This is a genomic window from Pseudomonas sp. A39 (assembly GCF_058145955.1).
This window is the reverse complement of the sequence record NZ_JBYVMD010000025.1, coordinates 1-97,896: the sequence shown is the minus strand read 5'-3', so window position 1 is coordinate 97,896 and position 97,896 is coordinate 1. Positions and strand designations below refer to the sequence as shown.

53 protein-coding genes and 2 pseudogenes are annotated in these 97,896 nt (G+C 61.9%); 26 read left to right on the top strand and 29 right to left on the bottom strand.

The features are described from left to right. Positions 1 to 634 precede the first annotated feature (634 nt). The 11 genes from aceE to AC3ZU9_RS19205 form a co-directional block, all read right to left on the bottom strand. The gene (gene aceE / locus AC3ZU9_RS19255) at positions 635 to 3,313 is read right to left on the bottom strand and encodes a pyruvate dehydrogenase (acetyl-transferring), homodimeric type (RefSeq protein ID WP_490091194.1); all 2,679 of its coding nucleotides are present in this window, start codon (positions 3,311 to 3,313) and stop codon (positions 635 to 637) included. A 75-nt stretch (positions 3,314 to 3,388) separates the two neighbouring features. After that, a complete protein-coding gene (gene fabG / locus AC3ZU9_RS19250; RefSeq protein ID WP_490091192.1) occupies positions 3,389 to 4,147 on the bottom strand; it encodes a 3-oxoacyl-ACP reductase FabG in 759 nt (252 codons plus the stop codon). Next, positions 4,144 to 5,589, bottom strand: coding sequence for an FAD-binding oxidoreductase (locus tag AC3ZU9_RS19245; protein ID WP_490091191.1), 1,446 nt, complete (start codon positions 5,587 to 5,589; stop codon positions 4,144 to 4,146). The genes fabG and AC3ZU9_RS19245 overlap by 4 nt, the downstream gene beginning before the upstream one ends. Next, positions 5,586 to 6,455, bottom strand: coding sequence for a fumarylacetoacetate hydrolase family protein (locus tag AC3ZU9_RS19240; RefSeq protein WP_012724359.1), 870 nt, complete (start codon positions 6,453 to 6,455; stop codon positions 5,586 to 5,588). Before AC3ZU9_RS19240 ends, AC3ZU9_RS19245 begins: the two co-directional genes overlap by 4 nt. Then, positions 6,443 to 6,874 carry an acyl-CoA thioesterase gene (locus AC3ZU9_RS19235; protein ID WP_012724360.1) on the bottom strand — a complete coding sequence of 144 codons (432 nt, stop codon included), beginning with the start codon at positions 6,872 to 6,874 and terminating at the stop codon, positions 6,443 to 6,445. Before AC3ZU9_RS19235 ends, AC3ZU9_RS19240 begins: the two co-directional genes overlap by 13 nt. 46 nt (positions 6,875 to 6,920) lie before the next feature. Then, positions 6,921 to 8,750, bottom strand: a complete 1,830-nt coding sequence (locus AC3ZU9_RS19230) for an acyl-CoA dehydrogenase family protein (RefSeq protein ID WP_012724361.1) — start codon at positions 8,748 to 8,750, stop codon at positions 6,921 to 6,923. A gap of 30 nt (positions 8,751 to 8,780) precedes the next feature. Continuing rightward, positions 8,781 to 9,158, bottom strand: a complete 378-nt coding sequence (locus AC3ZU9_RS19225; RefSeq protein ID WP_490091190.1) for a hypothetical protein — start codon at positions 9,156 to 9,158, stop codon at positions 8,781 to 8,783. Next, on the bottom strand, positions 9,068 to 10,006 hold the full coding sequence (locus AC3ZU9_RS19220) for a beta-ketoacyl-[acyl-carrier-protein] synthase family protein (protein ID WP_490091189.1): 939 nt from the start codon (positions 10,004 to 10,006) through the stop codon (positions 9,068 to 9,070). Before AC3ZU9_RS19220 ends, AC3ZU9_RS19225 begins: the two co-directional genes overlap by 91 nt. Further along, positions 10,006 to 10,236 carry an acyl carrier protein gene (locus AC3ZU9_RS19215; RefSeq protein WP_007936684.1) on the bottom strand — a complete coding sequence of 77 codons (231 nt, stop codon included), beginning with the start codon at positions 10,234 to 10,236 and terminating at the stop codon, positions 10,006 to 10,008. Before AC3ZU9_RS19215 ends, AC3ZU9_RS19220 begins: the two co-directional genes overlap by 1 nt. Positions 10,237 to 10,282: 46 nt before the next feature. Then, on the bottom strand, positions 10,283 to 11,305 hold the full coding sequence (locus AC3ZU9_RS19210; RefSeq protein ID WP_244886009.1) for a beta-ketoacyl-ACP synthase III: 1,023 nt from the start codon (positions 11,303 to 11,305) through the stop codon (positions 10,283 to 10,285). A 62-nt stretch (positions 11,306 to 11,367) separates the two neighbouring features. After that, on the bottom strand, positions 11,368 to 12,261 hold the full coding sequence (locus AC3ZU9_RS19205) for a DMT family transporter (RefSeq protein ID WP_046036558.1): 894 nt from the start codon (positions 12,259 to 12,261) through the stop codon (positions 11,368 to 11,370). A gap of 154 nt (positions 12,262 to 12,415) precedes the next feature. On the opposite strand from AC3ZU9_RS19205, the gene AC3ZU9_RS19200 reads away from it, so the two are divergent. After that, a complete protein-coding gene (locus AC3ZU9_RS19200) occupies positions 12,416 to 12,997 on the top strand; it encodes a helix-turn-helix domain-containing protein (protein WP_012724366.1) in 582 nt (193 codons plus the stop codon). 276 nt (positions 12,998 to 13,273) lie between these two features. Here the strand turns inward: AC3ZU9_RS19200 and AC3ZU9_RS19195 are convergent, their stop codons facing one another. Further along, positions 13,274 to 14,209 carry an AraC-like ligand-binding domain-containing protein gene (locus AC3ZU9_RS19195; RefSeq protein WP_012724367.1) on the bottom strand — a complete coding sequence of 312 codons (936 nt, stop codon included), beginning with the start codon at positions 14,207 to 14,209 and terminating at the stop codon, positions 13,274 to 13,276. Positions 14,210 to 14,573: 364 nt separating this feature from the next. On the opposite strand from AC3ZU9_RS19195, the gene AC3ZU9_RS19190 reads away from it, so the two are divergent. The 11 genes and pseudogenes from AC3ZU9_RS19190 (at position 14,574) to AC3ZU9_RS19140 (ending at position 24,742) form a co-directional block, all read left to right on the top strand. Further along, the gene (locus tag AC3ZU9_RS19190; RefSeq protein WP_163825841.1) at positions 14,574 to 14,735 is read left to right on the top strand and encodes a hypothetical protein; all 162 of its coding nucleotides are present in this window, start codon (positions 14,574 to 14,576) and stop codon (positions 14,733 to 14,735) included. 42 nt (positions 14,736 to 14,777) lie between these two features. Further along, positions 14,778 to 15,836: an aliphatic aldoxime dehydratase gene (oxdA, locus tag AC3ZU9_RS19185; RefSeq protein WP_490091188.1), complete on the top strand. Its 1,059-nt coding sequence runs from the start codon at positions 14,778 to 14,780 to the stop codon at positions 15,834 to 15,836. A gap of 84 nt (positions 15,837 to 15,920) precedes the next feature. Beyond that, positions 15,921 to 16,787, top strand: coding sequence for a transporter (locus AC3ZU9_RS19180; protein WP_093545620.1), 867 nt, complete (start codon positions 15,921 to 15,923; stop codon positions 16,785 to 16,787). Positions 16,788 to 16,967: 180 nt separating this feature from the next. After that, positions 16,968 to 18,485, top strand: a complete 1,518-nt coding sequence (locus AC3ZU9_RS19175; RefSeq protein ID WP_490091187.1) for an amidase — start codon at positions 16,968 to 16,970, stop codon at positions 18,483 to 18,485. 76 nt (positions 18,486 to 18,561) lie between these two features. After that, complete coding sequence (gene nthA, locus AC3ZU9_RS19170; RefSeq protein WP_012724372.1) at positions 18,562 to 19,155, top strand: nitrile hydratase subunit alpha; 594 nt, start codon at positions 18,562 to 18,564, stop codon at positions 19,153 to 19,155. 63 nt (positions 19,156 to 19,218) lie between these two features. After that, entirely contained in the window at positions 19,219 to 19,881 is a 663-nt protein-coding gene (gene nthB, locus AC3ZU9_RS19165) for a nitrile hydratase subunit beta (RefSeq protein ID WP_012724373.1), read from the top strand. Next, the gene (locus AC3ZU9_RS19160) at positions 19,878 to 21,134 is read left to right on the top strand and encodes a GTP-binding protein (RefSeq protein ID WP_012724374.1); all 1,257 of its coding nucleotides are present in this window, start codon (positions 19,878 to 19,880) and stop codon (positions 21,132 to 21,134) included. The genes nthB and AC3ZU9_RS19160 overlap by 4 nt, the downstream gene beginning before the upstream one ends. An 18-nt stretch (positions 21,135 to 21,152) precedes the next feature. Further along, positions 21,153 to 22,151 (top strand): annotated as a pseudogene (locus tag AC3ZU9_RS19155) (PAS domain-containing protein); the annotation flags it as partial. Then, positions 22,152 to 22,436: pseudogene (locus tag AC3ZU9_RS19150) on the top strand (methyl-accepting chemotaxis protein); the annotation flags it as partial. Positions 22,437 to 22,514: 78 nt separating this feature from the next. Continuing rightward, the gene (locus tag AC3ZU9_RS19145) at positions 22,515 to 24,155 is read left to right on the top strand and encodes an AMP-binding protein (protein WP_490091186.1); all 1,641 of its coding nucleotides are present in this window, start codon (positions 22,515 to 22,517) and stop codon (positions 24,153 to 24,155) included. 11 nt (positions 24,156 to 24,166) lie between these two features. Continuing rightward, positions 24,167 to 24,742: a TetR/AcrR family transcriptional regulator gene (locus AC3ZU9_RS19140; RefSeq protein WP_490091185.1), complete on the top strand. Its 576-nt coding sequence runs from the start codon at positions 24,167 to 24,169 to the stop codon at positions 24,740 to 24,742. A gap of 34 nt (positions 24,743 to 24,776) precedes the next feature. Here the strand turns inward: AC3ZU9_RS19140 and AC3ZU9_RS19135 are convergent, their stop codons facing one another. The 4 genes from AC3ZU9_RS19135 to AC3ZU9_RS19120 form a co-directional block, all read right to left on the bottom strand. Continuing rightward, entirely contained in the window at positions 24,777 to 27,887 is a 3,111-nt protein-coding gene (locus AC3ZU9_RS19135; protein WP_490091193.1) for a multidrug efflux RND transporter permease subunit, read from the bottom strand. A 1-nt stretch (position 27,888) separates the two neighbouring features. Beyond that, positions 27,889 to 29,028, bottom strand: coding sequence for an efflux RND transporter periplasmic adaptor subunit (locus AC3ZU9_RS19130; protein ID WP_490091184.1), 1,140 nt, complete (start codon positions 29,026 to 29,028; stop codon positions 27,889 to 27,891). Between the two features lie 64 nt (positions 29,029 to 29,092). After that, positions 29,093 to 30,508: a diaminobutyrate--2-oxoglutarate transaminase gene (locus AC3ZU9_RS19125; RefSeq protein WP_080567193.1), complete on the bottom strand. Its 1,416-nt coding sequence runs from the start codon at positions 30,506 to 30,508 to the stop codon at positions 29,093 to 29,095. A 117-nt stretch (positions 30,509 to 30,625) separates the two neighbouring features. Further along, positions 30,626 to 32,686 (bottom strand): TonB-dependent receptor, encoded by a 2,061-nt coding sequence (locus AC3ZU9_RS19120; protein WP_012724381.1) that lies wholly within the window; start codon positions 32,684 to 32,686, stop codon positions 30,626 to 30,628. A gap of 256 nt (positions 32,687 to 32,942) precedes the next feature. On the opposite strand from AC3ZU9_RS19120, the gene AC3ZU9_RS19115 reads away from it, so the two are divergent. From AC3ZU9_RS19115 to AC3ZU9_RS19080, 8 genes are read left to right on the top strand one after another with little or no spacing between them, the layout of a single operon-like run. Continuing rightward, entirely contained in the window at positions 32,943 to 33,920 is a 978-nt protein-coding gene (locus tag AC3ZU9_RS19115; protein ID WP_093545635.1) for a TauD/TfdA family dioxygenase, read from the top strand. 8 nt (positions 33,921 to 33,928) lie between these two features. Next, entirely contained in the window at positions 33,929 to 37,300 is a 3,372-nt protein-coding gene (locus AC3ZU9_RS19110; protein ID WP_490091183.1) for a condensation domain-containing protein, read from the top strand. A 17-nt stretch (positions 37,301 to 37,317) separates the two neighbouring features. Then, a complete protein-coding gene (locus tag AC3ZU9_RS19105; RefSeq protein ID WP_102061456.1) occupies positions 37,318 to 38,364 on the top strand; it encodes a TauD/TfdA family dioxygenase in 1,047 nt (348 codons plus the stop codon). 34 nt (positions 38,365 to 38,398) lie between these two features. Next, positions 38,399 to 41,410 (top strand): non-ribosomal peptide synthetase, encoded by a 3,012-nt coding sequence (locus AC3ZU9_RS19100; RefSeq protein ID WP_490091182.1) that lies wholly within the window; start codon positions 38,399 to 38,401, stop codon positions 41,408 to 41,410. Between the two features lie 46 nt (positions 41,411 to 41,456). Next, a complete protein-coding gene (locus AC3ZU9_RS19095) occupies positions 41,457 to 55,367 on the top strand; it encodes a non-ribosomal peptide synthase/polyketide synthase (RefSeq protein ID WP_490091181.1) in 13,911 nt (4,636 codons plus the stop codon). Between the two features lie 54 nt (positions 55,368 to 55,421). Further along, positions 55,422 to 65,486, top strand: coding sequence for a non-ribosomal peptide synthetase (locus AC3ZU9_RS19090; protein WP_490091180.1), 10,065 nt, complete (start codon positions 55,422 to 55,424; stop codon positions 65,484 to 65,486). Then, on the top strand, positions 65,483 to 69,229 hold the full coding sequence (locus AC3ZU9_RS19085) for a non-ribosomal peptide synthetase (RefSeq protein WP_490091179.1): 3,747 nt from the start codon (positions 65,483 to 65,485) through the stop codon (positions 69,227 to 69,229). Before AC3ZU9_RS19090 ends, AC3ZU9_RS19085 begins: the two co-directional genes overlap by 4 nt. Continuing rightward, on the top strand, positions 69,230 to 70,861 hold the full coding sequence (locus tag AC3ZU9_RS19080; protein ID WP_102061444.1) for a cyclic peptide export ABC transporter: 1,632 nt from the start codon (positions 69,230 to 69,232) through the stop codon (positions 70,859 to 70,861). On the opposite strand, the gene fhuF is transcribed toward AC3ZU9_RS19080, so the two are convergent. Beyond that, positions 70,852 to 71,535: a siderophore-iron reductase FhuF gene (gene fhuF, locus AC3ZU9_RS19075; protein WP_191628113.1), complete on the bottom strand. Its 684-nt coding sequence runs from the start codon at positions 71,533 to 71,535 to the stop codon at positions 70,852 to 70,854. The genes AC3ZU9_RS19080 and fhuF overlap by 10 nt on opposite strands. Before the next feature lie 199 nt (positions 71,536 to 71,734). On the opposite strand from fhuF, the gene AC3ZU9_RS19070 reads away from it, so the two are divergent. Then, positions 71,735 to 73,438: an ABC transporter ATP-binding protein/permease gene (locus AC3ZU9_RS19070; protein ID WP_490091178.1), complete on the top strand. Its 1,704-nt coding sequence runs from the start codon at positions 71,735 to 71,737 to the stop codon at positions 73,436 to 73,438. A gap of 72 nt (positions 73,439 to 73,510) precedes the next feature. Here AC3ZU9_RS19070 and AC3ZU9_RS19065 read toward each other — a convergent pair whose 3' ends face one another. Then, entirely contained in the window at positions 73,511 to 74,191 is a 681-nt protein-coding gene (locus tag AC3ZU9_RS19065) for a hypothetical protein (protein WP_145994233.1), read from the bottom strand. Between the two features lie 651 nt (positions 74,192 to 74,842). Here AC3ZU9_RS19065 and AC3ZU9_RS19060 point away from each other — a divergent pair. Next, positions 74,843 to 75,985, top strand: coding sequence for a pectate lyase family protein (locus AC3ZU9_RS19060; protein WP_012724392.1), 1,143 nt, complete (start codon positions 74,843 to 74,845; stop codon positions 75,983 to 75,985). Positions 75,986 to 76,050: 65 nt separating this feature from the next. On the opposite strand, the gene gspF is transcribed toward AC3ZU9_RS19060, so the two are convergent. Genes gspF through gspG form a run of 7 tightly spaced genes read right to left on the bottom strand, consistent with a single transcriptional unit; the run spans position 76,051 to position 84,167 of the window. Then, entirely contained in the window at positions 76,051 to 77,259 is a 1,209-nt protein-coding gene (gene gspF, locus AC3ZU9_RS19055; RefSeq protein WP_122811322.1) for a type II secretion system inner membrane protein GspF, read from the bottom strand. Beyond that, on the bottom strand, positions 77,259 to 78,677 hold the full coding sequence (gene gspE / locus AC3ZU9_RS19050) for a type II secretion system ATPase GspE (protein WP_012724394.1): 1,419 nt from the start codon (positions 78,675 to 78,677) through the stop codon (positions 77,259 to 77,261). The genes gspF and gspE overlap by 1 nt, the downstream gene beginning before the upstream one ends. After that, positions 78,674 to 81,040: a type II secretion system secretin GspD gene (gspD, locus tag AC3ZU9_RS19045; RefSeq protein ID WP_490091177.1), complete on the bottom strand. Its 2,367-nt coding sequence runs from the start codon at positions 81,038 to 81,040 to the stop codon at positions 78,674 to 78,676. Before gspD ends, gspE begins: the two co-directional genes overlap by 4 nt. Continuing rightward, positions 81,037 to 81,582, bottom strand: coding sequence for a type II secretion system protein M (locus tag AC3ZU9_RS19040; protein ID WP_046036793.1), 546 nt, complete (start codon positions 81,580 to 81,582; stop codon positions 81,037 to 81,039). Before AC3ZU9_RS19040 ends, gspD begins: the two co-directional genes overlap by 4 nt. Continuing rightward, the gene (gene gspL / locus AC3ZU9_RS19035) at positions 81,575 to 82,747 is read right to left on the bottom strand and encodes a type II secretion system protein GspL (protein WP_046036792.1); all 1,173 of its coding nucleotides are present in this window, start codon (positions 82,745 to 82,747) and stop codon (positions 81,575 to 81,577) included. The genes AC3ZU9_RS19040 and gspL overlap by 8 nt, the downstream gene beginning before the upstream one ends. Further along, positions 82,744 to 83,709, bottom strand: coding sequence for a type II secretion system minor pseudopilin GspK (gspK, locus tag AC3ZU9_RS19030; RefSeq protein ID WP_046036791.1), 966 nt, complete (start codon positions 83,707 to 83,709; stop codon positions 82,744 to 82,746). The genes gspL and gspK overlap by 4 nt, the downstream gene beginning before the upstream one ends. A gap of 8 nt (positions 83,710 to 83,717) precedes the next feature. Then, a complete protein-coding gene (gspG, locus tag AC3ZU9_RS19025) occupies positions 83,718 to 84,167 on the bottom strand; it encodes a type II secretion system major pseudopilin GspG (protein WP_046036790.1) in 450 nt (149 codons plus the stop codon). A gap of 146 nt (positions 84,168 to 84,313) precedes the next feature. On the opposite strand from gspG, the gene gspI reads away from it, so the two are divergent. After that, positions 84,314 to 84,700 carry a type II secretion system minor pseudopilin GspI gene (gspI, locus tag AC3ZU9_RS19020; RefSeq protein ID WP_012724400.1) on the top strand — a complete coding sequence of 129 codons (387 nt, stop codon included), beginning with the start codon at positions 84,314 to 84,316 and terminating at the stop codon, positions 84,698 to 84,700. A gap of 6 nt (positions 84,701 to 84,706) precedes the next feature. Here the strand turns inward: gspI and AC3ZU9_RS19015 are convergent, their stop codons facing one another. Beyond that, positions 84,707 to 85,138: a type II secretion system protein N gene (locus AC3ZU9_RS19015; RefSeq protein WP_490091176.1), complete on the bottom strand. Its 432-nt coding sequence runs from the start codon at positions 85,136 to 85,138 to the stop codon at positions 84,707 to 84,709. Positions 85,139 to 85,219: 81 nt separating this feature from the next. Between AC3ZU9_RS19015 and AC3ZU9_RS19010 the strand changes: the two genes are divergently transcribed. The 3 genes from AC3ZU9_RS19010 to AC3ZU9_RS19000 all read left to right on the top strand — a co-directional run bounded on the left by AC3ZU9_RS19010 (position 85,220) and on the right by AC3ZU9_RS19000 (position 87,479). Continuing rightward, positions 85,220 to 85,681 carry a GspH/FimT family pseudopilin gene (locus AC3ZU9_RS19010; protein WP_093545674.1) on the top strand — a complete coding sequence of 154 codons (462 nt, stop codon included), beginning with the start codon at positions 85,220 to 85,222 and terminating at the stop codon, positions 85,679 to 85,681. Continuing rightward, entirely contained in the window at positions 85,678 to 86,289 is a 612-nt protein-coding gene (locus AC3ZU9_RS19005) for a type II secretion system protein GspJ (RefSeq protein WP_490091175.1), read from the top strand. The genes AC3ZU9_RS19010 and AC3ZU9_RS19005 overlap by 4 nt, the downstream gene beginning before the upstream one ends. Positions 86,290 to 86,387: 98 nt before the next feature. Then, the gene (locus AC3ZU9_RS19000) at positions 86,388 to 87,479 is read left to right on the top strand and encodes an IS630 family transposase (protein WP_046036852.1); all 1,092 of its coding nucleotides are present in this window, start codon (positions 86,388 to 86,390) and stop codon (positions 87,477 to 87,479) included. A 523-nt stretch (positions 87,480 to 88,002) separates the two neighbouring features. Here the strand turns inward: AC3ZU9_RS19000 and AC3ZU9_RS18995 are convergent. The 3 genes from AC3ZU9_RS18995 to AC3ZU9_RS18985 form a co-directional block, all read right to left on the bottom strand. Beyond that, positions 88,003 to 88,371 carry a hypothetical protein gene (locus AC3ZU9_RS18995; RefSeq protein WP_490091174.1) on the bottom strand — a complete coding sequence of 123 codons (369 nt, stop codon included), beginning with the start codon at positions 88,369 to 88,371 and terminating at the stop codon, positions 88,003 to 88,005. A 146-nt stretch (positions 88,372 to 88,517) separates the two neighbouring features. Continuing rightward, complete coding sequence (locus AC3ZU9_RS18990; RefSeq protein ID WP_046036813.1) at positions 88,518 to 88,835, bottom strand: hypothetical protein; 318 nt, start codon at positions 88,833 to 88,835, stop codon at positions 88,518 to 88,520. Between the two features lie 4 nt (positions 88,836 to 88,839). Next, positions 88,840 to 97,896 (bottom strand): two-partner secretion domain-containing protein (locus AC3ZU9_RS18985; RefSeq protein WP_490091173.1); only part of this gene is annotated, 9,057 nt, incomplete at its 5' end.

The window sequence follows — 97,896 nt, the reverse complement described above, 5'->3', positions numbered from 1 at the left end:
GGCCATCCCGGCCGTGCTCAGGCAAAAAAATGCGAACAGCAGGCAAAGCCTGGTCCGACGTACCGAACGCCACATTTCTAGATCCCTCTAAATGGCCTTGTGCCACTATTTTTTTTCGGCGATCTTAGAGTGGCGATTTGATGGCGTCAATTAAATGTATGATTTTGTTTCAGCGTTGAAATGTTGATATCAAGTCGCAAGAAGCGTTAGAGACCGAATTCACCGCGCAACCCTATCCCTGCGCGAGTCAACCTCGGGCCCCCGGATTCTCAAGGCCGCCAAGCGCCCCCGCGAACAGCCATCGCTGATCAATAAAGATGTTCGCCGTGGGGGCCAAAATGGGGGCATCGAAAAGTTTTTCGGACCTTAAAAGACCGTTCCAGAGCCCAGTCAAAATGTTCTTCGGCGATCCTGAGAGTCTTTGATTCAAGCCGTCGCACACTTAAACGCTGGAGGATCGGGCACTCACAACGGCCCGCAAAAGAGCTGCAGGCACTGCTGCTGAGCCAGGTGGGTGGCGACCAGCAAAGTACGCCAACCCGCAAGGTCATATGACAGCATCTGCCATACAAGCCACAGCCAAAGATAACTGAGTTGGAACATCCCCCAGGTCAATCCTGGCTATCCATGGCGGTCAAGCATGGCGATTGTCCGCACCGCCCATGATGCAGCGGGCCTTGGCAACCGTATCTGCGGCCAGGCGCCCTTGCTCCACCAGTGCCTGCAGGGCCGTCACGCAGATCGCCTGGCTGTCTACCTCGAAGTAACGCCGCAGGGCGCCTCGGGTGTCTGAACAGCCGAAACCATCCGTGCCCAGCACCTTGAGCGGCGCACTGACATAGGGAGCGATGAGTTGCGCATAGGCTCTGACATAGTCCGTCGCCGCAACGACCGGCGCAGACCCGCCCAGGCATTGCTCGACATGCCCCAATGTCGTCTGCGTACCCGCCAGACGCGCGTGTTGGGCAGACCTGGCATCGCGTTCAAGCTCGCTGAAGCTGGTGACACTCCAGACCTGCACCGTCACGCCCCATCGCTCGCGCAGTCGGTTCGCCGCCGACAGCACTTCATTGAGGATCGCGCCGCTTCCAAGCAGGCGTACCAAAGGCGCTTCCGGCCCGGCGTCCAGTGTGTCGAGCAGGTACATGCCCTTGATCACATCCGCCTCGGCACCGTCCGGCAGCGGCCGCTGCAGGTAATTTTCATTGGTCACGGTGAGGTAGTAAAAGACGTCCTCCTGGGCGGTCATCATGCACTTGAGGCCATGGTCCACAATCACTGCCAATTCACCGGCAAAGGCCGGGTCGTAGGCTCGGCAGTTGGGCACGGTCGCCGCGACAACATGGCTTGAACCGTCTTGATGTTGCAGCCCCTCCCCGGCCAGGGTCGTGCGCCCTGACGTCGCCCCGATCAGAAAGCCGCGGGTGCGCTGGTCAGCCGCAGCCCAGATCAAATCGGCAACACGTTGGAAACCGAACATGGAATAGAAAATGTACACCGGCAGCATCGCCATGCCATGGGTGCTGTAGGCGGTACCCGCTGCGATCCACGAAGACATCGCCCCAGCCTCGGTGATGCCTTCCTCAAGGATCTGACCATCGCGAGCCTCGCGGTACGACACGATAGAATCCTTGTCCTCGGGTGTATAAAGTTGGCCCTGGGGCGAATAGATACCGTACTTGTGGAAGAGATTGGCCATGCCGAACGTGCGCGCCTCGTCGGCCACGATCGGCACGATGCGCTCGCCTAACACCGGAGCCTTGAGCAATGAGCCCAACATGCGCACGAATGCCAGGGTGGTGGACATCGGTTTGCTTTCCCCCGCTGACGCAAAGCCCGCAAATGCGCTGGCCGCCGGCGTTTCCAAAGGCACTGCAACGCTGCTGCGGCTCGGTAGGTAGCCGTGGAGGGCCTGGCGACGGCTATGCAGGTAACGCATCACCAGGCTATCGGCTTCAGGTTTGAACAGACGGGCCGCGCGAACATCATCGTCGCTCAAGGGCAGCGCGAAGCGGTCGCGAAACGCCAGTAGCGCCTCATCGTCGAGCTGTTTCTGCTGGTGCGCAATCATCTTGCCCTGCCCCCAGCGCCCCATTCCATGACCCTTCTCGGTCTTGGCCAGGATCACTGTCGGGCGCCCCTTGCAGGCCAGCGCGGCCGTGTAGGCGGCGTGAATCTTCAACGGGTCGTGGCCGCCACGGCGCATTTTCTCGAGCTGGCTGTCCTCCAGGTGCGCGACTTTCTCCAGCAACCGTGGGTGTCGAGCAAAAAAGCGTTGGCGCCTGGCCGCGCCGTCCAGCGTGGAGAGCGACTGGTATTCACCGTCAACGGTAATGTCCAGGTAATGCTGGAGCACGCCATCATGGTCCTGGTCGAGCAGTGCATCCCACTCGCTGCCCCACAGCACTTTGATCACGTTCCAGCCGGCCCCCAGAAACTGGGCCTCAAGCTCTTCAATCACTTTGCCATTGCCACGCACCGGGCCGTCCAGACGCTGCAGATTGCAGTTGATCACGAACGTCAGATTGTCGAGCCCTTCACGTGCCGCCAGGCCCAGTGCTGCAAGCGACTCAGGCTCGTCCATCTCGCCGTCGCCAAAAAAGCCCCAGACGTGGCGTGTCGACGATGGACGCAGGTGACGATGTTGCAGATAGCGCATAAAGCGCGCCTGGTAGATGGCGCTGATCGGCCCCAACCCCATGGAACCGGTGGGAAATTGCCAGAAATCAGGCATTGACCACGGGTGGGGGTAGGAACACAGGCCCTCCCCGCCGACTTCGCGCCGGTAGTTGGCCAGTTGGCGCTCGCTCAAGCGACCTTCGAGGTAAGCGCGCGCATAGATACCCGGCGCTGAATGGGCCTGGAAGAACACCAAGTCATTGGTTTCCCCGCTGGGCCCGGCGCGAAAGAAGTGATTGAAGCCTACTTCGAACAGGTCGGCCGCCGACGCGTAGCTGGCAATGTGGCCACCCAATTCGCCCTCACGGCGGTTGGCCTGGACCACCATGGCCATGGCATTCCAGCGGACCCACGCCGCCAGCTGGCGTTCCAGTTCCAGGTCACCACTAAAGAGCCCTTGCTCACTGTGATGAAGCGTATTGCAGTAAGCCGTGCGCAATGTGGTAGACGCTGCAATGCCGCAACGCCCGGCCTGCTTGATCAGGCGCTGCAACAAGTAGCGCCCGCGCGCCACTCCAACGTGGCGCACGACGCCATCAAAGGCGTCCAGCCATTCCCTGGTTTCCTCGGGGTCGACGTCAACGGGAAGCTGCAGCGCAGCACCCAGGTGCATCCCCCCAAGTCTGGCATCCATTGTCATGTTGATAGGCTCCGAAAAATTCAAAGTAGCGCGTCGGCATCCGGTTCCGGCGAGTGCTCAGCCGACCGCTCAGGTCACCAGGCCACCGTCCACCACCATGACCTGGCCGGTCACGTAGGCCGCGTCCTGCGACAACAGAAAAGCCACCACCTTGGCCACCTCTTGCGGGGCGCCGAAGCGACGCATGGGGATCCGGCTTTCCATTTCCGCCACCCGTCGCTCGTTAAGCTTGCGGGTCATATCGGTGTCGATAAACCCAGGGGCGACGACATTGAGACGTACGCCACGGGCAGCGAATTCAACTGCCATCGAGCGCGTCATACCGATCAAGCCCGCCTTGCTCGCGCAATAATTGGCCTGCCCAGGGACGCCGATCAGCCCGGAAATCGAGGCCATGTTGACCACCGCACCAAAGCCCTGCTCGACGAACAGCGGCAACACCGCCTTACAGGCATGAAACGCGCTGTCGAGGTTGCTGCCTATCACGCTGTGCCACTGTTCGGCGCTCATGGCCAACGCACTGCGGTCCTGGGTGATACCGGCGTTATTGACCAAGCCCTCCAGGGCGCCAAAGTGCGCCACGCAACGCTTGACCGCCTGCTCGATAGCAGTGGCATCGCGCCCGTCGGCACGCACCGCCAGCACCCGGTCGGTGCCTAGTAACGCCGCCAGTTCTTCGGCCTGTTCCGTGGTATTGAGGTAGGTAAAACACACGTTCAAGCCCCGTGCCACGAGGTCTTCGACTACCGCGGCGCCCAGCCCGCGTGAACCGCCGGTTACTAGAACCGTACGCATTGAGCTACCAGCGCCGTTGGATGTATCGGTCATGGATGCGCCTCCCTGGCAGGTGTATCGAAGGAAAAAATCTTTCCGGGGTTGAGAATGTTGTCCGGATCCAGCGTGCGCTTGATCGCGCGCATCATCTCGACGGCGCCTGCACCTGCCTGGTCGACCAGGTAGCCCTGTTTGTGCAGCCCGATACCATGTTCGCCGGTGCAGGTGCCCGCGAGCCGAATAGCCCGTGCCACCAGCCGATCGTTCAGTGACTCGGCCAATGCCCTTTGCTGAGGGTCGTCAGGATCAATCAAGTAGCCGAAATGGAAATTCCCGTCACCCACATGCCCTACCAGGAAATACGGCAGTCCTGTCGCATCGACTTCAGCGATGGATTCAAGCAGGCACTCGGCGAGGCGGCTGATCGGCACGCACGTATCGGTGCTGATTGCGCGGCAGCCGGGCTGCGACTGAATCGCGGCAAAATAGGCATGGTGCCGGGCCGTCCATAGCCGCCGACGCGCCTCGACGCTGGTCGCCCATTCAAACGCTTGGCCGCCCCACTCGCCAGCAATCTCTTGCACAGCCTGCGCTTGCTCACGCACACCCAGTTCGCTGCCATGGAACTCCATCAGCAGCATCGGCGTCTCGGGCAGTTCCAGTTTGCTGTGCACATTGACCATGCGCACGGTGTTGGCGTCGATCAGCTCGATTCGCGCCACGGCGATACCGGATTGAATGACCTGGATCGCCACGTTGACCGCTTGGTCGATGCTGTCGAACGAACATACGGCAGCGCAGATCGACTCCGGCACCGGGTGCAAGCGCAAGGTGATCTCGCTGATGATGCCCAATGTGCCTTCGCTGCCAACCATCAAATGGGTAAGGTCGTACCCGGCGCTGCTTTTTTTCGCGCGGGTGCCGGTACGGATGACATCGCCGCCGGCGGTGACCACTTGCAGGGCCAGCACATTCTCTTTCATCGTGCCGTAGCGTACGGCATTGGTCCCACTGGCACTTGTGGCGCACATGCCACCGATGGACGCATCAGCCCCAGGATCAATGGGAAAGAACAGACCGGTACTTTTCAAGGCTTCTTCAAGCTGGCGGCGGGTTACGCCCGGCTGCACGGTGACGCTCATGTCTTCGGTATGGATCGCCAGGATGTGGTTCATCTGGCTCAGGTCAAGGCTGATACCGCCCTGCACTGCCAAGAGATGACCCTCGACCGACGACCCCGCGCCGTAAGCGATCAGCGGCACGCGGTGAGCGGCCACCAGGCGTACGGTGTCAACAATGTCCTCGGTGCTGCGGGCAAACACCACGGCCTGGGGCAACGGCGCATCGACATAGGCCGACTCGTCGCGGCCATGCTGCTCACGTATGGCCGTCGCGGTCGAACAGCGCTCATCGAAACGCGCAGCGAGCGCCTCGATCAGCTCGGCCGGCGCTTCACGCAGTACCTGAGGGGTAAAGGCCTGGGCGAGTTGGGTCATGTCACTTCCTTATAAAATGCGCGGCATACTTGACGCTGCGCGCCCAGGCCAACCACTTCGGCCTCGACCACATCGCCGTCGCGTAGAAACGGCTGGTCTGGTCGTCCCAAGGCCATGCCGCCCGGGCTTCCGGTGAGGATCACGTCACCAGGGTGCAGCGTCATGAAGCGGCTGAGGTAATGAATCAGATGAGGTACGTCGAAGATCATGTCCTCGCTGCTGTCACGCTGCATGACCTCGCCATTGACCCGGCAGATCAGTTCCAGCGCCTGGGGCGACGGCACCTCATCAGCCGTCACCAGGTACGGTCCCAGCGGGGCAAACCCATCGAATGATTTGCCCTTGATCCATTGCCCGCCCCGTTCCAATAACCAACTGCGTTCGGACAGGTCATTGGCGGTGCAGTAACCCAGGATGCAGGCGGCCGCGTCAGCGGGCGTGGCGAGGTACTGAGCGCGACGCCCGATGACCACGCCCAACTCCACTTCCCAGTCGGTCTTGTCGCCGTCGACTGGCAGCACCAGGTCATCAAACGGGCCTCCCAACGCATGCACCGATTTGCTCGACACAATCGGCTCTTCCGGCACAGCCATCCCGGCCTCCCGCGCATGCCGGTGGTAGTTCAGCCCGATCGACAGGATCTGCCCCGGCCGTAAGGCCGGGCCAATACGCTCGTGCTCGATATGAACCTGGGGCAGTTGGGCCCATTCCAGCGTGAAGCGCCGTGACAACGTCTCCATTGCCGCTACGGCCAGCGCTGCCCCAGTCCAGTCATTGACCCACTCACTGAGGTCGCGCACCGAACCATCGACGCCGACTGCGCAGGGCCGCTCGCACCCCGGTGCACCGACCCTCAGCAGGCGCATGACAGCGCCTTGCGTGGGTTGAGGAAGCGTTCGAAAAACGCCGTTTCCTCATCGCTCATGGTGCGCGGATAGCGGCCTTCGTAATTGAAGGGTGCCATGGTGGTCGATGCCAGGGCGCACAACGTGTCGCCGTCGCGCACTTCATACTCGATCGTTACGGCGGCGGCACGAACGTCCGAGACCCACATATGGATGGCCACGGGTTCGTGGCGGTGGACCAGCGGGCGCTTGTACTCGATCGCATGCCTGACCACCACGGAGCCGCCGCTGAAGAAGGCATCGCCCTGCTCCGCGCCCAGGCGCCAGATAAAGTCCACCCGCGCTTCTTCGAGCAAGCGCAGGAACGAAACATTGTTGACCACCCCATATACGTCCATATCGGACCAGCGGACGGGGCATTGATAAATATGTACGGACATGGAAGTCTCCGCAGTGGCCGAAGGGGCAACGCGTGCGCTGGCGGTATTAGTCGACATTCGCGTGCACCTGCTTGCAGAACGCTTGGATATAGTCACCTTCTGCGATGGGCGCACGCAGTAGCTCAGGCGACAGGGCAAAGCCGTCGATCAGGGTCGACACGCAAGGGCGCAGGGCTACGCACTGCTGGTCGATCCTCCCTGGCAGCGACAGGGCCTGGCCGGCGTCGATAAGCTCATGAGCCAGAAACCACGCTGCGTCACGCTGCAGCAGGTTCAGGCCATAAAGCGATGCCAGGCCATTGAGCGCCGCCTTGGCCTCGTCCTGCTGCGCATGCAGCGCGGCACTCCAGAGTTGCTCCAGGGCCAAACGTTCACCACGCAGACGTGCAAGCTCAAGGCCGGGGTTCATGGCGTCGTTCCACACCTCGAAATAGCCGCGCTCGTCAGCGTTCATCTCCTCGCGAACCGTCAGCCACAGCTGGTACTCGCGAAAGGCGATAGCAGCGATCAACCACTCCGGCTCGGCCAGACGCCGCGCACGTGCTGGCCGCAGCGGCAACGGACCTTGCCAGGCCTGGGCGAGCAGTTGGCCGGCTACGGTCGCAAGCAGTACCAGGTTGTCACCTTCGGCCGTTACCAAACCTTGCAGCAGGGAACCGTAATCGGCGATGCGGTTAACGCTGAAAATGCCTTGTGCTCCACATCGCTCGCGGCACTCGGCGATAACGGCGGAGGCATCCCAAGTCGCCAGTGCCTTGGTGATGTTGATCAGGCTGACGACATCGGCAGCCGGCTCAGCTGTATTAGCCAGGAAACGTGCCTTGGCTTCGTTGAGCAGCAGCGTCATCGCATAGGTGCTGGCCAGTGCCGAGAACATCGCACGCTGGTAGCTGCGGTATTCGATGACCGGCATGTCGTTGGTCCCCGGGGCGTTGGTCAGCCGTTGCTGTCCATAGCGCAACGCGATGTACAGGCTCGCGCGACTTGCGCCCTGGGCGGCGCTGGCCACGCACAGGCGGCCTGGCACGATCCGCGACATGGCGCGCAGAAAGCGCGACCGGGCATTGCCTGCGCCGAGCACGAAGCTGCCATCTTCAGCGAAATGGCCCATGTCGCCGTGCAGCAGGCTGCTACGGGGCACACGCACGTTGTCGAACCAGGTCAGGCCGTTGTCCAGCCCTTGCACCGGTTTCTCCGGGCACAAGGCCGCGCGGATACCGGGGCATAGGCCTGCCTCAGTGGACAGCCTGATCAGGAACGGAAATACGCCGTGATCCTTGCCTTCGATTTTCAAGCGCGCCATCACGGTCGCGACTTTGGGGATATCGCCGAACCCACTATAGGACATGTACTTTTGCGCACCGGCACTCGGCGTGTTGAGCGTGAAGGTCTGGCTATGGCGGTCATACACCGCCTCGGTCTGCAACGCCGCGACGTTATTCCCAAAACCCAGTTCAGTCGCCATATAGGGGCCGAACGAGGTCAGTTCGTCCAGCGCCTCGGTGAGCCCGGCGATGTCCGGGCGGCCCTGGGCATGATCGAATACCGTGCCCAGGCACAGGTTGTAGTGGACCATCAGCAGCGAGAAGCTGGCGACGTCCAACAGGCTTGGCCATTCCGCCAAGGCAAACAGCCGACGCGGGTTAGCCAGAATCTGCAGCGGGCGTTCGAGCGCCGCGTGCACATGGCGGCTGCGGGCATAGGCCAGCCGTCCGGCTTGCTCCATGTTCAGGCCCGGCTGCGGGTCGAAGATCGGGTCGAGCAGCACCTCTCGGATGCTCTGGTGATGGCTCTCGAATGTGCCGGCGAATAGCAGGTCGCGCAGTTCGTCGCGCGCCAAGGGGGCGACAGTTCCCGGGTTGCTTGGATGAGTCATGACATGTCCTGTGCAGTGAGCAGCGAGGTCTCAGGCGGCGAACACCAATGAGACATTCTGGCCGCCAAATCCGAACGAATTGGAAAGCGCCACCTTGATCGGCTGCGCACGCGCCTGGCCGTGCACCAGGTCAACCGTTATCTGCGGATCGGGGTTGCGCAAGTTGGCCGTCGGCGGCAGCAGCCCGTGTTCAAGCGCGAGCAAGGTGTAGGCCGCCTCGATGGCACCGGCAGCGCCCAGCAGATGCCCGGTGACGCCTTTGGTCGAACTGACCGGCATGCGTGCACCAAACAACTCGGCGATGGCACGCGACTCAATCACGTCGTTGCCCGGCGTCGACGTGCCGTGGGCATTGACGTAATCCACTGCGTCAGCCTCGATACCGGCATCGCGCAACGCCGCCTGCATCGCCAGGCGGGCACCGAGCCCCTGGGGATGGGGCGTGGTGACGTGGTGACGTGGTGAGCATCTGCCGATGCGCCATACCCAAGCAGACGCCCGTGGCTGCGTGCACCTCGGGCGCGGGCATGCGCCTCGGACTCAAGCACGAACATCCCCGCGCCCTCACCGATGACGAAGCCGTCACGCGCGACATCGAACGGGCGCGATGCGCCGCCGGCATCGGTGTTGCGCGACAACGCCCGCATCTTGGCAAACGCGGAAACATACAAAGGGGTGATCGGTGCTTCCGCACCACCAGCCACCACGATATCGCAGAGCCCTCGGTTGATCAGGTCCTTGGCCATGCCCAGTGCGGAGGCCCCTGACGCGCAGGCCGAACAGGGGGCCAGGCATGGACCGCGTGCGCCCAGCTCAATGGCAACCTGCCCGGCGGCCATGTTCAACAGCCCCATGGGCAGGGTCAGCGAGGACACATCGTCAGGCCCCTCAGCAATCAGCACCGCGTGCTGCTGCTCCAGGGTGGCGGTGCCCCCAGCCCCGGAACCGATGATCACCGCCACACGGCTCTCATCTTTCCAACTGCCGGCCTTGAGACCGGCATCCTCCAGGGCCTGGCGCGCTGCCAGCAAGGCGAACTGCGCATAACGGTCCCACTGCCAGGGGCTCTTGACGCCCAGCAAGGCGCTGTCAAAACCGGGTACACGGCACGATATCTCCACCGGCATCGCTTTGAGGGTCTTGTCCGGCGTGGCCGTGGCTTCACCTGCCACCACCCGCCGCCAGTTCGCCTCGATACCGATGCCGGCGGGCGTGACCAGGCCGATACCGGTCACAACCACCGCTTCGGCGACCATCACGCTTTACCGTTGGCCAGTGCCAGAACGTCACCGACAGTGGCGACCTCCGACAGCTGCGCATCGCTGATCTGCACACCCAGTTTCTTTCTCAGCAACTGGGCCAGGTCGACCTGCGACAGCGAGTCGAAACCCAGGTCTTCAAGGGAGGCATCAGGGACGATACGGCTTTCTTCGATGTTGAAACGCGCGGCAATGGCTTGGGCGATAGCTTCGTTACTTACGGTCATCACATGACTCCTGTTGTGTGGAACTGTAGGTTGGGAAAAGTCTGAATCAGTCCTGCCACTCGCTGTTGCGGGTAGTCAGTTGCGGCCAGCGCAGTACGGTCGAGCCCCACGAGAGGCCCGCACCGAATGCACTCACCAACACACGTTGGCCGGCCTTGAGGTCGCCGCGCAGGGCCAGGTCGTTGAGAAGCAGCGGGATGGAGGCTGTCAGGGTGTTGCCCAGCCGCTGGATATTCACCGCCACCTTATCTGCGGGAAGGCCAAGCTCGAATGCCACGGATTGCAGGATGCGCACATTGGCTTGGTGACCGACGAACCAGTCGACCTGGTCCAGCGACCAGTGGGAGCGGTCCAGCACGCTCTGGGCCGATGTGGACATGCGTGCAACGGCCTGCTCATAGACCGCGCGACCGTCCATGTGCAGATAGAACTCACCCGGCGCTACCGCTTCATGGCCCAGCCCGGCGCTGGCCGAACGTTGTCGCGAGCCGCCGGCTGGGATGGCCAGCAGGTCCGAATGGGCACCGTCGCTGCCGAGGTCGAAGCACCCGAGCGCGCCGGCCTCGTCCACCTCGCCACGGCGCAGCACCACGGCACCGGCACCGTCACCGAAGATCGGTCGGGTGGCGCGGTCTTGCGGGTTGACGAAGGTGGTAAAGGCTTCAGCGCCGATCAGCAGGACACTGTCGGCGATGCCCGCGGCAATCAGTCCGGAAGCAGTGGCCAGCCCATACACGAAGCCGCTGCAGGCAGAGGTGATGTCATAGGCGGCGATGTCGCCCAGGCCCAGTACCGACGCCACTTCTGGCGCCACCGCCGGGCAGATGCGCTCCGGGGAGGTGGTCGCAACCACCACCGCCTGCACCGCCCGCCCCTCTGCCGAGGCGAGCGCACGGGCGCCGGCCTTGATGGCCAGGTCAAGCATGCTCAACCCATCACTGACCATTCGACGCTCACGAATGCCCGTGCGCGATTCTATCCATTCGGGCGTGGTATCCAGCCCGCTGGAAATTTGCTGATTGTCAATTATCTTAGGCGGAAGGCAGCCTCCCAGGCCACACAAGATCACAGTCACGATCAACTCCCTTGATTTAACGATGGTTCAGATGGTGTGTAGTGTTGGGCCCAGCCCTAGGTCACTTCCTGACGCGGGGCACGGCCCAGCGACCAACCAAAATTCATGCCCGCCGCCGCCAGCAGGATCGCGCTCGCGCCAAGCACTTGCAGGGCACTGAGCGGATGGGCGAAGGCAACCCAATCGACCAGGATGGCGACGATCGGATAGATGAACGACAGTGCGCCGACCAGCGCCGTGGGGATTTTCTGGATGGCGCTATACAGCAGGGTCGACATGAGCCCGGTATGGACCACGCCGATAATGATCAAGTACGTCCAGGCGCCCTCGACCGTATCGACGCTGCTGAAATCCACGAACGGCGCCAGGACCAGCACACCTACCACCATCTGGATCAGCACGATCAGGTGCGCGGGCAGGCCCTTGAGGCGCTTGGTGATCGCCGCCGCCACGGCGTAGAAAAAGGCCGAAGCCAGGGCCAGGCAGACGCCAAGCACATAGTCGGCGCCGGGGGCCTGCCCACTACCCTTGGCGGACACGATCAGCATCAGCCCGGCGAAGGCCAACAGCAGCCAGCCAACCTTGGCGGCGCTGAGGCGCTCAGCGAAAAACAGCACACCCAGACCGACTAGCATGAACGGCTGAACGTGGTAGACCACCGTGGCGATGGCGATAGAGGAATGTTTGTAGGCACTGAACAGCAGCACCCAGTTGAGAATCAGCGCCACCCCGCCCAGGCACACCAGAATGAACTGCCGGGCGGTGATCAGCGAGCGACGCAGCACCCCAAGCACCAGGCACGCGACCAGCATCGCCATGGCGCCGAATACGCAACGCCAAAACACCACGGCCTCCGGGCTCTGCCCCGACATGATGACAAACCAGCCCACCGTGCCGGAGATCACCATGGCCGAAATCATTTCGAGCGTCCCACGGGTTTGCGACTTCATCACTCACTGCTTCCTTGCCGTCGACATTGCCGTAACCTAAGCCGTCGTTCGCGGGGGTGGCTCGGCAAATCAAACTTTATAATGAACTAATGACCGATATACTGAACAAGGCGCCTGAGAGCGTCAACCCTTTTAAGGATGATTTAAAAAACAAATGACCGACATAGCGAACACTCTATTGAAAAACAACCCGAGCCGAATCGATCTGCTGGCGCTTTCAATCAAGCGCGAACGCTTGGCCGCTGGGCTTTCCTTGACCGAATTGGCGAAACGCGCCGGTGTGGCGAAGTCGACGTTGTCTCAGTTGGAGTCGGGAATCGGTAACCCCAGCATCGAAACCCTATGGTCGCTGGCGATGGCAATGGGCTTGCAAGTCACCCGGTTCTTCGAACAACCCCAGCAGCCGTTGCGGGTGATTCGCGCCAACGAGGGCATGACCACCTATGCCGAGACTGCCAATTACGCAGCGACACTGCTTGCCGATTGCCAGGCGGGAGTACAGCGCGACATCTACCGGCTCAAGGTGCAGCCCGGCGAAGTTCGACTGTCTCAGCCTCACCCACCGGGAACCGTAGAGCACGTAGTGCTGTGCAGCGGCAGCGCCCATATTGGCCCGGCGACTGGGCCTGTATTGCTGAATGCCGGCGACTACATCAGCTACCTGGCGAATGTGCCTCACGTGTTCGAAGCACTTGAGGCGGACACTACTGCAGTGATGGTGATAGAGCATTCCTGAGGTAGGCGCCATGGACACGCCAAATGCTAAATTTTGCCAGCACTCGCCCTTTCCGTTCGCTCGTGTACCACGAGCGACTTGGGGGTAAACGTGGGGGCATATCTGAGGGCATGCTTTGGATGGTTTAAAAAGGATACCCCCCGTCCAAGCTCCCACACTTCCCTTCACGAAAAACATGCGTCGATGCCATTAAAAAAGCAGAGCGACCTTCAGGGCAATTCGGCATGCCCATCGGCGTGAGGCCCCCTCTCTCATCGATTTGGCACCCCGGCAATTTCAATTGCGGCGTAACAGCGTATTCGGCGCCACACCAAATGCCTTGCGAAACGCATGGCTGAAATGGGAGAAGTCAGAAAACCCGAAGTCCAGCGCCGCCTCGGACACGCTGCGTACCTGGCCGCGTTCAATCGCTTCTCGACTGGCATTCAGGCGCTCTTTCCAAATCTCTGCAACGGGGGTTTTCTGGTAGCGTGCGAAGGCCCGCGTAACGGTGCGGGTGGACACATTGTGGGCTTTGGCGATGGCTTCAATCGACAGGTCCGGCTCAGTCAAGTGCCGTTGGATGTACTGCATGATGCGGCCGTAGAGGTCCATCTCCTGATGGCTTGTTTTCAGGTCCTGGAGTTCCAGGCTGATCACAAGCAGATCAAGCAAAGCACTTGAGTAACGATTCGAGATGCGCTCGTCCTGCAGCGATGCCGGCGCGCTCGCGGCCTGATGCAGCATTTCGCGTAAAGGAACGACACCAGGACGCCGGTCGTCGAGGACCATCGCGGTGTACTCGGCAATACGCGGCAGGCGCTCGGTGAGCAACGCTCTCGGAATACGGATCAAGTGGTTTTCGGTACCACCCAGGCTGAAGCGAAACGCCTGAGTTGCGTCATAAAGAAACAAATTGCCGGTTGCCAGGCTGGCTTTTCTTGAGCCTTGTTCTATTTGCCCATGGCCATTTCGAGCGAAACCCAACCATAAATCTTCGGCCGGACCGCTGCGCAGGTGCTGCTCGGAACGCTCCCAGTAGTGCAGCGGCGAAGACAGCGAACAGATGTCCAGCTCGCCGACGGTATTGACGGTGAGCGAGCCATCAAAGCTGCTCTGGGACAAGGGTTTGCTATCGGCGGCCAGGCAATGGCGACAGACCACTTCTTTCCAATAATCAAACCGACGGGGTGCCGGAACAGCAAGGGTCGAATACTGAGTGCTTGGGTTCATGACACTGACCTCGACAACGATGCAAGAGGCGCTCGAGAAGTTGTAACGTGCGGCCAATTTTCAGGCATGAAAAGCAATTAACAGGCCAAGCGCAGTGGCAGGCCTGCTTGAGCGCGCTGCCACGTGGTTTCCATCGCGATTGTCGGCGGCCTTCGCGGGCTGTCGCCCGGTGCCGCCATCACCCTTTAAGGGCATGGCACGTCACCCGGTCGGTGCACGCGCACCAGCGCGGATCACGGGTAAACCTCAGCTCCAGCCTTGTCTTTTCCAACCAAATGGTTGTCTCGCCGAACAAAGCGCCCCCTCCTCGCCCAGCCTAATTTCCACCTCACAGCAGCTCATTCATCCGCTGATGAGGCACGCCATGCATCGACACGACTCACAACGATTGGCTGATTCCTCCTGGCTTCTGCAGCGGCGCGACCTTGCGCCTGAAGAGTCGGCTTATTGGTTGATTGAATGGAGTGCCATGCAGCTGCTGCACCGACGGCAGATCGCCAAGCGCGACCAGCCACCGACGCGCTAACGCCCAACCGTAGGCCTGAACGAAAATAACGAGGAGCTCAAGATGGAATCTGCAATCGACACACATCTCAAATGCCCGCGCACCCTGTCCCGCCGTGTACCGGACGAGTATCAACCGCCGTTCCCTATGTGGGTCGCACGCGCTGACGAGCAACTGGAACAAGTGGTGATGGCCTATCTGGGCGTGCAATATCGCGGCGACGCCCAGCGCGAGCCTGCATTGCAGGCGATGCGTCACATCGTCGGCAGTTTCAGCCTGGCCGATGGCCCGCAGACTTATGATTTGACCCACCACACCGACAGCAGCGGCTTTGATAATTTGATTGTGGTCGGGTACTGGAAAGACCCGGCCGCCCACTGTCGCTGGTTGCGGTCACCCCAAGTGAATGACTGGTGGAGTTCGCCGGATCGGCTCGGTGAAGGCCTTGGTCATTTCCGCGAAATCACCGCGCCGCGCACCGAGCAGTTCGAGACGCTGTACGCCTTCCAGGAGAACCTGCCCGGTGTCGGCGCAGTAATGGATACGACCAGTGGAGAGATCGAAGAGCACGGTTACTGGGGTTCGATGCGCGACCGTTTCCCGATCTCCCAGACGGATTGGATGAAGCCCACGAGCGAGCTGCAAGTGATCGCGGGTGACCCGGCCCAGGGCGGACGGGTCCTGGTCCTGGGGCATGACAACCTCACACTGATTCGTTCCGGCCAGGACTGGGCGGATGCCGAGGCTGAGGAGCGCTCGCTCTACCTCGACGAAATCTTGCCGACGTTGCAGGACGGCATGGACTTCCTGCGTGACAACGGCCAGCCATTGGGCTGCTACAGCAACAGGTTCGTGCGCAATATCGACCTGGACGGCAACTTTCTCGACCTGAGCTACAACATCGGTCACTGGCGCTCGGTGGAGAAACTCGAACGCTGGGCTGAATCTCACCCGACTCACCTGCGTATTTTCGTGACGTTTTTCCGCGTGGCCGCGGGTTTGAAGAAGTTAAGGCTGTACCACGAAGTGTCCGTGTCGGACGCCAAGAGCCAGGTCTTCGAGTACATCAACTGTCACTCGCAGACCGGCATGTTGCGCGACGCGCTGCCGCCAACCACCTGAGCACCATCGGCGTTTACCTCCCCCCCTTTCTGCCGCCTTGCCACCCTCCTCGGGTGGCCGGTCTCCCTGTGCGAGGAATAAATGATGAATAAGATCCGCCTGCTGACGCTCTCTACGCTGTTGCCCGCGCTTCACGCCAACGCCGGTGAAGTAGCGCCCGGCGATTACGAGCAATACCCGGTCGGCGCTACGATCGGGGCGATTTATTACCAGCACGCCACCACGGACTCGGCTTATGCCAACGGCCACAAGGTCAGCTCTGACTTCAGGGTGAGCTCTGACATCGGCATCCTGCGGCTACTGCATGTCTACGCACTCTCCGACACCGTCACCATCGACCCGCAATTTCTTTTGCCTTTCGGACACGTCTCCAGCGCAGGTGACGCCTCAGCCCTGGGCAGCACTCGCGGCGTTGGCGACTTGATCCTCACGGCGCCGGTCAAATGGCGGTTCAACGAAGCCCGCGACACCCTCAGTATCGCCCCCTACCTGTATGTGCCGACGGGTACGTATGACAAGGACGACGCGCTCAATCTCGGCGAGAACCGCTGGAAATTCGAACTGCAGAGTGCGTACGTCAAACACTTCACAGAAAAATGGGCGATGGACCTGGTCGGCGGTGCCACCTGGTATGGCGACAACACAGACTACGGTGCCAATGCCGACCGTATGAAGCAGGACGTTTCCTACGCAGCGCAGATCATGGGGCGTTACATGCCAGACGCCAGCACCGCGTTTGGTATCGGCTTCGGGCGCACCTGGGGAGGTGAGACGAACATTGAGCACGTCAATCAGGATAACGAGCTTGGCACCACCAACTTCCGTCTCACCGCCACCAAATTCGTCACCCCCCAAGACCAGATCCAACTGCAATTGGGCAAGGACCTCTCGGTGGACAGCGGCACCAAGGAAGACTTCCGCATGAACCTGCGTTATGCGCGCATTTTTTAACGCAAGGGTCTGCGACCGCGTGCCCTTTGCGTCTTTGCACAGCGGTGTCCGGCTCAGCCAAGTCGATGTCTTTCTCAACCAAGCCTGCGACTTGAGGCGCGGACTATCTTGAGCGCCAGGCCCACTGATATTGATGAGCAGCAGTGCTCTTCGGCCACTTACGATAAGGACAGCCCAACCATGCCAATTGTGCGCCCCACCCTTGAACAGCTATTGGATGTATCGAGCCGCCTGCACATGCAGATCAGTGCGGAGCAAGCCCACGAATACCTGGCGCTTATGCAGTCAAGCTTCGATGCTTATGACCTGATTGACGAGCTGCCTGACTTCATTCCGCCGGTGCGTTACGAACGCAGTTCGGGCTATCGACCCTCGGCTGCACACAACCCGCTCAACGCCTGGTACTTCCGCACGGAAGTCAGCGGTGCCCGCGAAGGCAAGTTGGCGAGTAAAACCGTGGCACTGAAGGACAATATTTCACTCGCGGGCGTCCCCATGATGAATGGTGCAAAGCCCCTTGAAGGCTTCGTTCCATCATTTGATGCCACCGTTGTCTCCCGCTTGCTGGATGCCGGCGCAACCATCCTCGGCAAGGCAACCTGCGAGCATTACTGCCTGTCCGGGGGGAGTCACACCTCCGATCCGGCGCCGGTGCACAACCCCTATCGCCACGGATTTTCCTCGGGTGGGTCGTCTTCCGGCAGCGCCGCACTGGTTGCCGCGGGCGAGGTTGACCTGGCAGTCGGCGGTGACCAAGGAGGGTCGATCCGGATTCCTTCCGCATTCTGCGGCACTTACGGGATGAAGCCGACTCACGGACTGGTGCCTTACACCGGGATCATGGCCATCGAGGCGACTATCGATCATGCCGGCCCCATCACGGCAAACGTACGCGACAACGCCTTGATGCTGGAGGTCATGGCGGGAGCGGATGGGCTCGATCCGCGACAAGCCGCGCCCCAGGTCGACACGTACAGCGATTACCTGGAGCGCGGTGTGAGCGGGCTGAGGATCGGAGTGCTGCGCGAAGGCTTTGAACTGGCCAACCAGGACCCGCGTGTTGCCTCGTCTGTGCGCAATGCCATCGACGCATTTGCACGGCTGGGTGCGCAGGTCGAAGAGGTGTCAGTGCCTGAGCACAAGATTGCCGGTGCGCTGTGGCACCCCATCGGCTGTGAAGGCTTGACGATGCAGATGATGCACGGCAATGGGGCCGGCTTTAACTGGCAAGGGCTGTATGACCTCGGGTTGCTGGACAAGCAAGCCGGATGGCGCGACCAGGCGAATGACCTGTCCGCCTCTCTCAAGCTGTGCATGTTCGTCGGGCAATACGGTCTGGAGCGCTACAACGGTCGTTTCTACGCCAAGGCACAAAACCTCAGGCGCCTGGCACGCTCCGGCTATGACGCCGCATTGGCGCGCTATGACCTGCTGGTGATGCCTACCGTGCCAATCATTGCCCAGCCCCATCCGGAGCCCGGTTGCTCGGTCACCGAGTACGTGGCCCGAGCGCTGGAAATGATCGGCAATGCCTCCGCACAGGACATCACTGGCCATCCGGCCATGTCGATTCCCTGTGGCCTGGTAGACGGTTTACCTGTCGGGCTGATGCTGGTGGGCAAACACTATGCCGAAGGCACAATTTACCAGGCTGCCGCGGCATTCGAGGCATCGGTTGACTGGAAAAACAGTCAGTAGCCGGTGCGTCCCCTTGCAGCGCAAGAGAATAAGCCGCCGGGCGCTGCCTAGAAGCTCAACGATGAGGAACCAACTGATGACCACACCTGAAAATAAAACATCAACCCCGGGTGAGCGAGCACAGGCATTACTGCACGTGCTCAAACAAAAGGACCTGATCCCCGACGGTTACATCGAGCACATGACACAGCTGATGGCACACGAATGGAGCCCGCAGAACGGTGCTCGGGTGGTGGCCAAGGCATGGGTGGACCCGCAGTTCCGCGAGCTGCTGCTCAAGGACGGTACCGCTGCGTGCGCCCAATTTGGCTATACCGGCCCGCAGGGTGAATACATTGTTGCGCTGGAAGACACGCCCAGTGTGAAAAACGTGATCGTGTGCAGCCTGTGCTCCTGCACCAATTGGCCCGTCCTGGGCTTGCCGCCGGAGTGGTACAAGGGCTTCGAGTTCCGCGCTCGACTGGTTCGCGAAGGGCGCACCGTGCTGCGTGAACTGGGCACGGAGCTGCCGGATGGGGTCACCATCAAAGTGTGGGACACCAGCGCCGAAAGCCGCTACCTGGTGCTGCCTCTGCGGCCAAAGGGGAGCGAATCCATGGATGAAGAGGCACTTCGAAAATTGATTACCAAGGATGTCCTTATTGGCGTGGCGCTACCGTACGTCGCCTAATCAGGGTGCTTTGTTTCTTTCAATTTTCATTCTCTATTCATTCGCTATTAAGAGGTATCCACGATGGATGGCTTTCACGATCTCGGCGGTTTCCAAGGCTTTGGCAAAGTCCCTCACACCGTCAACAGTCTGAGCTACCAACCTGTGTTCAAGCAGGACTGGGAGCACCTGGCGTACAGCTTGATGTTTATCGGTGCCGATCACTTGAAGAAGTTCAGCGTGGATGAAGTGCGCCACGCCGTCGAACGCCTGGACGTGCGCCAGCATGTCGGCACCCAGTACTACGAACGCTATGTCATCGCCACCGCCACCCTGCTGGTCGAAACCGGCGTCATCACCCAGGCGGAGCTCGATCAGGCCCTGGGTGCTCACTTCAAGCTGGCGAACCCCGCGCATGCGCAGGGTCGCCCGGCGATCACTGGCCGACCGCCTTTTGAAGTCGGCGACCGGGTTGTCGTGCGTGACGAGTATGTGGCCGGGCATGTCCGCATGCCGGCCTATGTGCGCGGCAAGGAAGGCGTGGTCCTGCACCGAACTTCAGAAAAATGGCCGTTCCCGGACGCCATAGGTCATGGCGACTTGAGCGCTGCGCATCAGCCAACCTACCACGTCGAGTTTCGCGTCAAAGACCTGTGGGGGGATGCAGCCGACGACGGTTTTGTGGTGGTCGACCTGTTCGAAAGCTACTTGGACAAGGCCTCCAGCGCGCAAGCGGTGAACCTATGATTGACGGCGCCCAGGCGGGCCGACTGCCGGTGACCGTGCTTTCTGGCTTCCTCGGCGCCGGCAAAACCACCCTGCTCAATCATATCTTGCGCAATCGCGACGGCCTGAAAGTGGCAGTCATCGTCAACGACATGAGCGACGTCAACATCGATGCTGAAGAGGTACAGCGCGACGTGGCGCTGCACCGTGGTCGAGATGAATTGATCGAGATGAGCAATGGCTGTATCTGTTGCACGCTGCGCGCCGATTTGCTCGAGCAGATCAGTGCCCTGGCACGCCAGCAACGTTTTGACTACCTGCTCATCGAGTCCACGGGCATTTCCGAGCCGATGCCGGTTGCCGAGACGTTTGCATTCCTTGACGCAGAAGGCTTCAGCCTCAGCGAACTGGCGCGGCTCGATACCTTGGTGACGGTGGTCGATGGCAGTCGTTTTCAGGCGTTGCTCGACGCGCCAGACATCGTGGCCCGCGACGACGCCCAAGCGGACGCACCCAAACGCCATCTGGCAGATCTGCTGATTGAGCAGGTGGAGTACGCCAACGTCATTCTCGTCAACAAACTGGACCTGATCGACGAGCCCGGTTACCAGGCCGTGCACGCGATCCTCACCGGCCTTAACCCGACCGCGCGGATCATGCCGATGACACACGGCAACGTTGAGCTATCAGGCATTCTCGGTACTCATCTGTTTGATTTACCCAGCCTGGCTGCATCACCCGGCTGGATGAAAAAAATGCAGGCCGATGACACACCGGCCTCCGAGTCGGACACCTACGGCGTGACGTCATGGGTGTACCGCGAGCGTGCCCCCTTTCACCCACAGCGATTATTCGATTTTCTGCAGCGCCCCTGGTGCAACGGGCGCCTGTTGCGCAGCAAGGGTTACTTCTGGCTCGCCAGCCGGCACCTGGAAACCGGCCTGCTGGTGCACAGCGGCAGGCAGTTCCAGTGGGACTATGTCGGGCACTGGTGGAACTTCATCGAGCCGTCGCAATGGCCGCGGGATGAATATCGGTTGCGAAGCATCATGACCAAGTGGGACAGCATTGTCGGCGATTGCCGGCAGGAGTTGGTCTTTATCGGCCAGGATATGGATACCCACGTGTTACAGCGCGCCCTCGACGACTGCTTGCTGAGTGCCCAGGAAATCGCCGCCGGCCCATCCGCCTGGCAAACGCTGCCGGGCGCGAACGTCTTTGACGCCCAGGCCTTATCGGCCCCAATGCAATCCTTGCAGGCTGTTCCCATTTGACCGAGGTAGAGGTGCCCTATGCTCTTTTTCCGCCGCACCACACACCGGGTATTGGCGCAGCTCGCCGACCGGCTGTACCAGCCTGGGCAGGCGAGCACGCCATTGTCGTCGAACAACCGGTCAGTGCACCGCATCCTGGCAAGCGTCGAACACCTGCTGCAAGAGCGGCAAGCCGTTAAGGAGCAGGCCAGCGCACTGACGTTTCGCGTCAGCCAACTGGAAGAGCACCTGGCCGGCCGTGACAAGCTGTTGCAGCAATGGGAGGCGCGCTGGGCACTGATCATACAGGGCGCAGATGAGCTGTTCTGGGAACTGGAGCTGGATGGAACCGCTGCACCTGGGCCGGAATGTGCGATGACGTGGACGGGGCCTGCGTCGAATCCGGCCCAGGCGATGGATCAGCTCGGCGCGTGGAGTGAACAGTTGCACCCGGATGACCGGCAAGCGCATATGGCAGCGCTCGCCAGGCACCTTGCCGATCGTAGCGGGCGGACGGCATTTGCGCTCGAGGTGCGCATGAAGCCTGCACCCGGCGATGACTACCGCTGGTGCAGCATCAGCGGTGCCTCGCGGCGCGATGCGCAAGGCGCAGCGCTCTGCATCGCGGGGACCGTGCGTGACATTCATGCACAGTACCTGCACAACGAGGCGCTCGAACTGGCGGCCACACGTTTCGATATTTCCCGGGAGATGCTGCATGACGGGCTCTGGGACATCGAGGTGGTGGCAGGCGACCCGGCGAACCCAAAAAATACCATTTGGTGGTCTTCGCAAATGCGCCGACTGCTGGGATGCAACACGGTTGAGGAGTTCCCCAACACCCTGGAAAGCTGGACCTCGCGCTTGCATCCCGACGATAGCGCAAGGGCCATCGGCGCATTCGTCGCCCATGTGGACGACCGCAGCGGCAAGACACCGTTCGATGTGGATTATCGACTCAAGCACAAAAACGGCACTTACCGCTGGTTTCGCGGCCGCGGGCAAACGCGCCGCGCGCAGGACGGCTCTGCGCAACGGGTGGTGGGTGCCATCACCGACATACATGCCCACCATGAAGAAAGCACGATGCGCGAGGCCCAGGCGCAACAACATCGGGTGATGCAGGAAACCCTCACCAAGCTGACGCAGATTGTTGCCACCATCCAGGGCATTGCCAGCCAGACCAACCTGCTGGCGTTGAATGCCGCCATTGAGGCGGCGCGAGCAGGCGAAGCCGGTCGCGGGTTTGCCGTGGTCGCCGATGAAGTGCGCAAGCTCGCCACGCGAACCAGCCAGGCGACCCAGCAAGCGGCCGAGATGATGGACAACTAGCCACATCCCTGCGCCTGCGCGGCGTGCGTGGGCACAGGGCAACTTCCAACAATAATAATCAGGTACGTTATGCGCGATTACGACTCAGCGGTGTCAACGTTCGACTATCTACAACTGGCGGCTCAAGACTTGCACGGCGAACCGGAAGCCTTGAACGCCTGCATCGAGTGCTGCGACCGGCACGCTCATGGCAATGCCGTGGCGTTGTACTGCGAAACGCGGGATGGCCGCGCCACGCGCTATACGTTCAGCGAATTGCAGGTGCACGCTGCGCGCTTCGCAAACTTCCTGCGAGCGCAAGGGGTACAGCCGGGAGATCGTGTCGCCGGACTGCTGCCACGCACAGTTGAACTGGTGATTACTGTCCTCGGGACCTGGCGCATCGGCGCGGTTTACCAACCGCTCTTTACCGCATTCGGGCCCAAGGCGATCGAGCAGCGATTGGCGTGCTCCGGGGCACGCTGGATCGTGACCGATTCCCACAACCGTCCCAAGCTGGATGACATCCCCGACTGCCCTCGCGTCATCGTGGCCGACGGCCCCCCACAGCACCCGAGCGATGACGGTTTCTGGGACGCCCTCGGCCGTCAACACGCCGACTGCACGCCTGAGCTGCTGGACGCCAGTGCGCCTTTCCTGCTGATGTGTACCTCGGGCACTACAGGACCTGCCAAGCCGCTTGAGGTGCCTTTGAGCGCCATTCTGGCCTTCAAAAGTTATATGCGCGATTCAATCGACCTGCGCGAAGACGACCATTTCTGGAACCTCGCCGACCCCGGCTGGGCCTATGGCTTGTATTACGCAGTCACCGGGCCACTGGCGTGCGGCCGGGCCACGCTGTTCCATGACGGCCCTTTCACCGTGGAAAGCACCTGCCGGATTATCGCCAAGTATGCGATCAGCAACCTGGCCGGCTCGCCCACGGCCTATCGCCTGCTGATTGCTGCCGGGGCCGAGTTCGCCGACGCCGTGCGTGGTCAACTGCGTGTCGTCAGCAGCGCCGGCGAACCGCTCAACCCGCAAGTCATCCGTTGGTTCGCCGAACAGCTCGGCGTGGTCATTCACGACCATTACGGCCAGACCGAAATCGGCATGGTGCTGTGCAATCACCATGGGCTACGCCATCCGGTACGTGAGGGTTCTGCCGGTTACGCGGTGCCGGGGTACCGGATTGTCGTGCTGGATGATGCGTATCAGGAATTACCGACGGGTCAGCCGGGCGTACTGGCGGTGGACCGCGAGCGCTCGCCCCTGTGCTGGTTCAATGGCTACTTGCATATGCCCACCAAGGCTTTTGTCGACCGTTACTACTTGAGCGGCGATATCGTGGAGCTCAATGCGGACGGCAGTATCAGCTTTGTAGGCCGTAACGACGATGTGATCACCACATCCGGCTACCGCGTGGGGCCTTTCGATGTCGAGAGTGCGCTGATCGAACATCCGGCAGTCGTCGAAGCCGCGGTGATCGGCAAGCCCGACCCGCAACGCACCGAGCTGATCAAGGCGTTTGTGGTGCTGAACCGTCAGTACCTGCCCAGTGCGGAGTTGGCGGAAGTCTTGCGCCTGCATGTCAAACAGCGCTTGGCTGCGCATGCGTACCCCCGGGAAATCGAGTTCGTCGAACAACTGCCCAAGACCCCGAGTGGCAAGGTGCAGCGGTTCATTCTGCGCAACCAGGAAATTGCCAAACAGCAGGCACTCGACACATGACTCACGGGCGTATGGCTCCCGCGCTGAGCCGCTCGGAGTTTCAGCGCAGAGCCCTGGAGCTGTTCAAGGAGCGTAGTTTCAGCCAGGTCAGCATGCGCGAATTGGCGGCGCATGTTGGCATCAGCCCGGGGGCGATTTATCACCATGTCGAGAGCAAGGAAGCCATGCTGTTTGAATGGCTGACAGAGCTGTATCAGGCACTGTTGTCGCACGTCGACCTGCTCAAGGCCCGAAGATTGACGCCCGCGCAACGCCTGACAAAACTGATCGAAGGCCATCTTAAATTGCATGAGCAGATGACCGGGCACTTCAAGTTAGCGGTGATGGATGCCAATTGCCTGGGCGCCCCGATGCAGGCACGCGTTGAGCGATTGAGGCTAGCCTATGAGTCAGAATTCATGAAATTGGTCGGTCAGTTGGGCCATCCACCCGGCGGGCCGTTGCGCGAGGGTGCGCTTACTGCGATTTTGCCCCTGCTGAACAGCCTACCCACCTGGCTGAGCTCGAAGGTTGATAAGGGGCAACGTCGGCTTATTACAAAGACCATCGCCGATGCGGTCATACACGCCATAAACGCCCTGCCTTGAGTGCCCCTACCCAGCGCTGGATGTCAAAACTGACTCAAGGCCCTTTGTTCGCGTCCACGACCCATTGGCGACCCTGAAGTCTTTGAGAAACCGACATCACCTTCACAAATAACACGGGCACCCACAACACGCCCAGCACTGTTGCCGCGAGCATTCCACCGATAACCCCGGTTCCGATCGCTTGCTGGCTGGCAGCACCCGGCCCGGTGGCGAGCGCCAGGGGCACCACGCCCAGGATAAATGCCAGTGACGTCATGATGATCGGGCGAAAACGCAGGCGTGCGGCCTGGATCGCCGCATCTGCAAGGCTCGCACCTTGGGCGTGCAGCGCTTTGGCAAACTCGACAATCAGGATCGCGTTCTTCGCCGACAGGCCGATGATGGTGACCAAGCCCACCTTGAAATAGACGTCATTGGGCATGCCCATGACGGTGACGGCAGCCACTGAACCCAACACGCCCACCGGCACGATCAACAGCACGGCAAACGGTATCGCCCAACTTTCATACAAGGCCACGAGCACCAGCAGGACCGTCAACAGTGATAAACCCATCAACAGCGGCACCTGGGCACTGGATTGTTGCTCCTGCAAAGACAACCCGGCCCATTCCAGGCTGAAGCCGGCCGGCAGTTGCGCAGCGATGTCCTGCAATGCCTGCATCGCCTGGCCGGTGCTGTAGCCGGCAGCGGCATCACCGGTAAAGCGCAGCGATTGCGAGCCGTTGTAACGCACGATCTGCAGCGGGCCGACTTGCCACTCGAAACGGCTGAAGGCTTCCAGGGGTACCAGTTTGTTCTGCCGGTTGGGCACTTGCAGGCGCAGCAGCGCTTCAGGTGTCTGGCGGCTACTGCCGTCGGCCTGGACGATCACGCGCTGCATGCGCCCCTGGTTGGCGAATTCGTTGATTTGTTGTGAGCCCAAGGCCGCCGATAACGCGGCGCTGATCACATCGAAACTCACACCGAGGGCCTCGGCTTTTTCCCGGTCGATGTCGATTTTGATCTGCGGTGCGTCCGCCAGGCCTTCATCGCGCAGGCTGCCGATCACGGGGGACGCCTTGGCCGCCGCGAGCAGTTGTGCGCGGGCTCCCAGCAACTCGGCGTGAGGGTGGCCGGTCAGGTCTTGCAGGCGCAGTTCGAAGCCGGCGGACGTGCCAAGGCCATCGACCGCCGGCGGCACGGTGCTGAACACGCTGCCGTCGCTGACATCTTCAAAGGCCCGGGTCGCGCGCTGTGCCACGGCGCGGCTGGCCTGGTCTGATCCGCGAACCGACCAGTCCTTGAGGCTGATATACGACAAGGCGGCATTGGCCCCCTCGCCCGAGAAGCTGAAGCCCAGGATACTGAGCACCTGGTGGGTGGCCGGTTGTGCCAGGGCGTATTGCTCCCAGGCGTTCACCGTCACCTCGGTACGCGCGGCGGAGGCCGCTGGCGGCAGTTGGATATCGGTGACGGTGTAGCCCTGGTCCTCACTGGGAATAAAGGAGGATGGCAAACGGTGATAGGCCAACACCAGCACCGCCAGCAATAGCAGGTACAGACAGACGCTGCGAGTGCCGCGCCGCACCCAGGTGCCGGCGACGCGCTCATAGTGTGCGGTCAACCTATCAAAGTGGCGATTGAACCCAGGTACCCGCCGTGTCGGATCAAAAGGCTTCAGCAATGCCGCACACAGCGCCGGAGTCAGGGTCAGCGCGAGGAACCCGGAGAACAGAATCGACACCGACAACACTAGGGCGAACTGCTGGTAGATCACGCCCACCGAACCGCCCATGAAGGCCAGCGGCAAAAACACCGTTGCCAGCACCAGGGTAATGCCGACAATGGCTCCGCTGATCTGACGCATGGCTTTGCGGGTCGCGTCCTTGGGCGACAGACGCTCCTGGCTGATCAAGCGCTCGACGTTTTCCACCACGACAATGGCATCGTCCACCAGCATGCCGATGGCCAGCACCATGCCGAACAGCGTCATCATATTGATGGAAAACCCCAGCACCCCCATCACGGCCAGCGTGCCCGACAGGCACACCGGCACGACCACTGCCGGGATCAGGGTGTAGCGCAGCTTCTGCAAGAACAGCCACATCACCAGGAATACCAGGACCATGGCTTCGATCAAGGTGTAGACGACCTGCTTGATCGCGGCATGGACAAAGGGCGCCGTGTCGTACGGCACGCTCAAGCGCATATTGCCCGGCAAGGTGCTCGACAGATGCTCCAGACGCGCCTTGACCGCCTGTGCGGTCTGCAACGCATTGCCACCCGGCGCGAGTTGCACCGACATGGCGGCCACGGGCTTGCCGTTGAGGCGGGCATCGAAGCGGTAGTCCTGGCGCCCCAGCTCCACCCGCGCCACATCGTGAATCCGCACACTGGCGCCATCATCATTGGCGCGCAGGACGATATTGCCGAACGCCTCCACCGACTCCAACTGGCCTTGAACCATGACGGTCGCGGTGATCTGCTGGTCCACCGGGCCCGGACGTTCCCCCATGCTACCGGCCGGTACCTGCACGTTCTGCGCCGCGATGGCTTTGCTCACGTCCGCCATCGACAGGCCGTAACCCACCAGCTTCGCCGGGTCGACCCAAATGCGCATGGCGCGTTCGGCGGTATACATCTCCACGCGGCCGACCCCGGCCACACGACGAATTTCGTTGTTCACCGCGCGGGCTGCAAAGTCGGCCAGGCCGACCGAGTCCTGCTGCTCGTCGGTGTACGACAGGGCGTAGATCATCAGGAAGTTCGCGCGTACCTGCTCGACTTTCAATCCTTGCTCGATCACCGCCTGGGGCAAACGCCCCACCACCCGTTGCAGGCGGTTTTGCACGTCGATCTGCGCGCGATCCGGGTCAGTGCCCGGTTTGAAGGTGACGGTCGTGTCTGCGCTGCCATTGGCGCTGGTGGACTCGTAGTAGAGCAAGTCCGGCAGGCCGTTGAGTTCCTCTTCCAGCAGGCTGGTGACGTTGAGGTTGATGATCTGTGCCGACGCGCCAGGGTAGCTGGCACTCACGCTGATTTGCGGCGGCGCAACGTCGGGGTACTGGCTGACCGACAAACGGCCGAGCGTCAACGCCCCAGCCAGTACGATAAACAGCGCGATAACCCAGGCGAAATTCGGACGCTCAATGAAAAAGTCGACCATTTCAGTCTGCGGCCTGTCGTGCAGACAGGGTATCGACATTGACCTTGCTACCGGCGCTGAGCTTGTCGGCCCGTTCCACCACCACCCGCTCACCCGCCTTCAATCCTTGGATGATCTGCCAGTCGGGGCCGAGCATCGCGCCGGTGCTGACGATGCGCTCCTGTACCACGCCTTGGGCGTCGACCAGCATCAGCCGGGCTTGTCCGTCGGTGCCACGCTGCACCGCCTGCTGCGGCACGAACAGCGCCTGTGGGTCAACCCCCGCCGGTGCCACCACCCTTACGTACATGCCGGGCAGCAGCACGTTATCGGGGTTGGGAAACTCACCGCGCAAGGTCACCTGGCCGGTGCTGCGGTCTACGGAAATATCGGAGAACAGCAGCTTGCCCGCGCGAGTCTGCGCCGGGTTGCCGACCTGCAGCGAGAACTGGGCCGCGCCCTCCCCGGTCAACACCAGGCGGCCGTTGGCCACGGCTTGGCGCAGCGCCACGACCTGTTCGGCGGGCTGGGTGAAGTCAGCGTAGATCGGGTCCAGTTGCTGAATCCGTGCCATCTGCGTGGCTTCGTCCTGGCCGACCAGCGCGCCCTCGCTGACCAGCGCACGGCCTATGCGGCCGCTGATCGACGCACGCACCTGGCAGTAATCCAGATTGAGTTGTGCGGTCGCCCGGTCAGCTTCTGCGGCCAGGCGGTCGGCCTTGGCGCGTTTGAGGTCGGCAATTGCATCATCAAACAACTGCGGACTGACCGCATTGATCTCGACCAATTGCTTGTAGCGCTGCACATGCGCATTGGCGCGATAGACATCCGCCTCGGCCCTGGCCAGGTCACCTTCCACGCGCATCAACCTGGCCTTGAGCGGTGCCGGGTCGATGCTGAATAACAGCTGGCCAGCCTTGACGTCACTGCCTTCGACAAAATGCCGCGCCAGCACCACCCCGGCGACCCGCGCGCGCACTTCTGCGACGCGCACTGGTTCGATGCGGCCCGGCAGTTCGGCCGTCATGGCAAAGGCGCGGGGTTGTACGGTCAGGGTCTTGACCTGCGCCGGCAGCGTCCTGGACGCAACGAGCGGCGGCGCAGGGTCGCAGCCGCCAAGGGCCAGCGCCGCAAACAGCAGTGTCGATACAGCCTTGTGCATGTGTCGTCCTTACGCTGAAAAATGCGCACTGCCATGCCTTTGGCAGGCGCCGGGCATCGCTCGATCAGGGCTGCGTGGTGATCGAGTGGGCGGCTTGGAACAGGATCTGCGCAACAAAATCAATTTCCTGCTCGGTGATGATCAGCGGCGGCAGGAAGCGCACCGTTGCTCCGTGACGCCCACCCAGCTCGACGATCAACCCATGTTTGAGGCACGCCTGCTGGAAAGCCTTGGCCCGCGCAGTGTCCACCGGCGGATGCCCTTGTACATCAGGCACCCCGCACGGGTCGACGATTTCCATGCCGAGCATCAGGCCGCGGCCGCGCACGTCGCCGACCCAGGTGAATTCACTTTGCAGCGCCTGCAACTGCTTGCGCAGGTGCGCGCCGACGGTCTCGGCGTGGGCCACCAAGTCATTGTCGCGGATGAAGCGCAAGGTCGCCGTACCCGCCGCCATTGCCAACTGATTGCCACGGAACGTGCCGGCATGCGCACCGGGCTGCCAGACATCCAGCGCGTCGTTATAGACCATGACCGACAACGGTAGGCCGCCACCGATGGCCTTGGACAAGGTGATGACGTCCGGGGTGATGCCCGATTGCTCGAAACCGAACATACGGCCGCTGCGGGCAATGCCGCATTGGATTTCGTCGACGATCAGCGGGATACCGTGGGCACGGGTCAAGCGTCGCAGTTCCTGCAGCCAGCGGTCCGGCGCGGCGATCACACCGCCCTCGCCCTGGATCGGCTCCAGGATCATCGCAGCCGGCAACGTCACACCGCTTTCCGGGTCGTTGAGCAGATGTTCCAGGTAGCGCACGTTGAGGGTGACGCCTTGATCGCCGGCGACGCCAAATGGGCAGCGGTAATCATGCGGGTACGGCAGGCGTTGCACGCCCGGCATCAGGGCGCCGAGGGCATTTTTTGGTGACAGGTTGCCGCTGATGGCCAAGGTGCCCAGGGTCATGCCGTGATAGGCGCCTTCGAACGCCAGCACCGAATGACGACCGGTGGCGGTGCGAGTCAGTTTGAGTGCCGCTTCCACGGCGTCCGCACCGCTGGGGCCGCAAAACTGGATACGCGCGTTGCGTGCGAAGTCTGCCGGCAGGCAGCCGAAGACTTCCTGGACAAAGGCATCCTTGACCGGCGTCATCAGGTCCAGGGTATGCATCGGCACACCGGCCGCCATCACTTGCGTGATCGCCTCGATGACCACGGGGTGGTTATGGCCCAACGCGAGGGTTCCGGCGCCGGCCAGGCAATCGACGAACACCTGCCCGCGACTGTCCTGTACGTAGATCCCATAGGCACGTTCAAGCACCAAGGGAATACGTCGGGGGTAGCTGCGGGCGTTTGATTCCTGCTGTTGCTGGCGCTCGAGCATCGGCGTCAGGTCCAGGCAATAAGGTTGGGACAGCCCGGTATGCGCCAGGCGTAGCTGTGGCGCACCACCGTGCGTGGCATTCGAAAAAGCGCTCATGAGATCCTCCATGGAGGCTGGGTGTGGAAGCAAGTGGGACTGCCTGGGCGCGAGCGCCCCAGGCAGCAAACAGCTTGAAACCAGACGCTGGGAATGCGCATCCCTGCGCCCATCGACTTACATGTCGTAACGCAGTACCAGGCCGAATGTGCGCGGGGCGCCCACATCGATGATGTCGCCAATGCGGTTGCTCGTGACGTATTCCTTGCCGAAAGCGTTTTTCAGGTAACCGGACACCGCAACGTTCTTGGTCACCTTGTATTCGGTGCTGAAGTTGGTCAGCACGTAGTTGTCACTGCGGCGTACTTTGCTGACGTTGCCGTTGGCGTCGAACTCGAAGTCGGACGGCGCGGTGCTCTGGTAGGTGAGGTCGGTGTTGAGGGTCAAGCGGTCGTTCCAGCGGTAGGTACCGCCCACCGACATTTTGTATTTCGGCGAGTAGAGGAATGGCTGGCCGCTACGATCCAGGCCGTCGCCGGTGTTGAAATCCTTGTATTTGGCATCGGTGATGGCGCCGCCGATGTTGAGGGTCAACTGCTCACCGAAGTCTTTTTCGACGCTGACTTCCAGGCCCTTGATGTCGCTGCGACCGGCGTTGTACACAAGGAAGAAATTGCCCGACGGGTCGAGCACGCTGACCTGCTGGTCTTTCCAATCGGTGTAGTACAGGTTGGCGCGCGCACGCAGGCTCTTCTCGAGGAACGAACCCCGATACGACAGCTCGTAGTTGGTGGTGTACTCCGGATCGTAAGCCTCGTGGCCGCCACCGGCACGCACGTTGACGCCACCGCCTCGGTAGCCTTTCTGCACCATGAAACCGACGTACTGATCAGGAATGAACTGATAATCGACGCCCAGTTTCGGCAAGAGTGCGCTGAAGGATTTCTTGACCTTGCCAGGGCTGGAGAAGTCATCCTGCTCGATATCGGTGTCGTTGGTTTCGTAGTCGTAGCGCAGGCCGGTGATCAAAGTCCAGTTCGGCGCGAAATCCCAGTCCACCTCGCCGAACAGCGCGGCGTTGTTGATAGCGACATCGCCTTTGGCTGCACCGCGTTGCACATTGTTGAACAGCAAGCGATCGTGGAAGCTGTTGGTGGTGCGGCCAAAATACACGCCACCGAAGCTGCGGATCGTGTCGGACTCATAACCCAGGCGCAGTTCCTGGCTGAACATGTTGCCGGCCTGGTTACGCAGGATCTCGTTGTTCGCCGTGGCGGTCTGGTCGAAGTCCTTGCGCGCGGTGTAGTCCGAGTGGGTGTAGGTGGTCAGGTTGGTCAGTGTCCAGGCATCGTTGAGACGCCAGTCGATCTTCGCGCTCAAGGTGTCCTGGTTAAGGTTGTCGTAGGCCTTGGTGTTCGAGGCGATCTTGTAATACTGGACCTTGTCGCCGATGCGGGTGATCGAGTTGTCGCCCTGACGGTGTTCGTTGTGTGCGTAGGTCAACAGCACATCGGTGTCGTCGTTCGGCGTGATCAACAACTTGCCGCGATAGTTGCTCGTGCGGTGCGGGTTGGCATCGTCGTGATTGGTGGTGTTGCGGATATAACCGTCGCCGTCCTGGGTATCGATGGCGATGCGGCCGGCGATCTTGTCGTCGACGATCGAGCCACCGCCGGCCACGGCTACACCGCGCTCACCGTAGTTGCCGATGTTGGTCTGGGCGGAGAAGGATGGGTCGAAGGTTGGGTTCTTGGTCTGGATCACCACCGCGCCGGCCAGGGAATTGCGGCCTTGGGTGGTGGACTGCGGGCCGAGGAAGACTTCAACCTGCTCCGTGTCCCACAGGCCGATCGGGCTCAACGTCAGCGCCCGGTTCGGTTGTTGGGCGCCATCGACGTACACCGACACCGCGCCGTTCAAGGTCGCCGGGCCCTGGTCATCGAAACCCGACACCGGCACACCACGGATACCCCAGTTTTCGTTACCGGCTTGGTTGTACACGCCAGGGGTGCGGGCGAATACGTCGATCAGGTTGTGATCGGCCTTGTCGCGCAGTTGCTGTTCGGTCACGACGGCCACGCTCGACTGGGTCTTCTCAAGCGAGCGGTTGATCTTTTCGCCGGTGACGGTGACCGGCGCAATCTCCAGTGCGGCGGGTTGATCGTCCGCCCATGCGCTGTTCAACAGGTACATGGCTGAGCCTACCGCCAACGCAAGTGTATTAATTTTGTAATTCACGCCCCGCTCCCCTACCGCAGTTATTTGTATTTTTATCCGTTGGCAAATCGCTGTTTTTTCCCAGCGGGGCGGAGTCTAGTCGAAAAAAAATATTAAAGGAATAGTATTGATAATCCCTCTCATTCACACCTAATATACTTTCTGTATTCACATATACACATTAGGTTTCAAAGTCTCGCCGAGGCCACTGCCCAGTTTTAACGGCCTGCTGTCACGTTGCTACAGAGCCAAGAAAAATAAACAGGATGTGCAAAGGATGACCTCAATCGAACACCCGAACGGACGTTCCGAGCCTGTTTCAATCAAGGATCAAGCCCACGGCGCAGCGGTATTGCCAAGGTGCGTGCAGGCTGCCCCAGGCCAATCGATCCATGCGCTCGAGCCGTCGATCCGCGACAGCCTTGATGACAGCCTGCGTACGGTGGGCGGCGTGCTGTTTCGCGGCTTCAACGTCCCCACCCCGATCGACTTCAAACGCTTTGCCGCCAGTTTCGGCGCGCCGCTGGCCAGCTACGAATTCGGCTCCACGCCACGTAGCAAAGTGTTCGCCGGGGTCTACAGCTCGACGGAATACCCGGCCCACCAATTCATCCCTTTGCACAATGAGCAGGCCTATACCCGCCCCTGGCCTTCGCGCATCTGGTTCCACTGCATCAAGGCCAGTGAAACCGGTGGCGAAACGCCAATCTGCGACAGCCGCCTGATTTATCAGCGCATGCCCGCCGAGATTCGCGAGCTATTCGCCAGCCGCGAGTTGCTCTACGTGCGCAACTACAGCGGCGCCCTCGACCTGCCCTGGCAAAAAGTGTTCAACACCGAAGACCGCGCCCAGGTCGAACGCTATTGCCAGGACAACGACATCGAGTGGGAATGGAAGGCCGACGGCGACCTACGGACCCGCCAACGCTGCGCCGCCGTGTTGCAGCACCCCGAGACCGGCGAGTGGGTCTGGTTCAACCAGGCGCACCTGTTTCACGTCTCGGCCATTGAACCCGCCGTGCGTGCCAGCCTGCTGGCGGCCGTCGGTGAAGAGAACCTGCCGCGCCATGTGTATTTCGGCGACGGCTCGGCGATTCCCGATGCGATGCTCGATACGGTGCGTGCGGTCTATGACCAGACCGCCGTCAGCTTCCCTTGGGAACCCGGCGACATTCTGATGCTCGACAACCGACTGGTCGCCCACGGGCGCAATCCTTATACCGGTGACCGTAAAGTCATCGTGGCCATGGCGTAAATCCCACCATGTTTGCATTCAATCACTGGATCGAAGTGCTGGAGGCTAACGCCCTGCACTTCCCGCAGCGTGCTGCCTTGCATTTCCTGCCGGACGGCGTCGAGATCGGCGAAACCCTCACGTTTGCCCAATTGCACGAGCAGTCCCAATCCCTGGCGGCCGCCTTGCAGGCGCGTTGCAGTCCAGGCGACCGCGTGTTGTTGATGCTGCCGAGCAGCCTCGACTATGCACGCGCGTTCTGCGCCTGCTTGTATGCGGGGCTGATCGCCGTGCCGCTGTTCCCGCCGCCGTCCCGCAAGCCGCGCCATCTGGATCGCGTGCGCAATGTCGTGATCGATGCGCAGCCAGCGCTGATCCTCGCGCCCTTGGATCATTGCGAAGGTCTACGCGAATTGGTTGAACATCGCGTCGATGTGTTGACCGTCAACAACCTCGGCACCCCGGCGCCTGACACGTGGCAACGGCCGGCGATCGACGGCGCCAGCGTGGCGTTCCTGCAATACACATCGGGCTCCACCGGCACGCCCAAAGGCGTCGAAGTGCGCCAGCGCAACCTGATCGCCAACGTCGAATTGATGCGCAAGGCCTACGGTTTCGATGAGCACGGCGCCATGGTCAACTGGCTGCCGCTGTACCACGACATGGGCCTGATCGGCGGCGTACTCGCCCCGCTCTACAGCGGCATGCCGTGCTACCTGATGGCCTCGCAGACCTTCGTGAATGCACCGTCCACCTGGCTGCAGGCCTTGAGTCGCTACCGCGCTACCGCGAGCTTCGCGCCGAATTTTGCCTATGCCCTGTGCAACCGCGTGGTCAGCGACAGCCTTATCGCCCAGCTCGATCTGAGCGCCTGGCAGCACGCAATCAACGGCGCCGAGCCGATCCACCCGGCCACCCTCGACGCCTTCGCCCGACGCTTTGCCGCGTGCGGCCTCAACCCCATGGCCATCAGCCCCGGTTACGGCCAGGCCGAAGCTACCCTGTGCGTCAGCGCAACGCCCGCCGAAGCCCTCCCGGTGGTGTTGCGCCTGGACAAAAGCGTGTTGGAGACCGGCCACGTGGCCCTGGCGTCCGGCGACGCCACTGCGGTTGAGTTTGTCGCCTGTGGCTACCCGCAAGCGCTTCACACCATCGCCATTGCGGACCCGAACACCCACGAACGCTGCGCCGTCGACCGCATCGGCGAAGTCTGGCTGCAAGGCCCGAGCAACGCCGAGGCCTACTGGAAAAACCCCGATGCCAGCCGCTACGCGTTCAAGGCGCAGATTGTCGGTGAGCCCGGCTATTACCTGCGCTCAGGTGACCTGGGTTTCATGCATGAAGGTCAAATCGTCATCTGCGGCCGCCTCAAAGACCTGCTGATCCTCAACGGCCGCAACCTTTACCCCCACGATATCGAGTTTGCGATCACCGACAGTGAGCCGGGCATCCGCACCGGACGCATCGCGGCCTTCTCGGAGATGGACCCGCTGCTCGGCCGCGAGAAACTGGTGATCGTTGCCGAGCCGCAGCGCAAGTTTGTCGACCCGGCACATCACCCGGCGCTGTTCGCGTCGATGCAAACCGCCGTGCGTGAAGCGGCCGACTGCGGCATCGACCAGATTGTGCTGGTGGAAGCCGGCACCATCCCGATGACCACCAGCGGAAAGATCGCCCGCCAGGGTGCGCGCAACCAATGGGCGGCCGGCACCCTGAGCATCATCGCCCAGAGCGGCGGGCAGGCAAGCACGCCCGTTGAACGCATCGCTATCGAGCAGCTGCGCCGGCAGCCGAGCCTTTCGGCCTGCCAGCAGTGGCTGGAACAGACGCTGATCGAGGTCAATCCGTACCTCAGCGTCGACGTCGAGCTCAGTCTGATCGGCTTGGGCCTGGACTCCATCGGCATTGCCGATTTTGCCGCGCGCCTGCACCGCGACCTGGGCTGGGACCTCGACACCCAGAGTCTGTTCGGCGAACGACGCCTGGCCGAATGGGCGCAGGCGCTGCTCGTGTACCTCGGGACTCCGGCGCCCGGTGCCCGCCTCGAATCAGACGCTACCCCCCACCCTCGCCACCAATCCTTCGCCCAGCGTCGCCTGTGGTTCCTGCACCAGTTGAACCCGCAGGACACCCACCACAACCTGGTATTGCACCTGAAGCTGCAAGGCCCAGTTGACAGGGACGTCTTGTCGCAACGGCTCAATGCCCTGGTCGAGCGTCACAGTGTGCTGCGCACGGTCTATCACGATAGCGTTGATGGCCCGCAGCAACAGGTGCTGCCGGCCAGCAACGTGCGTTTGACCCTCCATGATCAATTGGCGGACTGCCTGGCCCAGGAACACGCCACCCCGGTCGACCTCAAGCAAGGCCCACTGCTACGCGCCCACCTGATCAGCCACGATCACCAGCACGACCTGCTGCTGACCCTGCACCACATCGCCTTCGACGGCCGCTCCGCACAACTGCTGCTGGCTGAACTGGCGGCCCAGGCCGCCAATGAAACGCCGGTGCAATATCTGGACTTTGCCCGTTGGGAAGCCGCGCACTGGACAGACCAGCGCATCGCCACGCACCAGGATTTCTGGCGCGAACACCTGGCCGATGTGCCGCAAACCTTGGACCTGGGCGGCAGCGGCACTACCCACGGCGAACACAGCCTGAATTTCAGCCTGCCCCAAGCCACCTGCGACACCCTCGCCTGCGTCGCCCGTGAACACGGCATGACGCTGTTCATGCTGCTGTTGGCCAGCTATCAACTGGTGCTCAAGCAATTGGGCGGCCAGCAACGTTTTCTGCTCGGCACTGATGTGAGCGGCCGTCCGCTGGCCGCGCACAACGAGGTGATCGGCTTCTTTGTCAACCAGCTGACCCTGCGCTGTGAGATAGCCGGGGAAGGGACGCTGGCGGATTTTTTCGCGCACGTGCGTGATGAGGCGCGACTGGCGTATGCCCACCAGGACCTGCCGTTTGACCTGGTTGTCGCGGCGCTGGCCCCAACCCGGCGCGCCGGCCATTCGCCGCTGTTCCAGGTCAAGCTCAACTATCAACCGTCGCGGGTTGCGCCGGTCACTCTTGCCGGTGCACAACTGACGAGCATGGACGTTGCGCAGGCGCCGGGAGACTTCCATCTGGTGCTCGACCTGGTGCATGCCGGCCACGGCATTGATGCCACGCTCAAATACCGTGGCGAGTACTTCGATCAGCCCCGAGCCTTGCGCCTGCAGCATTTGTGGAGCCGCCTACTCGGCGAAGTTCGTGATCTGCTCGGCGAGTCCCTGCCCGCCCTGGCCCAGCGCCTTGACGATTGGGATCAAGCTTTCCAGCGCGAAAGCCAGCAGTCCCACGCCCTCGCCGGTCGCAGTCAGTTGCTGCAAACCAAACGTCGCTCACTGACCCTTTGATCAAGGTGGATGCTTGTATGCCTATCGTGCCCCCAGCACCCCGCACACTGGGCAGTGTGCGCCGCAAAGCCATGAACGTTGCCCCCCAGCAACTGGTCAGCGAACGCCTGCTCAGCCCCGATCACGCCTTGCCGTTGGTGATCGAACCCGCAGTCAGCGGCGTCGATCTGGTGGCCTGGGCTACCCGTGAACGCGAAGCCCTGGAACGGAAGCTGCTGCAATACGGCGCCCTGCTGTTCCGCGGATTCGACGTCGCGTCGGTGGAACAATTCGACCACGTCATCGCTGCCCTGTCCCCCGGTGCCCTGGAATATATGTTCCGCGCCTCCCCGCGCACCCGGGTCGGCGGCAACATCTACACCTCGACCGACTACCCGGCCGACCAGATGATTTTCCCGCATAACGAACACTCCTATTCGCCGCGTTTCCCGCTGCGGCTGTTCTTCTATTGCCAACTGCCGTCCGAGACCGGCGGCGAAACCCCGATCGGTTCAACCCGCGCAGTCAAGGCCCGGATCAGCGCCGACATCGAGGCGCGTTTTCGTGAAAAAGGCGTGCTCTACGTGCGTAATTACGGCGACGGTTTCGGCCTGCCGTGGCAGAGCGTCTTCCAGTCCGCCGACCGCAGCGAAGTCGAAGCCTACTGCGCCAGCGTCGGTATCGAAGTGGAATGGAAAGAAAACAACCGCCTGCGCACCCGCCAACGAGGCCCTGCAGTGGTACGCCATCCGCGTACCGGCGAAGAAGTCTGGTTCAACCACGCGACGTTTTTTCACATCAGCACCCTGCCGCCGGCCATCCGCGATTCGCTGCAAGGCAACTTCAACGACCTCGACCTGCCGACCAACACCTTCTACGGCGACGGCACACCGATCGAACCGGAGGTGCTGGCGTCGCTGCGCGCCGCCTACCTGGATTCGCTGGTGCGTTTCTCCTGGCAACAGGGCGACGTGCTGTTTATCGACAACATGCTTGCGGTGCACGGTCGCGAACCGTTTACCGGCAAACGCGCAATCATGACCGGCATGGCCGAGGCCTTGCTGTCCGCCGACGTGGCTGTCTGACCGCTATCAACCCCATTTTGCAGTTGAGCTGAACATGAACGGACTTCAAGGCTTTCGTATCTCACCGCAACAAGCGTCGCTTTACCCGCACCTCGATGGCGCAACTGAACACACGTTCAGTTGCCAACTGCAATGGACCATCGCCCAGGCGGTAGACGCCAACACCCTATCCCAGCGCCTGCAGGCATTGGTCAGCGGCAGCGAAATACTGCGCACACAGCTGACTCCGGTGCCAGGCCTGTGCCATCCGGTGCAAGTGATTCACGACCAGGCCGCGCTGAGCGTGGGCGTTAAGGACCTGCGCCACCTCAGCCCAGCCGATCAGCAGGTTGCCTTGGCCACCTTGGACGGGACCGCGCCGCTGGCCGTGACGCTGGTGCAACTGACCGAGGGGCACGTGCTGCACCTGGCCGCCGCCAGCAGCCATCTTGACCTCGCCAGCCTGAAACTGGTGGCCATTGCCCTGCTGCAAGACACCCCGCCGGACCTGTCCGAAACCCTTCAATACGCCGATTACGCCGAGTGGCGCTGGAGCCTTGCCGAAGACGAGCCCGAACACCCCGGCGCAATGTTCTGGAAACCCTCAGCCGACAGCGAACAGCACAGCTTGCAACTGTCGCTGGAAACGCCCCGCCCCGGTGGATTCAGCCCGCAGCGCATCGACGTGCACCTGCCCCACCACCCGGTACTGACCGCTGAGCTGATGCTGGCGGCCTGGGCGGTGCTGCTCGGGCGGTTGTCCGGTCAACAGCAGGTGCCGATCACCCTGATCCATGCCAGTCGCGGCCCGGAACTCGACAACGCCTTGGGCCTGTTCGAGCAAACCTTGCCTGTGCGGATCGACCTGCAAGCCCAGGCGACCTTGCTGGAACAAAGCCGCCATGTCAGCGCCCTGGTCGAACAGTCCACAGGCTGGCAGGACTATTACACCCAGGACCTCAAGGGCGGTTATGCCTTCGCCTGGCGTGCCAGCGATGCGCGCGAACGCGACGCCAGTGCGGTAATGAGCCCGGCCAAGGCGTGCCTGCACGTTCATCAAGGTCCCGAGCGGCTCAACGCGCAGATCATCTACGATCGCCATCTGCTCAGCCACAAGGCGGCCGCCTGCCTTGCCGAACAGTGGGCGCAGTTGCTGCACTCCGCGTTGGCCGCACCGCACCAGGCCTGGGCGCAGTTGCCCATGGGCGGGCCGCTGCAAGCGCAGATCATCGCCCCCCAGGCACAACCGCCGGTGATAGAAGCCGTGACGCTTGTTGAACTGATCGGCCGCCAAGTGCAACTACAGCCAACCGCCATCGCCCTGAGCGACCCGCAGGGCGACCTGAGCTACGCGCAACTGGACGCAAGCGCCACGCAGTTGGCGCACCAACTGGTGGCCGCCGGCATCCGTGCCGGTGTGCCGGTCGGTATCCTGTTCCCCCGTGGCAACGCCGCGATCGTCGCGCTGCTTGCCGTGTTGAAGGCCGGTGGTGCCTATGTGCCGGTGGACCCGACTTATCCGCAGGACCGTCGCGCCTACATGCTCGCCGACAGCGCCATTGCGCACATCGTCGTCAGCCCTGAGCTGGCCGATAGCGTGCCGGCCGGCCTGCGGAGCTTTGTGCTGGACGACTTGCACGCCCCCAACAACCTGCCGCCATTGCCGCTGCCGCGTGGCGACGACCTCGCGTACCTGATCTACACCTCCGGTTCCACCGGTGCACCGAAAGCCGTCGAAATCAGCCACGCTGCCTTGAGCTATTCCACCCAGGTGCGCATGGCGGCGTATGAAGCGCCGGTGAGCGCTTACCTGCTGCTGTCCTCGTTTGCCTTCGACAGCTCCGTGGCCGGGATTTTCTGGACCCTGGCCCAAGGCGGCCGCCTGGTATTGCCGGCACCCGGCGAAGAGCTGGACATGGCGCGCCTGTCGCACTTGATCGCCCAACACCAGGTCAGCCACGGCCTGTCGCTGCCCTCGTTGTATCAAGCGTTGCTGGATCAACTCGGCAGCGCCGACAGCCTGCAATGCTGGATCGTTGCCGGGGAAGCCTGCCCGCCGTCGTTGATCGCCCAGCACAGCAACACCCTGCCCCACACGCTGCTGGTCAACGAATACGGTCCTACTGAAGCCACCGTGTGGGCGACCTACGATGTACTGAGCCCCGACCGCGCCTTGACCATCGGCCGCCCGATTGCCGGCATGGAGCTGCGCGTCTTGAATGAACACGACATCACCAGCGGCATCGGCGAACCCGGTGAAATCGTGCTGGCCGGCCCAACCCTGGCCCGTGGTTATCGCAATAAGCCCGAGGAAACCGCTAAGGCCTTTGTCACCCTGGCCGACGGCACCCGCGCCTACCGCACCGGTGATCTGGCCTGCTGGCTGGCCGATGGGCGCCTGGCGTTCCTGGGGCGCAAGGACCATCAGGTCAAATTGCGCGGCTATCGCATCGAACTCGGCGAGATCGAGCGACAACTGTGCAGCCACAGTGACGTGCGCGAAGCAGCCGTGATTGTGCAGGAGCAACCCGCCGGCAAGCGTCTGCTGGCCTATGTGCTCGCCGCCCATGGCTACGCGCCGGATTCAGAAGCCCTCAAGCGCTACCTCGGCGAGCGACTGCCGTCGTACATGGTGCCAACGCGGGTGCTGACATTGTCAGCCTTCCCACGCACCCCCAACGGCAAACTCGATACCCGCCAACTGCCAGACCCGGACCAGTTCGACCAAAGCACCCATGTCGCCCCGCGCACGCCGATGGAAACCACCTTGCACGCCATAGTCACCAAGGTCTTGAAGCTCGACAGCGTCAGCGTCACCGAGAGCTTCTTTGCCATAGGGGGCGACTCGATCCTTAGCCTGCAAGTGGTGGCCCAGGCCCACGAACAAGGCATTGCGCTGTCGGCCAAGCATGTGTTCGAACACCAGACCATCGCCGCCATGGCCCATGTCGCCCAGCCGCTGGACGCCCGGCATGTCGACACTGAGAGCACCGAATTCAGTGCCTCGGGCATGTCGCAAGATGAACTGAACGCGCTGATGGCCGAGCTCAACGACGCCGACCTGTAACCGCCACGCCCATCGCCGTTGCCCCTTTTTCTGCAGGACGTTTTGAATGACCACCGAAAAGACCACCAGCAATCCGATCGAAGATGTTTACCCGCTGTCACCGCTGCAACAAGGGATGCTGTTCCATTCCCTGCTGCATGAAGACTCCGGCGTGTATTTGATGCAGGATCGCTACCGCATCGGTGGGGCCATTGATGAAGGCGCATTCCTTGAGTCCTGGCGCCAGGTGGTGGCGCTGCACCCGTCGCTACGCGCCAGCTTCCAGTGGAAAACCCAGAAGCAACCGGTGCAGGTGATCCACCGCGAGGTCAAGGTGCCGCTGGACACCCTCGATCTGCGCGGCCTGGCTCACCATGAGCAGGAGGCGCGGATTCGCAGCCTGCTCGAAAACGAGCAGAAAATCGGCTTCAACCTGTCCAAGCCACCCTTGATTCGCTTCCGCCTGGTGCGCCTGGCGGATGAGTCCTATGAGTTCATCCGCAGTTTCCATCACATTCTGATGGACGCCTGGTGTATTTCCCTGGTGACCGTGGACTTTCTCAAGGTCTACGAAGCACTGTGCAACGACCGTACGCCACAGATCAAAAGCCCACGCCCATTTCGGGACTACATTCAATGGCTGCAACGCCAGGATGCGGGCAAGGCTGAGCAGTTCTGGCGCGGCCAATTGCAGGGGCTCAACGCCCCCACGCCGCTGACCGTGGACAACGGCGTAAGCCGCGACCGCTACACCGACGCGGTGCGGGTGGCCGACCAGTTGATCCATCTGAGCGAAGACGACACCCAGGCCTTGGCCGCTTTTTGCCGTCACCGCCGGATCACTCCCAATACCTTCTTCCAGGGCGTCTGGTCCCTGTTGTTGTCGCGCTACAGCGGCCAGCGTGACGTGGTCTTCGGCGTCACCGTGGCGGGGCGGCCCGCTGAGTTGACCGGCGTCGCCGAGATGATTGGCCTGTTCATCAACACCCTGCCACTGCGGGTCAGCGTCGACCCGCAGGCGACCTTGGGTGACTGGCTCACGGCGTTGCAGGGGCTGAACGTCGAGATGCGCGACTTCGAGCACACGCCGCTGACCGATATCCAGGGCTGGAGCGATTTCCCCCGTGGCGAAACGCTGTTCGACAGCATTCTGGTGTTTGAAAACGCGCCGATCGATGAACAGATTCTGGACGGCGGTTTTGAGTTCAGCCTCGACGGAATGGACCACAGTGTGCACACCCACTATGGCTTGACCGTGGTGATCCTGCCCGGCGAGCAACTCGGCATTCGCGTGTCCTACGACCGCGAGCGTTTTGAAGCGGATACGGTGCAGCGCCTGCTCGGCCACTTGGCCAGCCTGGTACGCGGCATGCTCGCCGCGCCTGAAGCGCCGCTGGGCAGCTTCGAGCTGCTGGCCGCCGACGAGCGCCAGCAATTGCTTGGCGAGTGGGCACTCAACCCCCACGATTTCCCGCTGCATAAAAGCTACGCCGAGCTGTTTGCCGCCCAGGTCGCCGAGCGTGGCGATCAAATTGCCGCGATCTGCGCCGGTGAATCCCTGACCTATGCCGAGCTCGACTTGCGTGCCACGCGCCTGGCCCAGGCCCTGCGCACAGCCGGTGCGGGTGCCGATCAATTGGTCGCGCTGGTCGCCCCCCGTGGCCTGGCGTTATTGACCAGCATGATTGCCGTGTTCAAGGCCGGCGCCGCGATGCTGCCGCTGGAGGTCAACCACCCGCCTGAGCGTCTGCGCGAGATCCTCAACCTGTCCCGCGCCCCGCTGCTGGTGGCGAGTGAAGAGTGCCGTGGCCTGCTCGACCCACTGCTCAGCGGCCTCGAGCACGCGCCTACGGCCCTGTTCGCCGAAGCCGCCTGGAACACGCCCAACGACGCGCCATTCACGCTGGCCGGCGGCCCGGACAGCCTGGCCTACGTGCTGTTCACTTCGGGCTCGACCGGTACGCCCAAGGGCGTGATGATCGAACAGCGCGGCATGCTCAATAACATCTTCGGTAAAGTCCCGGCCCTGGGGCTGAGCGCCAATGACCGTATTCCACAGACCGCCTCGGTGGCCTTCGATATTTCCGTGTGGCAATTTCTCGCGGCGCCGGTGTTGGGCGCCACCGTGCATATTCTGCCGGACGAAGTGGCCCACGATCCGCAACGCCTGCTGCAAGTGCTGGCCAGCGAACGCCTCAACGTACTGGAAATCGTCCCGAGCCTGATGCGCACGCTGCTTGCGCTGTGCCCGTGCGACCTTCAGTTGCCTGACCTGCGCTGGGTACTACCGACTGGCGAGGCGCTGCCGCCGACCGTGGCGCGCGACTGGTTCGCACGCTTCCCGGACATCGCGCTGATGAACGCCTACGGCCCAGCCGAGTGCGCCGACGACGTGGCGTTCCAGCCGATTACCCAGGCGCCGCACGCCAACGTCAGCCATATGCCCATAGGCCAACCCACGGCCAACAACCGCCTGTATGTGCTCGATGAGGCCCTGCGCCCGGTGCCAATCGGCGTGGCTGGGGAAATCTGCGTCGGTGGCGTCGGCGTCGGCCGTGGTTACCTGCACGACCCGCAGCGCACCACCGAGGCATTCATCCAGCACCCACAGATCGACGGTCGTCTGTACCGCACCGGCGACCTCGGCCGCTGGTGCGCCGACGGCGTGATCGAGTACCTCGGCCGTCGCGACCAGCAAGTGAAATTGCGTGGCCACCGCATCGAACTGACCGAAATCGAACACCGACTGGCCCAGCACCCGAACGTGCGTGAAGCCGCGGTATTGCTGCGCGAGAACAGCGCGGGCGAAGCCTGGCTCGTGGCCTATTGGTCAGCCCACGACGACACGCTGGGCAGCACCGGCCTGAGTGAACACCTGCGCGCACAACTGCCGCCTTACATGGTCCCGGCCGCGTTCGAATGCCTGGAACGCTTGCCCCTGAACAACAACGGCAAAGTCGACCGCAAAGCCTTGGCCGCGCTGCAACTGAACTGGCAGGCCGATACCCGGGAAAGCCTTGCGCCGCGCAACGAACACGAAGCCACCATCGCCAAGGTGTGGGCCGACGTACTCGGACGCGACAGTGTCGGCGTGGAAGACAATTTCTTCACCCTCGGCGGCCACTCGCTGCTGGCCACCCAGATCGTCGCGCGCCTACGCAGCCAGTTCAAACTCGACCTGCCGCTGCGCGTGCTGTTCGAACAGCCGACCGTCGCCCTGCTGGCCGTGGCTATCGCCGAACGCGAAGCGCAAGCGGCTGCACCGCAAGCCGTCGCCCTCGACACGCCGCACGCCAAGGCGCGCCCTGCCCTGCTGCCGTTGTCGTTCTCGCAACAACGCCTGTGGTTTATCGAACAACTGACCCCAGGCACCACGTTGTTCAATATCCCGTTTGCCCTGCACCTCAAGGGTGAACTCAACGTCCCGGCGCTGAACGCCAGCCTGAATGATTTGCTCGCGCGCCACGAGATCCTGCGCACCGGTATCCGCAGCGTGGATGGCGTGCCGAGCCAGCACATCAGCGACGCACTGGAAGTTGCACTGCCGTTTGAAGACCTGTCCGGCCTGGGCGCAACCGCCCGTGAAGGCGCGCAATTCACGGCGCTGCAAGCCACCTTTGAACAGCCCTTCGACCTGACCGAGCCACCGCTGCTGCGCGCCCGCCTGCTCAAAGTGGCACCGGGCGAACACGTGCTGGGCATCGCCCTGCATCACCTGGTCTCCGACGCCTGGTCGGCGACCATCGCCCTGCGTGAGCTGGCCTTGGGTTACGAGGCCCGTTGCAACGGCAACGCGGCGCAATTAGCGGCGTTGCCGCTGCAATACGCCGATTTCGCCCTGTGGCAGCGTGACCATCTGCAAGGCGCCGAACTCAAGCGCCAACTGGATTACTGGACCCGCACCCTCGACCGTCGCGACCAGGACGCCAGCCCGCTGCTGGCGTTGCCCACCGACCATCCTCGGCCCTCGGTGCAGAGCTATCTCGCCGGCCTGGTACAACGCGAGCTGAGTGCCGACTTGAGTGGCCGCGTGCAGGCGCTGGCCAGCCGCCTCGGCACCACGCCGTTCAGCGTGGTGTTCGCGGGCTTTGCCGTGCTGATGCACCGCTTGAGCGGCGATGCCACGGTGTTGATCGGTACACCGGTCACTCACCGCGAGCAACCGGGCACCGAAGGTCTGTTGGGGATCTTGCTCAACAACCTGGCGATCCGTGCCGACTTCACCGCCCAGGCGGATTTCAGCGCCGTGGTCAGCCAGGTCGCCACGCGGCTGCGCGAAGGCCTGCAGCATCAGGACCTGCCCTTCGAACAACTGGTCGACAGCCTGCAACTGCCGCGCAGCCTCAGCCATGCGCCGCTGTATCAAGTGATGGTCGCGCAGCAATTGGCCATGGAGTCCCGCCTGCAATTCCCGGGGCTGGCCTTCGAAGCCCTGGACACGCCGCTCAAGCACTCCGAGTGCGACCTGGACCTGCACGTGCTGTGCCCGGCCAATGCGCCGATTCAGCTGGAGCTGATGTTCGCCCTTGACCTGTTCACCCAGGACAGCGCCCGCCAGACGCTCGCGCGCCTGGAACACCTGCTGCAACAGATGCTCGCCGAGCCGCAACGCCCGGTCGCCGCCTTGCCGCTGCTGATGCCGGCTGAATGGCAGCGCACCGTGGTCGAGTGGAACCGCACCGAAATGGACGTGCCGCAGCACCTGACGTTCGCCCAGTTGTTTGAACAGCAGGCCGAACGCACGCCGCAGCGCGATGCGTTGTGCTTTGAAGGCCAGCGCCTGAGCTACGCCGAACTGAATCGCCGTGCCAACCAGGTCGCACATTACCTACGCGCCCAAGGGGTGGTCGCCAATTGCCCGGTGGCGTTGTGTGTGGAGCGTTCCCTGGAGTTGTTGATCGGCCTGTTGGGCATCCTGAAGGCCGGTGGCGCCTATGTGCCGCTGGACCCTGGCTACCCGGCCGAACGCTTGGCCTACATGCTCGAAGATGCGCAACCCGCGCTGTTCCTCGGCCAGCAGGGCCTGCTTGAACAGTTGGGCGGCGACTTACCGCGCCTGCGCCTGGACGCCGATGCCGCGCTATTGGCCGCTCAGCCTGAGAGCAACCCCGCAGCATTGGCCGGCCCGGATGACCTGGCCTACATCATGTACACCTCGGGCTCCACGGGTAAGCCCAAGGGCACCCTGGTCACCCACACGTCGGTGGTCAACCTGGCCTGGGCGCGGATCCATGGCCTGTATCGCCGCTACACCGACCAGCCGATGCGCACCAGCTTCAACTATTCGTTCGCCTTTGATAGCTCGGTGGCGGAATTGATTCTGCTGCTCGACGGCCACAGCCTGTACCTGACGCCGGAAGACGTGCGCTACGACCCTGCGGCACTGGCGCAGTTCTTCCAGGAAACCCGACTGGACGCGTTCGAATGCACCCCGGCGCAGCTTAAAAGCCTGCTCGAAACCGACGGCGTGCGCCGTGGTGAAACCTACCTGCCGCGCTTCGTGCTGTTTGGCGGTGATGCGGTGGACGCGCAACTGTGGCAGCGTTTGCCGTCGATCAGCGGCAGCCGTTTCTTCAATACCTACGGCCCAACCGAGTGCACCGTGGACGCCACCGGATGCGCGGTGGACGACTTCCCGCAACGGCCGATCATTGGCCGGCCAATCGCCAACGTACGCACCTATGTGCTGGATGCGTTCTTGAATCCGATGCCGGTGGGTGTGCCTGGCGAGCTGCATATCGGCGGCGCCGGGGTGACCCTGGGTTACCTCAACCGCGCCGAACAAACCGCCAAAGTGTTTATCAACGACCCGTTCTCGCCACTGCCGCAGGCGCGCATGTACAAGTCCGGTGACCTGGTGCGCTGGCTGCCGGACGGCCAGCTGGAATACCTCGGGCGCATGGACCACCAGGTGAAAATCCGCGGTTTCCGCGTCGAGCTGGGCGAGATCGAAGCCTTGATCGGCGCACAACCCGGCGTGCGCCAGGCGGTGGTACTGGCCCGTGAAGACGTACAGGGCGACAAGCGCCTGGTGGCGTACGTCACCTGTGATCAACCGGCCGATATGAATGCCTGGCGTAACCGCCTTGGCGCCGCCCTGCCCGACTACATGGTGCCGTCGGCGTTTGTGGTGCTGGACGAACTGCCGCTGACCGACAACGGCAAACTCAATCGCAAGGCCCTGCCCGCACCAGATATCCAGGCTGAACCGAACGCCGAAGACCCGCCGCGCACCGACGCCGAACGCCAGCTCGCGGCCTTGTGGGCAGAGCTATTGAATGTGCCGTTGGGCGCCATTGGGCGAGACAGCCAATTCTTTTACCTGGGTGGCCATTCGTTGCTCGCGGCAGTGCTGTTTGCCCGCCTGCGTCAGCAATTTTCCACGGTGCCGCCGCTGCGCGCGGTGTTTGAACACCCCACCTTGCAGGCTTTGGCGGCGCTATTGGCGCAACCGCTGCAAGCACCTGCCGCGACGTTCGTCCCCATGACTCGCCCGGCGCGCTTGCCGTTGTCGTTCGAACAACAGCGCCTGTGGTTCCTCGAACAACTGAGTGGCGCCAGCGAATACAACGTCGTCAGCGCCGTGCAGTTCGACGGTGAGTTGAATGTCCAGGCGTTGCAATCAGCGTTGAACACCGTGATCCAACGTCACGAAATCCTGCGCAGTCGCATCCTGCGTGAAGCCGACGGCGAGCTGGCGTTGGTGATTGAGCCGCAGGGTGAACTGACATTGGCGGTGGCGCAGTGGGATGCTGTCAGCGATGAACGCTGGCAGCAACTGACCGACGCCGCGATCCAGGCCGCTACCGCGCAGCGCTTTGACCTGGCGCACGAGGTGCCGATGCGCGCCGCGTTGCTTCAGCGCAACCGCCAGGCATTGTTGGTCCTTACCTTGCATCACTGCGCGACAGACGATGCTTCCACACAAAACCTGCTCGACGAATTGGCCCAGTGCTACAGCGCCGACTGCCAGGGCCACGCCGCCCACCTGCCGGCGCTGGCGTTGCAATACCCGGATTACGCGCTCTGGCAGCGCGAGTCTGCCCAGCAAGCGCTGTTCGACAGCCAATTGGCCTACTGGCGCACTCAGCTGGAAGACGGCAGTTACCAACTGGAACTGCCCACCGACCAGCCACGCCCGCACGTCCTTGACCCGCGTGCCGGTTCCGTCCAACTGCAGTTGCCCGCAGAACTGAGCGGTCGTTTGCGCCAGTTTGCCCAGCAACGTGGCGCCACGCTGTACATGCTGCTGCTCAGCGCCGCGCAACTGCTGCTGGGGCGCTACGCCAACCAGCGCGATGTGCGTTTCGGCAGCCCGGTGGCCCAGCGGCCATTGGCCGAGTTGCAACCGCTGATCGGGTGCTTCGTCAACACCTTGGTGATGCGCGCCGACCTGGCGCCGGGCCTGGACTTCATCGGTCTGCTCGATCAGGTGCGCAACACCGTTCTGGATGCGCAACAGCATCAGGACGTGCCGTTCGATCAGGTGGTCGAACACCTGGCACCGGAACGCAGCCTTGGCCAGACACCGTTGTTCCAAGTGCTGTTCGTGATGCAGAACGCCAACACCGGTGCCAGCCAGTGGCCGCAGTTGCAGGTGAGCGAACGTGCGGTGACGGCCGACGCCACCAAGTTCGACCTGAACTGGGAAGTGCATGACGGCGAGGTGTTGTCGGTATTGCTTGAATACCGCAGCGCACTGTTTACCCAGGCCACCGCCGAGCGTTGGCTGGCGCAATGGCAAGCCCTGCTGGAAAGCATGCTGGAAGCGCCACAGACGCGTTTGACTGACTGGTCGCCGTTGGCCGTCGCAGAGCGTCAACAACAGTTGGCGTGGAACACCACTGAGCGTCATTACCCTGGCCCGCAAGACCTGCGTACAGCCCTGAGCCAGCAAGCCGCGCTGACACCCAACGCGCCGGCGCTGGTGTTTGAAGGCCAGCGCCTGAGCTACGCCGAGCTGGACCAGCGCGCCCAACGCGTCGCCCGCGCCTTGCGTGCGGCGGGCATCGGTCGCGAGTCGATTGTGCCGGTGTGCATGGAGCGCTCGGTGGACATGGTCGTGGCCTTGCTCGGTGTGGTGCATGCCGGTGCTGCCTGGCTGCCGCTGGATCCTGAGTTGCCGGCTGCACGTTTGGCGTTCCTGATTGCCGACGCCGAGGCCCAGGTGACGCTGACGCAACCGCAATGGCTGTCACATTTGCCCGTCGGGCATACCGCCTGGACCCTGGAAACGCTGCCCGCGGCTGCAAACGGCGAGCCACTGAGCGTGGAGGCCAGCGATCTGGCCTACGTGCTCTACACCTCCGGTTCCACCGGCCAGCCCAAAGGCGTGATGAACGAACACGGCGCCCTGATGAACCGCCTGCATTGGATGCAGGACGCGTTCCCGATTGGCCCGGATGACCGCGTGCTGCAAAAGACCCCGTACAGCTTCGACGTGTCGGTATGGGAATTCTTCTGGCCGCTGATCACCGGCGCAACCCTCGTGGTTGCGCGCCCGGACGGCCATCGCGACCCGGCCTACCTGAGCCAGTTGATCCAGCAGGAACAGGTCACCACCCTGCATTTCGTACCGTCGATGCTGCGGGTCTTCGTCGAAGAGCCGAGCCTGGTCAACTGCCGCAGCCTGCGCCAGGTGTTTGCCAGCGGCGAGGCGTTGCCGGTGGATCTGGTGCAGCGGTTCATGTCCCAGCACCCGGCCGCGCTGGTCAATCTGTATGGCCCAACCGAAGCGGCCATCGACGTGTCGGTATGGCGTTGTTCGGTCAACGACACGCTCGTACCAATCGGCAAGCCTATCGCCAACCTGCGCCTGCATATCCTCGATGATGCCCAGCAACCGCTGCCGATTGGCAGCATCGGCGAGCTGTACATCGGCGGCGTCGGCGTGGCCCGGGGTTACTTGAAGCGCGCCGACCTGACTGCCGAGCGCTTCCTGATGGTCAACGGTGAGCGCCTGTATCGCACCGGCGATCGTTGCCGCTTCCTGGCTGACGGTAATATCGATTACCTCGGCCGCCTCGACCATCAGGTCAAGCTGCGCGGCCAACGTATCGAACTCGGCGAGATCGATGCCGCCCTGCTGGCCCAGCCAAACGTGCGCGACGCCGCCACTCTGCTGCTGGACCAGCGCCTGGTGAGTTTCTGGAGTGGCGATGCGGATGAAGCGACCCTGCGCGCCGGCCTTGGCGACCACTTGCCCACGCACATGCTGCCGGGCCTGCTGGTGCGACTCGACCACCTGCCGCTCAACAGCAACGGCAAGCTCGACCGCAAAGCGCTCGCTGCCATCAACCTGCCCGATGCAAGCCGCGAAAAGCCCCATCGGGCACCGTACACGCCTACGCAAAAGCTGCTCTGCGAACTATTCAGCGACGTCCTGGCGTGCCCGTTGGTAGGCCTCGACGACCACTTCTTCCACCTTGGTGGTCATTCCCTGCTGGCCACGCGCTTGGTCGCCCAAGTGCGTGAACGCCTGGGCGTTACATTGCCATTGGCGCTGGTGTTCGCCCACCCGACGGTGGCGGCATTGGCCGAACACTTGCGCGACGCCTTGCCAAGTGAGGAGTTCACGGCACAACCGCGTCCGGCAGCCTTGCCGCTGGGCCTGGCGCAACACCGCTTCTGGATGCTCAGCCGTCTGGTACCGGACTCCCGCGAGTACCACATGCCGTTCGCCCTGACCTTGAAGGGCGCGCTGGACCTGCCCGCCTTGCGCCGCGCCTTCGACCAGGTCAGCGAACGCCATCTGGTGCTGCGCAGCCGCATCGTTGAGATCGCTGGCGAAGCGCAGTTGCTGATTGATCCGCAAGGCCCGGCGCTGCGTGTGAACTCGGTCGCCACCGATGACTGGGAGACCGCGTGCAGCCGCGCCGAAGCCGACTTGATGGCCCCGTTCGACCTGGCCACTGCCGCACCGTGGCGTGCCCAGTTGCTGCAACGTCAGGGCAGTGACGAAAACCGCTTGCTGCTGTGCCTGCACCACAGCGCCACCGATGGCTGGGCCATGCAGTTGCTGATCGACGAATTGGCGCAGGCCTACCGTGCCGGACGGGACGGGCAGGCACCCGACTGGGCACCACTGGACCTCGACTACGTTGATTTCGCCCTGTGGCAACAACACCCGCAGACCCAGGCCCGTCGCCAGGCCAGCCTGGATTACTGGAAAAATCATCTGGGCGCGGACGATTACTCACTCGACCTGCCCCTGGACCAACCCCGTGCAGCTGAAGCTGATCGGCGTGCCGGGCAACTGCACATCAGCCTGGGCACCAAACGCTCAGCCGCGATCCGCCAATTTGCCCGCTTACGAGGCACCACGCCGTATGTGGTGCTGGCGAGTGCGTTGAGCGCCCTGCTCGCCCGTTACAGCGGCCAGTGCGATATTCGCCTGGGTACCCCGTCCGATCAGCGCGACCAGCCGCAAACCCAGGCGCTGCTGGCCTGCCTGGTCAACACATTGGTGATCCGCTGCGAGGTCGATCAACAGGCCCCGGCGTCGGCCTTGCTGGCGGCCCTGGAGGCTGACCTGCGCACCGCTCAGGCCCACGCCGACCTGCCGTTCGCCACGCTGGTCGGCGCCATCACCCAGCGACGCGACTTGAACCGCACACCGTTGTTCCAAGTGCTGTTCTCCCTCAACCACGGCCGCATGGACAGCCGCCAATGGCCGGGCCTGGACCTCACAGAACAGCCCCTGCCAGCCATTGACGCCAAGTTCGAGCAAAGCTGGGAAGTCCACGACGACGGCAGCGACATGACCCTGGCGCTGGAATATCAGAAGGCATTGTTCAGCGCCGCTACGATGCAGCGCTGGAGCGCGCAGTGGTGTGCGCTCCTGGATGCGTTGATCGCCGCGCCGGAGCGTGCACTGGTCGAGTTGTTCCCGCAGCAGCAGGACCACGCGCAACTTGCTCGGTGGAATGCCACCGAGCGTCATTATTCCGGCCCGACGAACTTGCACACGGCGCTGAGCCAGCAAGCCGCCCTGACGCCCAACGCTCTGGCGCTGGTGTTTGAAGGCCAGCGCCTGAGCTACGCCGAGCTGGACCAGCGCGCCCAACGCGTCGCCCGCGCCTTGCGTGCGGCGGGCATCGGTCGCGAGTCGATTGTGCCGGTGTGCATGGAGCGCTCGGTGGACATGGTCGTGGCCTTGCTCGGTGTGGTGCATGCCGGTGCTGCCTGGCTGCCGCTGGATCCTGAGTTGCCGGCTGCACGTTTGGCGTTCCTGATTGCCGACGCCGAGGCCCAGGTGACGCTGACGCAACCGCAATGGCTGTCACATTTGCCCGTCGGGCATACCGCCTGGACCCTGGAAACGCTGCCCGCGGCTGCAAACGGCGAGCCACTGAGCGTGGAGGCCAGCGATCTGGCCTACGTGCTCTACACCTCCGGTTCCACCGGCCAGCCCAAAGGCGTGATGAACGAACACGGCGCCCTGATGAACCGCCTGCATTGGATGCAGGACGCGTTCCCGATTGGCCCGGATGACCGCGTGCTGCAAAAGACCCCGTACAGCTTCGACGTGTCGGTATGGGAATTCTTCTGGCCGCTGATCACCGGCGCAACCCTCGTGGTTGCGCGCCCGGACGGCCATCGCGACCCGGCCTACCTGAGCCAGTTGATCCAGCAGGAACAGGTCACCACCCTGCATTTCGTACCGTCGATGCTGCGGGTCTTCGTCGAAGAGCCGAGCCTGGTCAACTGCCGCAGCCTGCGCCAGGTGTTTGCCAGCGGCGAGGCGTTGCCGGTGGATCTGGTGCAGCGGTTCATGTCCCAGCACCCGGCCGCGCTGGTCAATCTGTATGGCCCAACCGAAGCGGCCATCGACGTGTCGGTATGGCGTTGTTCGGTCAACGACACGCTCGTACCAATCGGCAAGCCTATCGCCAACCTGCGCCTGCATATCCTCGATGATGCCCAGCAACCGCTGCCGATTGGCAGCATCGGCGAGCTGTACATCGGCGGCGTCGGCGTGGCCCGGGGTTACTTGAAGCGCGCCGACCTGACTGCCGAGCGCTTCCTGATGGTCAACGGTGAGCGCCTGTATCGCACCGGCGATCGTTGCCGCTTCCTGGCTGACGGTAATATCGATTACCTCGGCCGCCTCGACCATCAGGTCAAGCTGCGCGGCCAACGTATCGAGCTCGGCGAGGTCGATGCCGCCCTGCTGAGTCAGCCGGGCATCACTGGCGCGTGCACGCTGGTGATCGACAATCGTCTGGTGGCGTTCTACAGCAGCAATGCGCCGCAATCAGAGTTGGGCGCGGCCCTCAGTGCAGAATTACCGGCCTATATGGTGCCGGCGGTGTGGGTCGAAGTGCCGAGCCTGCCCCTGACCACCAACGGCAAGCTCGACCGCAAAGCCCTGGCCGCGTTGCCACTGCCGCCGTCCCAACATGCACCAGTCGCCCCTCGTAACGCCTTGGAAAGCCTGGTCTGCCAGCTGTTCAGCGACGTGCTCGGCGACGGCCTCACCGGTGGGCGTGTGGTCGGTACGGCCGACAGTTTCTTCGCCTTGGGCGGCGATTCAATTCTCGGTTTGAAGCTGATTTCGCAACTGCGCGACCAGGGTTATGCCCTGACGCCCAAAGACCTGTTCCGCGCCCAGACACCTTCGGGCCTGGCGCTGGTGATCACACCGTTGCTGGCGGTGGCCGAGCAAGGAGACGTCAGCGGTGCGATGCCGTTGATGCCGCTGCACCAGTGGTTCTTCGATCAGCAGCAACCGCAGCCCGCCTACTGGAACCAATCGGTGCTGGCGGACAGCGACCGCGTGCTGCAACCGGCGCTGGTCCAGGCCACCCTGGATCGACTGATCGCCCATCACGATGCATTACGCCTGCGTTTCATCGAAGTGGACGGTCAATGGCAAGCCCATATCGCAGCCGTCGAACCGGCCCGGCTGACGCTAGCCACGGACGTGGGACAGCTGCAGCACGTCGCGCAGAGCCTGGACTTGCAACATGGCCCGTTGTTCGCCGCCGCCTTGCTCGACGGCGCGCCGCAACGCCTGTACCTGGTTGCCCATCACCTGGTGATCGACGCTGTGTCCTGGGCGCCGCTGCTGGAAGATTTCCAGCAGCTGTATGCGGCGCTGGAAAACGGCACACCGGCTAGCCTGCCGGCGAAAACCACGTCCTATCGCCAATGGGCCGAGCACATGCATACGCACGCCGGCAAAGTCGCCGCGGAGCAGTGTTATTGGGCCAGTCAGGTCGCGACAAATCCGCGCCCCCAGGCCACGATCGCCGAGCGTCAGACCCTGTCGGCCCGTTGGGATGCCACGCGTACGCACCAATGGCTGACCGAGTCCCACGCCGCCTACCGCACCCAGCCGGAAGAGCTGCTGATCGCTGCTCTGGTTGCCACCCTGGCGCAAGCCGAACAGCGCCAGGACATCGTCGTCGACCTTGAGCGTCATGGCCGCGATGCCGGCTTTGAGGGCTTGGATGTCAGCCGCACCGTGGGCTGGTTCACCACCCTGTTCCCGCTGCGCGTCAACGCCCGTGGCGCCGTCAGCGACTGGGTGCGTCAAGCCAAGGAAGCCCTGCGCGGCGTCCCCGGCCAGGGCCTTGGGCACGGCTTGCTGCGCCTGCGGGGCGACTTGCCGGCAGGAAGCGGTGATGTGCTGTTCAACTACCTGGGCCACGAGCAGACCTCGCCAGGTTGGTTACGTGCCAGCTCGCTGGCGGCGCCGTCGGAGGTGGCTCTGGTTAACCGCGTCAGCCATGCCCGCGAAGTGGTGGCATGGCTGGAGGATGGCGTGCTGAACCTGCATTGGCACAGCGCCAACCCGGTCGCTGACCGCGACCTGCCTGCGCAACTGCTCAAGCACCTGCAAGCGCTGCTCGAACACTGCCTCGATCCCCAGGCCGGTGCGCTGATGCCGTCCGACTTCCCGTTGGCCAAGGCGCTCAATCAGAAGTCCCTCGAGACATTGCTGGGCAAGCTCAAGAACAAACCGAATTCCTGAAGACGGCCCGAGGCTGGCCGTCTTCCCCAAGCATTTGAAATGGATCGCACAACAATGAACAACATCGAAGACATCTACTCCTTATCGCCGACCCAGCATGGTTTGCTGTTTCACAGCGTGGTCGAGCCGGACTCCCGGGTGTATTACCAGCAACTGAGCCTGGAGATGAACGGCCCGCTGCAATTGCCGGCATTTCGCGCGGCCTGGCAGGCGCTGATGCAACGCCACGCCGTGTTGCGCAGCGCGTTTTTGTGGGAAGACCTCGACGACGCTTATCAGGTGGTGCAAACCGACGTCGGGTTGCCCCTGAGCGAGCTGGACTGGCAAGGCCACGCCGACCCGAAAACCGCGCTGCAGCAATTGGCCCTGGAACAACGCGCACAACCGCTGGAGCTGAATGACTCGCCCCTGATGCGCCTGACCCTGGTGCGCCTGGAGCCGCAGCGCTGGCACCTGATCTGGACCTTCCACCACATCATCATGGACGGCTGGAGCGTCGGCATTGCGATCCAGGAATGGCTGGCGCTCTACTACGAACACGCCCATGGCCGCCCGGCCAACCTGGCGCCGACTCGCGCCTATCGCGACTACATCGCCTGGCTGGCGGAACAGGACATGGCCGCCACCGAAGGTTTTTGGCGTAACCAGTTGCAAGACGTCAGCGAACCGACGCCGCTGCCCGATTTCGGCCTGCGCCTGGTTCCCCCGACCGACGCACCGTGCGCCGAACGGGAAAACCGCCTGAGTGCCGACGAAACCGAGCAATTGGCACAGTTCGCCCGTCGCCATCACTTGACGCTCAATACCCTGATCCAAGGTGCCTGGGCCCTCTTGCTCGGCCAACACGCCGGGCGCGACGACGTGATCTACGGCGTGACTGTGGCCGGTCGCCCGGAAAACCTCGCGGCCGTCGACAGCACGGTCGGGCTGTTCATCAATACCCTGCCCCTGCGTGTGCAATGGGCCGACGGCCCAGCGCTGGTGGACTGGCTGCAACAGTTGCAGCACGCCAACAGCGACTTGCGCCACCACGCCTACCTGCCCCTGGGCAAGCTCAAGTCGATGAGCAAGATCGCGGCGGAGCAGGCGTTGTTCGATTCGATCCTGGTGTTCGAAAATTTTCCGGTCACCGATGCGCTCAACCAGGACGCCGGCGGCTTGAGCTTCGCCGACCCGAACCGTGAGCAGGCCACCGATGGGCTGGTCCTGACCCAAGGGCGCAACCATTTCCCGCTGTCGCTGATCGTGGTGCCGGGCGAACAGTTGCACTACCTGTTCAGCTACAACCGCAGCCGTTTCAGTGACGCCGAAATCACCCTGCTGTCGGCGCAGTTGCGCAACGTGCTATTGGCCATGGCCGCGCAACCTCAATGCCGTGTGGGCGAACTTGATTGGCTGGGGGCTGACGAACGCCAGCAGTTGCAAGCCCTGGGGTGTGGTACGCCGCTGGCTGTGCCTGAGGCGTGCCTGCACCAGCGCTTTGAACAACAGGTCGCCGCCGCCCCGGACCAACCGGCGATTCGCGACCGTGAAGGCGTACTCAGTTACGCCGAGCTGGACCAGCGCGCCAACCGCCTCAGCCATCACCTGCGCGCCCACGGCATCGGCCACCACAGCCTGGTCGCCCTCGCGCTTGAGCGCAGCGCCGACTTTGTCATCGCCTTGCTCGCCACGCTCAAGGCGGGTGCCGCCTACCTGCCGCTGGACCTGAAACAACCCGCCGGACGCCTGGCCGATGTGCTGCAAGACAGCCGCGCCGCCCTACTGATCGGCGCGACAGCTTCGCCCTTGTTGGCACGCTTGGCCGAGCACACGCCGTTGCTGAGCCTGGCCGAACAGGCCGAGGCCATCGCCGCGCAGCTGGGTACCTCGCCCGCCGTCGCCCACAGCCTGGATGACGCCGCCTACGTCATCTACACCTCGGGCTCCACCGGCACGCCAAAAGGGGTGGTGGTCGAGCACCGGGCAATCGTCGACTACCTGACGGCGGTGCACAGCGTGCTCAAGCCGCCCGCCGCCGCCCGCTACGGCCTGCTGTCGAGCATTGCCGCCGACCTTGGCCACACTCAACTGTTCGGCGCGCTGTGCAGCGGTGGCAGCCTGTTGCTGGTGGATGACGAGAGCGGTTTCAGCCCATTGGCCCTGGCGGAGCTGTTCAGCCAGCACCCGGTGGACGTGCTGAAAATCACCCCGAGTCATCTGAGCGGCCTGTTGCAGGCGTTGCCGGATGCACGTTTGTTGCCCCGGTCGCTGCTGGTATTTGGCGGCGATGCGCTGAGCCCGGCGTTGCTGGCGCAGGTCAACGGCTTGGCGCCGGGCCTACGAGTGTTCAACCATTATGGTCCGAGTGAAGCGACAGTCGGCGCAATTGCCACCGAACTCACGCCGGGTCAGCGCAGCATTGCCTTGGGCCGACCGCTGCCCAATCGTCAATTGCGGGTGGTGGATGCACAGGGTCGTGAGGTGGCGACAGGGGTGAGCGGTGAGCTGCTGATCAGCGGCGCCCTCGCCCGTGGCTACTTGCACCGTGACGACCTGAGCGCCGAGCGCTTCCTGCGCGATGAGCAGCAAAACCGCTGGTACCGCACCGGTGACCGCGTGCGCTGGTTGGTGGACGGCCAGCTGGCGTTCCTCGGCCGGGTCGACAGCCAGGTGAAGATTCGTGGCAACCGTCTGGAGTTGGGCGAAGTCGAGGCGCAGATCAAGCGCCTGTCGCCGCTGATCGAACAGGTCGTGGTGCGCGCGCTGGAACTGGACGGCAGCCTGCGCCTGGTCGCCTACCTGGTGGCCAGCCAGTCGCTGTCGGCCCTCAAGCTGCGCAATGACCTCGGCAACCGCGTGCCGGATTACATGGTGCCCGCGCACTTCATCACCCTGGATGAACTGCCCCTGACCCGTAACGGCAAGGTCGATGCACAGCGCCTGCCGCTGCCACCCACCACCGGCGATGACAGCGCCACCCATGTCGCCCCGCGCAATGAAGTAGAAACGTTGCTGGCGGCGATCTGGCAGGACGTGCTCAAACGCGAACAGGTCGGCGTGCACGATAACTTCTTCGCCATCGGCGGAGATTCGATCCTCAACCTGCAAATCATCGCGCGGGCCAACCAGCAAGGGCTCAAGCTCACGCCACGGCAGCTGTTCGAGAACCGCACCATCGCCGATATCGCCCGTGTGCTGGGCGCCGACGCCAGCCATGCCGTTGCCGAACAGCTCGCCGATGGCTATGCGTTGCCCCTGAGTGCCAGCCAACGCGCGCGCCTGGAACAAGGCCCATTGACCGCCACCTGGCGTTGCGTGGCACTGGCGCAACCGCTTGATCGCGACCTGCTCAGCCAGGCCCTTGGCGCCTTGCAACAGCATCACCAGGCGCTGCGCCTCGCGTTCGACGCGGACGGGCAACAGCGTGTGCTGGTCGCCCCCAAGGCGGCCGCGATCACGTCCGGCGACTACCACCCGGCGCAGCTGCACGCACTGGCTCAGGCGGGGGTCGACACGCTTGACCTGCGGGCAGGCCAAAGTCTGCATGCCAGCCTGCTCGGCGAGCATCTGTTATTGGCCGCGCACCCGCTGTGCGTGGATGAGAGCTCCTGGTCGTTGCTGCTGACGGACCTCAATCTGGCGCTGGCACAACTACGCTTGCAACGGCCGGTGCGGCTGTCCTACACCGGTGGCAACTTCACCCAATGGACACGCCATCAGCAAGCGCATGCCGAGAGCGATGCACTCGACGAGGCTTGGGAACACTGGCTGCAATACGCCGGGCTGGACACGCTGCAACTGCCTGACAGCCACCAGCCGAGCAGCGTGGTCGAGCAGAGCGTGAGCGCCGCGACCTCCAGCGAACTGAAACGCCTTACCGATGTTCTGCACCTGGACTGGAACAGCCTGTTGGCCACTGTCGTGGCCGAACAGTGCGGCGACGGTCTGTTGGCGTTGGACCTGTACGCCGCACGCCCTGCCACCGAACGTCTGCCGGTGGCGGCGCCCCTGGTACTTGCCGACCTTGAGCCAGCACTGATCGTCGGTGCGTTGGACCTGGCAGTACCGGTGTTCCTGCAAGCCGCCGGCGCGACTGCGCTGCAACGCCTGCAATCGGTGGCCGCACAACTGCGCGCCTACCCGCAACACGGCGTTGACTATGGTGCGCTGCGCTATCTGTCGGACAACACCTACCTGCAAGACCCCCTGCGCGATTTGCCGGCGGCACCGATTGCCGTGCACTGGCGCGGCGATTTCGACAGCCACCGTGAACAGCGAGGCCTGCTGGCACAGATCACCGCCGCCAATACGCCAGGGGCTTCGTCCCATGCCTTGCGCATCGATGCGCATTGGCAGGACGACCAACTGCACCTGCGTGTCGAAGGCGCGCTGGCCGCCGACTGGGCACCGCAACTGGCTGAACGCCTCAGCGCCCTGGCGGCCCTGCTCGCCGAGCCTGACCTGCGCCCCGCCAGCGAAGCCTTCCCGCTTTGCCACAAGCAGGCCACAACCCTCGCGGGCGAACCGCTGGATTGGCCGAATCTCGAAGACGTCTACCCGCTGTCGTCGATGCAACAAGGCATGCTGCTGCACACTTTGCTGCAACCCCACAGCGGCATCTACCTGATGCAACAGCGCTACAGCTGGGACGGCGTATTGCAACGCACGGCCATGGAAACCGCCTGGCGACTGTTTCTCGACCGTCACCCGATGATGCGCACCGCGTTCTGGTGGCAGGACGACCACGAACCGCTGCAATGCGTGTATCGCAAGACCGCCCCGGCGTTCGACTGGCAAGACTTGCGTCACCTGGATGACGCGCAGCAGCGCCAAGCCATGGACCAGGCCCTGGAAGCCCAGCGCGTGCAGGGCTTTGACATGAGCAGCGCGCCCTTAACTCACCTGCGGGTGTTCCAGCTCGATGAGCAGCGGTTTGCGGTGGTGCGCAGCTTCCACCATATCCTCACCGATGCCTGGTGCTTCGGCCTGCTGATGGAAGACCTGCTGGCGATCTATCAGGCCGTCGTGCGCCAGGAGCCGGTGGCGCGCCCGCGCTTGCGTTCGTTCCGTGGCTACATGAGCTGGCTGGAGCGCCAGGACATGGCGGCCGCGCACGCCTTTTGGCAAGCCGACCTGGCCGGTTTCAGCGAGCCGACGCCGCTGCATGTGGACGGTGCCCTCGCCCGCCCGGAGCAGGCGCCGGAACAGGTCGGCGACGTCGACCAGACCCTGAGCATCAGCCAGACCCAACGTTTGCAGCAGCTGTGCCAGCAGTACCAACTGACGCCCAACACCTGGATCCAGGGCGCCTGGGCACTGCTGCTGTCGCGTTACAGCGGCAACCGCGACGTGCTGTTCGGCGTCACCGTGGCCGGTCGCCCCACCGATCTGGCGGGGGTGGAGGAAATGGTCGGCCTGTTCATCAACAGCCTGCCCCTGCGCATCGACGTCGATCCTGAAGCGCCAGTCGGGGCCTGGCTGCAAGCCCTGCTGTCGCACAACGCACGCCTGCGTGAGCACGAAAGCGCTTCGCTGGTGGATATCCAGCGCAGCAGCAACGTGCCGCGCGGCCAGCCGTTGTTCGACAGCCTGGTGGTGTTCGAAAACGCGCCGTTGGATATCAGCAGCGTGCAACTGGATGCCTTCAGTATCGATATCTATGAAGATCGGGTGCACACCAACTTCCCGATGACGGTGGTGCTGTACCCCGGTGATCGCTTGGGCATTCGCCTGTCCTATGACAGCCAGCGCTTCAGCACCGACACGGTGCAGCGCATGCTCGGGCACTTGGTGCAATTGCTGTCGAGCATGCTCGACGCGCCAGAAGCGCCACTGGGCACGCTGCACATGCTGTCGGCCAGCGAACGCGAGCAACTGCAGGTGGAGTGGAACCGCAGCGAGGTCGATTTCCCGCTGGATCAAGGCTACGCCGCGCTGTTCGCCGAGCAGGTGCGCCGCCGGCCACAACAGATTGCTGCGGTGCACCTGCACGAATCCTTGACCTACGCCGAGCTGGACCGTCGCGCCAACGCCGTCGCCCATGCCTTGCAAGCCGCCGGCGCAGGCCCGGAAACCCTGGTGGCGCTGTTCGCCGAACGTGGCCTGGCGCTGCTGACGCTGATGATCGGTACACTCAAGGCCGGTGCCGCCTTCCAGGCGCTGGACATCCAACAGCCGGCCACACGCCTGGCCGAACTGCTGAGCTTGGGTGAAGCGCCACTGGTGCTGGTGTGCAACAAGGCCACCGCCGTGCTCGATGGCGTGCTGCCGCAGCTCCTCAAGCAGCCGAGGTGCCTGGTCGCCCAGACACTGTGGCAAGGCGAGGTCAAGCCGTCGGTCGACTACGTTCACACCCCCGACCAGTTGGCCTACGTGATTTTCACCTCTGGCTCCACCGGCACGCCAAAAGGCGTCATGGTTGAACAGCGCGGCATGCTCAATAACATCTTCGGCAAAGTCCCGGCCCTGGGCCTGGGTGAACATGACCGCCTCGCACAGACCGCTTCGCCGGCGTTCGACATTTGCGTGTGGCAGTTCCTCGCTGCACCGCTGGTGGGCGCGTGTGTGCACATCCTGCCGGACGCCCAGGCCCATGACCCGCTGGCCTTGCTCGATGCGGTCCAGGCGCAGCAGTTGACCCTGCTGGAAACCGTGCCGGCGCTGATCCGCGGCATGCTTCAGGAGGTGCGTGCACAAGACCACCTGGCCAGCCTGCGTTGGCTGCTGCCCACCGGCGAGGCACTGCCGCCGACGCTGGCACAGGATTGGTTCGCACGCTTCCCATCGACCCCTTTGATGAACGCCTACGGCCCCGCCGAGTGTTCGGATGACGTGGCCTTCTACCCGATTACCGAGGCGCCGAGCGACGACTGCCTGCACATGCCCATTGGCCGCCCGACGGCCAACAACCAGGTGTTCGTCCTGGATGCCGACCTGCGCTGCGTGCCGATCGGCGTACCGGGCGAACTGTGCATCGGTGGCGTCGGTGTCGGGCGTGGTTACCTGGGCGACCCGCAACGCACTCGCGAAGCCTTTGTCGCGCATCCCTTCCAGACGGGGGCGCGTCTGTACCGCAGCGGCGATATCGGCCGCCTGCGCGCCGATGGGGTGATTGAATACCTCGGCCGCCGCGACCAGCAGGTGAAGATCCGTGGTTATCGTATCGAACTGGGCGAGATCGAAAATCGCCTGATGCAGCATCCGGCAGTCGACAGCGCGGCGGTATTGGCGTTGCCCGACGCCCGTGGCGCGTTGCAACTGGTGGCCTGGTATGTCCTCGATGCTGCCGCCGACCTCGGCGGGCAAACCGCGCAATCCCTACTCACCGCGTACCTGGAGCGGCAACTGGCGAGCTATATGGTGCCGGCGCGCTGGCTGGCACTCGCGCAACTGCCGCTGAACGCCAACGGCAAGGTCGACCGGCGCGCGCTGGCGGCGCTGGATGTGCAGCAGGCCGAACCGGCGCAAGGCGTGGTGGTCGCGCCGCGTACGCCGACGGAAAAAGTCCTCGCCGAGCTGTGGCAGGACCTTCTCGGCGTGGCCGGCGTCGGTGTGCACGACGACTTCTTCGCCATCGGTGGGCATTCGTTACTGGCCACGCAGATGCTCTCGCGCATTCGTCGTCGCTTGAACGTCAGCCTGCCGCTGCGCACCTTGTTCGAAGGCGGCACCCTGGCGCAATTGGCGCAGGCGGTCGATCAGCAGGCCCAGGTGTCGGATGACAGCGAGATCGTGCCGGTGCCGCGTAACCAGACGCTGGCGTTGTCGTACGCCCAGCAACGGCTGTGGTTCCTCGACCGCTTCGAAGGGCCGAATGCGGCCTACAACATGTCCAGCGTGGTGCGCCTGCGCGGCGCGCTCGACATCGCGGCTCTGCAACAGGCGTTGCAGCGTGTGCTGGAGCGGCATGAAGCGCTGCGCACCACCTTCCACTTGAAAGGCGAGCAGCCGTGCCAAGTCATCAACGAAGCACCGACCCTTGACCTCACACCGGTCAACGTCGAGTCGCACGCCCTGCAAAGCGTGATTGACCGGCAATCGGCGCAGCCGTTCGACCTGCAACAGGCGCCGATGCTAAGGGCTCACCTGCTTCACCTGGGTACGGATGATCACGTGCTGCAACTGGTGTTGCACCATATCGCCACCGACGCGTGGTCCATGGGCATCCTGATCCAGGAACTGATCACCGGCTACCAGGCCTACGCCAGCGGCGTGAACCCAACCCTCCCGGCGCTGCCGATCCAGTACGCCGACTACGCCCAGTGGCAACGCAGCGAACCCCAACAACGTCAGTTGGCGCGGGCGATTGACTATTGGCGGCGCCAGCTCGACGGCGCACCGACCTTGATCGCGTTGCCGCTGGATGCCCCGCGTCCGACGCAGCCGGATTACCAAGGTGCGGCGTTGACCCAGCAGTTCAGCCCGGCACACACCCAGGTGCTCAAGGCGTATGCGCAACAGCACAAGGCCACGTTGTTCATGGTGTTGCTCAATGCCTTCAACAGCCTCTTGCAACGGGCGACCGGTGCGAACGACTTTATCGTCGGCACCGACCTGGCCAACCGCGAGCACTCGGCGCTGGAGCCGTTGATCGGCTTCTTCGTCAACGTGCTGCCGATTCGCGCACGCCTTGACGACAGCGACACCTTTGATCACCGCCTGCAACGCCTGCGCGAGGACTGCCTCGCCGCCTTCCAGCACCAGCAGGTGCCGTTCGACAAACTGGTCGAGACGTTGCAACCACCACGTACGCCTGGCGTCAACCCGCTGGTGCAGGTGCTGTTCGTGATGCAGAACACGCCGCAGGGCACGGCCAGCCTGTCGGGCCTGGCGGTGGAACACCTGGCGCCGCAGCAGGAAACCAGCAAATTCGACCTCGCGGTGTTTGTCGAGGAAGACGAGAACGGCCTGACTGTACGCTGGGTCTATCGCACCAGCGTGTTGAGCGCCCAGACCGTGGCTGATCTTGAGCACGGTTTCCAGGCCCTGCTGGACAACCTGAACCTGCAAGACTGGGTGTGGCGCCTGGCAGGCAACACCCAACCTGAACCCGTTGCAACCGACGACGCCCAGGCACGCAGCGCGCGCAAGCTGTCGAAAATGAGCAAGCTGAAAACCACCCGCGCCACCGCTGTGAGCCAACTCGCCCACGAACAGGTGCGCACGCGGACCTTGAGCGACGGCCAACCCCTGCCCCTGGTGATCGAACCACTGCTGGCCGACTTGGACCCGGTGCACTGGGCCGTACAGGCCCGCGAGTGGATCAATGTGCAACTGCGCACCCATGGTGGTCTGTTGTTCCGTGGCTTCAACCTGCCGGACGCGAGCGCCTTCGAGCAGTTCGCCCAGGCCATCGAGCCGGACTTGTACGGCACCTATGGCGACCTGCCGAAGAATAAATCCGGCAAGAACATCTACCACTCCACGCCGTACCCGGAACAACACATGATTCTGTTCCACAACGAGAGCTCACACCTGCCGCAATGGCCACGCAAGCAGTGGTTCTTCTGCGAGATCCCGGCACCACGCGGTGGTTGCACGCCGATCGTCGATTGCCGCCAAGTGCTGGCGCAATTGCCGCCGGCCATCGTTGAGCGCTTCAAAGCATTGGGCCTGCTGTATGTGCGGCACTTCACCGACAAGCTGGATGTGCGCTGGCAGGACTTCTTCAAGACCGAGCAGCGTGAAGAGGTTGAACGCCAATGCTTGCTATCGGGCATGCAGTGGGAATGGCTGGGAGACGACAACCTGAAGATTGCCCAGCACTGCCCGGCGATCGTCGCGCACCCGGATACCGGTGAGGCGTCGTTCTTCAACCAGGTGCAACTGCATCACAGCGCCTGCCTGGAAGCGGAGGTGCGCAGCAACCTGATTAACCTGTTTGGCGCCGGCAACCTGCCGCGCAATGTGTATTACGGCGATGGCAGTGTGATCGAGGATGCGGTGATGGACGTGATCGGTGCAGCGTACGAGGCCTGTGCGGTGCGCTTCGACTGGCAAAAAGGCGACATGGTGATGCTCGACAATATGCTGGTGGCGCATGCCCGCGACCCGTTTGAGGGCGAGCGCAAGATCTGCGTCGCCATGGGCCAGATGATGAACCGCGAACAACTGAACCGCGCAGGGGAGCAGGCATGAGCAACTACCAAGCGGCGTTCGCCCTGTCGCCACAGCAACGCAGCCAATGGCTGGCGAACGCGCCGCCGGCACGCCTGACCCTGGAAGTGCACGGCGCCGCTGCACTGGCACAACTGCGTGAACGGCTGGCAGCGCTGAGCGCCGTTCATGATGCGCTGCGCCTGCAAACACGGCCTGAGCCGGGGTTGCAGGTGCCGTTGCAAATCGTCGCGCAGTCCAGCGCCATCAGCCTCGACGTGCAATTGCTGGCGGCGGATGTCTACCGCGTCACATTGCAAGTGCCCGCCCTGGCCGCCGACCGTGGGACGTTGCTGCGTCTGGCAAAAGCGTTGGGTTCGGCACAGGCGCCGATACCTGACGACGAGGCCATGACCTACACCCAATACAGCGCCTGGATTCACGACTTGCAGGCGGATGAAGACGCCGCACAAGGTCGGCAATACTGGGCTGGCCTGGCGCTGGGCGAGCAGGCCGCTACCGAGTTGCTGTACCGCGAGGCGCGTAGCGATCAGGCCGATACGCCGCTGACCACCAGGGTCATGCTCGATCCTGCCTTGAGCGCCGCGTTGCACCGTCATGCCGCGCCTGCCGAGCAGCTGTTGATGACCGCCTGGGGCGTGTTGTTGCAGCGCTTGAGCGCCAATGACAACGCGGCCCTCACCCTGAATTGGGTGCATGACTGCCGTGACGACTATGAAGAACTCGCCGACTGCTGGGGCCTGTTCGCCAAGGCCCTGCCTCTGCCGTGGCAACCGGCTGTCGAGCGGCCATTCACCCAGGCGCTGGCGACGCTGCAAGTGCTCTGCGAGCAGGCGGGCGAATGGCAGGAATACTCGCTGCCGGTTGAGGCCGCGCCTTATGGTTTCCAGTGGAGCCCTGGGTTCGATCGTGCGGGCAGCGCGTTCAAGGTGCTGGAGATCGATGCCATCCCCGCCGGCATGGAGCTGCTGCTGGTGGCCGAAGCACAGGGCGCCGACGGTTATCGCCTGACGCTGTGCCATCAAGCCCGGCACTACAGCATCCAGGCCGCGCAGACCTTGCTGGAGCAAGTGCAGTCGCTGCTGCTCGACGCCCTCACCCATCCCGCCAAGCCCCTTGCCGAGCTGTCACTGCACGCAGCGGGCTTTGCGGCAACGCTGGCGGCTCGCCAGCAGCAGGTCGCACCGCCCTTTGTCAGCGTACCGGCGCGCTTCAACGCGTGTGCCACCAGCGTTGCCGAACACCTGGCGCTGCGCGACGCCGGCCAGCACCTGAGCTACGCCGAACTGCATGCGCGCAGCAACCAGTTGGCGCATTACCTGATGGCCCAGGGTATTGGCCGCGAAGATCGCGTGGCCTTGTACCTGGACCGTTCGGCGCAGATGGTCTTGGCGATGCTCGCCGTGCTCAAGAGCGGCGCGGCGTTTGTACCGTTGGACGTGCACCAGCCCGCACAACGCTCCCTGGCGATCCTGCAACAGGCGCAGCCGCGCTGGGTGTTCACCGGTGCCGCCGGCGATGCAGCTGCGCTGGCATCGATGGGCAGCCTTGATATTCGCAACACCGCCGTTTGGCAACAGGCGCCCATGACCGACGTTGCCCATGACATAAAGCCCGGGGATGCCGCCTACGTGCTGTTCACCTCAGGCAGCACCGGCTTGCCGAAAGGCGTGATCGTCGAACATGCGCAACTGGCCAGCTACGTGTCGAGCGTGTCCTCGCGCCTGCACCTGCAAGCCGGTGAACGCAGTGCGGTGGTCACTTCGCTGGCAGCGGACCTGGGCTACACCCTGCTGTTTCCGACGCTGCTGAGCGGCGGCGAACTGCACATCATCGACAAGGACACCGCCATGGACGCCCAGGCTTGGGCCGCGTGGCAGGCGCAGTACCCCATCGATCATTTGAAAATCGTCCCGTCGTTGCTCGACGCCTGGCTGATCCACACGCAAAGCGCCGTCGTGCTGCCGCGCAAGCAACTGATCCTGGGCGGCGAAACCTGTTCGCGGCGCCTGTTGCAATCGGTCCGCGCATTCGCACCGGCACTGACGGTGTTCAACCACTACGGGCCGACCGAAACCACCGTTGGGGTGGTGATGCACAAGGTCGATCCGGCCTGTGACTACCGACGCCTGCCCCTGGACGACCGCCTCGATGGCGTGCGCCTGTATCTGCTCGACGAGCAGCAACAACTGGCCGCACCTGGGCAAAACGCTGAACTGTATATCGCCGGCCCGCAGTTGGCGCGCGGCTACCTTGATGCGCAACACGACGACGGGCGCTTTATCCAGCGCAATGGCGAGCGCCTGTACCGCACCGGTGACCGTGCGCGTTATCGGCATGACGCCAGCCTGGAAATCACTGGGCGCACCGATCGCCAGGTCAAAGTGCGTGGGTTCCGCGTCGAGCTCGACGAGATCCAGGCCCAGTTGGCCAGCCTGCCGGGCGTGGCCCAGGCGGCGGTGGAGTGTCTGCCTAAAGGTGAGCTGGGCCAGCAACTGTTTGCGTTCCTGACCCTTGCGCCAGGCCACACGGTGACGGTGGCACACCTGCATGGCCAGGCGCAGGACCGTCTGCCGGATTACATGCTACCGAACGTGCGTATCGTTGAAGCGCTGCCGTTGATGGGCAATGGCAAGCTCGACCGCAAGACCCTGCAGCAATGGGCTGACAAGGTGCTCGACAACGTTGGCGGCGCTCTGCCACGTACGCCCTTGGAGGCGTTGCTCGCCGAGGTTTGGGCACAGGTGCTGGGCCTGGAACGGGTGGGGATCGAGGATGACTTCTTCGCCCTGGGCGGGCACTCGCTGGCAGCGGTGAGCCTGGCGAGCCGCTTGCAGACGGTACTGTCGGCACCGGTCACGGTGAATGCGGTGTTCAATGCGCCAAGCGTGGCGGCATTTGCAGCGCTGGTGCAGGCGCAGTTCACGTTGTCGCCGCTGGTGCGGCTGTCGGCGGCGGGACCGGGCATTAACCTGTTCTGCTTCCACCCATCCACCGGCCATGTGCAGGATTACCGCGCGCTGCTGCCCCATCTGCCGGACTGGCAAGTGTGGGGCTTGCAGGCGGCATATCTGGGCGACGACAGCACGGCGCTCAATGGCAATATCGATAGCCTTGCGGCACTGTATGTCGAGCAACTGCGCCAGCAGCAACCCCACGGCCCGTATCATTTGCTGGGGTTTTCCCTCGGCGGGCTGCTGGCGATCACGGCGGCGGCGCAGCTGGAAAAGTGCGGCGAACGGGTGGCGTTTCTCGGCATCCTCGACTCGCAATACCAGCGGCAGGCCGAGGAAGACAGCGTCGAGACGTTGCTGGACTCGGCCGCGCAGGCGCTCACGGTGGAAAGCCAGGCGCGGCTGCGCAATTTGCCGGCGCCGGTATCCACCGCGTTGATCGCACGATTGGCTACACTGCCCGCCGCCGAGCGCCTGCCCGCGCTGGCGCAATGGGCACACCAGCAAGGCCTGCAACTGGAGGGCGACAGCTGGGAACACCTGCACACACGCCTCGGTTACCAGCAACAGACGCAGCAGTTGCTCGCCAGCTTCCAGCCGCCACGGCTTAGCTGCCCGGTGCATATCTGGTGGGCCGATACCACCCTGCAAGCGGCGGACTTTACCGATCCGCAGTGGGAACAGCTCAGCAGCGGGCCTTGGTTCCGTGACGTGGTGCAGGCGCAACACTTGAACATCCTGGAACAACCCACGGTGCATCAACAATTGGTCGTCGGCCTCGCGGCCCTGGCGACAGACGGAGCGGTTTGAATGGATTTGCTGATTCTCATGGCCAAGCGCTCGTGGCGCGCCCTGTTGGTGGCGACGCTGACCGGCCTGGCCTGCGGGCTTGCGGCAGCAGGGTTGATCGCGATGATCAACCACAGCCTCACGGTGTTCGATCAACTGCGCCCGATTGACGGCCTGTACTTCGGTGGCCTGGTGCTGCTGGTGGCGGTGTCGCGGATTATTTCCGATATCAGCCTGCTGCGCCTGGGCCAGGCGGCGGTCAACGATATGCGCCTGCACCTGAGCGCCAAGCTGATCGACACGCCCTATGCGCAATTGCAGCGCCTGGGCAAACACCGGTTGCTGGCGATGTTGACCGATGACACGCAAACCATCAGCCAGGCGGTAGAGCTGGTGCCGATCCTGCTGGTCAACGGCGGGATCATCATCGCTTGCCTGGGTTACCTGGGGTGGTTGAGCTTGCCGTTGCTGGGCTTGACGGTGTTGCTGATCGTGCTCGGCAGCCTGAGTTTCAACTGGCCGCAACGCCGGGCGCTGACGTCGATCTCGCGCGCGCGTGAACTCAAGGACCAGCTGTTCGAGCACTACCGCTTGCTGACCGACGGCAGCAAGGAGCTGCAGCTCAATCATCCGCGTCGCCAGCACTTCTTCACGCGCCTGCTGCTGCCGGTCAGCCAGCAATACCGTCGCGACTTTGTGCGTGGCATGAGCATCTATGCCGTGGTGCTGAACTGGGGCAACGCGGTGTTCTACCTGCTGATCGGCATGGTGCTGTTTGCCGCACCGCACTTTATCGAATTGAGCGTGAGCCTGGTCACCGGCTATATCCTCGCGATTTTGTACATGATCACTCCGCTCTCAGAGTTGATGCACGCCCTGCCGACCCTGGGCCGCGCCAGCGTGGCGTTGAACAAGATCCGCGCCCTGGAAGGCGAAATGCAGGGTGCCAGCGAAACCCTGGAAACCTTCGCACCGACCCAGGTGCGCAGCCTGGTATGCCGCGATGTGACCCACACCTACTACCGCGAACGCGAAGACGGCCACTTCACCCTCGGGCCCATCAACGTCACCTTGAAGGCGAGCGAGACGGTGTTCATCACCGGTGGCAACGGCAGCGGCAAGACCACCCTGGCGTTGTTGTTGACCGGTCTGTATCGCCCGGAAAGCGGCGACGTGATGCTCGATGAGCAGGTGTCGTCCAGCCAAGACAACCACCATTTCCGACAGCACTTCTCGGCGATCTTTACCGACTTCTGCCTGTTCGAAAACCTGTTCGACGGCGACGACCCGCAGTTGGTGCAGCAGGCCCAGGATTACCTGGTGCACCTGCAATTGGATCACAAGGTGCAAATCGACCAGGGCCGCCTGACCACGTTGGCGCTGTCCACCGGGCAACGTAAGCGCCTGGCGCTGCTCAGTGCTTATCTGGATGACCGTCCGTGCTACCTGTTCGATGAATGGGCAGCGGACCAAGACCCGGTGTTCAAGCACTTCTTCTACACCCGCATCCTGTCGGACCTGCGCGCGCGCGGCAAACTGGTGATTGTGATTTCCCACGACGATGCCTATTTCGGCCTTGCCGATCGCTTGTTGCGCATTGAGCATGGGCGCCTGAGCGAAGCACCATTGACGGCCAGTGCCGCTCAGTCGTAGAGGGAGTGCAGGTAGCTGACCTGCTCCGCCAGGGGCAGGCGGTGCAATTTGGGGCAGGATTCGCACAGTACCAGCGGCTCGCCCTCGACCAGCGGGTGCAGTTGGTAATGCAGGCAACAATGGCGACGCAGCGGCAGGCGCGGGCAAATGTCCGGTGCGGGCGACGGCACCTGGCGTTGCAGGCCGCGCAACTTCAAGCGTCCGTGGTTGACGCTGACCGGTTCCAGCCAGCGGTGCACCTCGGCAAAGCCTGGGCGGGACAGGTCGGGGTCGAACCGGTCGAACGCGCCGTCCCAGATCGCGACGAAATTACCCCACAGGATCTTCGGCGCCAAGCCACCGGCCGCCGCCAGGGTGGCGAACAACGGTGCCAGGTGCTCGTGCACCCAGCGCGAGAGGTAGAGGTCGTGTTCGGGCGGCGTGAGTGGCGGCAAGCAGTTGGCGAAGTGCAACGCCAAGGGCTGCCCGGCATCCAGGCGCAACACGTTGTCATCCGTCCAGAAGTCGATCGCCTGTTGGCGCGTGAGCACGCAGGCCAAGGTTGCCGGCACCACGATGCTCATGTAGTTCATCGACCACTGCGACACCACCGCCGGCTTGTTGATGCCGGGATAACGCTGGGCAAACTCGGCCAGCACGGGCTGCAGTAAAGCAGGCTCGGCCACGCGGCTCAACGGGAGGAAAGGCTGGTCATTCGGCTCAAGCTGGATGACCCGTTGTAGGGGGGGCCATGCCTGCTTGAGCCAGTCTGGAAATTCGATAACGGGGCTCCTGTCGCTTTCCCTTATGAATGCAAGCGATTAGCATTGGCAGATCCTATCCTCCCTATCCTGCAAACTCAACGTCGCCAGCGACCGGACCTCTTCAGCCCCCATGCATACACTTCGCACTTTCTGGCGCCTGGCACGGCCTTTCTGGACCTCCGAACAGAAATACCCGGCCCTGCTATTGCTGCTGGCCACGGTGGCGATGAACCTGTGCCTAGTGGGTGTCAATATCCTCAATAATTTCTGGAACCTGCATTTTTATAATGCACTGCAGGAAAAGGACTACCCGGGCTTCCTGCTGGGCGGCCTGCAATTCATCCTGCTCCAGATCGGCCTGGCGGCCTTTACCGTCGGCGCGTTTCACTTTCAGCAGAAACTGACCTTGCTGTGGCGACGCTGGTCGACGCGCAACCTGCTCGCGCAATGGCTCGACAGCCAGCGCTACCAGAAGCTGAAATTGACGGAGACCGAGGTAGACAACCCCGACCAGCGCATCGCCGAAGATATCGACCTGTTTATCATCAAGTCGCTGAAGCTGAGCCTGGGGCTGCTGACGGCGGTGGTGTCGCTTTTTTCATTCCTGAATATTCTCTGGCAGGCCTCGGGCCTGGTCAGCATTCCATGGGGCGATGAAGGCCTGGTGATTCCTGGGCTGCTGGTGTGGGTGGCGTTGCTCTACGCACTGTTGGGCACCGGTTTCGCCTTCTGGCTCGGCCGCGCCCTGCCCCATCTGAACTTCATGCAGCAGCGGCGCGAGGCCGATTTCCGTTTCTCATTGATGCGCCTGCGAGAGAACGCCGATTCGGTTGCCCAGTACCGGGGCGAGGCTGTGGAAAGCCAGCGCTTCAACCAGCGCCTGGAAGCGGCTTTGCAGAACTTCTGGGTCCTGGTGAAAAAACAGAAGCTGATCATGGGTTACTCGACCTTCTACCTGCGCAGTGCCACGGTCATCCCGATGTTCATCATGGCCCCGCAGTTTTTCGCCGGGGCCTTCCCCCTTGGTCGTCTCACCCAGATCAGCGCGGCGTTTGGCGAAGTGCATGCCGCCGTGGCCTATCTGGTTGGCGTATTCCCGGAACTGGCCGAATGGAAGTCGGTAGTTGATCGGCTGGATGGTTTCCAGAACCGCCTGGATAACGTCAAGGTCGACTCCGACGTCGTACTGACGCAACGGTCCGATGGCCTGCACATTCGCAACCTGGCCATCTGGCTGCCTGACGGGCGACGACTGTTTGAAGGTTTCAACCTGACGCTCAAGCCCGGCGACAGCCTACTGATCAAGGCACCCTCGGGATACGGCAAGTCCACGCTGATTCGCGCCGTCACCGGCCTCTGGCACCATGCTTCAGGCTCCGTTGCCTATGACCGCGACCGCGCCCTCACCCTCTCGCAAAAAACCTATCTGCCCCTGGGCAGCTTGCGCGAGACGCTGTGGTACCCCCACCCAGCCCATGAGGAACAGGACGCCGTGTTGCAGCAGATCATGCGGCAAGTCGGCCTGGAACACCTGGACACCCAACTGGCCCAGGAACGCGACTGGGCGCAAACCCTGAGCCTCGGCGAACAACAGCGCTGTGCCTTCGTACGCGCACTCCTGGCTCGCCCTGCGGTGCTGTTTCTAGACGAGAGCAGCGCAGCGATGGATGCCGCCAATGAGGCGCGTTGTTACCAGCTACTCAAAGACATGCTGCCGGATACGATCCTGATCAGCGTCGGCCACCACGCCTCACTGGAGCGCTTTCATGGCCAAGTCCTGGAATTGCAAGATGAGGTGGAATGGGTGCATAGAGCGGTGAGTCGAACGGTGTGAGTGAAAAAACGACTGACCCAACCGGGGACAAGGTTGGGGGCATTGCACCTTGTGCCATTTAGAAACTCCCTTTTACTTGATGATCGCGTACACGCCCGGACGGGATAACAGATACAGCCAGGCCGCTGAGGTTGTTCCTTGAGCAGCTTTGACCAGCAGCGCCATATGCGCGAGATATCCCCTGGCCACATACGGGTGTGCTGCAAAATAACCACGACATTCAGGCGTTCTCAGCGAAAAGATCAGCCCTCCGCTCGTTTCAATTCTTGCCAGTTGATCTTCGGCAAAACGCTTGGCCTCGCCGGGGGGTAACGTAGACAGGTACTGGGTGTCCTTGATGACCTGGGAAGTCTCATACTTTGCCGGGCATGGCTGCGCCTGCAGAATGTTGTAACGCGCATAACCTTGGACGACGTTCCGTGCTGCCTGCACATCCGTGGTATTGATCAGCAGAAAATTGGCGACGGTCAAACTGATAGTCAGGCATTTTTCATTGATTTCCTGGCACAGTTTTAACGCTCGAACGCTGTCGTACATCTGCTCGTCGGGTGATAAATGCAGCGATTTGATGTAGAGCGAATCCTCATCCGACGGGGTGTATTCGGAAGCCCTCAAAATGGCTTCGCCGCCGACGAGATCGACCACCCAACGTACTTTCTGCGACTCTGAATACAGCCAGATACCGTAACCCGCAACAACAGCGATGAGCATCCCCACCGTCAAAAACAGGTGAGGTTTTTTCGTCCGAGGCACATTCCACCTCTGTGAATAAGCAGATCCATTGTTTGTCAGCTAGCCAGGTGCCCTGACAACCCATTCCAAATCAGACGACCATCCCGATAAAACGGCCTTCTGCCGACACCGAGGGATCGTTCCCACGCTCCAGCGTGGTAGCGATCAAGCCGAAACTCCCATCGTACAAAACCGGGATTAGAAAACACCCATAAGAACTACTCTCTGACCTGAGAAAAAGTAACCACTGGACCCTATTCCTGATCAGACACTATCGCTTGCACACGAAATTTCTTTTCTGGAAATTTACATGACCCTTGTCGACACATTCTCGCTTGCACCGTCCCCCGGAGAGTGCTGGCACGCTCGCCTTCGGACAGCGCGTCGGCGCTGTTGGTCTTCGAGCAGGCGATCCTGGCGGTCACGGATCAGGTTGGTAACGCCTGGCATGTGGTTGGACGCCCGGCTTGTTGATCAAGAACAAAACGCTCGACTTGCGAATGAATGCACATCAAAGCGCATTCAGTTGTACGACAACAAAACGACACATGATAGTATTTCTCATGCAGCGGACGTTCGATTCGCTGCACCGATGACACGGACGTCCGCTCGAGAAACACGCCACACCTGTGCGTGTTTAAAACCTCAAGTTAATCAAGGATCTGATTATTCATGACAACACCATCAACCTTCACCGCGTGCAAACTGGCCAGTGCTATTTTCGGCGTACTCGTGCTTGGCAGCTTGCCGGCTCACGCTGCGGACATTTGGCTGGATTCGGCCACGACCGGATGGGCCACTCAGAATGGCGGCACCAAGGGCGGCTCCAAGGCCGCCGCGGCTAACATCTACACGGTCAAAAACGCTGCCGAGTTGAAAACCGCACTGAGTGCTTCGGTGGGAACCAACGGACGCATCATCAAGATCACCGGCGTGATCGACGTCAGTGAAGGCAAGGCTTATACGACGACTGCGGATATGAAGAAGCGTGGCCGCCTGGATATTCCCGGCAAAACCACCATCGTCGGCACCAGCAGCACCGCCGAAATCCGCGAGGGTTTCTTCTACGCCAAAGAAAACGACGTGATCATTCGCAACCTCACCATCGAGAACCCTTGGGACCCAGAGCCGATCTGGGATGCCAATGATGGCAAGGAAGGTAACTGGAACTCCGAATACGATGGTTTGACCATCGAAGGCGCCAACAATGTGTGGGTTGACCATGTCACCTTCACCGACGGCCGCCGCACCGATGCGCAGAACGGCACCGCTAACGGTCGCCCGAAACAGCACCACGACGGCGCCCTGGACGTGAAAAACGGCGCCAACTACGTGACCATTTCGTACACAGCCTTCAAGTCCCACGAGAAGAACAACCTGATCGGTTCGAGCGACAGCCGCACCACCGATGACGGCAAGCTCAAGGTGACGATCCACAACTCCCTGTTCGAGAACATTTCGGCCCGCGCCCCGCGCGTGCGCTTCGGCCAGGTGCACCTGTACAACAACTACCACGTGGGTAGCACCAGCGATAAGGTCTACCCCTTCTCGTATGCGCATGGCGTCGGCAAAGGCTCGAAAATCTTCTCCGAGAAAAACGCGTTCGAGATCAGCGGCATCAGCGGCTGCGACAAAATCGCCGGCGACTACGGTGGCAGCGTATACCGCGACAGCGGCTCGACCCTCAATGGCAGCGCCTTGACCTGCCCCTGGACCGCAAGCATCGGCTGGACCCCGCCTTACAACTACACACCGCTGGCGGCGGACAAAGTCGCTGCAGACGTCAAGGCCAAGGCCGGCGCCGGCAAGCTCTGACTGAACGGTTGTACCCAGTAAAAAGAAGCCCTCGGTGACGGGGGCTTTTTAGTGCGCGCTTGCAGCTATTGCACCAACTGGTTGATCTCGATGATCGGCAGCAGCACGGCCATTACAATCACCAGCACCACCGCGCCCATCACGACAATCATCAGTGGCTCCAGCAACGCCGTCATGCCCATGGCCCGACGCTCGATATCGCGCGATAAGGTCTGCGCCGCCCGCTCCAGCATTGGCGGCAGCGAACCGGTTTTTTCGCCACTGGCGATCAGGTGGATCAGTACCGGCGGGAACACATTTTCCACGCGCAACGCCGGCGCGAGGTTCACGCCTTCGCGCACCCTCGCCGTGGCATCACTCACGCTGAGGCTCAAGCGGTCATTGGACAGGGTTTGGCGCGCCGCTTCCAGGGCACGCAACAACGGCACCCCGGCGGCCCCCAGAATCGCCAGGGTCGAGGCAAACCGTGCCGTGTTCAGGCCCAGCACAAAGCGCCCGATCAAGGGCAAGCGCAGCACCCGGCTGTGCCAGTTCAGGCGCGCCACCGGGTTACGCAAATACAGGCGCCATCCCCAGAAGCCGGCGGCCATGAGACCGAAACACCACACTCCCCAAGCACGAATGAAATCACTCGCATTGAGCATCGCCAGGGTCAGCCCCGGCAAGTCCTGGCGAGCCTGGGAAAACGCACTGACCACCTGCGGCACCACATAGCTGAGCAGAAAGATCACGATCGCAATCGACACCAGCCCGACCACGCCCGGGTAGATAAACGCGGTGAGGATCTTGCTGCGCAGGTTGTTGCGTTCTTCGATGTAATCGGCCAAACGCTCCATGACCTGCGCAAGGTCGCCGGACTCTTCACCGGCGGCAATCAATGCGCGATAGATCGCCGGGAAATCCCGTGGCCGTATCGCCAGGGCCTCGGCCAGGCGCATACCGCCGCGTACATCGGCGCGCACCGCGCTCAAGGTCTGGGCGATATGCTTTTTTTCCGCCTGCTCGACCGTGGCGCTCAAGGCGGCCTCCAACGGCAGGCTGGCGCCCAGCAGGCTCGCCAGTTGCCGCGTGGCCCAGGCGAGGTCGTTGTCGGAGAACCTGGCGCTGAACACTGCACCACCGCCGGCAGGCACAGGGGTTTCAAGCTGCACCGAGAGCGCGGTAAGACCACGGCTGCGCAACACCCCGAACGCGGCGCGCTGGCTATCGGCTTCAAGGTGCCCGGACTCAAGCTTGCCGGTGGCGTCGGCGGCTTCGAAACGGTAGCGATTCATCAGGCGTCCCGTGTCACACGCAGGATTTCTTCCGGCGCCGTGGCCCCTGCGCGCACCCAACGCTCACCGTCTTCGCGCAGGCTGAACATGCCCGCTTCGCGTGCCGCAAGGCGCAGGGCCTGTTCACCCGCCCCCTGGTGGATCAACGCGCGAATCTCATCGTCGATACAGAACAACTCATGGATGCCGGTGCGGCCGCTGTAGCCGGTGTGGTTACAGGCGGCACAGCCAAGCGGCCGCCACGTGCCTGGGTGGGCCGGGTCTTCCTGCTTGCAGTGGCTGCACAGGCGCCGCACCAGCCTTTGCGCCAACACGCCGAGCATCGAAGACGCCAGCAGGAACGGCTCGACGCCCATGTCAATCAGCCGGTTGACCGCCGATACCGCATCATTGGTGTGCAGCGTGGCCAGCACCAGGTGCCCGGTCAGCGACGCCTGCACTGCGATCTGTGCGGTTTCGAGGTCGCGGATCTCGCCGATCATGATGATGTCCGGGTCCTGGCGCAGGATCGCTCGCAGGGCCAGGGCGAAAGTCATGTCGATCTTGGCATTCACCTGGATCTGGCTGATGCCCGGCAGGTCGTATTCCACCGGGTCTTCAACGGTGAGGATGTTGCTGGTGCTGGCGTCCAACCGTGCGAGCGCGGCATAGAGGCTGGTGGTCTTGCCGCTGCCGGTGGGGCCGGTGACCAACACGATGCCGTGGGGCTGGCGGATCAGGTTGTCCAGCTTGGCCAGCACCTGCACGTCCATGCCGAGGGTTTCCAGTTGCAGGCGCCCGGCCTGTTTGTCGAGCAAACGCATCACCACCCGCTCACCGTGGCCGGTGGGCACCGTGGATACGCGAATGTCGATCGGCCGACCCGCCACGCGCAACGCGATGCGGCCATCCTGAGGCAGGCGTTTCTCGGCGATGTCCAGTTGCGCCATGATCTTGATCCGCGACACCAGCGCCGCGTGCAACGCCTTACGCGGCGAGACCACGTCACGCAGGGTGCCGTCGACCCGGTAGCGCACCACCGAATGGCTTTCGTAAGGCTCGATGTGAATGTCACTGGCCTCGTCACGCGCGGCCTGGGTGAGCAACGCGTTGATCATGCGGATCACCGGCGCGCCGTCCTGGGTGTCCAGCAGGTCGGTGATTTCCGGGATGTCCTGCATCAAGCGGTCAAGATCGACTTCGTTTTCCGCCGCCCCCACCACCGCCGCCGCGCTGCCGGTGTCGGCGTAGGCTGCGGCGAGCAAGCCGTCGAGTTCCTCGTCCCGCACCTGCTCGAGCCGCGCCGCGCCGAACTGCCGGCGCACCTCGCTGATCGACCAGCCGGGTGTCGATGGGCAAACCGTCAGCACCGCGCCCTCCTCGCCATTGCGCAGCAGGATGCGTTGAGCCTTGGCCCAGGCGTAGGGCAACGCGTTCATTGGAGCGGCACTGCACGAATCGTTGCGCGGGGTTGCCCGCTTCCCGGTGCCGCCGGCACCCCCACGGCCGCGGCGGGTAGTTGCGGCGCCTGCATGCCCGGCATCGCCCAACTGCGCTCCGGTTGCAGTGCGCCCTGGGCCCGGCGGATGAAGTCGTAGCGGTTCAGGGTAATCGCCCGTCCACCGGCGCTGTCACGGATGATATAGGGCCGTAGGAACACCATCAGGTTGGTCTTGGTGGTGGCCCGGCGTTCATTGCGAAACAACGCGCCGAGCCCGGGAATGCTCGACAGCCAGGGCACCGCCTCGTTGCTCTGGCTGTAGCCGTCCTGCAGCAGGCCGCCGAGCACCATGATCTGCCCGTCATCGAGCAGGATGCTGGTGTCAATTGCGCGCTTGTTGGTCACCACGCCCGCCGACGTCGCACTGCTGGAGGCGCGTTCGTCGATGCTGCTGACTTCTTGGTAGATATCGAGCTTGACCGTGCCGCCTTCGGAGATCTGTGGCCGTACATTGAGCTTGAGCCCAACCTCCTCGCGCGTCACCGTCTGGAACGGGTTGTTGCTGGTGCCACCCCCTCCGGTCACGTAGCTGCCGCTGACAAACGGAATGGTCTGGCCGACGAAAATACTCGCGGCTTCGTTGTCCAGGGTCAGCAGGTTCGGCGTTGACAGTACGTTGCTGCCGCCCTTGCTCTTGAGGGCGCGGGCCAGCACTTTGAGGTCCATGACATTGCCGACACCGGGGATGTTCACCGTGCCGCTGAGGTAACCCACGCTCAGGCCACCGGGCAGCGCGTCGATGCTGGTCAGGCCGCCGGTCTGCAGCCCGCTGCCGCCCAGGTTGGTGCCGCCGATCACCCCTTTGCCCGCCAGGTCACCGCTTTGCCATTGCACGCCAAATTCGTTGGCATCGTCCTCGCCGACCTCAACGATCAGGCTCTCGATCACCACCTGTGCGCGACGCTGGTCCAGCATGTCGATGACTTCCCGCAGGTTGCGGTACAGCGGCTCGGGCGCGGAAATCAGCAAGGTGTTGGTGGTGGCGTCCGCCTGGATCGTGACACCGCCGGCGCTGAAGGCGACACTTTGGTCCGTGGCCTGGGCGCCGGCCTGGCTGCTCGAATTGCCGCCGCTCTGTCCGTAGCCCATGCCGGTGCCGTTGCTGGAACTGCTGCCGCTGCTCGACGTCTGGCTGGTGCTGCTTGGGCTGTTTTGGCCGCTCTGCCCGCCGCTGGTGTTGCCACCCATCGCGCTCAGCACCGAACGTCCGGTATCGCCGGTGCCGCTGTCGCTTTCACCGGTGAGCAAGCCGCGCAGTGCCTGGGCCAGCTTCGCCGCCTGGGCGTTACGCAGGTACACCACGTGCAGGTTGCTCGGATTGCTCTGGGCGTTGTCGAGTTTGTACACCAGGTTGCGCGCCAGCTCGGTGCGCTCCGGGCTGCCGGCACGGATGATGATCGAGTTGGAACGCGGGTCGCCCACCACCGAAATCTTCTGGGTGGCGTCGCTGCCAGGCTGTTCCAGCAGCTGCGAGACCATACCGGCGATGTCCACCGCGATGCCGTTCTGGACCTGCACGACATCGGTATCGATCGCGCTGGGGCTGTCGATGCTGTCAATCAACTGCGCCACGCGCGTCAGGTTATCGGCGTAGTCGGTGATGACCAGGGTGTTGTTGCCGGGGTAGGCATTGATCGGATTGTTCGGCGAGACGATCGGGCGCAGCACCGGGATCAGGTTCACCGCATTTTCATAATGCAGGCGAAACGTGCGCGTGAGCATGCCATTCGCCGCCGGCCGGTCGGCACTGTAGACCGGCCCACCGAGCAATTTCGCATCGGCCTCCGGTACCACATGGGCCACGCCGCCGACGTCGACCACGCTGAAGCCCTGCATGCGCAATGCCGCCAGCAACATATCGTAGGCCTGATGGGCCGGTACTTCGCCTTCAGACACCAGGTTCAGGGAACCGGTTACGCGTGGGTCGACCAGAAACTGCCGGCCGGTGGCGCGGGAGAGTCCGCGCACGACGGCTTGAATGTCGGCATCCACGAAATTCAGACTCACCGGCTGGCTGCCAAGCGGGTTGCTCAGCGTTGTACCGCCGATACTTGCGCCGCCCCGGCGCACCGGATTGACGAGGGTACGCTGCGGCCGCGCTTGCCGCTCGATCTGCGTCTGGGCGCGCTGGCGTTCCAGGAGTACGTCGCCGCTGCGCTGGGTGTTGGCCAGGGGCTGGCCGAGTTCGCTGTCGACCAGCAGCGGTGGCGCGTTGGAAGCCGTTTGCGTGCTGCACGCGCTCAGTGCCAGTAACAGGAACGGCGCGGCGTTGCGTACATAATTGGAACCTGACCACTTCATGAAGCTTCCTTAGCGCCAAACGCCTGATCCATGCGGACAGTTCCCGACAGAGTGCCTGCCGTATCATCGGCCTTGGCTTCGCCTGCACGCTGCAAACGGGCCTCGACCACTTCCAGAGAAAATTGCCTTGGGTTGCTCACCAGCCAACCGATGACTGCGTCAGCCGGTGCGGTTTCGAACGTCAACTGCCAGCCGGTCTCCACCGGCGTCAATTGGTAATATCCGACCAGCCCGCGCGCATCCAAGCTTTGGCGCAGGGCCGGTTCGAGGGGCTGGCCGGCGGTTGGCGTCGGCACCTCGCGCAGCAAGCGTTCGAGTGCCTCGGTTTGCGCACGCAGCTTTGGTGTTTCAGCCTGCCAATATTCGATTTTCTTCAAGGCCGGCTGGATCAGGACCAGCCAGCTCAGCAGCCCGCCGAGCAGCAGCGCAGTGCCCGCGACCATGCGTTTTTCCCGCCGTGACAGGCCTCGCCAAACGCTCCGTGCGCGGGCGTTGAAGTGCTGCCATTGGCCACGCCAAAGGGTCAAGGAATGCTTATTCATTGTCGCTTGCAGCACCGGAGTCGGGTTCACGGGATTCGGCATCGGCCGGGCGCAAACGCCAGCCCGTCGGCGTGGCCTGAGCCGCGACGCCGGCCTGGGCCAGGGTGGCTTGCCAGGCGTTATCTGGGGTATTTCGCCGCGCATCGGCGGTCAAACTCACGTGCAGCTCTGCCTGTTCAAAGACCAGGCCCTGCACATTGCCGACCATGAACGGCATCGCGTCGGCGGCTTGCAGCATCAGGCCGGCAAAGCGCTGGGATGCGTCGCTATTTGCCGGGTTTTGCCGCGCGCTCAATTGCTGACGGGCTTGTTGCAGTGGATTAAGGATCACCGGCAACTCGGGAAACGCTTGTTTGACCCGCTGACTCATTTGCATTTTGAGTTGCTGGCCTTCGCTGGCCTCACGCGCGGCGTACAGATTCAGGCCCAGCAGCCACACGCCGATTGCCAGCGCGCAACAGGCCAGCGCCCTGCCCCAACCCGCTTGCGACCCTGGTGCCTTGCCGACGCCGCCGTGTAATCCCCACGTAGGTAAAGCAGCAGACCATCGTTGCTGCGCAGGTTGTGGCTCGATCACTGCAGCGGGGGTGTCGTCACCGAACCAGGCCAAGCGGCTGCCACTGGCCGCCAGCGCGTCCAGGCTCGCTTGAACCTGCGGTTCGACCACGCCTTGCTCAAGGCTATGGCGCAGCAGCAAATGCCCCTCCAGCACACAGGCACTGATGTGCCCGGCCGGTGGCACCGGCAGGCCATAGGGTGCGGGATATAGCCCCCGCAGCTTTAACCGGTGCTGGCTCAACACCTCACCGAAACGCTCCAGGACCGACGCCGGCAACCAACTGAGGAACACGTGCCCATCGGCATCGCCAGGGCTGTGCGCGATATGCATCTGTTCAATGCGACCGAGGATCAGCGCCTGTGCCGCACACATCACCGCCGCCTGGGTCTTCGCGGCCGACAGCGGTGGCAACTGCAACTGTGTGAGGACGCTGTCCATGGGGTGAAGAAAGCACTCCACGCTCTGCGATTGAGCCGTTTGCCCCAGCAACGCCAGCGTACTGACGCCGGTCTGGCTGACGCGACCGTTGCGGTCCAGGCGTGCGAACGCAAGCTCAGTGTCCGGCGTCAGGCTGTTCAGCGGCGGCAAGGCAATGCGCACACTCATACGCCCAGTCTCGACCAGATCACCTTGGGCATGTCGCTCTCCGAGCGATACAACAATGCGTCCACCCTGACCCGGCGCTTGTCACGACGGGCGTAACCGTGAAGCAGAAACCATTCGCTGGTGATGCCGACATCAAGGTCGTCGACGCTCAACTGCGGCGCACGCAAGCGATTGAGAAAGTCGCCACGATTGATAAACCACTGGCCCCGATCACGCTCTGCGACCAAGGCCTGCGCCTGGGTCAGCGATAGCCCAGGCACTACCGCGGCCAGTACCTCAGCGCTGGCGGTATTGCTGTTGACCCAGGTACTGACCGGGATAACGCTGACATAGGGCGCCAGGCGCGCCAACACCCGCTCATTCACGCCCTGGATACCGCGCAGGTCGTCGAGGCTGCGCAGCATCGGCCGGGTTGCAGGAACGGGATTGGCGTTGGCGTCGGGCGAGGTCGCACGGCCGCTGTTAAACCGGTTTTGCGTCGTGCTTTGCGAATGTTCCTGGCGCGGATAAGCGGCAATGACGCGCTGACTGATGCGTTGCGCAACGCCAGCCTCGATGCCGAGCATGGCGCACAGCTGCTCAAAACTGCGTAATTGCCTGGCATTGACGCGCTCGCCGGCGATCAAGTTCCGCAGGTTGAATTTGCCTTGCTGATCCTCCAGGCGCCCATCAAAACCTGCACCCGGGAGGGCGCTTTTGATCGGTTGCGCCCATGCCTGGTCACGCCGCGTTGGTGCTTCCTTGCGACGCGCATCCCACAGCAGTTGCCGGCTGGTTTCCAGGCCGCCGAGCAGCACCGCACTGCCTTGCAGGCGTGACTGTTCAGCTTCCAGCGAGCGGGTAAACACGCTCTGCCGGGTGAGCATGCCAGCGGCGATAACCGCCACCACGGCGGCGATCAGCAAGGCGCTGATGATCGCCATGCCGCGCTGTTTCGCGCTATTGAGCAAAGGGTTTTTCATGGCAGCGCTTAGAGCTGCCAGGAGCCGATATCGGCGTTCACGCCGTCGCCGTCAGGTTGCCCGTCTGCACCGAGGGAGAAGATGTCGACTTCGCCGTTCGCGCCAGGGTTCAGGTAATGGTAAGGACGCCCCCACGGGTCATTGGGCAAACGCTCCAGGTAGGAACGCCAGTTGCTGTTCTTGGCGTCCGCCGGGCGCTCCACCAGCACTTTGAGCCCCTGGTTCATGCTCGGGTAAGTGCCGTGGTCGAGGCGATAGAGCTTGAGTGCCTGCATCAGGCCGGAGACGTCCTGCTTGGCCGCCGTGGCCCTGGCTTGATCCGGACGGTCGAGCACCTTAGGTACGACCATGGCCGCGAGGATGCCGAGAATCACCACCACCACCATGATCTCGATCAGGGTGAACCCCTGCTGGCCTCGGCCACCTGCAGACTGAAATTTGACGCGAGCGACATCCATATCCACCATCCTTGGCTTGTTTGCAATTCGGCGCGCAGTGTAACAAATGAACTAAATGGTGTATTGAAAAAACTCAGCCGCACGCTGAGTCATCTGCCTGTTTTCGAGTGTTATCCTGCATGCCGGTTTTCGGTAAAGAGTCACCCATGGAGCTGTCGCGCAAGGAGCAAGGTTTTACGTTGATCGAGGTGCTGGTGGCGTTGGCAATTATTGCCGTGGCCATGTCGGCAGCCGTGCGCGTTGCGGGCCTGATGACCCAGAGCAATGGCCTGCTGCGTGATCGATCACTGGCACTGCTGGCGGCGCAGAGCCGACTGGCCGAACTGCGCCTGGAAGGCCGGCTGGCACCGGGGCACAAAGCCTTCGAATGTGATCAGGGGCGCCTGCAACTGCGCTGTGGGCAAGTGATCGCGCCGAGTGCAGATCCCCGGCTGATGCGCGTTACGCTGCAGGTCTCGGACCGCGAACGCGAGGCGCCGCCGTTGGCGCGGCTCGAGACGCTGCTCGCCCAGCCCGTGGAAAAACGCGAATGAGCGGGCTCAGGGCCGGGTCAATCGTGGCATCGACTGAGCGTCGGGCAGCGTGCTGACCTTGAATCGAGTCCGTTCGCTGCCGCGCTCAATCACCACGGTGTCGCGCTCAATCGCCACCAGGCGCACCCCCTGGGTCAAGCGCTCCCCCACCAGAAACCCACGGGGTGGCATGCCGTTGAGACTGAGGATCGCGACTGCGCCATGCGCACCGGTCATCATCCCTGAAACCTTGATATCCAGCACTGCAAGCCGATTGGAAAACCACTGCAATGCCGGGCTGTCGACCGCAACTGCGGCGCCTTCGCGCTCGGCCGGCGGTGCGCTGGATTGGGCCGGGATCAGCAGCAGTGATGACCAGACCAACACGCCCGCCAACGTCGCGAGCAACGCCGCCGACTGCACACATTGCGCGGGCGATAAACGAAAAGTGTATGCCAAGACGAAACCTCCTTGTTGTCCTGTCAGGCAGTCTACAGGACAACTCTCGGTATGTTCTCCACGACGACGGAGCGTTGCGCGATGACAGCGGCCAGGCAACACGGCTTTACCCTGATCGAACTGATGGTGGTGCTCATCATCATCGGCATTGCCAGTGCGGCGGTCGGCCTGAGTATCAAGCCCGACCCATTGCACCTGCTGCGCCAGGACGCCAATCGCCTGGTGCAACTGCTGCAGGTCGCCCAGGCCGAAGCCTTGGCCGACGGGCGCCCGATCACCTGGCAGGCAGATACCAAAGGGTTTCACTTCAGCCGCCGCAATGAACACGCTACGGGCTTCGATCAGTTCAACAGCGACCCGCAACTGCGCCCTCGTGCGTGGGACACACCGGCGGTTCAGGTACGCGTCATCCCCAAACAACGGGTCGTACTCAACGCCGAGTGGTTCGATACGCCGTTGCAACTGCAACTGTCGGACGGGCAGAACAGCCTTTCGGTACGGCGCACCGCGGCCGGACAATTTCGCGTGGAGGCCACGCCATGAATACTCGGCAGCACGGCTTTACGCTGATTGAAGTGATGGTGGCGATCATGCTGATGGCGATTGTCAGCCTGATTGCCTGGCGCGGCCTCGACAGCGTCAGCCGTGCCGACCAGCATCTGCAGGCGAGCACCGAACACACCGAAGCCCTACTGCGCGCCCTGAACCAGCTGGAACGCGACCTGGCCCTGCGCGCCAGCACCGAATTGCGCGTGCCAAACCTTACCCAGCACGAGACCGAACCTGCGCAAGCGCCGCCGGCGATCAGCGTACGCAGCGCCGACAATCAGCGCTTTCGCCTAGACGTGATCCGCAGCGCAGCCGCGCCGGAAGACGGTTTGCAACGGGTACGCTGGTGGCTGCAGGACCAAACCCTATACCGCGCAGCAGCACCCGCGCGCAGCCGCTACCCGCTTCCCGCACCGGGCGAAGGCGTGGCCGTATTGGACAAAGTGAGTGACCTGCAGGTACGTGTCTGGGAGCCTGGCCAGGGTTGGCGTCAACTGAGCGGCAATCGCAAGGACGAACCCCAAGGCCTGGAGATCAAGCTGACTCGCCAGACGTTGCAGGGAGCGGAACATTATCGGCAGGTCGTGGGCCCATTGAATTAGGTGTGAACCTATTTAAGGACTAGTGGGCTGAGCGGTTAATTAATTTATCTAATGGTAACGATATACTGTGCGTCCAATGTCATGGATTGGTTATGCGCATGGCCCGACCGACTTCCCCCTTCGCTTTAATGCCTTCCGATCTCATCGCCCTGCAAGGTTGGTTGCGTATGAGTACGCTGGAACAGAGCCTCGCCCAGCGAGCGCGCATCCTGCTTCTACTGGCTGACGGATTGACGCCCAAGGCCGTCAGCGAGCATTTGCAGGTCACGCCGCCGACGGTATTCAAGTGGCGAAAACGTTATCTGGAGGCGGGAATCGAAGGGTTGAGCGATCTGCCGCGCAGCGGCCAGCCACTCAAACTTGGGCCCGATAAAATCAACGAAATCCTGACACTGACCACCCGGCGTGTACCCCAGGAAGCCACTCACTGGAGCGTCCGTTTGATGGCCAAGTATGCGCGGGTTACCACGTGGCAGGTTCGGCAGGTCTGGGCCGCTTCCGACCTCAAACCCCATCGTCTGAAGACCTTCAAAATCAGCAACGATCCTCATTTCGCCGACAAGGTAGTCGACGTGGTCGGGCTCTATCTGAACCCACCGGATAATGCCCTGGTGTTGTCGGTTGACGAGAAAACCCAGATCCAGGCGTTGGATCGCACCCAACCGATGCTCCCGCTACGTCCAGGTCAAGTTGAACGCCGGACGCATGATTACAAGCGCCATGGTACGGCGAGTCTGTACGCGGCTTTCGACATCCTGACCGGCCAAGTAATCGGACGGATTACCCAGCGCCATCGAGCCAAGGAGTTTCTGGCTTTTCTGCAACAGATTGAACGCAGCACGCCAGCCGGACTGGATCTGCATGTGATTCTAGATAACAGTTCGACCCACAAAACGGCTGCAATCAAGCAGTGGCTGGAAAAGCATCCGCGTTTCAAATTGCACTTCACACCAACCAGCGCGTCTTGGCTGAACGCCGTGGAAGGCTGGTTTGCACAACTGGAAAGACGAGCGCTATACCGGGGTGCCTTCACCAGCGTCGCCGACCTAAAAGTCGCTATCCGCCAATTTATCGATGCTCACAATGAGCATTCAGCCAAGCCGTTCAAGTGGAATAAAACGGCTGAGGCCATCATTAGTTCGGTACATAAAGCGAAGCTGAGCGTGATAAAAAATAAATTAATGGATTAACCGCTCAGGCCACTAGACAGTAATTTAACAGGCTATTTATCTTTATGTACTTACACGCTATAGCCCGCAGACCTTATTAGCAAAAGCACCGCCTAATCAAGTTCTTAATCAGTCATACCCTTATTGACTTCGCACTCTTCCATTCCCCTATAACAGGAAGAATGACGACTTTAACCACCTCAACCTTAGCAAATCCATTTTTCCGAGTGGAAAAGGGGACAAAGAAAAAGACCGCGCCCTTTCCTCAGATGCAGCACCTGCTGTTAATGAACATACACTTTAATTTAAATGTTCGAGACTGTCGGCCGGAAATATATCTGGCCGAGCATTAAGTCCCCGAGGGAAAGACGCTTACATTTCTGACGCCCTTCCTTCGCGAATCAAATTGCAATACGCAACAACTTAATATCTTGCGTCACGGAATTCATACATATTACGCACGCCACACGTAAAATTTTCGCAAGCGCAGATTCAATCTTAACTGAAGATTGAACAGTATCTGGAGAGCACTTCAAACTAGCGATCAACGCGGAGAACCACGGTTTAGAGTATTGTAAAAAGGTGAAAAACTCACACTACCAGCACCAGACATTTCAACATTCTTGAATCCTAGAGCATTCATTGTTTTCCCAAGAGGCGTTGCCCATACAGCTTGTTCTTTAGTTAACCCCGAGGACGTGGCTGCTCTAAAAACTTCTAAATTTGTCTCGCCCAAATTTGCCGAAACAATTTTAATATTACTCGGACCAATATTTTCAATGGCCCTTGATATCATCTCACTATCAACCCCCGCGCCCTGTAACTGTTGTAGCATACCAATCGATATAAAGTTCTCCATTGGGAGAATACCTCGCAACCAAATCTGATTGAGCATAGTTACTGCTAACGACATTCCCCTCACTATTAAATTTTTGTCTGGCTGAGAGTTTAAGATTGACATACCCCTCAGCACTGGAAACAGATTTAACTTCAAATCCCAAACCAGTTCTTTCTGCCGGGACAAAACTTTTTGCTATATTAGGTACACCTTTTGCACCATCAAACCCTGACTAAGACAAACTCCAAAAAAGTATCGCGATCTGAAATCAACTCAATGAAATCCCTAGCCGACTTTCTAGACATGGCAGGAAATGCTTCACCGGCAGCCACCGCCAAGGCAGAAAAATCCGCAATACAGTCTAAGTCAGGGATTCTTTTATCCCCTACAATTTTAAACCCTTCAATTCCGAGCACAGCCGCATCGCGTGTATCACAATAATTCAGCAACTCATGACTATCGCTCAAGTTAAATAACGGCACACCGCACCAAAGTCTGGTTGGTTCAGGTCCAAAACCCAAAAAAATAAACTCCTTCATTGCTCTACTCCCATGGTGCGACCCAGCTTTTATCGTTTTTATCTGATACCTGCACGATTGCACCAGTCCGGTCATTCCGAACAACGTACGAACCATCTTTGGCTACATAACCAGTTGCGGGATCATTGAGCCGCGTACCCGAGACTGGATCGAATCTAGTGTCTTTAGTCACCACAGTCTTGCTGGGATTCGCGATGACGCTTTCAAGCGAGTCCGTTGTCCAGCCTCGCTTCCCCATCTGCTGAGCAATTTTTGGCTCAATGATGGATTGCATTCCTTTTGCACCCCGCACCCCAGCCCAATAAGCATACGCTTTTTCAATTCCCGTCGCTTCTGCTGCTGTGCTCCCATTTCGAACAGCACCTCCCACCGCTCCAATCGGCCCGAGAAGTACGCCACCTATGATCCCAGTACCTTCAGCGTAAACTTTTTGCAGCTCAGCTCTAGCCGTTAGAGCTCTGTCGATCAATGTGAACTTGTACGTATCACAGACAGCGGTTGCGCATTGCAACTCGCCTAAGGCAGCAAGACCGCCATGAATCTCGCCTAGCAGGGCATTAGCCCTGGCAGGTCCAACAGTGCCCAAGGCATCTTTGAGATTATCCTGACTCAGCTGACTATAATTTGTATTGCCATACTGCGCCGTCCAAGTGTTCCGGTAGCAAGTGTCGCTACCAGCGCAGGCATTCATGTCACCTACGAAGTCCACCATTTCATAGTGATTCAGAAAGTTATATTGGGTAGCGTTTTTAGCAAGCCACGCGCCTGTCTCCAGAGCTTTGGCATCGCCACCCGCCAACGCAGCTGACAATAAGCCCACCAGTTGAGAGGCTGAAGTCAACAGCAAATCTCGCTGTTCGGGATCTAATTGCGTTACGGTACGTCGCAATGAAGTGGCTAGGGCTTCGTTAGCACCTGCAGCAACTGCCCCAGCCAAGAAACTACTACCCGACGCCTGTGCCAGTAACCCACCTATCAGCGCGTGGACGGCTATTTTGTCGACGCTACCATCTACCATTCGCTGCCCTCCGACTGCGTCGAAGCTGGCGGCTGCAACTGTATTCAGCAACGATGTGGTAAGCGCGTCATTGAAACTGACATTCATCCCCAGCGCCTTGCTCAGCGCTGTAGACGTACCGTTCTGCAATATCTGATTGGCAGCAAATCGGCCGATTCCATTAACAGTAGTCAGGTCGATCTTAATTTTTCCGGTCAACGGGTCTACTTTCGTTCCTGTCAGATCACCGAAAACACCTACTGCGAGACCTGCGGTGATCCCACTTACCACATAGCCCTTTAGCGCATCACCGGAGGTCGTATCCTTGATAACAGCTCCAAGATCGCCTCGATTGTTGACAAAGCTAACCGTTGCGTTAGTCGCCGCGCCGGTAGCGACCGCAGCTCCACCCGCCGCGACCGCCGTGCTGGCACCCGCAGCACTCAGCGCGTTCATTGCCATCGGACCAACGAAATACGCCATCACAATGGCTATAACCAGTTGTGCGCCGACTCCTAGCCCTGAGTTGTTGTATTTGAAGCTGTCGTGGATTTCCTGCACTTTTCGCCAATCCACATCCCCGCGCTTCTCCGCTTCTTTGAGCCAAGCGAGCTGCGGGTCAGCCTTAACCATCGCATCAATGGTCTGGCTCACCGTATTCTGGTCAATCTGTTTAATGTCGATCTTCAAACCATCAACAGCCTTGATCGCCAAATTTCCTTGAGCAATCAACTGGCTCTGGCGCAGAGCTTCGTCAGTGTTACCGTGCCCCTTGGCACTATTCCACGCAAGGCTGTTATTGCTCTTCTCGTGACTCTCCTGATGCAGATCCTTAACAGCGACAAAGGTGATAGCGCCTCCACTGTCGAGCGTGATGTTTTTTCCACTCTCCAACTTGGCGACCTGGTACTGCTGATCACCACCACTTTGGAGGGTTAAGTTGCCACCGGTTTTAATATCAGTGCCGACGTTAGTAACCTGGGTGGCTTCATCGCGCCGGGTTTTCTTTCCTCCGCGGGGCGCGCTTTTCTTCAAATCTAACAGCGAATAATCACTGTCCTGCGCTGACAGCATGCCAAGTTTTCCGCCTGCCACCAGATAAGCCTCATCGCCCGCAGTGACATCGCTAGCAACCAGCATCATGTCTTTTCCCGCCGCCAGCGAGACATCACCACCGGCCGTCACCGTAGTCGCCACTTGGCTGACATGGTCTTCCTGTTTCTTAGTACTTCTGCTCTTACTGTATGAGTGCTGTTCGTCCGCTGCAGGAGCTAGAGTCAAATCACCCGCGGCGACCATCGTGACGTCGTGTCGGGCGTCGATCTGACTGGCGGCAGAGTTGATGTCACGACCGGCAGTGGCCATGAAGTCACGTCCTACCTCAATACTGGTACCGTATTGAGTGATGGTTTGCTGGCGGAGTTTTTTACCTCCCGTGAGGCTGTCAGCCTGTTGGGCAGGTATCAGATTGATATCACGCCCGGCCTGGATCGTCGTATCAGCACCGGTTTTTATTATTCCACCCGCGCTGTTGAAATCGCGGCCCGCACCGATGGTCAATTGGTTAGCGGCTTCAATGCGTGCAGCGCTGTCGACGTAGCCACGTTGCAGCGTGTCGGTACCATGATTGGCCTGATAGTCAGTCACCGTGCGTTCGTTGATCACGTCACCCGAAATCGACTTGAGACTGACGTCACGGCCCGCGATGATGCCGCCCGCCTTGTTGACCAGAGTGCCGCCGGCTAACAGGTCGAGACGGTTACCAGCCTCCACCAGTCCACTGTTAACCAAATTCTGACCGGCCTGTGCGGACAGGTTATTTGAGGCGCGTATGGTGCCGACGTTTTGCAGGTCTTTACCTGCGATTAAGTTAACGTCGCTGCCTGCAATCAAAGCGCCGTTAGGTGCCAAGCGATTGTTGGCCTGGGCCAGGTAAACCACCGGAACAAGGACTTTTTCGCCATTGATCTCAGTGGTTTCCATCCAAACGATATCGTGCGTAAGGGCGGCGACCTGCTCCGCTGTCAGGCTGACCCCCACGGCGAGATTCAGTTGCTGCTTGCTCTGGATGGCGTTGTTCATCAAATACTTGAACTGCTCTTCGTTGGACGTCTGCCCATCGATAAAGCGCTGACCGGTACGCGACACAACTGCCTGTTCAACCAAGCGCTGTTCGTAAAGACCGTCACCCAACCGTTTCCAACTGGTATCCGGGTCGTACCCCAGGTTAGACAGCAGGTAATCCGAACTCATGAATTGTTTAAGGTCGGTGAGGGCCGGGTTGGTTTCGATCAGGTACTTTGGGGGTCGAGACTGAACGATGCTATCCGGCACACCCTGCACGTGATTGACGGTCACACTCGCGGAAGAAGTACCGGTCGAACTGGGCGAGGCGGCAAGGTGACCGACGGTGGCCACAGCGCTACCGTTCAAGGTCCAACTATTGGGGCCACTTATCGTCGCGGTTCCGCCGACGTGACCACTCAGGCGAAACAATCCGTTCTGCCCGATGGGCAGGCTGAAGCCTGGTAGGCTCAGTGGGTTGATTTGTTGCTGAGAAAGGTCGGGGCGCAACTGGCGGTTCAATGTAACGATGGTCGTGCTGCCAGTTCCTAGGGCCTGCGTATCGGCGGTCAGCCCGCTACCCTTTGTGATAGTACCGAAGGATTTTTCTACGCCATTGGTGATTTTGTTTTTCGCATTGATCGTGACAACGCCGCCCGCCTGAATGATGGCCGGGATATAACTGGAGTTTGCCGAGGCGATGATTTTTTCGGAAAACGGCGTGGCATTGGCAACAGCTGATGGCACCGAACTGGAGGCGCCGGTGCCGTACTGGGGATCAGGGATTCGGGTTCCTGAACCGCCCTTGGCGCCGAAGTAGTAATAATAGGAGGCAATGGTCTGGCCCGTATAAGTGGGGTACTTGAGGCCCACCATGGACTCTTGTTCTGCTGCGTTCCAGAACCGGATGTTATGGTTATAGCTGGGATCATAGATGGAGTTATAGTTGAGGATGTCCCCCCACTGGCCAATGCTGGGGCGCATCGTAATGTATTTAAGACTGGTGTAGCCCCCGACTAAACTGGCCGTGTTATGAAAATCAGTGACGGCCACGTTGAGGGTGCCGCCCGCCGAAACTGACGAGTTCGCGTTTGTGAAGGTATCGCCGACGACGGTCAGGTTTCTCCCCGCAGTCAAGTTGGCCGCAACCGTCTGAACCGACGCATCAGCCTCATAGGTCTGTAGCCAGACGAGATGAGAGTTGGCCAAGGTGCCGCCGTCAGTAATAGACGCGCAGTTAGAACAACGAACCCCAATCGAGGAAATGGTCAAATGGGCTGGACTGGTGCTAACACCGTCCATTTTATTTGTGACAACGGCGGACTTGAGCGACATGTCCGCCGTCGACTCAATGCGTCCTGAGAGGTTATCGATTCGGCTGGCTTGTGCGGTTCCGTTTTGCCCTAAAACCTCAATGTCGCCCAAGCTGTAAATGTCTGCGGACGTATTGGTCAGCGTGTCGACGTGCAGCGCCATGTCGCCGCCACTGAAAACCAGCCCCTGGTCATTGAGCAGCGCAGCGGTGGTGGCCGTGAGTTTTTGGCCGCTGCCCAAGGTTCCGTAGTTGTTGAGCGTGCCCGCGTTTAGAGTCAGGTCGCCGGCAGACGTCAAGCGCCCCTTGTTATTCAACGTGCCCGATAGGTTTGCCGTGGTGATGCCACCACCGGCAAGGCTGGCATCCTTACTCAAATCAAGTTGTGCGGCGGTCAGGTTAAAATTGCCCTGGCTGCTGGAGCGCCCGGTGCTGTCCAACTGGCCCGCCAGGGTCAGATCAAAGGTGCCATCGCTCGCAATCAACCCCGCCGTGGTCCAGTTGTTGCCGGTGCCGGTAAAGTTGTCAGAAGCCAATAACTGACCGTTAGTGTCCTGCGTCAGGGTGTTGACCTTGACCGTCAGGCGACCGGCCTGAATCACACTGCTGTTGGTCCAGGTGTCCTGATCGATGGTCAAGCCACCGCGCGTGATGATGCTACCACCGGTATTAGCAAGATTGGCGGCGTCGATGCCCAAGGTGCCGGTGCCCACATGCAGCAAGGTGCCCCCAGCGTTCTGGAAACTACCGACTTGAAAATCCAGGTCCTGATTGGCGGCTTCCAAGGTGCCGTTGCGGTTATCAAACAGACCGCCGATTTGAAACACCGTCTTGCCAGTCTTGCCCAACGCACGTACCTGGCCATTTTGGTTATCCAGGCTGGTGGCGATGATGTTCAGCGTGCTGTCGCTTTCAATGATGCCTAGCTGGTTGTTGAGGGCGCCGCTCAGATTGAGGGTGATTTGTTGGCCCGCGATTTGGCCGTCGTTGGTACCGCTGTTATCAAAGTCACCGCCCGTGACGGTGACCAAACCCTTGGCATAGAGACCGCCATTGCGGTTATCAAAATTACCGGTGCTGACAACCGCGTCACCGGTTTGCGCGGCCATGCGCCCGCCGTAGTTATCGATGCTGCCCGTGATCAGCTTTAGGTTTTGGGCCTGAACGGTGCCGCCTTGGCGGTTGTTATTAAGGTCGTAGCCATTGCGCAGCACACCCACCGTGCGTGCCTCAAGGTTGCCCTTGAGACTGGCCAGCGTACCGCCACGGTTATCCAAGCTGTCAGCCTTGAACGTCACGTCACCGGCCTGGGCAATGAGCTTACCGCTTTGGTTATCCGTCGCACCGGCCACATCAACACCCAATGCGGTCTGGCTCTGAATCGAGCCTTTGGCATTATCGAGGCTATTTGACGTAAAATGGACATCAGCGTTTTGGCTAGCAATCAACCCATCTTCGCTGTTTTGTACCGCCCCGCTGGCCGTGAGGGTCAGCGTATTGTTAGACGCCACGGTGCCGCCATTGCGGTTATCCAGGCCACCGGTCAACAGCGTCATGAGCCCTTGGCTGGCCAACTGGCCGCCCTGATTGTTGACCTGGCTGGTGTGCTTAAACAGCAGGTCGGCACCACTGGCGAGCTTGCCATTGGTGTTAGTCAAAACATCAATGAGGTCGAGGGTGATGGCGCCATTACTGATCAATGCGCCATGGGTGTTATCAAGGGTACTGCCAGTTAGGGTGAGGGCCTGTTGCGCGTTGATGGCACCTGCGTTGTTATTAACGGTTTGAGCATTGAGGTCCAGAGCGGCGCCGCTATCAATCAAACCGCCTTGGCTGTTGTTGACCACATCGCTGACTGTGAGCGTCTGCCCACCGCCGCTGGAAACAATGCCCTTATCGCTGTTATCCAGGCTGACGGCAGTGACTGTCAGGTCTTTCTGACTGACCAACGCACCGGAACCACTGTTTTGCAGTGCATTACTCACATGAACGTCAACAGTGCCATAGCGGCTGGAGACGGTGCCGCTGTTGCGGTTGTCCAGGTCGGTGCCAGTCACGCCCACACCTTGCCAGCCCGACATTAGACCGCCCTGGTTAATCAAGGTGGCGCCGTTCAAAGTCAACGCGTCGTTACTGATCACTTTGCCTTGGCTGTTATCCAGCGTTCGCCCGGCCAGGTTCAGGCTTTGGATGCTGGATATCTCGCCGCCTTGGTTATTGAGGTCACGCAAGTACGCAATCGTCAGTTGGCCAGCAGTGGTGATCAGGCCACCGGCATTGTTCAAATCACCGGTTGTGTTGCCAAAATCCAGCCCAATGGCATTGCCCAGCAACGAGCCTTGCTCGTTGTTCAGGCTTGAGCTGTTAACTGTCAGCGTGTTGGTCGCGTTGATCAGGCCATTGCTCTGGTTGCTGATCTGTCCGTCGACGTTAAGTAAGAGATCGCCGCGACTGGTCAGGGTGCCGCCGCTGTTATCCAAACTCTCCGCGTGCCCATCGACCGACTGCGCCGCGATCATGCCCTTGAGGTTGTACAGGGTCTGCGTGATACGCACCGTCAGCGCTTGGTTACTGAGCAATTTGCCATTGCTGTTATCTAGGCTGCCAGCGATAAGGGTAAAGGCTTGAGCGCTGGAGATTTCGCCGCCTTGGTTGTTCACACCCTTGAGGTTTTTCAGCATCAACAGCGGTGCGTTGATCAGGCCACCTTGGTTATTCAACTGGCCCTGATTCAGGTCCAAACTGACCGAAGTTTCACTAAACAGCGTGCCGCCTTGCTGATCCAAACCGCTGAGCGTGCCGGTGAGTGCTTTGCTGCTGGTAAGGCGCCCGCCATTTTGGTTGGTCAGTTGCCCTGCCGTAATGTCCAGGGTGTCACGCGTGCTGACGGTGCCTTGGCTGTTATCAAAAGCCCCTGTGTTAATACTCAATGCCGAAACACTGTTGACGGTGCCTTTTAGGCTGTTGTCCAGGCTTGCGCTGCGCAGCACCAAAGCACCATCGGTGACCAACTGGCCACCCTGGTTATCCACCGCGCCCAGGGTACTGACGCTCAACAGTTCGGCGCTGGACAAACTGCCCAGGCGGTTGGCCAAGCTGGCCGCTGACACCCTCAACAGGTCTTCGCTAATGATCAGACCTTGGGTGTTGACTAGCGCCCGGTCGACCTGCACCGTCAGTGCCCGCTGACTGGCGATACGTCCAGCCGAGCTGTTATCCACAGCACCGGCCTTCAAGTCCAAGGTGCCCTGGCTGATGAGTTTTCCGCCTTGATTGTTGACGGAGTTACTGGCGGAGAATTTCAACGCACTACCGGCACTGACCAAGCCTGCTAAGTTATCCAAAGTAGCAACAGTGATCGTTGCCGCATCAAGACTGGAGACTTCACCACCACGGTTGTTGAGATCGCCCACAATGGCGGTCAATGGCGCGCTGCTGGTGATCAAACCGCCTTGGGTATTGAGCACTTGGTTGGCCGTCAGATTCAGCTTGCCGCTGCTTAGCACTCGACCCTGTTTTTGGTTATCCAGGATGCCTGCAGTGAGAGTTGTTGCCTGCCCAGCACTCAGGGTGCCGCCTTGATTATTGAGACCCTGGGCTGCACTGACATTCAAATTGCGGCTGGCAATGATGGTGTTGCCGGTGTTGTTGACGCGCTGTGCACTGATGCTGACATCGCCCGTGGTATTACGGGTGTTATCGGCATTGACCCCGCTTTCGATGATGCCGTTGTTGGTCAACTGGCCGCCGCTGGTGAGCGTGATGCGGTCCTTGGCGACAAGGTTGTTCTGACTGGTCAGGTCGCCTTGGGTTTTCACGTCCAGGGTGGTGCCGGCGTAGACCGGCCCCTTGGCTTGCAGGTTGTCGGCCTTGATGTTGATCGCGCCGGCCGCCGCCGTATCAACCAAGGTAAGGTCGCCGCTGGCATCCAATTGCATATCGCCGCTGCTGGCGACCATCTTGCTGTCAAGTTTTACCCCGACACCGGCTTCGCTGCTGACCAGCTTGATCGCCCCGGCATACATGCCGCCCAGGGCCGAGGAGTCGATGGCCAGCTGCGGCTTGGTCGCCGGATCGGCGGCGCGGGCAGTCGCCTTGAGGGTCTTGGCGTCGACGTCATTGGCACCGGCAATGATCGTCAGGTTCTTGGCCTGGATCTCAGCGTTGATCTTGGCCGAGCGGGTGATGATTTCGAACTGGTCGACGTTACTGGCATTCAGGCCGGCGCCGTCAATGGCAACGCTGCCCTGGTCGACTTGGTAGCGAGTGATTTGGCCGTTTTCGATGACGGCCTTGCCGGTGGTCAGCGTGGCCTGTGGGGTGTTGATGAAGCCACAGCCGTTGCAGGTGACGCCGTACGGGTTGGCAACGATCACGTGGGCCGATTGCCCCGCCACTTCGGTGTAACCGCGCAACTGGCTGGGGCTGCCGCCGTTGACCTCGTTGAGGATCACGCTGGCAGCCATACCGTTGAGGTTCTGGTTGCCGAGGATGATCCCGCCCAACTGGGTCGACTGGGTCCGACCGGTCGCGTTGTTGAGGATCACGCCCTGCGAACCAACGTTGTAATCACTGAACTGGTTATGCGACAGCCCACTGCCATTCGGTGCTGCAATGTTGACGATAGGCACGCCGTTGCCCGCCTGGCCGAGCGTCGTCCCCGGCGCACTGACCACAATCCCGTCCGC

Bases quoted from the DNA above. Each gene is read 5' to 3' on its own strand.
- aceE (WP_490091194.1), bottom strand. From the start codon at position 3,313: ATGGATGCCAGACTTGGGGGGATGCACCTGGGTGCTGCGCTGCAGCTT.
- fabG (WP_490091192.1), bottom strand. From the start codon at position 4,147: ATGACCGATACATCCAACGGCGCTGGTAGCTCAATGCGTACGGTTCTA.
- AC3ZU9_RS19245 (WP_490091191.1), bottom strand. From the start codon at position 5,589: ATGACCCAACTCGCCCAGGCCTTTACCCCTCAGGTACTGCGTGAAGCG.
- AC3ZU9_RS19240 (WP_012724359.1), bottom strand. From the start codon at position 6,455: ATGCGCCTGCTGAGGGTCGGTGCACCGGGGTGCGAGCGGCCCTGCGCA.
- AC3ZU9_RS19235 (WP_012724360.1), bottom strand. From the start codon at position 6,874: ATGTCCGTACATATTTATCAATGCCCCGTCCGCTGGTCCGATATGGAC.
- AC3ZU9_RS19230 (WP_012724361.1), bottom strand. From the start codon at position 8,750: ATGACTCATCCAAGCAACCCGGGAACTGTCGCCCCCTTGGCGCGCGAC.
- AC3ZU9_RS19225 (WP_490091190.1), bottom strand. From the start codon at position 9,158: ATGCAGGCGGCGTTGCGCGATGCCGGTATCGAGGCTGACGCAGTGGAT.
- AC3ZU9_RS19220 (WP_490091189.1), bottom strand. From the start codon at position 10,006: ATGGTCGCCGAAGCGGTGGTTGTGACCGGTATCGGCCTGGTCACGCCC.
- AC3ZU9_RS19215 (WP_007936684.1), bottom strand. From the start codon at position 10,236: ATGACCGTAAGTAACGAAGCTATCGCCCAAGCCATTGCCGCGCGTTTC.
- AC3ZU9_RS19205 (WP_046036558.1), bottom strand. From the start codon at position 12,261: ATGAAGTCGCAAACCCGTGGGACGCTCGAAATGATTTCGGCCATGGTG.
- AC3ZU9_RS19200 (WP_012724366.1), top strand. From the start codon at position 12,416: ATGACCGACATAGCGAACACTCTATTGAAAAACAACCCGAGCCGAATC.
- AC3ZU9_RS19195 (WP_012724367.1), bottom strand. From the start codon at position 14,209: ATGAACCCAAGCACTCAGTATTCGACCCTTGCTGTTCCGGCACCCCGT.
- AC3ZU9_RS19190 (WP_163825841.1), top strand. From the start codon at position 14,574: ATGCATCGACACGACTCACAACGATTGGCTGATTCCTCCTGGCTTCTG.
- oxdA (WP_490091188.1), top strand. From the start codon at position 14,778: ATGGAATCTGCAATCGACACACATCTCAAATGCCCGCGCACCCTGTCC.
- AC3ZU9_RS19180 (WP_093545620.1), top strand. From the start codon at position 15,921: ATGAATAAGATCCGCCTGCTGACGCTCTCTACGCTGTTGCCCGCGCTT.
- AC3ZU9_RS19175 (WP_490091187.1), top strand. From the start codon at position 16,968: ATGCCAATTGTGCGCCCCACCCTTGAACAGCTATTGGATGTATCGAGC.
- nthA (WP_012724372.1), top strand. From the start codon at position 18,562: ATGACCACACCTGAAAATAAAACATCAACCCCGGGTGAGCGAGCACAG.
- nthB (WP_012724373.1), top strand. From the start codon at position 19,219: ATGGATGGCTTTCACGATCTCGGCGGTTTCCAAGGCTTTGGCAAAGTC.
- AC3ZU9_RS19160 (WP_012724374.1), top strand. From the start codon at position 19,878: ATGATTGACGGCGCCCAGGCGGGCCGACTGCCGGTGACCGTGCTTTCT.
- AC3ZU9_RS19145 (WP_490091186.1), top strand. From the start codon at position 22,515: ATGCGCGATTACGACTCAGCGGTGTCAACGTTCGACTATCTACAACTG.
- AC3ZU9_RS19140 (WP_490091185.1), top strand. From the start codon at position 24,167: ATGGCTCCCGCGCTGAGCCGCTCGGAGTTTCAGCGCAGAGCCCTGGAG.
- AC3ZU9_RS19135 (WP_490091193.1), bottom strand. From the start codon at position 27,887: ATGGTCGACTTTTTCATTGAGCGTCCGAATTTCGCCTGGGTTATCGCG.
- AC3ZU9_RS19130 (WP_490091184.1), bottom strand. From the start codon at position 29,028: ATGCACAAGGCTGTATCGACACTGCTGTTTGCGGCGCTGGCCCTTGGC.
- AC3ZU9_RS19125 (WP_080567193.1), bottom strand. From the start codon at position 30,508: ATGAGCGCTTTTTCGAATGCCACGCACGGTGGTGCGCCACAGCTACGC.
- AC3ZU9_RS19115 (WP_093545635.1), top strand. From the start codon at position 32,943: ATGACCTCAATCGAACACCCGAACGGACGTTCCGAGCCTGTTTCAATC.
- AC3ZU9_RS19110 (WP_490091183.1), top strand. From the start codon at position 33,929: ATGTTTGCATTCAATCACTGGATCGAAGTGCTGGAGGCTAACGCCCTG.
- AC3ZU9_RS19105 (WP_102061456.1), top strand. From the start codon at position 37,318: ATGCCTATCGTGCCCCCAGCACCCCGCACACTGGGCAGTGTGCGCCGC.
- AC3ZU9_RS19100 (WP_490091182.1), top strand. From the start codon at position 38,399: ATGAACGGACTTCAAGGCTTTCGTATCTCACCGCAACAAGCGTCGCTT.
- AC3ZU9_RS19095 (WP_490091181.1), top strand. From the start codon at position 41,457: ATGACCACCGAAAAGACCACCAGCAATCCGATCGAAGATGTTTACCCG.
- AC3ZU9_RS19090 (WP_490091180.1), top strand. From the start codon at position 55,422: ATGAACAACATCGAAGACATCTACTCCTTATCGCCGACCCAGCATGGT.
- AC3ZU9_RS19085 (WP_490091179.1), top strand. From the start codon at position 65,483: ATGAGCAACTACCAAGCGGCGTTCGCCCTGTCGCCACAGCAACGCAGC.
- AC3ZU9_RS19080 (WP_102061444.1), top strand. From the start codon at position 69,230: ATGGATTTGCTGATTCTCATGGCCAAGCGCTCGTGGCGCGCCCTGTTG.
- AC3ZU9_RS19070 (WP_490091178.1), top strand. From the start codon at position 71,735: ATGCATACACTTCGCACTTTCTGGCGCCTGGCACGGCCTTTCTGGACC.
- AC3ZU9_RS19060 (WP_012724392.1), top strand. From the start codon at position 74,843: ATGACAACACCATCAACCTTCACCGCGTGCAAACTGGCCAGTGCTATT.
- gspF (WP_122811322.1), bottom strand. From the start codon at position 77,259: ATGAATCGCTACCGTTTCGAAGCCGCCGACGCCACCGGCAAGCTTGAG.
- gspE (WP_012724394.1), bottom strand. From the start codon at position 78,677: ATGAACGCGTTGCCCTACGCCTGGGCCAAGGCTCAACGCATCCTGCTG.
- gspD (WP_490091177.1), bottom strand. From the start codon at position 81,040: ATGAAGTGGTCAGGTTCCAATTATGTACGCAACGCCGCGCCGTTCCTG.
- AC3ZU9_RS19040 (WP_046036793.1), bottom strand. From the start codon at position 81,582: ATGAATAAGCATTCCTTGACCCTTTGGCGTGGCCAATGGCAGCACTTC.
- gspL (WP_046036792.1), bottom strand. From the start codon at position 82,747: ATGAGTGTGCGCATTGCCTTGCCGCCGCTGAACAGCCTGACGCCGGAC.
- gspK (WP_046036791.1), bottom strand. From the start codon at position 83,709: ATGAAAAACCCTTTGCTCAATAGCGCGAAACAGCGCGGCATGGCGATC.
- gspG (WP_046036790.1), bottom strand. From the start codon at position 84,167: ATGGATGTCGCTCGCGTCAAATTTCAGTCTGCAGGTGGCCGAGGCCAG.
- gspI (WP_012724400.1), top strand. From the start codon at position 84,314: ATGGAGCTGTCGCGCAAGGAGCAAGGTTTTACGTTGATCGAGGTGCTG.
- AC3ZU9_RS19010 (WP_093545674.1), top strand. From the start codon at position 85,220: ATGACAGCGGCCAGGCAACACGGCTTTACCCTGATCGAACTGATGGTG.
- AC3ZU9_RS19005 (WP_490091175.1), top strand. From the start codon at position 85,678: ATGAATACTCGGCAGCACGGCTTTACGCTGATTGAAGTGATGGTGGCG.
- AC3ZU9_RS19000 (WP_046036852.1), top strand. From the start codon at position 86,388: ATGGCCCGACCGACTTCCCCCTTCGCTTTAATGCCTTCCGATCTCATC.
- AC3ZU9_RS18995 (WP_490091174.1), bottom strand. From the start codon at position 88,371: ATGTCGTTAGCAGTAACTATGCTCAATCAGATTTGGTTGCGAGGTATT.
- AC3ZU9_RS18990 (WP_046036813.1), bottom strand. From the start codon at position 88,835: ATGAAGGAGTTTATTTTTTTGGGTTTTGGACCTGAACCAACCAGACTT.